Origin of the sequence: Alkalimarinus alittae, assembly GCF_026016465.1 — a bacterium.
Taxonomy (GTDB): domain Bacteria; phylum Pseudomonadota; class Gammaproteobacteria; order Pseudomonadales; family Oleiphilaceae; genus Alkalimarinus; species Alkalimarinus alittae.
In genome coordinates this window covers 2,066,371-2,181,713 of record NZ_CP100390.1, presented here as the reverse complement: position 1 = coordinate 2,181,713, position 115,343 = coordinate 2,066,371, and the positions used below count along the sequence as shown (strand labels likewise).

Genomic DNA, 115,343 nt, shown 5'->3' with positions numbered 1-115,343 from the left:
TATCAGCGATTTCTGTTGCCATTGGTATATCATTCCAGTGACAACAATCATTATTCAATCCATAAGTGATATAAAACATTAACGCATGAAATCTATGCTGGTTAAGTGTTTTATCACCAATAGTCTTTTTTGTTGTATAAATATGATGCAATAAATCTATGTAATTATCACCAGTTAATCCAAGCGATTCGCGACCTACAAACAAAACTTTGCATTTTTGCTTGGAGTAATACGGATAGAAGCCATCTAAGACCATATCATCTGATGTTCGCTTATTAGGGAAGGGTTTACCTATTGCAAATGAACTCCATTCACGAAACACTGAATTAAGCTCATTCTGAATAACCAGTTCATTTTCGGGGTAGTGTAATTTGGACGCGTGCATTTTAATTATCCCTACTATTTGTATTTTAAAGACACTTGAGCTTTCATAGTCACAAGTCAACTTTGTCGCTTTTAAGATCAAGGTATAACTTAACGATCAGATAAAGCCCAAAGCATGTGAACCCCTAAGTCAGAGTCTTCGTGTACATCGACTCTTGCATTCATATTACTATGACCAAATAATCTAGGTGGAACACAATTAAACAATGGTTCTAGCTCCTCCAAGGCATTAATAATAAGCACTAAGTTTTCTAATATGTTAGGTGAGATAATACCTTTTATACACAAAAACAATCCTGAAACCTGCTGATCATTATTTTTTGCTATCGCTTTAACATTATTTTGCTTTTCCACAACTTTTAATTTTAATTCATCGATAGATTGAGAATAAACTGTTTCGCTCCAGTAATATTGTCCTTTCGATAAAAAACAAGCGAAATCTGCGAAGTCTAAACATACAGTAGAAAAACCATTAAGTAGCTCATATACACCTTCAAGAACACTGACAAGCTCCCTGTGGTTTTTTAAGCTGGATACACAGTGTGTTCCGAATTTAGCTTCTAATTTCAAAGTAAAAGTAAGCAAAGAGTCGACGGGGAAATATTGTTTGTCACCCACTATAAAAATAATAGGAGGTGTTATCAATGTCATACCTTCAATCCATTGATTTAAATTCCCACCTTTTATTTCACTTGTGTCAATGATTATAAAATCACAATAACGCTCCCCTGCTAATTTGTAATCAAAATAAAATCTACTTTTATTGCACATCTTGAACCGATTTACAATTTCCCTAGATTTAGAACCGAAAACATGGAACACTTTATTTATCTGGCCTTCATTCATACTGGCTGCCCTTCATGTCTGGTATTAAGCTTTTTACGAATACTATTCAAGCCCTTCTCTTAATTAACCCCCTACTAATTACTTAAAAAGCATGCACTTTAATGTAAAGGGGTTGAGTTCTTAGGTTAGGGGGAAACTTACAGGAATATTTTTATATTACTATATAAGTCAATGGTATATAGGGTTTAAATACCTGATGTAGAAAAGACAATAAGGTGATCTTTCGTTGTAACAACATAAGCAACAAATACAATGGACTCCATCGACAATAAAATGTTCGTTCTTGGCTCCGAGCTGTCGTATCAATAGCTGATGCGAGCACAAAGCGAATGGTTTTAGATGTCGTTAGCTTGATTGGTTTGGAGTAGCCTTTAAGGATTTTAGTTTAACCAGAAAGGAGCGCTTTAGGTCAGCTGCCTTCGTATTCAAACAGCTGAAAAACTCAGTTAAGATTTAGAGCCTGAAGTAGAGTTACCTAATTATACACACACCTTAACCCGGCCACACACCGGTTTTTTTTATGCCTGATAAAATGCTTCCTTTGTTCTCATGTGACACCGGTACTCCTACATCTTTACAACAGTCCATGCCAATACCGACACCACACTCACACTTGTAATCGCACACAACTGCAACTGTGACTGCAATCGTTTCTTCCTCATTACATCCCTTTCACTCTCACTCGACCGCATCACCTGGACGCGTCTATGAAATCGTTCATGCTCTGCAATACCGTACAACCTTGCTGACTCAGAGCCTTCTGTCTGCCCCTTGCCTATAATCCCGGTTACACCACTCATACATCACCTCACTCCTTAACCGTATCTCGTATCGGTACGATCTCTGTTTTTGCCCACGCAGCATTCTTTTCCTTGATCGATTTTGCCACTCTCGCCATTTCTTTCTCGCCAGCGAAATCTTTAACATCCTTTAAATAACTCATCATCAGTGCATCTATCTCCTTTAGCTTAACTTGAGCCTTTCTGATCGACTCAAACTGTCGCTCCGCCTCAGTGAACGCTTTCTTTTCCCAGCCGGTCGGTGACGGCAATGTTCCTATGCGATACCGCATCACTTCCTTGTTTCGAGGTAAGTCCTCCGAGAACACCTTTATCACGCCTTCGCGCTTATAGAACTTATTCTTGAACCAGCATACATGAAGCCAACGATTCAGCCTTCTTACCCTCACACCTATTGATCCCCTGTCCCACTTGTTTGTTTCTGACCTATGCTCTTTATTAGCACCCCAAAACTCATCCGCTATCGAATCCGCCACTATCTCTAACTGCCTAGACTCTTCAGCAAGCACATTCAGTATGTTGTCTATGTTTGTTTTCATCCGTATTCCTCTCTATGTATTACCTATCAGCTTTGACGCTATATCTCAAATATGCAAGCAGTGTAATACCAGTACCAGCCTCCTTCGCTCATAGTTGCTGTGTTTTTCTTATATAAACCTCCCATAACGGTAAAATATACTCCGACTTACAAAGTGAATATTTAAAGTTTTTTTGTGTTGGTTAATCCAGCATCATCACTGCAAATGCTTCCCCATCGTATCCACCTAGTTTCCCGGCGAGGTAGTCCTTAGTGGCTTGAGGGTTAGTGAATGCATTAGGGGCTTAGGTGTTGAAGCTACTAAGACAGAAATATATCGAGCTGGTTTGCAAGCTCTAGCGAGTCTCAGTGATACACAGCTTAAAAAGACAATCGGCGGGCTTCAAAAAGTCAAAACTGGTCGGAAACCGAAAAAATAATTTATACTATTTATATAATTATATTAGTTATAACTATTTAAATTATATAAACTATTTAAATAGTTTATATCAATAATGGATGTCGTTAGCTGCTAACGGAATAGAAAAGAGGGTTTTATCATGCTCATGAAATACACAACATTAATCTCACTATTCGCGATTCTATCCGCTTGCGGAGGAGGCGGAAGCTCTACAGGTGATAATATAGCAACTGTAGAAAGCTTTCCGGAGGAAAGCTTAGTTTATGGAGAAACTAAGCAGATCAACGAAATTACATATGCTGTTTCTGCTTGTGATAGCACAATTCAAGAGACAGCTTTTCAGAGCGAAAATTTTTCTGTTTTTGCTGAACCTGGTGTATCAGAAAAAAGCCTGAAAATGGCTGCCACGTTTGCGGAAGAGGGGCTAGAACTTATTAGTGAAAAATTTAACGTTACAGTTGAAGAAATGCTCTCATATCGACCAATTTACAACTCAAAAGCGTTTGATTTTTTAAATACAACTTGGATGTCTCAATATAGCGCCCCAACAGAACGGTCTATAGATTATTTAGAACCAGGTGCGTTACCTGCCGACTTTGACGACTTAGACTACTACGATCAAGTTAAGTTAGTACATGACTATTGGTATAACATGAATAAAGCTGAGCAGAATGCAGCTTTAGAAAGAGCTGCAATGTTAAGAAATCTAGATTCAGAAACATTCAGAACTGACAGGGGAATAATAGAAACTCCAGATCGTTTAATTATTTGTCTAATCAACAGTAGCGAAAGTATTGGAGAAGCGGAAACATACGGTTTGAGAATGCAGCCACCGGAAGATGCTGCAGAGTGGAATAGAGAAAATGATTTTGAGCTTTATAAACGTATTGTTGATCATGAGTTAGTACACGTTGTTTCGTATTTCGTTCCAACCGAAAAAGAAACCCTACTAATGCCGATTTGGTTCATGGAAGGAATAGCAGAATACATAACAAACGGGCCGATTGCTGGAAACGTTGATAGAAATTTCATCTTAGATCGAAACGAAATACTATTCAGTGAGTATGACGAAGCCGCACGAGTAGTTAAATATCTTGCAGATGATCTTGGTAACGGAAACAAGTCAATTTATGAGTTGATGTTAACTATGCGAGCATACGCAACAGGTGAAGAACAATACTTTCATCCATCTTATCTAGACGACATTAGTTTTAACTCTTTCCCTCAAGCATTTCGTGAAGCGTTTACCGATTTTGATGGCTCGGAACTTACACTAGAAGAGCTACACGACGAGTTTATTCAACGACTCAACTAAAAAAAGAAATGTTCTATAAGCCCTTTTATATAAAAGGGCTTTTTTTGCCTAAAAACCTTATAAAACATTGGTTTATTAGCTTTTTTATATTGGATTGGTACTTTATAGAAATGTTAAAATAGACCCATTGAGTAGTTACTCAAGCACATAAAAATAATAAAAACAGGTACAAATATGAAAACACAAATCGAAAAAAAGATTCCTGAAAAGATTACGCCTTCTCCAGCTGTCCTGGCTGTGACGTTAGGCGCTCTAGCAACCGCCGCAAACGCAGGTCACAGGATTGATGTAGATGGCTCAAAAGTTAACTTAGATTTGAGTGAGAAAATCAAGACAGCACTATCAGATGATATGTTTTTGGCTTATGCGCAAGAAGATACTTCGTACGACTTCTCTATTTTTCGCGGATCATTATTCGTTGATAACGAAGAAATAGAAATCAGTGAGCAGCTTTTAATGTCAGCAGCAGGACTTGGAAATCACGTTGATGCGGATGGTACATATTGTGATGACGATATTAGGGGCTTTGCAGAAGAACCCCCAAAAATGACGAATCTGATAGTAGCTCAAACTATTATTAGGTTATTTGTAGATGAACAATCCTATGCTAATTGGTTGAGTAGCCCAAGGGAACTCCCCTAAAGTATGCTTGAAAGAATCGATCAGCCCAAAGCGTTGCTTCAGTATAGGCGCGTGTCAATTCCCCTTGTTCACCACATTTAAGTTCATATTGGGGGTCTATGAAAGCCCCGATTTGTTTCACACCACCTCTTAACCCCATGCAATTCGGAGCTTTCAGGGGAAAAATCAATTTCTGAGTAAGCATTCAAAAAAACGCTATCTATCTGAAATATTGCGTTTTTTCAGATTACCTAAATTTGAATAATATCAATAGTGAATTCAACTTATATCCTTCCGTTTCGCCTGTAAAAATGAGCGTTATGTCTTATCCTGCTCAATTAACTGCTCATATATTTAATTCACTCCCTCTAAATTGCATAAGGTGTTGATATATGTATTATTACGAGAATTATCTCAATTCTTTCTTTGTACCAGTGCTATTTCTCAATGGACGTTTTGATGTAATTAAATTTGTTTGTTTATTCTCAGATGAAACATGATATAATGACAATTAACATGTTTAATAAATTATCTTTTTTCTCAACATTTAGAAAAGCATCTACGGCATTGGTGTGGTTCCTAATTTTTTCAAACTCTAGTTTAGCCGCAGAATTTAATGAGTCAGAATTTACTGAGCTACTTCAAAAAGCTCAAGAGGAAAGTGTCGTCCCAGTGATGGTGACATTACCAAGCGCTCTCAATCTAACTGAAATGAGGGAAAAAGATTCACTTAAGAAATTTGCACTTGTAAATGAAGCAAAAAAACTTTTAAGTGAATTGGGTGATTCTGCATGGAAAACAGGTGTCTGGAATAACGGTTTAGGACAAATAGGTCTCTATGCTACTGCGGAGGGCCTCAACATGCTTACAAACACCAGTCTTGCAGTCAAGTTTACATCTGATATTACTCGAAAGGGGCGAACACTGGCTTATAGCTTTGATGGTAGTCTTGATAAAATCGAAGAAATCATCAAGAGAAAAGGAAACGCAACCGTCGAAGTATTTTTAAATCTGGATACTATTGACTACGAGCTTGGTACTTCTACGAAGACTACTATCTATCGCCCGTAAGAGGGATTTAGTGCACAAGCAGCAGAGCAGTTATCAAAAATATCTCAGAACACATTTTCAAATAATATTCGAGGGATAGATAATAAACGACAACTTATAAGTAATAAAGGTAGCTTTATAGCAACAGTTGGTTTGCAAGCGTTTTATGGGCTTAAGGAAGATGCTGTAGTAAGAGCTATTAAACCTGTTGGTTTTCAGGACACACGAAGGGCTATCTGGTCTCAAGAAGCATTGGATATCGCCGCCCAAGAAAAAGACAATCCCATCGAAGTCATTATAACTTTACGAGGTGGTGAACGCTTTTCTCCATTTGGTGGTCAGATGACCGAGAAAGCATGGAAAAATCAAGGTAATGCTCATGAAAGAGTATTTGATAAAATACTGAAGAACGTATCCTCAAGACCTCTAAATGCAAATTTTATGCCTGAAATTGGCGTTGTTACAGTAAAGCTTAAGCACAGTGAATTGGTAAAATTATACAAAGACGCTGATCCGCGTATTTTGCATATTTCTGTAAATCAGCCTATCGCAGAGCCTCTTCTGTCTCAAAGCACTTCAGTTATCAACATGCCGGAAGCCTGGAGTCATGGTTATACAGCCGCAGGCCAAAATATTATCATAATAGATACCGGTGTTCGTAGCGATCATAGGCTTCTTGAAAATGGAAGTGGGCAAAGTAAGGTTGTTTTTGAGGCATGTTTCGCCAGTGACTCCGGTAGTTACACATCTTTTTGTCCCAACAAGGATGCTAATGGAGATAGTCAACCTTTAGGGCTAGTTGGTTCAGCACAACCGCTTTCGAACTGCGGTAATTGTGGCCATGGAACACATGTCACAGGAATTGCGGCAGGCAAAGAAAATCTCACATATTTTTCTTCTGGTTTTCAAGGTGTAGCTCCGGATGCCAACATTGTTGCTGTTAATGTTTCATCCCACAGATGGAACGGAATTGAATGGAGAGCAAACAATTTAACAGCAGACGTTGTAGCTGCTTTAGAGGCAGTAGAGGACGCATCCACCGCTGAAAATTTCTACCAGTATTACACAGTCAATATGAGCCTAGGCGGTAACACGTTCGGAGATAGCCAATCCTGCGACCTATCTGAGCCAGCAATGACTAATGCTATACAGAATATCATTAGTAGAGGTGTTCCTGTTATTGCTTCTGCCGGAAATCAGGGATTAGTAAGAAGAGATCGTGTAGGCCGCCCAGGCTGCATTTCAAATGTGATAAGAGCTGGTGGTGTTGTGGGAGATGGAAGCATCATCTACGATGCGTCAAATCTTGGCACACCAAGCAATTTTTCTGGCCCCTTATTTTTGGCTCCAGCAATAGTTGAATCCTCAGATACAGAAACACGAACGGATGTAAGTTATAAAGATGGAACTTCTATGTCCGCCCCCCATGTTGCTGGTCTCTATGCCGTCATTAAGGCAGCTGCTCCAGGTATTAGCACCAACGATGCAACTGCCTGGATTGATAGTGAAGGCAGCGTATCTTTAGTAAATCCATGCGTAGATAATACGAACTGTTCCCCAGAAGAACGCTGGCCTCATACGGTTAAAAGAATTCACATTCCAAGTTTATAACGCTGACAAAAACAACTTATAGAGTCGAGAATCTAAAGATACTCGCATATTCACATACTTTATGGAAAAAAAGAGATGAATGGGATTTTAAACAGAAAAAAAGATCTAGCTACCTCCTCTTTACTTTATATCTTAGTTTTCAATATCTCAATTCCAGCACACGCAGCAACAAGCTATGCGGGACTGAGCTTTGGTCATTTTGATTACAAAGGTGCTGACTATTCTGATTTCAGCACTCGTCATCTGGGTGCTGGCGAGTTTGATGAAGGTGGAGGAAAGTTCTCCGGCGACTCTTCAGCATATTCACTTTATGTGGGTTATCAGTTTACGAAAAATATAGCGGTTGAAGCAGGATATTCGCGCGTTTCTGACCTTTCAGATAGTTATGATCCTGATAGTCGGCTTTTACCAGATGTTTTTGATCCACCGTATAGCGATCGTAGACACAACTTAGAGGAAATAACGCTGGATAAATACTTTGCTTCTGTCTTAGGTTTATATCCAATATCAGATTCCTTTGAAGTTTTTGCTTCAGCAGGATATGTGTATTTAAAGCAGGAGCGGGAGCTATCTGGTGGGATTACTGGTAGCTTGACTGAAACACCTAGATTTCAACTTGCGCAAACACATAAGGAGGATGAGGAAGGCTGGATCGCTGGATTGGGGATGAAGTATTCGTTTAACGATATGCTGAAAGCCCGCTTGCAATGGCAACTAGAAAAGCCAGGACCTCTCGATATAAAATCCACAATGGTGTCAATCGAGGTACATTTTTAGATATAGACTTATTTGATAGGTTACTCACGTGTTGACCAATCAACACGGTTGAGTGTATCAATTAGCTTTGTCCTTTTTACACCAAAACTCCTACATACAGTAGCTTTAGACATCCCATTATCTAAAGCTGCTACAATTGCATCAAGTTTCTCTCCGTTTGGAAGCGGGGTTTGAAGTCCAACGGTAAAAAAAGTTCCTTTAAGGCTTGAGGTGCACTTAAACCTAGGTATCCTGCCAATGGTGAAGCTAAAAGCTCCATATCGTTCCCCGCCTAGTACTAATAACTTGTATAGCATTCATAGCTGTGCAGCGAAGTCATAGCCTTCGCACTTTGCTGCAACGTTATGATCGATCCCCCTTTTATTTTTGTGAACATATTCTTATGTCAAGGTCTCGTTGGGTAACAACAAGTTCTGACCTACATTTGTTTGTCTTCCAAAGCTTTGTATACGGTTGAGCGGCCTATCTTCAACTGCTTAGCAATCTCTGTAGCCCCAACCCCTTGACTGTGGAGGGCGCGGACTTTGGCTTTGTCCACAGTGGACTTGCGGCCAAATTTGATCCCCTTGGCCTTGGCCTCCAAACGACCCTCGTTGGTGCGCTCAAGTATCCGCTGGCGTTCGGCCTGGGCCACGGCTGACAGGATGGTAACCACCATCTTGCCCATGGTCCCCTCGGTGCTGATCCCATCGTCTAGGAACCTGATGGCTACGCCCATATCGTCGAATTCCTTGATGAGCTGGATCATGTCCGCCGTATCGCGACCAAGCCGGTCCAGCTTCTTCACAAGGATGACATCACCCTCCTCGACTTTGAACCGGAGCATCTGGAGGCCTTCGCGGTTTACGTGGCTGCCGGATACTTTATCGGTGAAAATCCGGTTTGGGCGAACCCCTTTAGCCTTGAGTGCCTTCACCTGAACATTTAGGGACTGCTGACTGGTGGAAACGCGGGCATACCCAAAGAGTCTCATAGCAAAAACTGTATCCTAAATCGATTAATAGACTATACGTCTATTAAGTAATGTTTTAACGAATTAATAGACAGTTTATGGTGATCACTTTATGATGTCCACAAAGTTATGAATTATTAGACAGTAAAAACCAAGGAAGGGCATGCCCGTGGACAGGGTCAAACGCATTCAGCTACTCACTGACGCTGAAATTTCGGATCTTTATGACCGACCAACTTTCACAGCTGAAGAACGCGAATGGTATTTCGATATCACCCAGAATGAGAGATGCGCGCTTGAAAACTTTCACAACCACCGGACCAAGGTGTACCTCATCCTTCAGCTGGGTTATTTCAAGGCAAAGCGGCAATTCTTCAATTTTGCTTTTGATGAAGTCGTTGCTGATACCGAATACATACTTTCAACCTATTTTGGGAAGACGGAGCAGATCGAATTTAGTGGAAAAATATCTCGTGACTCCATTCGTAGCCAGAAAAAGGAAATACTTAGTTTATTTGGATTTCGGGACTGGTTAGCTAAGGATGAAGTCGAGCTTGTCGAAAAAACTGCAGATCTACTGCGATATTTCCCCAAAGGTCACAGTGCATTTCGTCAGCTTTTACAGCACTTGGAACGGGAATGCATCGTTATCCCGTCCTATCGAATCTTCCAGGATGTATTCACTGCAGCTTATGCAATAGAGGACAACCGTCTGAAGTGCTTGCTGTCGGGTATTCCGATCTATTGGAAAAAACAGCTTACAGAGTTAATAGAACAGGAAGAAGGTCTCAACCACCTCAACCTGCTTCGGGCTGATCAGAAGGATTTTCAATATACTGCAGTGCGTTTTGAAACAGAAAAAGCAGAAAGTATCGCGGACATGTATACATTCGCGGAGCAATTCCTGCCAACATTGAAATTGTCAAAAAATGCCATCCGATACTTCGCGGATATAGTGGAGCAATATGCAGCTTTCCGTTTACGTCGAATCACTAAACATCAGCAGTGGTTACATGCGCTTTGCTATGTTTACCACCGTTACCAGCAGATTATGGACAATCTTATTGTTACCTTTCTGTACCACACACGAGCGATCATGGATTCAGGGAAGGCATTTGCAGAACAGGAACAGTTAAAGCACAGCAACCGAATCGTTGTGGACTTTCCTAAGCTTGCAAACTTTTTGAAGTGGTTTCCCGATAGAGATAACACGCTTAGTCACGAACAACTCAATGATGCGGCCTATCAGATATTACCGAAAAATCAGTTTTCCGTACTCGCTGATTTTCTTGCCGGTAATGCTTTTGATAAGTTGGGAGCCAAGTGGAAGTATTTTGCCAGTACATCCCGTCTGATTTCCCTTTACTTAAGGCCTATCGTGCTGGCCGTGCCATTCACTTACCATAAAGAAGAGAGTGAGATAGCAAATCTGATCAGTTTGCTCAAAATCCACTATGGGAAAGGGAAGTCTCCTGCTGCACTGCGTATTGCAGATGATCTCGGTCTGACTGTACCCAAACGATTGTTACCCTACCTGAAGCGAAATAAAGATGACGAATATCTCGATCCACACTTATTCGAATTCTTCGTCTACCAAAAAATCTACCATCAGATTAACAGGGGTAACCTGTGCTGTAATGCCAGTGTTTCCTACTGCGACATTGATCACGACTTAATCAATGACAACTTGGTCGACAATGCAGAAGAGATTGCTCAGGAGTTTGGCTACCCTAAAATACCAGTGTATTGCTCAGAACGATTAGACAATGCTATGACTGAACTTGATCTCGCTTGGGATAGGACCACAGGAAATATAAAAGAAGAACGAAATCCGGGGTTCAAGTTTAGCAATGATCCGAAGAGTAAGACGCCTTGGAGGCTATTATACGACAGTAGCGATAAGCGCGAGGACGCTTTCTTCAGCAAGCTCCCTAAAACAGAATTAGCGGATGTAGTCGTCTTCGTCGGCGAGTTGTCCGGCATGTGGAGAGAATTCACACACCTTAAAGATCGATATATCAAACGAGTAAAACCGCAGCCTCTAGCACTCAACGCCTGCATTCTTTCCGACGCGTTTGGATTCGGCATTGGCAAAATTGCAGAAATGTGTGATCTCGAATACAACACGTTAAGGTCTACTCAAGAGGACTTTGTTCGCATCGAAACGATCTGTGCTGCGAATGACCACGTCAGTAATTTCATCAAGGCTATGCCGATATTTGAGATTTGGAATCTTCTTGATGAAAAAGTACTAGCGGATGCGGATGGTCAGAAAATTGGCACTAGCAACCAGACTATCCAGTCTCGTCATTCACGGAAATTTTTCGGCAAAGGATGTGGTATTTCAATTTATTCGTTGGTTGCCAATTTCGTTGCTGTGAATGCCAGGAACTTGGGACTGAACGAGTATGAGGGCCATTGTCTCTATGACATGGTGTATGGCAATAAGACGGATATTGATATAGGGTCAGTGACGGGTGACAACCATTCGCTCAACAAATTAAACTTCGTCGTTCTCGACTCAATCGATGTTGACTACTTACCCAGCATCAAGAATGTGAGAGAAGCTTCACAGAAACTATATGCGATCAACTCAAGCAAACTTTACGCTGAAAGCCCATTTCGACCTGTCGGCTATATAAATGAACAGCTCATTCGCTCTCAAGCAAGGGGTATTCAACGGGTGCTTTTGTCGTTAATTTTGCAGGAGAACACGCAAAGCCATCTTATCCGTAAACTCAACTCCCATACCCGTTATGCTAGATTGAGGTCTGCACTGTATGAATACAATAAAATATTTCGAAGCACCCATGTACTGAACTTGATCGATGACATAAACCTGAGAAAGGCGATAAGAACGGCGCGAAACAGGACGGAAGCCTATCATCAACTGCAAAGTCTAATCCGAAAAATGTATAACGGTATATTTAAAGGCAGGAAGGTTACCACCAACAGGGTAAGTGCCCATGCAGCGCGGTTAGTGGCAAATTGCATCGTTGCTTACAATGCGCTCATTCTAAATGCTGTGTATGAAAAAATGGTTGAAGCAGGAGTATCAAAAAACGTAATTGAGGAATTCGCCAGGATTTCTCCGATAGCCTGGCGACACTTATTCTTTACCGGTCGCTACAGCTTCAAAAAAGCCAGCAAGGCGTCTATTGACGTCGAAGGCATGGCAGCGTTGATTGAGAAACATCTAAAGGAAGTTTTTTGGAAGGATTAGGTCAGATTCGTCATTTTTGGGGGTTCTTCTGCATACCCCCCATTACCGCTGCCATATTGATCAGAAAGTATCTCGGCAGCTGTCTCAAGGATTTGGTATGCCGTTATAGGTTCCTGAAATACATACAACTGATTAGATTTAATACGCATATTTGAACTCCTTTAATTAGGTCTATTTGTTATACGTATCAGTGATATATGTTTGAAAATATTTGGAATCGATTTATTCCAGTTATTTGTTACAGACATCTCTTATCTCATGAATAAATACGAGAAATTCAACATGAGAATCATGAGATTGAAAGAAGTAATGAACAACACTGGGCTAGGCCGTTCAACTATTTATAACTATATCGATAAAGATAAGATTTCCAAAATCAGTGTTATTAGGTGATCGTGCCGTAAGGTGGGTTGATAGTGAGGTCGATGAGTGGATCATGGCTAGAATTGAACAGCGTGATACAGGTGAGTTTTTAGAATATAAAAAGGAGTCGTTTGGCTTCTTTTTATGTCGCTATCAATATATTTGGTGTCGTATGTGTTATGAACTTAATTAATAAGTCAAAAGAGCTGACAAGTCATAAATAATCAATTCGAGAATAACAGGATTAAACCCTCACCTGAGTGGAATAAATGGCTCTCTACCGCCTTTAAGCCTGGCCGTTGCGAGTGTCATCGTTGCCAAGTCAACAACTACGATGAAAGCTCATATAGCCACCGCCTTTCCTTTGTTATTAACGGGCAACTTCGGCGAGAGATCATGGATATAGTTTAGCCGCATGATAGTGGTGGGCAAGGAATGAGTTATAGGTAGGCCTTTGATGCCAAGAAGGGGCCAGACGGCTCCTTTTATGCCGTTGTATAATAGTTGTTCTGGTCACGAATGACTTTCTCATGCTCATACAGTCGGCTAATATAAGCTAAGGCAATCGCTGCGGCTTCTGGCTCTGCCTTTTGGGCATCATCAAAATACCGACGGCTATGTACCCAACATTGAGCATGACTTAATGCACTATTTTGCTTATTAAATCGTTCATAAGCACCGTAACCATCCGTGACCAATACGCCACTGAAGTCACCGAGTTGATCCAGGGTATGCTGCATTCCCCGTGATAATGAAAAGGTGAAGCACACTTCGTCCTGATCACCATAGATCGGCCAGAAGTAAGCTTTATTCATTTTCCCTTGTTTCTTTCGTCCTGCTTTTATCGGTGCTTCATCCATCGCCAGTACGCGACTGAGCAGTACGCTTTGCATCTGAGCCTGATAAATCGGCATCAGGAGTTCAATAATGCGTTTAACCAAGTTGGTCAGTGTGCTGCGGGCAACCTGAACCCCATTTTGTTCTAGTCGTTGGTGCTGTCGATACAACGGCAGGTGATATAAAAACTTATCCAGCAACATACCCACTAAAAAGCTGACATCAGCAAAACTTCGTTCCAGCACATTAGCGGGAGCAGGTGTCGTTGTTAATGTTCGAGTTGATTTCTTTTTCACTACAGGGCGAGTGTACTTGAGTCCGATTTGGGTACCAGGGAGCTGACCCAGGCGATAGGTAGTTTTAATGCTCACCACTTCGTAATCATCAGCATCGGTCCCGCTCAGTTCCGGGGCTGAAAGCGCAATTTCTTTGACGGGGACACTGTCATCAAAACGCAGACCACTATCATCCGGCGAGCCTTCAAGGCCATTTTTCTTAGCCTTTCCCCGTTGATAGGTCACCGTTTCCTTTTCGGAATTCGCTGCATTAAGGGGTTCTGGTAAGTCTTTGAGTAAATCGGCAATTGTATATTGGTACGGATTATCCGTCATATCACGCTTTTCGGATTTCTCACCAAATAACTGCCGTTTGAACCAGTCGACCTGAATGTAACGTTGCCAACACGGGCAGCTTTGGAGTGGAGGCGAAGCCGCAACGGAAAAGCTGTCCCCGTGCTTGGCCTGGTTATGAGCTGCTTGGCACAAAATCATAGGCTCCTTGTTGAACAAGGAGGTATGTAGATGCAATTCCCTCAGAATTCGACAAGCTGTGCTTCACTCCTGGCAGGATCTGGTGCCGCTGCCCCGAGGAAAGGATGACGGGCATTGAGGACTGTGCGAGGTTGAGCGTGATTTTTCCGCTCACGCAAACTACCTGCTCAGTGACAGCAGAATGATGATGCCAAGGTGATTCCTCTCCAGCCGCCAGTGTGATCAAGGCGACTCTAGAGCTTTCTTCAAGTACCAGATCTTCCCTCTCCATCCGTGAACTCTCTCCTTTACTCATAACGCTTTGCTAAACGGCAAAATTTGATGGCAGCTTTTTTGCGTGTTTTTGCAAAAAGGATGACAGCATATTTTGTCCGTTTGAGCTTCTTGTTAGGTGATTGATTGCCCTAGGTTTTTCTTTAGAATGAGGTGTTTTGGTCGCCACTCTTTTTCTCTTTATTGAAAAGAACCTAGAACTTCAATTCACCGATTATTTTTAATTCTACCATCAGTGAACACAACGATTCACTTCATTCTTGTTTGCTAAATCAACGAGGCCAACCATCAAAGTTTTCCGCTTGGAATAAGCCAAAATTTATAGTTAATGGAACATGCTTCGACTTAGCATTTTCCTTATTTCGTGCAACATCATTGTACGATTTATGAACCAGTACAACCTATTGATTTTAATGCCTTTATGTCACCTAACGCTGCCAACAACGGCAGACTTGTAGTTGTGATTTTTGTGCAACAATGGCGAAGCCATGCACAAAAAGCGCGGCTGCAAGGCTGTCCAAACCACGAAGTGGTTGATGTTGCTTGGCCTTGTTGGTGCTTGCTCTACCCTGATATTGATTTAAACGGGGTTGTTTGGGCTCCCCATTCTTTTAGCTTTTGACCAAAACCCAAAGCGTTCATTCACCCATGAATTTTAACGACGCCAACATTAAACACAACGATGGCTATCCCTTCCTTCATACTCATTGAACGAAACCCACTTAAAAGTGACCCAATTCAATTAAGCCAAAATATTCAGGTATTGGAAGCCGCTGACACTTCCCCGATTTTTGGCTACAAGAACCTTAAACTAGCTTGCATTAAGAACCAGTGCAAGCCATTGGTTTTAATGTACTTTATGACACCTAACGCCGCGTTAAACGGCTTAGTAATGCTTGCTAAAATGTGAAGCGAAGCGGAACCGAGCAAGCATTAAGGAGTCCGACTTTTTAAACGCTTTGTTATGTTTTTATTTTCGAGTATTGTCGGGCAGATCATTTTGAAGCTTATCAATTAAAAATTCCTCTAAGGCGCTTGCTTCAAAAAAGCTTTCATCTGGCACACCCCATGCTACAAAGTGGGTAGGTTCTTTTGTCCAATTATACTTTGAACCACCATATGAAAAGTCATCTCGTATTATGAAGTAATCATTCATTCGATGACAAAGAACTCTAGTTTTGCCTGATACTTTACCAATATATAGAAGCTCATCATTGTGAAAAATACCATAAACACCTTTATGTGTGGTCATCACTTGTGGCCAAAATTCGCCACATCCTAGTTGATAAGGTTCTACAAACTTAAACTTTTCTAAATTTTGACCTCTATACTTATTTTCGAAATTATTAACTAATTCTTTTAGTTGATGCAAATTTGCCATACTTCTCTCCATGTTTTAATTGCTGATTCCGTTCTTCCAGCTGAACAACTTTATTTTTCAGACAGGCATTTTTAGCCTGAAGCGTTTGCGCTTCATTCTCTGAAAGTAAACTATTTACTGTATTGCCAGCTGAAGAATTAATGGGGTCAATTATATCAAAATCAGGCACTTAAAGAGTGGTTATATCGCTTTCTTTGACGAATATTTTTCAGTTCAATTCCCTCAAGAATCAATTTTAACTGAGTCCAGTTCAAGGCTTGTTTTTCACCTGCTTGCTTGTTGTAATTGAACCGTCCTTTCTCAAGTCGTTTCATCCAGATGCAGTACCCCGAGCGGTCAAAATAGAGTATTTTAACGTGGGTCTTTCGACGATTAATAAACACAAACAGCTGACCACTAAGAGGATCCTCCTTCATGTGATTTTTGGCCAGTGCACTTAAACCATCAATGGCTTTTCTCATGTCGGTGGGTTGTGCATAAAGCCATATTTTGACATTAGATTCCGGAAAAAACATCAGGAAAGCCTGAGGTTAAGCTTGAAACCGTTTCGCAGTGCAATATTAAGTTCAAAACAAAAAGCACTTGAGGTGTCATAAGCCTCGGTCATCGGTAGTTCAATAAAAGCAGGTTGTTCAAGGGTGTTTTTGCTGAGCTGTTTTTTCCACTTGGAAAAGGTACTGGAAGGCAGTTTATTCTGCTGACAAAATGCTTCTTGGGTGAGGCCGCTATTTTCAAAAGCCGTTAGAATAGTTGCCCAGTCCTTCAGGCTACGGTGGGTATAGTTACGTTTTGATTTTTTCATATTGCTCCCCTGGGTTTCTTGCGATAGGAGAACTTTATCTTGGTTATGGGTGACTTAAAATAACGTCTGAGTTTGAACGCTTACGTTACTCCAACCATTATTGCCTCCAGTTTTAACAGGAAGTTCATTGCTCATTGCAAGATCATTTAAAACAATATACTCGGATAGTTTAGAAATATTATCTAACTCAAAACGATATGGAAAAGCATTTGTCAAATCATCATAGTGTTTTGTTATCTTGAACACACCACACAAACGAAAATCGATAGCTTTATCAGGTTTTTGGATAACAATTACTTCTGAGCCTATAGTAACCTTATCTCTCTTGCTCTTACTCGTTAGTCCGTAGCCAAAATTCCAATCAAAATCATTATCGTTTTTCGGTCCGTGATAAGCATAATAATACTTCATTTAATCTCGATACTTCTGATTACGGCTAACAACAAGTTTATGGAAGCGGTGGTCCATCAAACACTTTTTAAGCACGAAATTTTCACGTATTACAATTATGTTTATTGAACTTGAGAACATATTCGCTCAACGCTTTGTATTTCTTTTTTTAGTTCTATACGCTTACGGATAACAACATTTTTAAAAATATCTTGGCAGGCTTTCTCGCCTTTCTCGGTTAGCACATTATCTTCAGTTGTTGGGCAATGGCCAATTAACTCGTGCTCTTTGATTATAGCAATATAGTCCCCTAGTTTAGATTGATCAATTTCAGTTTTCTTTAAGAGTTTACTACCATCAGACTTACCATTAACATACAAAGAAGACATAATGAATATAGGCTCTATTAGCAGGATATCTCCGTAGAAATATGCCTTTCGCCCTCCCCTCTTTGTACCTTTTGAGCCCCAATGAGTCACGATCTCGACCTCTTCAAAAAATTGTAAGTTAGCTCAATCGTGTACCAGCGCTGGTTTTCTGGGCTTTCAATAACATGATTCGCTAAATGTGAGAATCCTCAAGAGCTTGGAAAGCTGTTTCCAGCACCTCTTTCTGGCTCATGTCGTGGGCTGCCACCCATAACTTAAACTCTCTTTTGAACTCTGACTTCACTTTGAAGTTAATATCAACTGGTAGCCCCTGCTTCTTTCTTTGATGTGTTCGCTGCTTTTTTGCAGGTTTACCAGATACACCCATGCCTAATGTTTTTTCCATGGTTTAAAGCCCCTTCAATTTTTCGCTGACAGCTTGGACAAGTTTGATCACTCGTTCATTCAGTTTCTCGTGCTTTGTTTAGGTAGCACAAAACCCATGACCAAACGCATCTATGTAGCCAGTCTTAACCGGAATTGATGCTGACAATACTTCGTACCCATACTGCGAGAACGTTTCTCGTGATTCGCGTTCCTGTGCTTCGCTCGTTGTCTTGTATAATGCAAAAACGATTCTATCGCTATTTAGCGAATTCGCTGATTTATTTGCCAGCATTACAGAAGGCTCAATATCGTCCATGCTGCTGCCAGTCGGGATAATCACCAAATTAGATCGCTTTGCTGCATCGAGCGTTCCCTGAGTAGGGTGTGGCGCTCTATCGATGATCACCATATCGAATTCAGTTGCCTTTTTTATAGCTAGTGCTGCCATAGCAAACTCTGCTGTTTTAATTGCTGGGACGATGCCAGCCACTTTGCGTCGCTTCTCTGCTCATCTGTTTGATGTGATCTGTGAGCTATCTATATCTGCAAGCAGGGTATCCCAGCCCGACCGCGTAAATTCTACTCCTAGAGTTCGGCTTATAGAGCTTTTGCCTACTCCGCCCTTATGACTTAAAACTGATATAATTGTCACTTCAATTACCGTTTTTCGAATTTGTTGCAAACACTATAGCGAAATAGCGCTTAACTAAGTCGAGGCAGAGTAATGAATGATCAGCACAAGCCAATCACATTGAGTGTATCTCAAGAAACAGTAGAGTTTTTCTTGGAAGTAATGGATGAAGCACCAGTGCATAGCACAAAATTGAAAGCTCTTGCTGAAGACAGTGAGCTTCGCAAGATAATTATTGAGCGAAAAGATCAACCGGAAATTGATATCAATATTGATGAGCTGTAATAGGCTACTCAGTTCTATCGGAGCAGTTTATTCTCATGAGAATAATTAGACAGTGAAAATACAAATACTAAGCGACCTTCATGTAGAGTTTGAGAACTACGATTATCCTATAACTGAAGCTGACGTAGTTGTTCTGGCTGGGGATATACACGCAACAGACAAAGGCGTGACGTGGGCGAAAGAAAACATCAAGGTGCCAGTTATCTATGTGCTAGGCAATCATGAATACTACAAAAAGTCTCACCCAAAGTTTATTGGCGAGATAAAAGATACAGCCAAGAACTCAAATGTTCATGTATTAGAGAATGATTACATCAAAATTGATGGCGTTAATTTTTTGGGTTGCACGCTTTGGACTGATTTTGAATTGTTTGGTGATGCACGAAATTCAGGATATGAGTGTCAGCAGATTATGACCGATTACAAGAAGATACGGCGATCACCAAGCTATTCGAAGCTACGATCCATTGATACCGCTATCATTCATAGCAACTCGGCACGCTGGCTAGACGCGACCTTAGAAAAGCTAAAAGGCGAAACTAATATCGTCGTTAGTCATCACGGCCCAAGCATAAGGTCTGTACTACCACAACATAGAGAAGAAGTAACAGCCGCAGCTTATGTGTCAGATCTCAGCACTCTAATTGAAAAGCATCAACCGAAAGCGTGGATACACGGGCATCTTCACAGTAGTTCAGACTACAAAATAGGAACGTGCAGCGTTTACTGCAATCCGAAGGGGTATCCTGGAGAACTAAACCCAGACTATGATCCTCTTAAATGCATTGAGATAGTGCAACGAAATTAAAGATATACCTGTTTTGTTCAAATAGCGTAATTTATTCTCATAAGAATAAATTGTAAGTTTTGTAATTATTGAGAGTTGTTAATTATGAGCACAAAAATATCTATAACATATCATGGCGAAAGCAAAACTCACTTATACGAGGAGATGACTCTTGATGATGATTTTCAATCCGATGCCTACATTCAAATTGAGCGACCAACTGAATTCTCAGTGTCGCGACATGAGAATGGCTATGAGACAGCCATGCTAGCCATCAAGCCCGAAGCGATGGACGCATTAGCAATCGCATGGTGCAAACACAGGAAACTACAAGGGGCTCTCGGTGGGCCTGTAGGCAAGGAATGGGGCGGCCCAGATTGCGACTACGACTGAAGTTGACATCCGGCAACCACCCCCTGCCGTCGCAGAGGAATTCCTTAAGCAGCTGGCGCTACTTTGGGTACTATTTCTCCACTTTTTCGCACAGGCTCCTGTTAACAAAGTAATAAAGCAGTTTACTAAAAAATTAAGTGTAGCTATTGTGTAGCTGCTGCGTAGGTTATATCGTATACTTAATGTATTCATAAGGAGAATCACCTATGACTAAGGCAATACATAAAGTACCGATAAACATGAGAGCTGATGAAGATCTGAGAAACCTGATTGATCAAGCAGCAGCAATTTCTAGTAAAGATAGAACTAGCTTTATCCTCGAAACCATGAGGCGGGAGTCTGAGAATATTATCCTTGATCAGAGACTGTTTAAATTAGACGAAGAGGCATTTTCTCAACTTGATGAATTGATCAGTGTGCCTATTTCCTCTAACCCGGCTTTAACAAAACTATTATCTTCAAAATCTCCATGGGAAGAATAAGTAAGCCGGAACCCCTAAGGTCAGTACACGACCTTAGCAGATTTAGCTGTGGCATCGATTCACTTGATCAATGGTTGAAAACCAGAGCCCTAAAAAATGAAAGAATCAATGCTTCCAGAACATATGTAGTATGTGATGAGCTTCGTGTGGCTGGATATTATTGTTTGGCGACAGGTTCAATAGAACATAATGAAAGTCCTAGCAAAGTAAAAAGGAATATGCCTTCACCGATTCCAGTCATGATACTAGGGCGGTTGGCTGTAGATATAGATTATCAAGACCAAAAAATTGGCAAAGGTCTATTGAAAGATGCTGTATTGCGAACAATTTTGATCTCAGAGCAAGTTGGGGTTAAAGCCATGCTAGTACACGCAATCAATGATAGTGCTCGATATTTCTATAAAGCACATGGATTCATAGAAAGTCCATTCGATCCAATGAAACTATTATTGCCAACTGCAAAGAAGGTATAACGAAACTTTGGGGGACCGATGAATCAGGCAGACGTAAAATTACTATAAATAGTAATCCAGATCCGTAGGATCACCAGTACCAAGAGGGTCGGTCAATAGATCATCATCTGATCGATGTGCAGCGTTGATAGATAGAGTTCATACTTTCCTCAAATCCACCCATAAGACACCACACACCAAAACCAACCGTCAATTCATTGCCATGCAAACGGCCCTCACGACACTCCTTCCACCAACGTGACAACATACAGGGTGAATACCGAAGACCTAGCAACATCTTTGACTTTATAGTCATAAAACAAGGTTAGCTTGAAAGCTTTGATTTTGAATTCTTTTGAACATTCCCAGGTTTTACGTGGGTGAGTCGTTCTTGGCATAGAACACCCCCTGACTAGTTATCAGAAAGTGTTCACATTTTCGGGAGAAGTGCGGAATCCGTTACAGATACTGATTCAATGTGAACGGGATGCCACTTTTTTTTGATGCGCGAATTGACCTTCATTGTCGATGCAAATGGCTATGCGTGAGCAAAAAATATAAAGCGAGCTCATGCCATTACAAACCAACAGTTGATATAAAAAAAACGCAGAAACCAGCCTCATGCTGACCATTTTCGAATGGTACAGTACAAATCAGTGGAAGCACCTGTCATTGGGTTTGTGAACTTAGGGGGCTAGTGAGAGCGATAGGTAATTAATCCCTCACCCTCAAAAAAACGATCGCAATCATGGACTAAAGCACTACCCTTCCAGCTGTTGACATAACCATTACTTGAAGTAACCAGTGTTATTTATTAGGTAACTAATATAGGAACGATGAAAATGCAAAACGAACAGTACCTACTACCGAGTGAAGTTTCCAAAATCATTCAAGTATCAGAACGCCAGCTTGCCAGGCAAAGGCAGACGCGATGTGGTATTCCGTTTGTCCGTCTTGGCCATAAGCTGATTCGCTACAAAAAATCAGATGTAGACACATTTATGACAAGCAATACCGTAAAAACAAATTTAAGTCTCACTGGTTAATGAACTTAGGTATTCATGCCAGTGACTCAATGCCCTTTGTTTCATTTTCAACTTTGGTCCGAGGCGGTAATGTTTCTGAGATGTATTTTTTAGGTTCACATGATTCAGTAAAACTTCTATATCTTGCTCACTCATTTCCAGTTCTTCCTCTGCATTTGTCGCAAAGGTTTTTCTCAGGTCATGTGGAGTGAACTTTAGGTCATTATCTTTTAGGTAGTCCCCTACTGATGAAACATGAAGCATCTTATCGCCGGTTTTAGAAAAAACATATCCCTCATGTGGGTGCAAGGTTTGAATCTCTTCTATTAGCGCTGTCATTGCAGGCATCATAGGTAACACATGCTCGCGTCTAGACTTAACAAACTCAGCAGGAATGGTTACTGTGTTGGCTTTGTTACATATCCAAGAAAATTGCAGAGCCCTTGCTTCACCAGCCCTATAGTTAGTTAAAAATATCCAGCGCCATGCATACGCAGCCATTGACTGTTTTCGACTCCGCAGAAACGTTAGAATTTCAGGTAGCTCATGAGGTTTTATATAGCGATCTCTGGCTTTGGAAGGCGCGAGTATCGGTATTCTGTAAAATAGAGGCGTTTCAACAATCTCTCGATCAAGAGCAAAATCCAAAATATTTTTTAGTGTTTTCCTAACTTCTCGATATGCGCCAACCTTACCGGACTTAAACACCCCTTCTAGGTATGTAATAATATCCATGCGTGTCAAGTCTGTTATTTCTTTATCTTGGAGTTCGTCTTTAATCCAAAAGTTATAATTCGCTTTGTATTTTTTTTGAGTTGATATTGCAAGCTCAGAAAAACCAACCGACTCAAAATAACTTTTAGCAATACCACCAATGGTAGATAGACGTTGAGTTACTATTTCAGCTCTTTTCTGCCTAGACGCAAACGGATCAATATTTTGATTTGAGAGCTGTTTATCAATTCTTGCAATTTCTCGAATCTCTTCAAGCCTGTATGCTGAAACGAAACCATATATCTGGCGCTTATCTTTACCTGCAATACTATAACGAAGCCCATAGCTTTTTGAATTAGTTGACTCTATAGCAACGAATAGACCTCTGATAACATGATCAGCAAAATACTTTCTACGTCCCTTCCAATCTGAACTCCAAGTAAGTTTCTCGATTCTTGACTCCGTTAGCCTCACGCTGTACTCCTACTTATCAAGTGACGAGTTTTTGGTTACCATATACTTACCAGTTACTATAGGTTTATTGGCATTTATTGGCCACTTTATGCGTACCAATTTAAAATCTTATAGCAGGTTAACCCCTGTATTGGCGGTATCTGGCGCATTTTTACCTTTACTGTCTATCTGTCCCTTTACAATTCCCCAGGTATCCGGGTTTTTTTTGACCAATGTTAGTAACACGTAGCTCAAATAGATATACTCTCCTCAATAATAAAGCACGCGTGTAAATCAACGCGAATGCACCAACTCGAACATTCAGAAGACAGGAAAGGATTAATGAATCTGAAGTCTTATCTAAAGGAAAAGTTCATATCCAAAGAACTTGACGCTCAGTTAGACAAAATTGAAAAACCGGTAGGCTCGCTAGGCTATGATCCTTGGGGATTCAATGCAGAAACGAATAAACTGATGCTATCGCTCTACAGCAATGTTTATAACAAGTATTTCAGAGTTCAAACTGATGGAATAGATAACGTACCCGCAAAAGGGCCTGTGCTGATTGTCGGAAACCATAGTGGGCAACTTCCCATAGATGGCACACTTGTAGGCTACGCCATTGCAACACGAAAAAAAGCACCGCGAATGCCAAGAGCCATGATCGAACGCTTTTTTCCTACGGTTCCTTTTTTAGGTAATTTGCTTAACCAAGCAGGTGCCGTTTTAGGCGACCCTGTAAACTGCGCTAAAATGCTAGAGAATAACGAAGCGGTTATTGTCTTTCCTGAAGGAATCAGAGGCTCAGGAAAGCTTTATAAAGACCGGTACCAGCTTAAACGATTCGGTAATGGCTTTATGCACTTAGCTATGCAGCACAACGCAACGGTCGTTCCTGTTGGTATTGTTGGTTGTGAAGAAACGATTCCTGCCATAGCGAACATTAAACCACTCGCGAAAATGCTTGGTATTCCCTACGCCCCCATCACCCTACCCTTTATTTTACCTGCCAAAGTTCACATGAACTTCGGTAAGCCGATGAAATTTGAAGGCGGTGATACCACCGAAGAAGAAGTAACTCGACGAGTTGAGCAAGTAAAATCAGTTATCAATGACTTAATTGATAAAGGATTAAGCGAGAGAAAAAGGCTTTTCTAATGACAAAAAAACAAAAACCAACGGTTCTTATTACCGGCGCAGCGGGTGCGCTCGCTCAACAAGTCATCAACCGACTACGAGATACCTATCAAATTGTGGCGGTAGACTTCAGAAAGCAAACCTATCTCAGTGACGATATTCCAAGCTATCAAATCAACTTCAATAAACGCGTTTTTGAAGACTTATTTCGTAAATATGAGTTCGACGGCGTAATACACCTTGGCAGAATCACCTCAAGTGAAGAAACCCGAATGCGGCGCTATAATGCCAACGTTCTCGGTTCTCAAAAACTGCTAGAACTCAGCCATAAATACGGCATTAAAAAGGTTATTGTACTCTCAACGTACCATGTTTATGGCGCCAACGCGTACAACCCAGCACTGATAGATGAAACAGCGCCGTTAAAAGCTGCAGAGCTTACCATGGATCTGATAGACTCAGTCGAGCTAGAGAACTTAGCCAACATTTATCTGTGGAAATATCGCGACCTAAACATCACCATACTGCGCCCCTGTAATATCGTAGGGCCAGGTGTTCAAAACACCATCAGCTCGTTACTTTCAAGTAAACGCGCACCAGTGTTAGCCGGTTTCTCTCCCGTGATGCAGTTTATCCATATCGACGACATGGCAGATGCCATAGTGCTCTCATATGAAAAGAACAAATCGGGTATCTACAATGTAGCCCCAGAAGACTGGGTCTCATACCAACAGGCGCTCGAACTATCAGGTTGCAGCAAACTCCCACTGCCATCAATCCCACCGAGTGTCCCACGCTTTTTAGCAAAGACCATGAACCTGAAAATATTCCCTGCGTTTTTGCTCAACTACTTTAAGTATTCAGTCGTAATAGACGGCAGAAGCTTTAACAAAACCTTTGGTTTTAAGGTAAAGCGACCGCTTAAAGAAATATTTAGATATTATAAAGAGATGAAAAGTTAACGATCTCAACGAACAGGGTTCTTACAGAGAACCCTGGCTATATTTTTAATTTGTATACTCGATACCCCTTAATCAAGATCCAGCTTCGGGCAGAATAAAAACACTATGGATATCACTTTTGGAACCCTCAGTCATGCAGTTGGGTTTGGCATTTATTTTTTGGTCTCGGCTTATATTGCGAAACGCTATTTGAGACGAAATACTGACCGATCTCTTTTTATTGCGACGTTGATGACCTGCCTTTGGCTTGGGGTTTTGGCTTATCAGTCGCATTTCAATTCTCCGCCATTTTATATTCGTTACTCCATCGAAATCGTTAGGAATGCAGCTTGGTTTGGTGTGCTGTATGCCTTGCTCGGCATCAAATTTGTACCTAATAGCAATATAGAAAAATCTAGACGTTTTTTGTCGTTAAGTTCTATGGTGACGTTGCTGATTATGCTCGTGGCCGTTTTAATTGAAGGTATTGCAAGCGTTGAAATTGTTTCGGGTAAGGTGCTGTTGGGCGGTCAAATTGCGTTGTCGCTTGTGGGGCTTATATTACTTGAGCAGATTTGGCGGAACGCTAATATTTATGGTCGATCTAGCATTAAGTACTTATCTGTCGCAATAGGTGCGATATTCGGGTATGACTTTTTGATGTACTCAGATGCCTTCTTGTTTCAAGAAATATCAACGCCAATGTGGAACTCAAGGGGTGCTGTTAACGCAATGGTCGCACCTCTTATCGCCCTAACGATGATTAACAGCCGAAAGCAGCCTATCGATGTACAGGTTTCTCGGCAGGTTATTTTTTACACCGGTACTCTCGTACTCGCGGGTGTTTATCTGCTGCTCATTTCGATGGGTGGGTACTACCTCCGAACGTTTGGCGGTACTTGGGGTGACGCGTTACAGATTTTATTCTTCTTTACTGCTATCACGATCTTAGTCTTGCTGCTCGCCTCTCCAAAGTTACGTGCAAGGCTGATGGTATTTATTAGCCAAAACTTTTTTCACTATAAATATGACTATCGAGAAGAGTGGCTTAAAAGTACAAAAACGCTGTCTTTCTCAAATGCAGAAGAAGAACTACCGACCAGCGTTATTCGTATATTATCTAAATTAGTAGAAAGTAACGGGGGCATTCTTTGGTATAAGAATGACGTGGGTGATTTCTCTGTTAAAGCCTACCTAAACTGCTCTCCTATTAAACATGACGTCATTGATGCCAATGCCGATATACTCGAATATTTTAAAGAGCACGACTGGATTATTGATTTAAACGAATATATAAATGACCCCACAACCTATAACCTACTCGAAATTCCCGACGTCATACTCAATCACCCTTCACCTTGGCTGATTATTCCGTTGTTTCAGGGTAACGAGCTTATGGGGCTTACCTTAGTTGCTCAACCGTACACGCGTATGGAATTAAACTGGGAAAACTACGACCTTATTAAAGTGGTTTCTAGACAAGCCTGTAGCTATTTATCACAAAGTCAAAGCCAAGAGCGATTAGCAGAATCTAAGCAGTTTGAAGCCGTTAACCGAACGTCTGCCTTTATGGTGCATGATCTTAAAACCATTATTGCGCAGTTATCACTATTGGTAAAAAACGCAGAAAAACATAAAGCCAACCCAGCATTTGTCGATGACATGATCTCAACAACCGCGCATGCCGTGCAAAAAATGGAGTACTTATTAAAGCAGATCAGAAACCCCACTGAAGAAGAACAATTAGAACTCATAGAGCTAGGGCCAATCGTTGAAGATGTCGTGTTAAGACAATCTAAGTCGCTTCCTATTCCACAAGCTCAGCTCCCTGATGAACAAATAATGGTTAAGTCTTCTAAAGAACAGCTGCATACAGTATTAGGTCATCTAATACAAAACGCACAAGATGCGACCGATAAAGACGGCGAAGTCACCATTTCTGTTAAAGCCACGCCGGGGTTTGTTGTATTGTTTATTCAAGATACAGGCAAAGGGATGAGTGAGCGATTTATTAAAAATCAGCTTTTTAAACCTTTCGAAAGTACCAAAGGACTAAAAGGAATGGGGATTGGAGCATACCAAAGTCGAGAATATATCAAAAAGCTGGGCGGAACCATCGACGTAACCAGTCAAGAAGGAATCGGTTCTTGTTTTAGTGTCAAAATACCTACTTCGTAATATATGCCTAATAAACGTACAAAATGTTACAAAGTTGACTCAGTCATCAACTGAATCTCACACTATCAAGGTTTAAGAGGGGTTAGAGTATTGTAAAGCGCAGCATTAATTTATACCCTATAGACCTGACGTTAATATATTTATAAGAAAGGCGTAACCTTGATATTACGCTACAGGATGGGTCTTTTCTCGAAAGCAGAGAATATAAGCACCTCACCAGATCAAATAAGGAAATAGTTCCCCGGTGAAAAAAAAGCTATTAATAATAGAAGACGATCCAGGTCTTCAAAGTCAAATGCGATGGTGTTTTGAAGACACCGAAGTTCATATCGCTGACGATAGAGAATCAGCACTCTCTCTTCTTAGGCGTGTTGAACCTCAGGTTGTTACCCTAGACCTTGGCCTTCCACCTGATCCTGGCGGTTCATCAGAGGGCTTTGCGCTTCTTGATGAGATTTTACGCTTAGCACCTTCTACAAAAATAATTGTTGTGACCGGTCGCGAAGAAAAAGAGAACGCGGTTAAAGCTGTCGGTAATGGCGCGTGTGACTTCTACCAAAAACCGCTTGATGCCGACATCTTATCATTTGTCGTTAATCGAGCGTTTAGACTCTACGAACTTGAAAAAGAAAATATTGAACTCAACCGCTCTCAATATTCTTCGACGCTTAAAGGGCTTATCGCCAATAGTCCTCAGATGTTGAAAATCTGCCGAACGGTTGAAAAGATTGCACCCACAGATGTAACCACCCTCGTTTTAGGTGAAACAGGCACGGGTAAAGAAGTCATCGCGAAAGCACTTCATGACTTAAGTATCCGGTCTGACAAAGCATTCTCTGCCATTAACTGTGCAGCCATACCTGAAAACCTACTTGAAAGTGAACTATTTGGGTATGAGAAAGGTGCATTTACCGGCGCTAACCAAACTAAGAAAGGTAAAGTTGAATTAACTGATGGCGGCACACTCTTCTTAGATGAAATTGGTGATATGCCAATGCCCCTTCAAGCTAAATTGCTTCGATTTCTTCAAGAACGCGTCATTGAACGTGTTGGCGGCGTACGAGAAATACCCGTTGACGTTCGTGTTGTCTGCGCAACGCATCAAGACCTTCAAACGCTTATCGCCAATGGCAGTTTCCGAGAAGATTTATACTACAGAGTCAGCGAAATAACGTTAAACATTCCTCCGTTAAAAGAACGCGAAGGCGATGCAGTGCTGATTGCTCAGTCATTACTACATAATTTTTCTAATCAACTCGATCGCCCTAACTTGAACTTTAGCGATGACGCACTGGCGGCTATTCGTGAATATCCTTGGCCTGGCAACGTTAGAGAAATGATAAACAAAGTTAAGCGCGCGGCCATTATGGCAGACGGTAAGCGTGTAACAGCAGAAGATCTTGAATTAGATGAACCCTGCAATACAACCGACTCCGTTCTTAACTTAAGACAAGTACGTGAAACAGCAGAAAAGCAGGCTATTGAGCATGCATTGCAAATAGCGCAATACAACATGGCTCAAACAGCACGATTATTAGGCGTTACACGACCAACGCTTTATAACTTGACTGATAAATATAAGCTAACAACACACGATCAAAATACGGATTAAGCGAGATTTAGGATGAAGAACACATCAAGTTCCCCTCTTATAGCATTGGTAATGGCCGTTTCGATTGCCACCTTAACAGGGTGTGGCGACGACTCAGATACAAAAGCGCCATCACCCAAAGAGGTTCAGTTTTTAAGCCATATTGATCAAGCTAAGTTTTATCAGAATCAAGGCCAGCTTAAAGCCGCTATCTCAGAATCAACTAGCGCAATCCAACTTTATCCTAATCGCTTAAAGCCTTATACAGTGATATTCGAAACCCTACTACTCGCAGGTAACCCAGGCGAAGTAGAGTCTAGAATAAAAGAGTTGCTTGCAAAAGAAGGTGTCAACTTACAAGGCAGTGAGCAACAGCTTCATTATTTGTTAGCCAAGTCTCTATATATTCAACAAAAGCTAGACCAAGCCCAGACACAACTTGACTATATTACCGCTAATTTTAAAACCATTAACGATAATGAGCGGTTACTGCAAGGTGACGTTTACCTAGCAACAGGTAAGACAGAAGACGCTAAAAAGCTATATTCCGATGTCTCAGTAGCTGACCCAACAAATGTAGAAGCGCTACTAGGCTTATCAAAAGTAGCATTTATCGAAAAGAACCCTGAAAAAGCGCGCGAGATTGTATCTAAAATCACAAATTCAGAGCAATCAACAACTGAAGCATGGCTTTGGAATGCACGTCTTTATCATATAGAACAGAACTACGAATTAGCAGAAGAGTCATACGTTAGAGCACTTGAAGACTTGTCTCAAGTAGACACGATGACGCCTCAAAAATACTCTACGATTTCTTCTCTCATATTCGTACTCAGACAACAAAGTAAAGTAGCAGAAGCAAGCCGCTATCAAGAGATCCTCGATCAGTCTATTCCAGGTGAAATAAAACTACGCTTTGAAACCGCGTTAGATTTCTTTCAGAAAGGAAACTACGACGCGGCTGAAACTGAGCTAAAGGCAATATTAGATATATCCTCTTCTCATAACCCTAGCGGCACCCTCTTGGGTGTCGTAAAAAATGCTCAGGGTGATGTGGTAGAAGCAGAGCGTATTTTATCGCTATATGTTAATGATGGCTCACGACCTGAAGTGATTAAATTATTAGCATCGCTTCAATTAAAGTTAAACAAACCTTCTGCCGCCGTTGAAACGCTTCAATTAGGGCTGGCTAAAAATGATACTGACGCCTCGTTAATTTCACTATTAGGCATCTCACAAGTGGCGTCTGGTCATAATGATGAAGGCATAAAAAATATTGAAGATGCAATTAAACAGTCACCTGATGACGACTCGCTAAAAGTAAAATATGCCCAAGTATTGGCAAGAACCGGTAAAAAAGAAGAAGCGCTTAAGTACATTCAAGACAGCTTTACCAAAAAGCCGGATAGCAGCAAACTTCTAACAATCTACAGTTACTTCTTAAGCGAAGATAAGCAGACCGACAAGGCGATTAAGATCGCAAAAGACTGGATTCAAAAGAATCAAAAATCTGCTGATGGCTATTTAGTATTGGGCTCGCTCTACCTCAGCGACAAACAGTTCTCCCCCGCGATCGAGCAGTTTACCCAAGCGAATAAACTCGACGCTGCAAACCCACTTACACTGCTTAACTTGGGTAAGGCATATTCAGGTAACAAACAACCTCAAGAAGCTCATAGCGCATTCTACGAAGCCATTATGCTGGCCCCCGATTCGCCAGACACAAACCGCATGTTGTATAGCTACCTTAACGCAACACAGCCTATTGATGAAATGGTACGTAGCTATGAACAGCTAGTTGAAAAACTACCTGAGGCGATAATCCCACATATCGCACTTGCCGAACTGTACCTAAAGCAAAAAGAAATCGATAAGACGTTAGCCGTAGTCAGCTTACCGCGTTTTAGTAAAAACATGATTGCACAGAACTTACTTAAAGCCGCTGCGCAAGAAAAAGCTAAACAGCTAGTGAGCGACGGTAAAGCAAAAGAAGCAAAAGCCTTTATTGATGACCTGATTGCAAAACAAGGTAATGATGATATTGATTTAAACCTGTTACTTGCCAATATCTACTACTTATCTAACGAAGAATCTTTAGGTTTAACGATAATCAACGACTTGAAAAAGAGCCATAAAGACTCTGCACTACCTTATGAGTTCTTGGCAAACCAGTATTTTCAAAAGCAAGATTATGAAGCGGCAATTGATGAATACTCACAAGCCTGGAAGATTAAGCCCTCTGAATTATTGGCCATAAGAATGTCACAGACATTAAAGCGCCTTGAAAGCAATGAAGCACTTAAGCCGCTGCAAGACTGGTTAGAAATCGACAAGAACAGCCCTAGAGTCATGACTATGCTCGCCATGAGCTATCAAGAGGCCGGTGAAAAAGATAAAGCCATTAAAGCCTATGAAAAACTCTTAGCGGTACATACCACTAATGCTGTCGCCATGAACAATTTGGCTTGGCTCTACCATGAACAAAAGAACACAAAAGCCGAAGCGTTGGCTAAAAAAGCATCCGAAATCGCCAGTAGCAACCCAGCTATTTTAGATACCTATGGATGGATACTTTTTGAGAATGGTAAAGCAGAACAGGCGAGCACTATTCTTGAAAAAGCCTATGAGTTAGACCAAAGTTCAGCAGAAATTAAAGAGCATTTGCTAGCGGCCTATAAAGCCCTCGGTAAAACCTTTAATAGTGCAGACTTTCAATAAAGCATCTTGTTAAGTTAGGAGGGGTTACCCTCCTAACTTAATGTTATTTCCCACTTCACCCGCCTTCCCCTTAGTCAGCATCCTCTTTTTCAACACGCTCTTTTAATAGCCGTTACCTATAATTAACGCACTTCTCATAACAAAACAGTTGGGTCATTCTGCCTCTCAAACTTGATAAGTTACTCTTCTTAACTAAGACTTACATAAGTAAACACGTTTGATTTTTAAACAGCTTAATTCGGGACTCATATTATGCGCTATTTATTCCTAGTAACGTTTGTGCTTGGTGTTTTGTCCGGTTGTTCTGTACTAGACACTCATGACGATATCGACCTCTCCACCCTCCCCCCAACAGCCTCAGGCCCCGACAAAGCTAATAAGGGCACGATTGTTCAAGAGTTTTGGGATGGTATCGAGGGCACAACCGTTAGAGACCTGACAAGATCAAACAAGTTTACAAAGGAATCAGACTCATCACTCATCTTAACTGGGTTCAAAGGGGCTACAAATAAAGCCACCCACTACGGCAGTAGAATAAGAGGCTATTTATACCCTGAAGTGACTGGCCCTTATACGTTTTATATCTCAAGTAATGACTCAAGTGAGCTTTGGTTATCAACAGGAGAAAGCCCAAACAATAAGCGTCTTATAGCCTATATGGACGGCTGGGCATCTGTGGGCGACACTCAAAAATACGCCACACAAAAGTCAGCCAGCATTAGTCTAGAAGCAAATAAAATTTATTATATCGAAGCCCTTCAAAAACAAGGTAGCGGCAGTGATCAGCTTGCAGTGTATTGGGAAGGCCCAGGTATCGCCACAGAAGTGATCCCCGGTAACCACTTATCCCCCGTTAATATGCTATCTGAAAACACCGGCGCAGGTTACGCTACGGGCTATCGCTTAGGCTATTATGATGGCACGTTCAAACAGGCCTATAATGATGTATTCCCTCCTAGCGATAGCGATGGAGATGGCCTCCCCGATAGTTACGAACTCGCACTCGGGCTTGACCCACTCGATAAAACCGATGCAACCGCAGACTCAGATGGTGATTTACTTAACAACCTTGATGAGTTTTTACTAAGAACAGACCCATTTAACAAAGACACCGATGGCGACGGCATTGATGACGGCTATGAAGTAGCTTATGGGCTCAATGCTCTTAACGCCTCAGATGCAACCCTAGACTTAGACCAAGATGGCACCTCTAACTTTGACGAATACTTAGCAGGCACCGATGCCAACGACAGCGAATCATTTCCCGCACCGCCTGCGCCCCCAGAACCTTCAGAGCCAGGTAAAACACTCGTACCGGGTTGGTCCACTCAATTCTATGGCACCAGTGTATTAATTGACCCAATACTGTTCAGAAACGACGCCAGTATAAACTTTGGTTGGGGGCGAGATGCGCCTGCCCCCAATGTACCTGCCGATAATTTCTCGGTTCGATTTACAGGGTTCTTTGTGCCAGACCAGCAAGGCACTCATACCTTCTTAGCCAGAGCAAACGACTACGTTAAACTGTGGGTTGGCAACCAATTAGTGATCGACCATTGGTCGACAGGTGGCACTACAGTTCATACAGGCTCTATCAACCTTGAGAAAGGTAAAGAGTACCCCATTAAACTCGAATATGCAGAAGGTGTGGGCAATGCGGTTATCAAACTCCGCTGGAACACTGATGGCAATACCGATGTATTTAACGATTCGAAATTACTTAATGACGCAAACATCAAAACCATTGATACCGCCAACGATACAACAACCGATAGCGATAAAGATCAAATTCCTGACTACTGGGAGCTTACAACAGGCACAGACCCATTTGATCCAACCGATGCAACCGGCGATATTGATAGAGATGGTATCGACAATTTAACGGCTTACCTTAATTCTATCAAAACCGTCGAACCACTAGCCGGTTTTACCGCTCAGTACTTCTCTGGTATTGAAATGGATAAGATTGTATTAGTAAAACAAGAGCCTGCTATCGACTTTGACTGGGGAAGAGGTAGCCCCTACTCAGAAGTACCAAGCGATAATTTCTCAGTCCGGTTCTTATCAAGGCTGACCCCTGCTCATAATAGCGGCACTGAAGACTATACTTTTTATGTAACCGCCAACGATTACGCAAGGCTTTATATTGATGGCCACGTAGTGGTTGATCACTGGACAACCGGCTCAACAGATACCTACACCGGTCAAATTAGTCTAACAGCGGGTGAAACCTACGACCTCATTTTAGAATATGCAGAAGGCGCAGGCAGTGCATTTATCAAGCTAGAATGGGCATCAGCGAGCCAATCAAGGGCCGTTGTGAGCAATCAATATACCGCATTTAGCGATAGAGAGGCCGACCTAGTGAGCGATAGCGACAACGATGGCATGCCAGATTATTGGGAGATTCAATATGGCCTAAATCCTCTCAATAGTAATGATGCAACATTAGATAATGATGGCGACGGCGTAGCCAATAATCAAGAGTTTATCAACAATTCAGACCCAGGCTCGACAGGGCTAGTCGCACCACCAACAGGGTCTGGTGTTGTTGTCACCCCCCCAATAGTCGAAGAACCACCTGTTCAAGAACCTGCACCAGAAACGCCACCTCAGACCGGAGACGAAGGTGTCATCATCACCACGGGTACAGTCACCTTAAACTGGACAGCACCGACTAAACGCGTCGACGGAACCAACCTACCCTTAAGCGAGATTAGATCATATATCGTAGGCTACACCAAAGATTCAGGTTCAGCGGTAGAAGCGGCCCCGATACCCCCGCATCAACTAACACACACCTATGAATCGTTACTCCCTGGTGTCTATGACTTCTACATAAAAGTTACTGACACAGATGGGCTAACAGGGCCTGCATCGACACCTGTCAGGGCTACATTGAAATAAAACCCTATAGCGCTTTTAGTATAGATTTTAAACTTAAAGCGCTATTTTTATGTCAGAAATGTTAAGTTAAGCTGAGTTAAGTTCTTGTAATTCAGACCATTGTTAATATACTGGCTCATAAATAGAGCTTTGACGAATCAAATAAGCAAAAAGGACTTTAATCATGGCGACTCCAGTCACATCGATTTTAATTATTGCGTCAACAAGCACCGCACAATACGCGACATCTCAACAGTTCTCAGGCATAACCATACCCCAAGTGGCTGCAGCCGAAATACGGCTTTCTTCTACGCAGTCGGGCGGGAGCACAGCAGTAACAATACCCGCATCTGGTAGTAAAAACCTAGAAGACATCACACCTGCAGATATAACAATCAATGTTGAACCACCCAAAGAAGGCGATGCATGGCTACCCTCGTCACTTTGCGTACTTGGCAAAGGCGACACGGGTGATTATCAAATCATTTGCAACATCCCCGCATGGCCACCACAAATATGGCTCAGTGCCGATAAAAATGATCATCAATACCCCGATGCATTTAGTAGCATCAATTTAGAACAAGTTATTCAGGCGTGTAATAAATAAAATCGACTCACGCAAACAACGAACAATAGGGATTTGGTTATCAAGCTTTAAACCACCCCGTCTAAAGCTTAACAACCATACAAGGAAGAAAAATGAAAAAGAGCCTCTTAGCATTAACACTGTTAGCCCCTGTGGTATGCCAAGCCCAAATGATAACGTTTGCAGGTGATGCAGGTTTTACCTATTTCGACCACGACCACACGCCTATATCAAAACCAGGCAATCACTTTATGCTCACCGTCGATGATACCAACCCGCTAGAGATATTTGGCTTATCTTTAGAAATTGATGGCATAGGATATAATTTAGACAAATCGATGGGGGTTCGGTATAGCCATGAGCTACCTTCATATGTGGGTGAAGGAATGCCCGTACTTAATGCAAGCGGCTATTTTAACAATACCGACGGAGAAACCGGTTTTGAGTGGTCGTTACACCTAGAGTTTGCAAATAATGAGCCTTATACAAGCTATAAAATCACAGATAACTCATTAGAAAACTTTTTCACATTCGAAACACCTGATGAAGGGTATTTTAACAACCCTTTTTTCCGCGAAGTTATAGTACCAGAACCTTCCTCACTAACCCTTATAGGGCTGGGCTTATTAGGCGTACTTTACCCCTCAAGAAAAAGCACCCTCCGCAGGGGGTGACCTACAAGGATAAATCACCTCAATACATTGAATTATTAAACCTGAGACCTTTGCACGAAAGCACAGCATTTGGTGTGTCGAGTAATGTGATTTATCTAGGTCGGATTTTAACCCGACCTAGATAAATCACGCTTAACTTTAAACATTCGCGCAAAGCGCTCAATCTATATCAACTAAAAAGTTAACAACCGTAAAATACACGACTATGCACTTTAACCACACCCCAACATCTGCTAGATTCTCTCTTCTACATCGGAAGTTCCTAACAGGTAAGGAATATGCATACCCTAGCAGTACAGAAAAAAACATTTCTCACCTTGTTCGTGGGCTTTTTAAGCCTATTCATCTATGCATATTACACCACCCTTGTTGACCTTTGGGCACGCTGGAACAAATTCGACGAGTCATACTCTCATGGTATTTTAGTATTAGGCATTAGCGCCTTTTATTTATTGGCTAAGTTCAAATCAATTCCCTCATTAGCACTTAAACCCGCCTGGTTTGGGGTTGTTCTTATCTTTGGCTCTAGCGTTTTATGGCTTTTAGCGTACTACGCCAGTATAGAAGCCATTCAGCAGTTACTTTTACCTTGGTTAATTTGGCTTTTCTGTTATTCGTTACTGGGGTGGAATACCGCTAAACACGTTATTTTCCCTATCGGTTTTCTCTATTTTGCTATTCCTTTTTGGGATGTATTTACAGTTCCCCTTCAATATATCACCACAGATATAAACGGTTACCTGCTTGCACTGGTAGGAGTTGAAGCACATATAGAAGACGTGTTCGTAACAATATCTGTGGGTAAATTTGAAATTGCCGGTGGTTGCTCGGGTTTACGCTACCTAATCATCAGCATCACGCTAACATCACTTTATAGCTACCTTAATTTCACGCGCATTAAGTCTGCCGCCACGCTTATTTTAATCGGTATCTTATTAGCGCTTCTGGCCAACTGGATAAGAGTCTTTATTATCATACTCGCCGGCCATGTAACGCACATGGAAAGCTCGCTGATTAATGAGCATGATCACTTTGGATGGTTGGTTTTTGCTATTACGCTTATCCCGCTATTTTTTATTGCTAATAAGCTAGAACGAACTCATGAAGAAGGCGACGTTGCAGTACAAGCGCCTGCTGAAGAACCTGCTAATCAACACAGCACTAACACCGCTATTGCACTATTATATAGTGCGGTTGCATTTGTAGCGGCATTTGCAGCCCCGCTATACGCGATCAACTCAATGGGCAACAATACAAGCAACCATAAGACTATTGATGTTAAAGTCGACTCTACTTTAGGTGAGTGGCATCGCAGCTACCTCAACAGCAGCTTAATCTCCCCGCCTGATTTCAAATCACCCGATAGTCAATTTGATGCAATCTATTCAAATGGCGAAAACACAATACAGCTATCCATCAGGAGCTACATACAACAAGCGCCAGGAAAAGAACTGATTAATTTTAATAACCGCTTATATGATCAAGACGCATTTATCACTACATCCTCTGGCCGACTCAGCATTGAAGATAATGACTTTAGTTATACCGTTATCAAAAACAGAAAAGGTCAGCGAGAACTCATCGGCTATCAATACCTTGTTTCTTACATGGCAACCAGCAACCGTATCGGCGCAAAACTATTAGAAGTGGTAAGGCCTTTAGTCGGCAGCCCAGAATCAACGCTTATCTACACACGCATACAATGTGAAAGCGACTGTAATAGCGAAAAGGCTTCTGTTATCAATTTTATTGGTGATAACTACCCTCTAATCACCCATTTTAAAAGCCAACTTAATAATCATTAAATTAATGTGATAGATGTCACATTAATTTACACATAAACACTAAATAAGCCCTAATAAGTTTAATGTTGAGTTATAACCTTATGTTTTATGTTGGCTTTAGTATTGTTTGATCGTTTTTTGCACTATTTCTCGCAATCCACACGAGGAATAAACAATGCAAATAATAAAAAGTGTTCTCTCATTTCTATTACTCTCAACTGCACTTCTACTACACGCATTTTCATTACAGGCTAACGCATCAGAGATTCGCATAAGCCCTGAGCCGAGTCGTAGCGCGTCTGTCTTATTAGACGGTGCATCCTTAGTGGGTAACACCCATATTTTTGTTGAATCAACTCAAGACTCAACCAAACAAGTCCGATTTTATCTTGATACAAGCACTAGCACCTCACCCACCAAAATTGAAAACTTAGGCCCTTATGATTTTGCGGGTACACACCCAGACGACAGCGCAATTGCCTTTGATACCAACACAATACTAGATGGCTACCACACCCTAACAGTCGAACTCGAAAATAACACTGGCAGCATTGAAGTACTAGAGTCTCAGTTTTTAGTGGCCAATAACGAACCAAGTTTACTATTAGGTGATGCGTTATTATCCACCCGAGTTACCGAAGGTACGCCGTCAGCAACCCTTAGCACCACACTGACTACAAACGATGGCAGCAGCCCTACCTTCACCGCTTCAGAATCTACTTCATGGTTAGATATAAACGCATCATCATCCACGACACCGGCTACTATAAATATTCTTCTAAACACCTCGTCTCTGCCCCCCGGAAACTATGCGTCTACCGTTAGCTTTACCGCAGCTGGCTTAGCACCTGCAGAGTTAACGGTTAGCCTATTAGTCACACCAGAAAGCACAGGTAGCTATCAACTATTAACCAGTATGAGCGACGATCGATCATCACCCAGTGCATTGGCCGGTACTGCGCTCAGAGGGGATGCCCATATTTTTATCTCACCTGAAGAAGGCGTTAAACAAGTCCGTTTTTACGTAGATAAATCCATGAGCGGCACGCCCACAAAAATTGAAAATGTTAAACCATTTGACCTAAATGGCACCAAAACCAATAATAACGCTATTCCGCTTGATACCCACACCCTAAGTGATGGCGCACATACCCTGCACGCAAAGGTGATTCTAGATGACTCAAGTGAAGAAGTACTGACCGCTAATTTTGACGTTGTGAACGCTTCAAAAGGGTTTATATTCTCCCCCTCAAGCGTCAGTGAATCTTTAATATCAGGGGAATCCCCCATTGCCATTAACGTGCTATTGGGCTTAAACGCCGCAGCTGATGGCTCTAGCCCACTCTACAACGCAGTCAGTAGTGAAAGCTGGCTATCCGTTAGTCCAGCATCATCAGACGCCCCCGAAACACTAACGGTTACGCTAGATGCCGCAGGTCTGAGTGCTGGTAACTATTCAGCCAATATACAGGTTTCATCACCGGGTTTTGATACCGCATTTCTTCCTATATCACTAACGGTCTCAAACGATAGTCACGCACTACAGGTTGATAGCAACACACTTAACATAGCCAGCCAACCCAACAAAGGACACATCACTCGAACGGTTAACCTTTCAACGAGCGATAGCGCCAGCACTCACTACTCAATCAGCAGTGACTCAGCATGGCTAACAGCCAGTTCAGCGAGTGGTTTTACCCCCGAAGATATCACCATAAATGTCGACACAAACGCACTCGCTATTGGCAGCCATCAAGGGGTGCTCACAATTACCGCTAGCGCCTATGATGCTATAACGGTTGTAGTCAATGCATCTATTGCCAGTAACGACAAGTGCGCGCCAGTTATCTGCTCAGATATTAAAGTATCGCTGCCTTATGAGCTTAATTTTGATACAGATAGCGGGCATATTAACGATAAAAATAATATAGGAACGGGCTTTACTTATGTTCAACCCAGTAGCCTGGGTGGTGGGTTGCTCGCTAATAATATCGAACTAGATACTGACTCAGGCGCACTCCACTTAACGACAACACAAGGCATTCAGTACCTCGGTAATAATAATCTCAACAACGCATTAGGTGTTGGTTTCGCTGGCCCAAATCAGATAGCGGATATATCAACCACATTGATATCGCCACCAAAAGGCGATGGCAAGTTTGAGCAAGCGGGTTTATGGTTAGGGTTCGATGAAGACCACTACATTAAACTTATTCTTCTTTCTACACCTGCAGGCTCTAAAGTTGAGCTAGCCTATGAAAACGAAGGGGTTATTACAAAAACAACATCAAAATATATATCCGATGTCTCTGCTTCAGACATTACCTTTAGGTTCATAGCAACCCCATCAAGCAAAACAGTCAGTGGTTACTATTCAATAAACGGAGGGGAAGAGCATAAAATCGATACCTTTACTATCTCCCCCGAAATGTTTAGTTTTGATGCCGCAGGAATAGACCCTGAAATAGGCACTCGCACCTTTGCTGGCATATTTGTAACCAGCCGACATAATGCATCCCCTATTACTTACGCATTTGATCATTTTACAATTGTCGAAAGTTTTACCCCACCAGATGGCTCAAGCCTAGATTTTACACGGAAGTCTTACGGTTTAAGCTTTCCTACCAGCATGGTGTGGGCACCTGATGGCAGACTCTATGTAACCGAACTATTCGGTACGATCCATGCACTAACCTATGACAACAACCTTAATGTAATCGATGATGAAATACTCAATGGATTAACCGATAAACACGGAGGAAGACTCACCCTCGGGATTACCCTCCATCACGATAATATAAGTGACCCTAATGATTTTTCACTCTGGGTTTCACACTCTAGTCCATCGGTAGATAACGGCCTAGCTAACTCAGGCACTGTCACAAAACTGAGTGGCCCAGGCTTTACGGTTGCTGAAGATATTATCACCGGGCTACCAAGAGCCAAAGCTAATCATGCCCCCAACAGCTTACACTTTGGCCCAGATGACCGTTTATATATTGCAATAGGCGGCAATACTGGCGCAGGCGCGCCAGTTACCGTCCCAACAGAGTTTGGTGATAGAGAAGAGCAACCCCTCTCTGCGGCACTAGTCGTAGCCGATGTGTTCTCACCTAGCTTTGACGGTAGCTGTGCTAATAATAGCGATATATACGGCCCAGCACCTTGCGATGTGATGACGTACTCTACCGGACTACGCAACACCTATGATTTTGTGTTCCATTCTAGTGGTCATGTTTACGCCCCCGATAACGGCTTAGGTGTAACAGGGGCATTCCCCGCTCAGCCCTATCCAGACTGCTCAGGCTTTGCAAGTGCTGACCCTTGGAATGCAGGCGGCCAAAACCCACTTGAACAACCAGACCTTCTTCAGAGGCTTCAAGAGGGCAAGTTCTACGGGCATCCCAATCCTTCTATTGATGAATGTATCTTTAAAGACGGTAGCTACCAAGGTGTGACTCCGTCACTAAATTATGAGCCCCCAATGGCCATAATGGGCTCACATACATCATCAAATGGGATTATTGAATACAAATCGAATACAGCGTGCGGGCAACTTAAGGGTAATTTATTAATTACCAATTACTCATTAGGCGACAACATAGTACGAGTGGTACTCAATGAAACGGGTGACGGTGTCGTTTATCAAGACAGCCTTGTCGGTAGCTTTAATGATCCGCTTACATTATCTGAAAATACAACAGGCGACCTGTTCGTTGCCGAGTTTGGCAATGGAAAAATAACATCCCTAAGGCCTATCTCAAACGGCTGCTGGGAATCACTATCAAACTCACCTATCGCGTTACTCGATACAGGTAGCACGTCAAGCAATGGCGATTTATACACCGTCGGCGGTAAAACGGCATCAGGACCTGTTAATAGCCTTTATAAGTACTCAACAAACAGTGACACATGGACGCAACTCGCCGAAAAACCAGGCGCCCCTGTTGAAAACCCCGCAGCCGTTGCACTAGGTAATTCGCTATATGTATTTGGTGGGTCGACACGTCCCTTTTCGGGTGCTGTATCAAATGCCTATAAATATGACATAACGAACGATACCTGGAGTACGATTGCTAACATGCCCACTGCAAGAGGCGGAATAAGGGCAGAGGTTATCAATGGGCTTATCTATATCGTTGGCGGCATGGATGACACAGGCCAGTCTATAAATGTGCTAGAGATATACCACCCGCTATCTGATAGTTGGTCGTCAGGCCCCGCTATGGCAGAAGCAAGAGATAACCCAGGTACAGCTGTCATAAACGACAAACTTTATGTGATCGGCGGTCGAGAGCGTACATCAAGTGGCGTCACAATAAACGGAACCAAATCATCTGGCGAAGTCTATGACCCACTCAGTAATAGCTGGAACTTTATCGCAAACATGCCTACAGGTCGCCGAACAATGGTGACTAGTACGCTAAATGAAAAAATTCAAGTGATTGGCGGAGAGTATAACGACAGCGACCCCGACGCTATATTCAACCAAAATGAAGAATATGACCCTATCTACAACACCTGGACTCCGTTACCCGTTACGCCATACCCACGCCACGGCGCAGCCTTCTCAACCATCGATAATGTACTTTTTATCAATGGAGGTGGTGACAAAGGAGGGTCTTCGTTCACCAACACCACAGCAAAATTCACACGTTAACCGTTAACAGGACTAAATATTTAAAATAAACCAAAAACGGTAGTCTATTTGTAACAAAGTAACGTTTAAATAGGCTATCGATTTAAAATGAGAACCGCGCTGCAACTGAAAACGAAAGCTGTACTTAAGCCTTTCAGCTGCTTGAAAAGCACATCAATATAGCCTAGATTACTAATAAAATAATGATTAGTAAGAGTTGGATTATTAATATATGGATATATCAGTAATACTCGCTACTTTTAATCGTGACGCGATTTTACAGAAAACATTAGACAGCTTCACCGGTATTAATATAGCGCATTTAAAATGGGAAATTATCGTTGTTGATAATGGGGTTAGACAACAAACAGAGCAGCTAGTAAACGCATATCAATCAACATTACCCATTACCTACCTCAGCGAAAAAGCGCCAGGGAAAAACTCGGCCTTAAATAAAGCACTCCCTCTCGCTCAAGGGGGGATTTTAGTATTTACCGACGACGATATTATTGCCCAACCTAACTGGTTAACCGAGCTTTATAACGGCATTAATCGAAACCCTGACTTTGATATGTTCGGCGGCACTATCAAACCTAGCTATCCCAACATAAGCGTTGATAGCAGAATTAATTTATCCCATCACTCTATTCGCGATGCGTTAGTTATAACAAACCCTGAGTTTAAAGAAGGCGCAATTAGACCCGGTCAAATCTGGGGCCCGAATATGGCAATTAGAAGAAAGATCATCGACGCAGGCTTTACGTTCAACCCCAACATAGGTCCGAATGGCTCAGACTATGTGATGGGCAGTGAAACTGAATTTTTATTGCGTGCCCATAAGGCAGGTTACAAATCAGCTTTTTTACCTGCTGCTGTTGTATTTCATCAAATACGTGAAAACCAACTCTGCCTAGACTGGCTCGCAGGTCGCGCATTTAGACACGGAAAAGGTGACGCGGCAAAATCGTCTATCCCCGACTGTAAATCTTGGTTTGGTGCCCCTAGGTATCTATACAAAAAAGCCTTAATACATAAGCTGCTGATGCTTTCAGACCGCATAAGGCATAAACACCATGCCTTTTTTAGCCACTTTATTCGTTATAACTTTATTAAAGGTCAGATTTCTCAATATAAAAAAAGAAAAGTAGGCCAGCATTAAAGTCCTATAAACAGGTATTACACTGTTTAACATAGATATAGTTCACATCCCCCCCTTGCCTCAGTTAAAATACCTGTTAATTTAAGTCTTTAATTAATCGGCTTTTTTTAGTGTCATTATAGCCAGTACATGACGTTAATAAGCTGTAACCCTTTACCCAGTTTCACTTTATTGGTTACACAACCGCTGAGAGTTGCATGAAGCAAAAAGTTATTACGTTACTTAAAAAGTTCGACGATATTGTTCATGAGAACTTTGGCCCTATTCGTGTCATGTTTGTAATAACCAATAAGTTCGGTTTAATGTGCCAGCTACCGCTCATTAAACAAATGGTTAAAGACTCTCGATTCAAAGTCTATATCACTTCAGTTAATAGACCTTCTATAAATAACCCTGTGCATGATGAACTGGTCGATACCTATTTTATATCACCTCAAAAAGCGTCGTTGACCAAAATTCACTACGTCATTTATACCGATATGCCCCATTTATATTTTAAGCGAAATTGTTTGAAAGTATCAATGTCTCATGGTGCAGCTTTTGGTATTACTGATTACACAGAAAAGCAATCTTGCCACCCTGAAGTCGATATTGTATTTGGTATAGGCAGAAGCTTTAGAGACAAAATAGAAGAATATAAGCCGGGCACTATATCGAATGAAAAGAAGTTATTCTTCCCTACTGGCTTCATGAAAACAGACAACTTAATCAATAAAAAACAAAACCGAGATAAAATATTAGCAAGTTTAGGGTTAGACCCCAATAAGCAAACGATATTAATAGCGTCTCATTGGACTGAATCATCGATTCTACGAACACTCGAGTCAGCGATTGCCGAACAAATATCAACGGATTACCCAGACCATAACGTTATTCAAACCGCCCATGAAAAAATATGGACTAACCCCAGGTTGAGCAATAAAGAGTCGAGTGAACATTTTGACTCTCAAGCACTCATCAACCAATTGCAGCGCGTTGAACAAACATGTGCGAACTTTAAATTAGTGAGACGCAGCCAGATTCAACCACTGTTATCCATCGCCGATGCGTTTGTGACCGATCTAAGCTCTGTCATTGTTGAATATAGCTTACTCGACCGCCCTATTCTTTTTTATAACGCAACCGATGAAGTCTTCACCGACCCAACAACATTAAAGCTCTACAAAGATGCCTCAACAAGCTTTACCCAAATTGATGAAATAAAACCGCTTTTAGATCAACAACTGCAAAACCCAGCGCTCAAGAGCGTAGGTAGAAGAGCGCTAGCAGATTACTTTTTAGATAACCAAGGCGAAGCTACAAAAGCATCAATTGAGACACTGTTGCGTATGGGTAGAATGTCATCAAGAAACTCAAGAAAATGGCGGCGAGCGTTAAACCTCAGTAAGGCTACCTAATAAAACGGTTTAGTATTTCCGCCCGATTATTGCTTTGATTAAGCCTTTAAATGCAGCGACATGAGGCCGGCATAAAAAGCTATTGAAAAAACAGTTGAATGCATCCAAGCGAGCATTTGGCTGTTTAAGCATAGCCATTCCAAGCTCATAATAATTCTTTGATTTAAACACCTTGAGATTCTTAGAGGCTTGTTGAGACTTAGGTAACCGCTCTAACTTTTTGGCAACCATTAATCGTTCTTTAGATTGAAGACTCGAACGTTTCTTAGAAATGCTCTGCTCATGGTTTCTATACAAAAAACTAGGTTCGGAGATATAACCAATATTGGTTTCATAGGCCACTCTCAACCACATTTCTCGGTCATCAATATGTCTTAATGTTTCATCAAAACCGCCTATTTTTGCCAGTATTTCTTTTCTTATTCCTACGCCGGGTGTTCCTACATAATTAGCTGAAATCAATGCCGCAAATGCATCACTAGATTCAACAAAATAGGCATTATCTGTAATTTTACGGCCTAATATTGACTGCAAAGAAACATAATCATCGATCATTCTATTTCTTACAATGTTCTTAGCGTCACTATCCACAATTGAGAAATTGGTTGTCACCATGCCAACGGAAGGCTCTTGCTCAAACACCTTCATAGCCTCTGTAAATTTACCCGGCAATGCAATATCATCAGAATCAAACAGAAAGACAACATCACCTGTCGCTAAGCCTATACCGACATTTCGAGGTTTAGCAGGCCCACCGTTATTTTCAATCACTGTATAACTGATAAATGAATAACGATTAGTAAACGCCGCCATAATAGCTGGCGTATTATCTGTAGAGCCATCATCCACAACAATAATTTCTTGATCGGCATACGCTTGCTCTATCAACGAGTTTAACGTCTCTGTTATATAGGCAGCCGAATTATAAGTGGGTATTACAATTGATATTTTCATGTTGATACTATGAATTCCTTTCTACTCGCTGATGGTGAGCCAACGCGAGCCTAACACCAAATAACAAACGGTATAACTTACTAGGCAAAACATGGCTCAAGGCCTCTTGCTCTTTCTTCGTAAACATAAACGAGATAGACAGGTAAGTCATTAACACAAATAAGCCAATCAACCCAATAAAGTAAGCGAACGATATATCGCTAAGTAGTTGTGACTTTATATACAAAACCGTACAAAACGGAACGGCCAACACCGCGGCACTCTTTAGGAGGTTGCGATAAATAGTAAGAATAGAAAAGTCTATATCACGCTGTAGGCATAAGTGAATTAACACCGTACGGGTAAATAAAAGCGGGAAAACAACGCCTAACGCCGCCCCCTCTAGGCCATAGTAATAAACCAATAAAAAAGTTGCGGTCAGCGACACTACGGCTTCACCTGCCGTTATAATTGACAAAGTGCGGGGTTTGTTAATAGCCATTAACGCATTCGCTACAGGGGAGTTAGCAAAAGCTAACATTTTACCGAATAATACAATACAACAGATGGTATATGCTGTTGAGGCATCAAATGTACCCCCCATCCAGAACTGAAATACTTCTTGAGCAAAAAGGACAAAGCCAAAAATCGTAATAAGCGCCAATATCGAATTTAAACGACTAAACAGGTAAATTTTTTGTACCAGCGCTTTAATATCCCCTTTGGCATAATCCGCGGTGATTAATGGTGTGGTCATATTGACCGCACTAACCAGTATCTGTACCGCATAATCGACTAACCGTAATGCAACATAGTAAACCGTCAACTGAGCAGCGCTCAATAAATACCCTATAACCCATAAATCGCCCCGTTCTTTTAACATTCGAGACATGTCTATGAAAAACACCCAAGCGCTATAGCCTGATAACGATTTAATGATAGCTTTATCGATATAACTAAACTTTACATTAACATTGGGCTCAAGATATTTAGCTATAAAATAAAACGTAAAGTTAGATAAAATCGATGCCAATAAACCAATTAATGCGATGGCAATTAATTGGTAGCCTGTCATAACAGCCCAGACAATAGCAGCCGTAGACAATATTTTAAAAACGATACGTGAAAGCGCTAATAAGTCATAACGCATGTGATAAGCCGCGATGCCAGAAAACGCTTTGAATGGAAATTCCAGAGCAATATTAACGCCTGTAATAATGACCAATATTTGAACTAGATTGGCGTTATCAGCATCAACGTCCCAATGAGTTGCAAAAAAACTAGCCGCTAGCGATACAACCATTATTACCAGCGCAAGAATAAAGTAGATAAAAAAAGCCGAAGAGACAATTTTGCTGGTTTCTTTTCTGTCATCTACAGCGAGAGACTTTGATATATAGCGTGTTACCGCAGTAGCAAACCCAAGATCAAATATATAAAGGGCCCCAGTAATACTAGACACAATAATCCAGATACCATAAAGATGCTCCCCTAGGCTCGCAACCATAAACGGCAGCATAAAAAAGCCAATTATGATGCCAAGAAAGGTTTCTACTATCCTAAGAGCTGAGCTTTTTAAAAAACGAGATGATAACGTTGATGACATAATCTATTACACAAAAGTTTTGATGAACAACTTAACTGCTGAAATCGATGGCGTTATGCAAAAAGCTTTTATAATCAGCTTTCTTGCATCTAATGAACGATTAGTATCGATGTAAAACCTTGCCAGACTTAAATAGTTTCGAACCAAGGAACAATTAATGGCCAATAAATTTTCTTTATTTTGTTCTAGTTTAAGTTGCTTTTCATGAACAACAATTCTGCTAAGGGCATTTTTACCACCTCTCGAACTTATACCACCTGGATTAATTCGGTATTGGTGTAATATGTGATCAATAAATAAGAAGTCATATTTAAGCGCAATTCGATACCACATATCAGCATCATCACAATTACTCAATGCTTCATCAAAGTAACCAACATCTTCAAATACTTTTCTTGGTATAACTACACTCGAAGTACCAACGAAATTAGATAAACATAAAGCTTTATAAGCATCAGGACTCGATAGCTTATATTCTCCATTTGATACAGGAGTGAAATCTACTCTGAAAGTTTGATAATCTGATAAATAATCTTCATTTAACAACTCACCATTTAATCCAATTGATTGAAAGCCAGTACAAACCAAACCAACGTTTGGACTAGCCATAAATGCACTTACGCTTTTTTCAACCTTACCAGATAACATGATGTCATCTGAATCAAAGAGCATCACCAGATCACCTTTAGATTTTCTTATACCAGTATTTCTAGGTACAGCAGGACCTCCATTATTTTTACTCTCGCAGTAATACTTAATGGTGTCATTCAAAAACGGCTCGATGACAGCTTTAGAACGATCTGTAGAGCAGTCATCAACCAGTATAACCTCGATATTTTTATAACTCTGGTCTAAAATCGAGTTTAGTGTTTTAACTAGATACTTCTCAGCGTTGTAAACAGGTATAACAATCGAAACTCTTGGCTGATAACCTTTAGATGGCACAGAATATTCCCTTCTTTTTAATCATTTATAAGGCTGGTAGTGAAATATTATAATAGCTTGGTCGTCTCAGGCTTAATGCAGGCTCTTAATAACGCAAACTAACCAACATACAACACCCCGTAAAACTTACTTAACAGCCAACTCTGAACTCTCACCCCTAATAGTTGAGATGAGACTAGTCGCCAACTCTTCTTCATAAATTGCGGGGGCTTTAACTAAACGCCAACTATTATCTTCAAGTAAATAATGTTGTTTGCTTGAAGTGACCGTATATGGCCCAAAATGGATACATTGATACTCAATAATGAGATAACCTCTAGGGGACTCTATGATATCCATCGACACCCAAGGTGTTTTTAATTTTTGTTTTACGTTGTATGCAAAATCAACCAACTCCAAAGAAGGGAGCTCATCGCCAGAAAAATTTCCACTACCTGAAGCTCTAAAGTCATTATCTCTGGTATATCTCTTTAAAGAAAAGACTTTATTACCGATCACTAACACCTTCCAGTCATGGGTTTGCTGTGGAATAAACTCTTGTAAGACGATACTGCCTGTGTTTGTAGGGTATTTATCTTTATATTTTTTGAGAGACTTTTTATATTTAAATATGTTTTTACGAGGTTTAACGGTTGGCGTTAAGTGCGTACGACTATAATCGAGCAAATCTTCAAGAGAATTGATTTTGGAAACAGTTTTACTACCAAACCCCTGTGGTAACTTAGCAATAACAGGAAAATCAAGCCCGCTCCGAACTAAATATGCTATATCTTCAATACTTCCCAATAGCCAAGACTTTGGAGTAGGTATTGTTAATCTAGCTTTATATAATTCTTGATAGAATTTATTTTCATGACTTTTTAAATGATCTAGAGAGGGGATAAGTATCGCGCCACGGCTTTGAGCATCCATCATGATGTCAAAAATATAATTATAATAACTAGAGTGCTGCGAGCTACAATAAAATATAAAAACTTTATTATCTTCTATTTTTAATAAAGGGACGACTAATTCTTCGTACTGAACATATAGCGCCTCTACAACATTAATGTTATCAGTGTTTAAAGCACTATAAAAATGAGGTGTTAAAATTGATTCAACTTCATCTAGTAACTGAGGGAACCCACCGACAGAGTTTTTAAGTATGACCAAGCTAGTTTTCATTTCAAATACTTCCTTTGTACTGTTTCCCCTCAACCTCAATTTTTTAAAGACTAGGTAAACTAAGGGTGGCGGCCTAGACGAAATGAGTGAATTATAGAGGCTTGAACTCTAAATGCATAGCACCTGAAAGCTTGCAATCAAAATAAGGTAACGGAATGATTTATTTTAACAGTCTAGCAATACGGTCTGCATAGCCTTTGACTAAGTACATCAATTTCAACTTCAGTGATCTTACAATTTGTAATGAGTGTAACCTGACTTCAGTTGTAGCTAAACTTTTTTTATAATAAGTATTCTTTCCACCTCCAGCCAAAAAGTCATAATTACTAACAGAAGTATTGTCGAAAGCATTTTCAATCGAGTAGCCTAAGTGCAAACTACCTAATGATATTTTTTTATGAAAGCTCTCATTATATGCAGACTGAATATTGTAAACTTTATTAAAATATTGAATGTCATACACAACAGACTCACAAACATTATTAACCATCAACGCAGAAAGGTTAATTGTAGCGCCCCTTTCAGCTAATTCGTGTATAAGACTCTTATGAAATAAAAGAGAATTAGTTGAAAATACATCCCCCCACCGTAATTTATGAAATCTCTCCATAATGTCAAAAAAGACATCTATTTTATCAGGGAAGTAGTTTTTAATTTCAACAGTCCCTATCGTAGCTAGCAATGTCCGCCTGTTAAAAATTTTCAACCTTGTATTTTTACCTCTCGAGGCAAAGTAGTTTTTTGCACTACCTGTACAGTCAATAGAGTACGCCACATCTTCATGTATAGTTCGCACAAGCCATTTACGCCTAAGCGCCTCTTTTATTAAAAGGCTTGATAAAACGCCATCAACATATGTGTCTCTTACAATAAAATCATCCCACTCTACATTATTAAGTTCAGATACTGCTTCGGCTTTTTCTGCGTTACTCCCCTTACCTGCTACGATGTCAATGTATTCTACCCGAGGCGTTACAATATTTTGATAATTAGTACCAACGAATTGGAGGCGACGTATATTGACAACCTTTTTAATTTTAAATGCATCAATATACAACGGCAGCCATGCGGCTAGCTGACCAGCCCGTAGAATATAAATTTCCTGTAACTTGAAGTTGTTAGGCTTACCCCAAATGGTCCACCAAAGATCTTGTAGTATTGGGCTGTTGAATAGAGGGTCAGCAGTTGAAGACTTTAATAGCTCCAGCTTGTCTTCCTTAAGTTTAGTGCTACTTGGTATCGCTTTTACTTCTTCCATGACCTACCTTATTATGACAAACAACCAATAACATTTACTTAATCAACTCAAATTTAAAATAACTAGTGAAATTTTAACTAATAGCCATTCGTTTAGTTAAAACTCCTTATTAATTTGGCGGGATTCCCTCCAACCAACGACATTGAAGGTACGTCACTACTCACTACACTGTTTGCTGCTACAACAGATCCATCATGTATGGTTACCCCTGGCAAAATAAAAGTATTCGCCCCAATCCAAACATTATTTCCAATAGTCACTGGTCGACTACTTCCCTTTGAGTGTATTCGGGCATCAACATTTGGAAAGCATAAATCATGACCATTATTATCAATAATGTGACAATTTGCTGCAATTAAACAATTCTCCCCAATTCGTATAGATTCTGTCGCATGTATACAACTTCCGTGTATGCGAGTTCGGCGCCCTATAGATACTTCTGCCCCCTTTTCTATCAACTAATATTTTAACAGGTGAATGCATGTTGATATGATAAGCACTATTGTCTGAGTTCAATACCACATCTTCCCCAACCTCCAACCTTCTATGATAGATATGATAGGAAAACCGTTAATTACAACGCACTTGCTAAGAATAACACCTTCATTTTGTTTAATGTTTTGGATTATTAACTGACGTTTACATTTAGTTATAAATTTTTCGCACAGTATAAAAATATGTAACAGTATATTCACGCAATTTATCTCTTTTGTTTAATACGAAGCTTAAACGGGTTTGTTGGTAAGGGTGAGGTATTACCTGAAATAATTATACAGATAATATAGGATTATTTTAGATTAATTCATTGTTGGTAAATATATGCTATAAGTTTTTTAAGCTTTAATAGAGTGAAGCTCTGGTATAATACAAAAATGTACCTAATTTAAATTTTTAATCTGAAAGTTAACTATAAAGACCCTTACGCTACGATGACAAACATTAATGTAAAGCATGAGAAAGCCAGCCAAAGAAGCGTCAATCAAGTAAAGCCCATTCTTGTTTATCTTACCTGTATATATGTTATAACTTGGTACTTACAGCTGGGTTTAAGGGTAGACATCCTTGGCAAGATTCGTTTTGAGTTTATTTTAGGTGTATTCCTGATAATAAGTGCAGTCATTCATGCGTCTAATTCTAGGGATAAGCCTAGCCCTTTAACCCCTTACATTTACATGTATATATTCACACTTCTTTTTAGTATTGTATTTTCTTATGATCGGTCCCATTCAATAGATATTTTTGTTGACCGTGTAGTAAAGTTTTCAATGCTTGCCTTATTCATAAGTAGTTTTATTAGAAACACATGGGCTCTCAAACTTTTTTTGGCTGCTTTTTTACTCGCATGCTTCAAAATGGGGCAAGAAGGGTTTCTAGGTTGGTACACAGGTTCGCTAGTTTGGCAAAACCAAGGAATTATGAGACTCCATGGATCAACTCCACTATATCTACACCCAAACTCATTTGCAGGCATGGCGTTGGGTACTCTGCCCTTTATTTACTTTCTTTTTCCACTAGCCAGTAAAACGATTAAGGTTTTCTTTGCGTGTCTTACAATTTTCTCACTGGTAATCATAATTTTTTCAGGCTCTAGAACTGCATACGTAGGCTTGGCAGTCGTTATTTTTTACGCTATTTTTAAGACAGGGCTTTCAAAAAAATATTTAATTATTATGCTCTTTGGACTTTCTATCTCTGCTTCATTTATACCCGATAGTTATATTGAGCGTTTTGAATCGATATTCACAGGGAAGGAAAAAGAAGGCAACTCTTCTGGAGCGAGACTCAAAATTATTGAAGACGCTATCGAGATTTATTTAAGCCACCCACTAGGCGTTGGCGTTGCTGCATTCCCTAAAGTTAGGACAGATACATTCGGCCGAACACAAGATACTCACAACTTATACCTTGAGGTTTTAACAAATATTGGAATTCAAGGTTTTATCATCTTTTTCTTACTCGTTTATAATACTATAAAGCTAAATAAAATAAACATAGCGAAAACGAAGCATTTATTAGGGAAGTCTAAATTAATAAATGGTAATTCAGAAAATACTATAGAATTAAAAATACTTGCTGCAACAAGTCAAGCATTGGTTTTATTTCTCTTGATTCGATTAACCCTTGGTCTATTCGGCATGGACCTGTATGAAATATATTGGTGGCTTGCCATCGGACTAACGATTTCAATATATCGGATATTAGACAATCTTGAGAGTTCTTTAGCTGAAGAAGTCACAAATTAGCTAATATTTTTAGTGTACAAGGTGATGATGAGCTATATTGTTAGCATAGTCATTTGTTAAATGAACACGTTTCTGGGAGTAAGAACCAATGACCTTTTCGGCTTATGTCAGGCTAGCACTAACTTTAGTAACTGGGTTAATCTCAATACCCTCAATTGCTCAACCGTCTATTACGAATATTGAAGGATCAATACTTGAAGGGGCTAATATATCAATATCTGGTAGTAATTTCGGCGCAGGATCCCCCCAAGTGTTATGGGACACTGTCATCAATCAAATTGAACCGACTGAAAACGTTGATGGGAAAGTTGTACCCGTTGGGAATGGGAAAACATGGAAAGAAAATGGCTCTCAGTGGTCAGAACCTTTTGTATTTTCTTTAGATAAAACGCCACAAGCTAGGCGCAGCCTAGCTTATGAATCTAAGCGACGGGGTACTCTTAGATGGCCTAGTGAAATAACAGATTTAGGCCTAGACAACATTTATATTACATGGTGGTTTTGGTCTAATGAGAGCCCCTCTGCAAACGGTGGCTCAAATAAGTTTATTAGGGTTTGGGATGAATCTGATGGTAAGCATACCAGAATATCATGGACTCAAATGCATATGACAGCAACAGCTAAAGATATCGATTATAATACTGGCGCAGCACCGAGTTGGGGTGACTGGGGCGGCAATGCTGGAAAATGGAATCGAATGGAGTTATGGGTAAGTGGTGATCATAATGTTATACGAGCATGGACAAATAACAAACTAATTCACAATATAACAGACTTCAAGAAATCAACAACGTCACAGGGCCTAAATATATACTTGCTAGGTTTTGACCCAAGTGTTTCGGAGAAATACCCAAATTTTGAGTTTAAAGTTAGTGATATATATGCGTCTCCAACAATAGCTAGAGTTGAAATTTCTAATAAGGCAACTTGGAACGACATAAACGCCATCCGAGAAATACAGCCTATTCAAAACTGGGAAGATAATAAGATTGGAGTTACATTAAACTTTGGTTCATTTAAGAACTTGTCAGACAAATACCTATATATAGTTGATGGTAATGGAAATGCTAACAAGTCAGGATTTTCGCTTTGCCCTTCCTGTCCTCAGTCTCCTGCATTACAGATTGAATAAACTGTAACACAAGAATCAGAAGCTAAAGAATTCAACTGTACAACTGCTCATTACCTATAATCTATAAAAAAGGTCAAAAATAAAGAGCATTAAATAAATCAAAAAAACGCCAAGGAACATTTCAAGATGAGTTGCTTGGTTTTATTTTATTGGGCCGCATTATCGGCTCTTAAATTACTGATAGAGTCGATTGATAATTCAGTGTTTAGTTTATCATTATAAAATTAAAGACATACAATAAACTACTTATCCCCATAATTGTCAGATCGATAACAGTTAACAACTGTCTCTTATCCTTTAACAGCTCTTTTTCTAAGCGTTTATTTTCGAGAAGGCCATAACGCACACAGCACAGTATTTTACTTTACTTCATTATAAACTACTGACTACTGCTTCTAAGTTTGCTTTTCTCCCTTCCCACTCACTTACCATTCTAATCTTATTGTCTATAATATCCCAAGAATGCTTATCTTTGTTATTTACAGAATCTTTAATAGATTGCACTAAACTAGACTCATCAAGCTTAGTATAAGTGATGCCATATTTAAAATAGGACCTTATTGTTAAGGTGTCAGAAAGTATTAATGGCTTATCAACTGAAATTGCCTCATACGCTCCACAATTAAGTACATATTCTAAATCAGTTAAGACCATAACAATATCTACTGACTTTATAAGAGACTGGTATTGCTCTTCATCAACAAAGCCTAATAAGTGAACATTTTTAGGGACTACTATCTTTCCATCGGCCAAATCAACCCACTTATTAAAATTACCTGTAACATATAAATGAATATCTTCAGGAAGAGTATTAAATAGCTTAATTACTTTCTCATATGGTTCATCATCACTGTAGGTACACACAAAAGCTATATTAACCCTACCCTCAAGCGGTGTAATTTTACCTTTGTCTAATTCAGGTAGCTTATCTTGAAGAACGAAGCCTTTACCACCCCATTCTTCTACAATCTCTTTCAAAGGTTCATTAGTCACGATTGTTAAATCTGCATACTTGATTGTCAATTTACTCAAAAAATGGAAAATTCGCCATTTTGGGTTCCAGCTTTTGATAGTTTTAAATTTAAAATTAGTATGACGATCAACAATCAATTTAAAGTTATTAATTTTTTTAAGGCAGCAGAGTAAAAATGTTAGAACTATTGATGGATTTTGACAGATTACAACCGTTGGTTTTTTTTCTTTAATAAGGCGTACTGTTTTAACTATTAAAACAGGATATCTTCTCAACCTATTACCAGCATGGATTAGTGGTGTGTAAGTATAGTTAAGTGCTTTTGCGAGCTCTCGTGACCGCCGGTGATCTTCCCAACATACCCAAAGATGATTATCGTTCTTCATTATAGTGTTCACTCAATTTAAATATAACAAGTGTGTAGGTCTAACCGGCCTTACGTTGTTACGACTGCATCTCAGTAGAAAAATAGCTATGCTTTCCATCGCTATTCAAATCAATAGATTGGAACTTAACTACTGGTGTTAGGCCTGTCGGCAGCCCTTCTTTAAGATATGTAACTACTAGTGCTTTGTTTTGATCTGTACTATCTGATGGATCTTGTGGTTCGATATTAAAATCTATAATTCCACCATTTTTCAAAACTACCTTGAATAGATGGATAGGGAAAATATTATTATTAATGGTTGACATTAATTTAGAGAATTCACTTGCGTGAAACTCTCTTCCATCGTCAAGTTTAACAATCCGATTTTGTGTTCGGCCTAATAGTTCAGTTATATTATCGCCAGCGATATAGTATTTTTTATCCAATTCAAAGGCAATTTCATCCCCAACATCATAGCGAATAAGCTTTAATTTGGTATTATCTAAAGCTGTAATAACCGATTTATTTCCTAAATTCTCAATAAGGATATTAGGATTAATTATTTTGTATGGTTTAGAGCCGAACTTATAAGCAACTATATCAAACTCAGTACAACCGTATTCAACAGCAACTGGGGCATTATAAAATTGACTAATTTGCTCTATTTGAAAATCAGTGACGGCTTCTGCTGTGCAAATTATGGCTTTAACTGGAGGGGGTAAGATCTTATGTTTTTTAAAAACTGCAATTGAATTTAAAATAAGTGAGCTATACCCATAAATATAATCTGCGTTCATTCGTTTAAATTTTGATATCTGCTCCATTTCATTATCTAAAAACGTGAACACACTACGATTTAAAATAGCATTTTGTATTTTTGATTTTATATTTATATTTTTAGAATTCCAAAACCGAGCTTCTTTAAAACCAATATCAATTCCCATCTTTCTATAAGCATATTTCCTCACTGCCATTTGGTTAGAAATACACTCTTTAGTATAAAAGAAAGTATTTGGGGTTCCGCTAGACCCTGATGTTTGCCTTTTTATTAACCCTTTGTAATTTATTTCTTTTGATTTTTTTGAATAATCAAACTTCGTTAAGACTGACATTTGGAATAATTTTCTTTCAACATCTGCTAGAGACGAACCACAATCACTATTAGTCAGCTCTATTATTTTATTTTTTATATGCCCTTCTAGCTTAGGCTTATCCTCTATTATTTCAGATAACAGATTCCAGCTAGTCTTAACATCTAGCCTTAGAGCAAAGAAAAGGGTTGGATATATAAATTTTGTGTATATAAATCTATTTAATTTAGAGTAGTTAATCATGTGTTAATTAACCAAAGCTTTATAAGCTTTTTCGTAGTTAGCATTCATTTTTTCCGATGAATAGTGCTCCTTAAAATAGAGTTTTCTCTTTAATTCAAGCTCTTCAGATTCTCTAGTTAAAGCTGTTTGTATAGCATTCGCAACCAATTTAGCATCACACTCTTCAACTAACTCCCCTAAATCCCCGTCATCTAATACGGTTCTATTTCCACCCACATTAGTAGCTACTATTTTTACTCCAGACCTTAAACATTCAACTAGCGTAATTGGGGTTCCTTCTGTTCTAGAACTATTAACATAAACATCAAATTCTGATATATATTTCCCCGCATTATCTAAATAGCCAGTAAATATTATGTTTTTAAACACCTCTAGATTCATTGCTTGTTCCTCAAGCTCTTGTCTCAATCGTCCATCACCTATAATGACCAGAATTGCTTTAGGTTGATCTATAATAATTAACTTAAAAGCTTCTAATAATACGTCATAGCCTTTCTCATATGATAGCCGACCCACAGAGCCAATGACTGGCCCTTCTACTTTCAAGGACCTTATCTTCTTTACTATTTCATCTTTTGAATCAACCCTAGGTGTAGTTTGTGAAATTCCATTACTAATTACAGTCAAGTAGTTGAGTTTCCGGCCTAGAATTTCTTTGCGGTTAAGCATTGCCTCACTAACCAAAACCACACAATCCATCCGAGGAAGCAGTAACGCATCGAGTGTTTCATAGATTCTCATTTTTGTTAAGCCACTAGTCGAAGTCCAACCATGCAAAGTCGTAACAAGTGGAATAGCCCTAATAAACTTTGGAAGAATGCCTAGAAGAATATTCCCTTTATAGCCATGACTATGGAATAGATCAAACCCATGCTGCTTGGCATAGTTCACAATATTCATTCCACCTAAAAGATTTAGCCCTGCTTTCATCCTAAGAGGGTAAACTTTAATGCCTCTCTCTTTACATACTTTTTCAATCGGCTTCTCGGGTTCACTGGGCGTCCCAATACTGCATATAGTTACAGAGTGGCCAGCCTTTATTTGCTCTAACGCAAGTTCAACCAGCATGGCCTCTGCACCGTAAAAACCACCACTATCTATTACATGTAGTATTTTCATAGTATTAATTGCTTAATCTCTGCATACGAAACCCATAAACGATTTTTTCAAACTCTGATATATCGGGGTTAGCGGGGTACCGCCCAACAGCCCAACGATCAGCCAATGGGTTCAATGTAGGAAACGCCGCTAACGCATACTGATACCCTGCTCTATTGATTTCCCCTTGTACTTCTTCGTTAATATCTTCACTTAACCCATTAGGGAAACAAAACCCTGTTACGGGCTTATTGAGCATTTGTTCGATGGTGAGCTTTGAGTTTTCAAGTTCATCACGCAAATCAGCCAATTCTAATTTTGTCATGACGGGATGTGTGACTGAGTGGCTGCCAATATCGATGCCGCTAGCTGACATTGCTTTTACTTCATCCCAGTTGAGGGGTTTATACATGTCAGGGGCGCTAACCGGTAGCGTTACGCCAAGTTTAATGGCTAGTTCGTTAATAAACGGATTTTTTTGTTTATTTGGAATCGTTAAGCAGTAGTCAGCTATGCCGTGCCAAGCAAGTAGTTTATCGCGGCTAAGCGTAAAGGTTTGGTTTAGTTCAGGTACCAATAGGTTGTCTATTTGAGATTCTGCGAGCATATATTTTATTTTATCGGGCCAAAGCCAGGTTTCATCACTCACAAACCCGGTGGTCACAAATACAGTGGCTGGTAACGCAAGCGACTGTAATATGGGGAAGGCATTAAGATAAAAGTCTTCATAGCCGTCATCAAAGGTAATCACCACGGCATGCTGGGGTAAGGGCTGGTTATTATGAGCTAGCTGTAATAGCGATTCGAGCGAGACGACATTAAAGTCTCTTGCTAGTACTTCCATCTGCTGTCGAAAAACATCAACATGAATGCCATCACCTTCTGCCGTAGCACGTATGCGGTGATACATTAATATGCGCGGATGATTACGTGCCAGGTACTTGAGTACCTTAACACCGCCTAGTGTTTTCCCGATCGTATAGGCTACGTTTTTTACTGACTTCATCTTCCCTGCCTAACGCGTTCTACGTATGATTATTTTTACCAACGACTTCCATGCCGGTATATATTTAATATCGTGACGAAGCGCGGTCACAATATTACTAAGGGGTTCTTTTATGGTTTGTTCTGCTTTGGCTATGGCCATACCTTTACTGTTGTAGGTATCTGACCATGCACGGTTAATGAGCTTTTGTGACAATACCCCAGGGTAATTACGAATAAATTTATTCATTATTAGTTCGGCATGGTGATAACGACCACGGTAATTAGACGACATTTGTCCAGGCCATATTCGGTATATATAGGTCTTAGCGGGGGTGTACATTATTTTATAGCGGGTTGAAAACCGTAGCCATAAATCCCAGTCGATTCCCATTGGGAGGTTTTCATCAAACAGCCCCATGTCGTCAAAACATTGTTTTTTTACAACGGCCGTTCCAAAGGGGATGAAGTTTTTTAAAATAAGCTTGTCAGTTACCATACCGCTATACCGCTCGTAAGGTTGCTCTTTATCAAGCGGGTTGCCTTTGTCGTCGATATAGCTAACTTCTGAATAAACAACACCAACGTCTGGGTCTTGTTTAAAAAGCGGTAGTTGTAACTCAAGTTTATCGGGTGCCCAAAGGTCATCGCCATCACAAAAGGCGATATACTCACCTTTACAGGCTTTTATGCCGTTGTTTTTTGCTTTTGGTTGGCCTTGGTTTTCTTGTTTAATATAACGAAGGCGCGAATCGGCTAATAATGGTTTTATCTGTTCTTCTGTGTCATCGGTAGAGCCATCATCAATAATGATCACTTCGATGTTTTCATAGGTCTGCGCCAATACAGTACGTACAGATTCGGGTAGATAGTGCCCCATGTTATAGCTGGCTAATACAATACTGACGAGCGGGTTACTGTTCATGTTTATCTAATTCTGCCTTGTTAAAACGTCTATACTTTACAAATCGAAAAACGATATTTGCCATTATTTTCTTGCGCGATTTCGGTCACATCATTAATGATGCACTCAATATGAGGCCCAAATACCGAATTTAATTCTTTTAACAGTAGCGGGTCGGTGTTTTCGTCGTAATCGACACCTTTCACTCTGTTTATTTCAATTCTATTTAACTCAGGCTGTACTAATTGTATTTGCTCTAGCCCTTTAATATCTGTTAGGGTCCGTTCTACGAGCGATATACCAGCGACTAGTGAACCATTAGGCCCTTTTAGAAAGTCTGCTACGCGCCCTTGTAAGCCTTCCATTAACGGTAGCCCTCGACCACAGTTACACTTACGATCACTTGGAATACCAATATCTTCAACTTGATAGCGAAGAAGCGGCATACCTTTGTTGTTAAAATCGGTCAGTATTATTTTGCCTGGTTTACCTGGCGGCACTGGCTGATTGTCGTCATCTAAAAATTCAATATAGAGATGATCGGTATTAAGGTGCATGCCATTATGTTGTTCACACTCACAGCCTATTAGACCGACTTCTTCACAGCCATAGCGGTTGGTAACTTTGCACTCAAATACTGATTCGATAAGTACTCGTTCATGATCTAATAACATCATGGAGGTTGCGACAATGGCTTGTGGGCGTAGGTCTTTTATATTATTTGCTGACACATATTTTGCGAACATGTAAATAGAATGTGCATGGCCGAATAATGATTTAGGTTTTTCTTCGTGCCACTGGGCAACAAAAGCGCCCATTGAGTCATTATTTAGCGCCATGGTGTCGAGATAAATGGTTCTATCTAACAGATGATGCCTCACTTTTTGCTTGAAGGTGGTTGGCGTAGGTGGGTTACCCCAAAGGGCGGCACGCTTATGACCTAGGTTCCAACCCGCCCATCGGTCACTTCTAATGGCTGCGGCATTGCGCTGTTCCTGACACGCTTCATCAAAATACAAGTTAAGTGATACCCCTGTTGAGCCACCTGTTTTGGCTAACACTAACGATTCTTTTGTGTATTCTTCACTAATAAACTGATCAGTATTGTTTCTAATGTCGAGCTTTGTGGTCACTGGTATGCGTAAATAATCTTCAGGGGTTTTAATATCATCTGGCGTTAAACCTATGGTGTTAAACAACTTACGATAATATGGGCTATGTTGATGCGCGTATTCAATGGTGTCTTTTAGCTTCTTCCACTGAATAGCCTTTAGCGTTTCGGCGGGCAGCCACTGTGATTTTTCTAGCGCTTTAACGTGGTTAAGCTTGTTGCTGTTGTCTTTTATATCCCACAGTGGGTGAAATACTGTTCTTGATAACGTTTCTATCATTGATTTTGACCCACCGAATAACCGTATTTTGAATAAATTGACAGCGTGTTAGAGACCATTTGCTGTATCGAGAATTCCTTTTCTACCTTTGCTCGCCCGTTACGGCCATATGCTTCACTGAGTTTAGGGTCTGTGAGTAGTTGTGTAAGATGCGCGGCTAACTGATCTACGTCTGCTACATCATATAACAAACCATTGGTACCCTGTTCTATCAGTTCTGGGTTGCCCCCTACTCGGCTGCACACTACAGGCTTGCCATATACCATATATTCGATAATCGCGTTAGAAAGCCCTTCTGATTCTGATGTCAGTGCGGCGACATCAAATTGGGTAATATACTTGGCCACATCTTTTTGGGCGCCGGCAAAATTGATACTGTCTGCCACCCCTAGTTGTGTGGCTTGTTGTAGCAATGCCGTGTTATCACCATCACCCACAATTACTAGCTGAGCGTGTTTGACTGTTTTTTTAACGATAGCAAAAGCATTTACGAGGTCTTGCATTCGTTTTACAGGTCGAATATTGGCGACTATACCGATTATTTTCTTATCATCAGTGTTCGTCGCAGCGGCGTCAGCTGTATGCGTGTTTTCTGTTGAGCCTTCTGTGAGCTTGTGAGGGGGTAAACCGTTATAAACCACATGTACTTGATCGGGTTTATAACCTTCTGACTCAACGGTTATTTGTTTTACCGCTTCACTATTACAAATACAGCCATCTACAAAGCTCGCATTGAACCTAAGTATCTTTTTAAGCGTATCGGTATACCAAAAGCCCATATCGCGGCGTGAAATAATGACTTTTATGCCAAAGCATTTAAGCACAATGGGGGCGATTACCGATGCATCGTTAAAGAATATATGCACTAATTTAAAGTTATTTTTACGCAGATAAAACCCTAACTGAACGAGTTTAAAAAAGGCGACAGGGCTAAACATTTTTGTAATGCCTAGCACTTCAACCGGGCATGGAAACTGCCCACTTTGAATATATTCGCTATCACGAAACACACCCACTTCGATGCGTTTCTTTTGCGCTACTAAGGCCTTGATGAGCGCGTATAGTTGGCCTTCTGTACCGGCATAGGGGTCTTTAAAGTGATCTATAAGGTAATAAACTTTACTCATTGCTTACCCTGCCCTTGGCTTCCAGATCACTTGCTTTTCACCTTTGATATAACGCCAAGTAGCATGCAAACATGCAACGTTTAGGAGTGTGAAATAATATGGCAAGGTATAGTAAACAGGCGCATCATCGTCTGCAGTGTGTTGTTTGCCTTTGTATGCAAGGCCATAAAACGCTAACTGTCCGATGATGGCGAGTACATAGATAGCGCCTTCATCGAGTATGTATAAGTTAGCAATAAACACCCAAATAAGCGGGATAAAGGCTAAATAACGTAGTAGTTTGTGCGAGATTAGCTGAAATGCAAAAACACCGTGTTTAAAGGGGTTTAATAGTTGTCGCATATCATGCAAGGCCCATAGCGCTCTTAACGAGACTCGAACTCTCATGCTGTATTCACGATCAGGGTCGTCTAAGGCTTCTTCTTTTAAAAGTGCATTCGGTTCGTAAATGACTCGGTACCCTTTTTCGGCTACTTTTAGCGGCTGCACAAAGTCTGGCAGTTGGTCGGCGTTTAGGGTTTCATAAAGCACGCGGCGCATGGCATCAATACCACCATCAACACCGACAATAGACCCAACTTGAGTTTCTTGTTCACGTAGCCAGTTTTCGTATTTCATATAGCTACTGCAGCCATCACCCACTATTGAGCCATCTTCTGTGGCGTACACCATTTTACCGGTGACATAGCCTACTTCGATGTCGGCAAAGTTTTTAACGAGCTGTGTCAGCGCATCAGGGGCGTACAGTGAGTTGGCGTCTGAGAATACGATGATGTCGCCCGTCGCGTCGGGTACGATAAGGTTAAGCCCTGAGGTTTTGCCTTTTCTGGGTACTTGTCTCACCAGCTTGATACTGATGGCTGAATCTTGCGCAATGCTTTCTACGATTTCATCAGTACGGTCTTCTGATTCATCAGACACGACGATGATTTCTAGTTTTTCTGCGGGGTAATCTAACGCCATTTTATTTCTAATGGTGCTTTCGATTTCTTTTTCTTCGTTAAAGGCGGCGATTAAAATCGACACAGTCGGTTGGTGCGTGTCATCAGCAGCAATTTTTTTAGGCTGAGCGGCTAAAAACTTGATAACAACGGGGTAACCGATGTAAACGTACACCACTAAAGCCAAGCTAAACCAAAATAACGTTTCCACTTAGTTTACTCCTTCGGCGAATGCTGCATTTTTATCTCGTGCTTGTAGTAACTGCTTGGTTACTAGCACGTCTTCTACCGTGGTAAAGCTGAAGTCATTCAATAATTGTTCTAGTCGTGCGTAGCATTTGTCTAGATTGTTGTAATGCCTGAACATAGAAAACCAACTGGCTTGTACTTTAGGTTGCTCGGGGTCGACTTCCCAAGGGTGTAAGTAAAATACAAACGGCTCGTTTTCACGGTTGATAGAACCTAAACCGAGCTTGGTAAACCAGTATGGGAATAGCCTGAAATAACCACCGCCTGCGATGGGTAGTTTGTAGTTGGCGATATTGAATGTCGATATGGGAAACTCAACAATGGTGTTTTTTTGATCAGTTTCGAGCTTGTACGGCCAACGTGGGCTTCCTGGTATGCCGTATAGATCGTGTTTAACGGGAAATATACTGGAATCGTATTTAAAGCCTAGCTCGCATAATATGTCTAGCGCCCATTTGGATTGATTGGTGATGGAGTAGCTTGCGGCGCGGTAGCCAATAACGTCTTGTTGGATGATATCTTCAAGAATGACTTTTGATTTATGAGTTTCTTCTTTGAAGACCTCTTGGCTTTGGTTATAGATGAGTTGGTGGCTATAGCCGTGGGATGCGACTTCATGGCCGGCGGCTGCAATTTTTTTGACGATTTGAGGATAACGCTCTGCAACCCAGCCGAGGGTAAAGAACGTGGCGTTGACGTTTTTTGAGGCGAAGAGTTCTAGTAGTTTGTCGGTATTTTTTTCTACACGGCACTCTAGAGAGTCCCACTTTGAGGTCGGGATGCTTTTGGCTAGAGCGGCAACGTGGAAGTAGTCTTCTACGTCGATGGTTAGCGCATTTTTGATCTTCGTGTGCGATCCTTGCAAAGTGGTTACCTGCCTTTTTTTGCGTTGGTTATGCTTTGAACGTTAGTTTTGAGTTCGTGTCGGATTACCAAAAGTAGGCTCATTAGAGAAACCCGATCTACATTTTAAAATATTAAAATGATGGGAAGTAGCGTACTCCTAGCATTACTCTGTTTTCTTGGTATTCGTTTGTGGGTGAGTTACTTTCTTGTTCTGTTCTTGCTATTTCGACTGTGAAAAATAGGTCTCGGATGTATTCGTAGCTTGTGCCGATGCTTAGGTCGTATTTTTCGTCTTCTCGTGCTGAGGGGTCGTAGTCTATTTGTTCGTATTCGGCGTTAAAACCGAGCGTTAATCTGCTATACAGTGGGTAGCTGTAACCTAGTTCTACTCCGTTGCGTTCTTCTGAGCTTTTGTCGATTAAGTAGTCGCTGATGTTGTGAAATATTTTACCGTCAAATGATGCGTTATTTGAGAATGTCTTTTGGTAGTTTACGGACCATTCAGTTAGGAGTACGACTGATGTGGTTGATATGTTTATAACGGTGTCTTCGTATCGTTGGTCAAAGCCGCTTAGTGTGTCATTTAGCTCTCGGTTAAAGGTTAAGCTAAGGTTTGACGTGCGGGTTAAGTCTGTTCTGAGTGTTGCGTTCCAGGTGTTAGAGTCTGTTTCTTGTGTTGTGGTTCTGGTGCTGCCTTTTAGGTGGGTAATACCGTATGAGCCATTAAAATAGTACGTCAAATAGCTGTAACTGTAAGAGAGAGACAGTTCGTTTCTGTAGAGTTCTCGATCACTACCGAATAGGGTTTTAGTCCAGTCATAATTGATTGATGCTTGCTGCTGGGCTGTAAATTGATGAGCGAGTGATGAAATAAAACGATAGCGGTCATTGTCATCGCCTTCGGTTTTAAAATCTAGACGTTGATACTCAGCGGTAAGGTTTAGGGTGTCGACTTTGCTTAATTGCTTAGTATACGAGGGCCCTGTCGTGAATATATTACGGGTTGTACGGTTATCGGGAGTGTCGGCTTCTGATGAATCGATGGTGACTTCACTTAGCTCATCAGATATACCCCATGTTAGGGTGCCTGGTCGAATATTGTAGCTGGCATCCCAGAGTAGATTACTATCAAGGTTGTTTGAGTAGGTGTCGTTGGCGTACGTATAATATTCAAGTTCACCTACGATCGATGAGTCTAGACGCCCAAACTGGTCTGACTTATTGATCCTAATCGATGCGCTATTCTTATAATCTTCAACTTCGCCCGACGCTGACTTTCGGGCGTTATCAGTATATTCCGTTGTTAATCCAAGTTCGAGGGTGCCGGGGTCTGCTGACACGCCGGCCACTAATGACACGCTCAAAAGTACACTGGGTGTTACCCAACTTAACTTGGCAAATAAAGGAGCTAACCGATTATTTTTATCCATTGATAACTACGCCTAATAACTTATCCTTGCTTAATGAAGATGCGACATCGGCAACTTCAGATTCCCCTACTACTCCGTGTGGGACGACTAACATCGAGTAATCACATAGGTCCGATAAGATTCTTGAATCGGGTGATGTTTCGAAGTCTGGTGCATCTATGATGATATAACGATCGGGATATCGCTTTCTTAACGCGTGCAAAAACTGTTTCATTCTAAATGATGAAAAGTACTCACTGGCATACTCGGCTCGAGTGCCTGCGGGTATAAAGCGCAATCGAGGGATGCCCGTTGGGTAAATAATACTGGCAATATCCATATTCGGGTCATTCAAAAAGTCTGTTAGACCGATATCGGGTACCAAGTCTAATCGTGAATGAAGCGTGGGTTGTCTAAGGTTACAGTCTATTAGTAGTGCTGTTTTACCTGAATCGAACGCAAAGGCGGCGGCTAAGTTGAGCGATACAAATGATGAACCTCCTCCCTCACGAGTCGATGCGACCAATAGTGCAAAGTTATTATTACCGCTTTTTTCTAAAATTTTAGTTCTTAGGCCTCGAAACTTGTTTACCGTGACCTTATCTGGCGAGTCGGGAAAGATGATCTTCTTTTCAATTAAATCATCTTTACTGAGGTTTCTTGGCTCATCCATTTTAGCGATTTGTTTACTGATGATGTATTTTTCAACACCACCCGTGCCAAGTTCCATCGTACTCGGTACAAGGACTTTAGAACGCTCTAAATAATCGCTTTGACCTTCTACTTCGTACCCTTCATAAGGGTTATCAGTTGATCTTTTAGGGTCATCTACTAAGCGCTTAGCGTGTTCAGCTGTCTCTTTCGGCAACTCTTCTGAGTTGTCTAGACTATCTGTATCCTTACGCATTGATAGCTCCTGTATATTTTAACCAACCTACGACTAAATAGAGCGTGACGAAGCATCCGCCTATGATAAAGATCACCACCGTTTTGAACCGTTCTTTTCGATGTTCTCTGGGGGTTATTACTTTGCCAATCGTGGCTAAAACGGGTATTTCGAGATTCTCTTGTATAGTTGATGCATCTCTTATTCTTGGGTCGAGCTGCACATATACGCCTGCTAAACCGATAGGGGCAAGCGCGCCTAATAGAATGGAGGCTAATGCAAAGTGTATAAACTGAGGCCCTTTAGGTTTTAATGGGTAAACCGCTGGCTCATGCACAACATAACTCACCCCCTGACCTTCAGAGCTTAAATGCATAGAAACCCTTGCGGTCTCTCTGCGCCTTAATAGGTCGTTATAGATATTTCTATTAACATCTGTATCTCTTGTAAGTTCGGCTAATTCAGCTTTATTTTGCTGAACCTTTTCCATTCTTAACATGGTTTTGTTTAATAGATTATTAAGGGAATCTATGCGTGTTTTTACGGCTGTGATGGCTGTATCCGTTTTCGCTCGCTGACTTGATAATTCGACATACAGCGGGTTTTCATAGCTGACAATTTCTTCGTCACTACGCGGCTTATCTTTATTTTCCTTTGCTTCTTCTACAATGCCTTCAATTTGCTTTTTAAGCGCAACAATATCAGGGTAAGAGTCATGGTACGACAGCTGTAACACTTCTAGCCTGTCTTGAAGCGCTTTAATACGGTCGTTATTTTTATCAGAAACGACTTTATTAGAAATAGAGGCATTAACACCTCGTAGCTGTTTTCGAATAGATTCTCGTTGGGAGATCAACTCTTCTTGCTGTAATTCAGCCAACTCAATTTGAGATTTCAACTGAGAGATTTTGTTTTGCACACCTGACTCTGTTCCGTCTGCGTTCTCTGTCAAAAATTGACGTAGTCGATCTTCAGACTGACTTAACTGAGACTGATAGGCTTTAACTTGCTTGTCGACAAAAGCATATGCATTTCTACTTTCTTCTCGCCTGTTCTCTTCTTGTATTTCCAAGAATAACTGGCCAATCTTTTGTGTCACTAAAAAGGCGACATCAGGCTTTCTATCGGTATAGGTGATTTCAAAAAATTGACGGCCTTTTTTCCTGATGTTAATCGACCCTCTTAGACGCAAAATTTCTTTTTCACGCTGCGCTTCGTCTAGGTCTTTTTGTTGTGAGCTTTCAATATAGTCCACTAACCGACCTAAACTCTTCCTGCCTAATATAATATCAGTAGCTTCGGCGACTTTATCTTTCGATTTCGCCTGTACAGCAGAGCCTTTCATCAACGGCGTGATAATATTTTGATCATCAATATAGATGGTGACGGATGCGCTGTACTGGTGTGGCCAAAAAATACCGACCACTAATCCTAGTGCGCTCACTAACATAAACACTAACAAACAAGACCATTTTCGGTCTCGTAGTTCGCGAATAATTTCCCTTAAAACACTACCTAAAGGAGCCTGCATTAATCAATTCCAACCAATTAAATTAAAATGTTTTTTCTGGGATGGTGATAATGTCACCTGGGTTTACTGTGTAGTTGGTTGAGATATCGCCTTTAAGCAGTATGTCATCTAACTTAACAGGGATAGCGACTACTGTATCACCCACTTTACGATATAACCCTGCGTCATTGCCTGCTGCGAAGTTATTTAAGCCGCCTGCGTTTAATACCAAGTCCATAATGGTCATACCCTCTCGGTAAGGAACCGATACAGCACTATTAACAGCACCCGTTACCCGTACACGACCAATGTATTCGTAACTACCCATATTGGTAACAACAACACTCACCTTTGGGTTTTTAACAAATTCAGCAATCGCATCAGCTACATCTTGCGCTAATTGCTCAGGTGTTTTACCACTAGCAGCAATGTCACCCACCAAAGGCACAGAAATCATACCGTCTGGTCTAACAGGAACACTAATAGAAAGATCTGAGTTACGCCAAACGCTGATATTGACAACATCAGTGGGGCCTAACTTGTATTCTGTAATTAACTCAGCTTTAGAGTTTAGCGCTTCTTCGATCTGTGCATCAGACGAAAACTGGTTACCTGCACAACCTGTTAGTGCGATAACGCTTGATAAGAGCGCGATGTTTAATGTGTTCCTTTTCATTAATAAACCCCTTTCTATTTATAGTTGGCGCTTATAAACACCACTCAGTAATTGGTTTGTCAGTATATTGATACTGCTTTCAATTGATAGATTTAAAGATAAGCGCTGGTGTGAAAATCGCGCGCGCTATCGTGATCCTTTTTTAAATAATACGACTTCTACTGTTTGAATCAGTATGAGTATATCGAGCAATAAGCTTTGATTCTTTATGTAGTAAAGATCATATTGTAACTTTTCTCTACTGTCTTCTTCGCTATCAGCGTAAGCAAAACAGAGCTGCGCCCAACCCGTAATACCTGGTTTTACGCGGTGACGCTCGCTGTAATACGGTATATTTTCATTAAGCTGGTTAACAAATACGGGTCTTTCTGGTCTCGGGCCTACAAATGACATATCGCCTACGAGCACATTGAAAATCTGTGGCAGTTCATCAATTCTAACTTTTCGTATAAATTCACCGACTCGGGTTACGCGGGTGTCATTTTTTTGAGCCCATATTGCCTCACCCTTTTTCTCCGCATCTGTTCGCATGCTTCTGAATTTATGCACAAAGAATGATCGTCCGTTTAGCCCGACACGCTCTTGGCTATAAATAATAGGCGCTCTTAGCCCGTCTTCGAGCTTAATACATAGCATGGTAATTAGCATAAGCGGCCAAGACACCAGTAAAAGCAGCAAACTGGCAAACACATCGAACGAGCGACGAATAAACGCATTAAAGCTTCCCACGTTAAACCCGTCTGAGAAAATCATCCAACTGGGCTGGATCATTTCAAGTGGCACTTTTTTACTTTCTCGTTCATAAAAACTTGAACCATCAATAACATTGATACCCATCATTTTACAATTTAGAAGATCATCTAGAGGGAGCGTTTTGCGACGATCATCAACCGCTACAACGATTTCTTCTATGTTGTTCGCTTCTGCATATTGCTGAATATTATCGGGGGACGTTAAGATCAGGTTCTTATCAACTTTAATCTCTTCATCTGACATTGCGATATAGCCGACAATATCAAACCCTTTTCTGTCGAGTGGTGCGGTAAGGTCTGTCGCTAAGTTTCGTGCACGATGACCAGCCCCCAACACTAAAACTCGACGCTTAAAGAGCCCTTCGTGCGCAAAGAGGAAAAACAAAGCGCGAAAAATACCGATGCTAAAAATAGCGATAACTGACGCTAATGATAATTGCCCTTTAGTAAAGTACCAAAGGGTGTCACCTGAGATATAAACAAAAAACGACAACATGGCGATAGCTAAAATAATACTTAAAATACTTCTAAGCATCATACCACTGAGTCCCTCTTCTATCTGAGACTCATATACGCCGGTGGCGACCATGATGAGCTGTATAAGCAGCGTATAAAAGATAGCTGAATATATCACCTGATCCCAATACTGAAAAAACAAACCCGCATGGGTGAAAAATAAGAAAAAAGTAGAGATATAGAATGAGGCCATCAAGACACTGAAATCAATCAGACCGAGCATTAAAAAAGGAAGATGAACGTAATGTTTAAAAACTCGTATATGAGCCACTTAAACTCCTAGTTAGCGGTAATCCATTGTCAACATTGCCTTAAGGTTTTGAGCTTTAACTTAAGACATACCATTCTGGAAGACAATTCTATAGCGCTACATTAATAATGCAATTTGTAATTGCCTTTGTTTTCAATTTTTTACAAATTCAACACACTATTTACAGGCTAGGCTATTTTTTTGGTACACCCTTACAGATTAATACACACATAACGCCGGTTTTACTGTTTATTTTGGTTTTTAACTTACGAAGCCCATAGATTGTCATATATAATCGCTTCATTTTTTTGTAGATAGCTTTCATTACCAGACAAGCTAATACGTTTTAACGCAGGAGCTAACACTTCATGAAGGATCTCAACAGCATAAAGATATGCTTAATCGGACTTGGTTATGTAGGCCTTCCGCTTGCCGTAGAATTTGGTAAGAAATACAAAACTGTTGGTTTCGATATTAACCAACCGCGTATTAAAGAACTACAAAGCGGCGTTGACTCAACCCTTGAAGTAGAACCGGAGCTATTAGCGAGCGCAGAGCAACTCGTATTCACAAGCTCAGTTGATGACATTAAAGACTGCAATGTGTTTATTGTTACTGTACCCACGCCTATCGATGAATTTAAAACACCTGATTTAACCCCCCTAATTAGCTCCAGCAAAACAATTGGTGCCGCTTTAAAGAAGGGCGATACTGTTATATATGAATCTACTGTCTACCCTGGCGCGACTGAAGAAGAATGCATCCCTGTTCTTGAGGCTGTTTCAGGGCTCAAATACAATGTCGACTTTTTTGCTGGTTATAGCCCTGAACGAATCAACCCTGGCGATAAAGAGCACCGCGTCACCAACATACTTAAGGTCACTTCCGGCTCCACACCTGAAGCCGCCGAGTTTGTAGATAACCTTTATAAGTCAGTCATTACAGCCGGCACTCATTTAGCAAGCAGCATTAGAGTGGCTGAAGCTGCAAAAGTTATCGAAAACACACAGCGCGACGTTAACATTGCTTTAGTTAACGAATTATCACTTATATTCAATAAACTTGGCATTGATACACTAGAAGTATTAGAAGCAGCCGGCACCAAATGGAACTTTCTTCCATTTCGACCAGGTTTAGTTGGCGGCCACTGTATTGGTGTTGACCCGTATTACCTCACACACAAAGCACAGGCTATTGGCTACCACCCAGAAGTTATTCTTTCAGGTAGACGAATTAACGATCAAATGGGTGCCCACATTGCAGGGTCGGTTGTAAAACTCATGATGAAACGAAAGATTCATGTCGCAGACTCAAAAGTACTGATTCTTGGCCTTACCTTTAAAGAAAACTGCCCAGACATTCGTAATACACGCGTAATCGATATCGTTGAAGAACTTCAAACCTATCACGCTAACGTTGATATTTATGACCCTTGGGCAAACAAAGAACAAGTTAAAGACGAGTATGGCTATGACCTGCTAACCAAACCTGAAAACAGTGCATACGATGCGGTTATTCTTGCCGTCTCACACGATGAATTTAAAGCAATGGGCACAGAGTCTATTAAGGCACTCGGCAAAAAAGACTCTGTTCTTTATGATGTGAAATCGCTGCTTGATAAAGACTTAATAGACGCAAGACTTTAATAGCAACACCCCGCCCCACCTCAAACAAAGAGCGAACCTGTCGCCCTTTGTTTGTTTTTCCTCCTCAATATTTCGCTCTCCCTACTTTCACCCAAGCATGTCGAATTAATTTACACCCACCCATTAAGCACAACATATTAATAACAGCAAACCATTGATAATAGTATACTTTAAATAATTGGCATCATTACTGCTTATACCTTGTTGTATATTTACACCATAATTAAAAAGGATTTAAGGCCATGAAAAGACTACTTCTTGCAGCAGCTATTACAGCCGCTTCAGCAGCAACAAACGCAGCCGTTGTCGCTAACGTATTTACAGGCACTGATGCCGAAGTACTTGCTTACAGCGCGCAGTACCAGAGCTATTTTAACTCAGGCGCAACTATTGAAGACTTCGAAACAGGCTTCACTACTGTGACAGGTGGACTTGATAACAGTGGTGTTAGTGTTAACACATCTGTAGGTAAGTTCAGATCTGCAAACACTACCGACGGAACGCTTGGCCAATACGGTAAGACACTTGCTCTTGCTGACGAAAACACTACCATTTTTACAGGCCGTAAAAACGGAACTGTTGGTGGCAAGAACTACTTAGATAGCAACGATTCAACAAGAGTTGTTTGGGATCTAGAGCTTGACCCAATTGGATCTTTCAGTGACGTTGGCTTTTTATTAAGTGACGTTGGTGATGTATCAGCATTTCTTGATATTAAATTCAAGGATGGCACTAGCACTACACTTGATCTTTTAGGTGATGCTGCAGATGGTAACTTACAATATGTTACTGCTCACTTCGACCCAAGCGTAACCTACGCACAAGTTGTATTTAAAAACAAACTTGCTGACGGTTCATGGTCTACAAATGACGGTTGGGGAATCGACGATATTATCGTTGGTAAGGTTCCAGAGCCTAGCAGTGTTGCTCTATTAGGCCTTGGTCTACTAGGTGCTGGTATGGCACGTCGTAAGAAGCAAGCTTAATTAGTACCGTTAATTAAGCAGATAAAAAACCCCGACTTTTAGTTGGGGTTTTTTTATGGCAGTTAAACACTAGATGACGACAGGCTCTATTTCTAACGCTACACCAAACATCGACTCAACAGACACGCTTATTTTTTTTGCCAACCCCAAAATATCTTCAGATACTCCGTGATTATGGTTAACAAGCACCAATGCCTGCTTAGCATGAACCCCTACTTTCTCATTGCGGTAGCCTTTCCATCCAGCTTCTTGTATTAACCACCCCGCCGCTAGTTTGTAACTACTCTCATCTACTTTATAACTAATAACCTTCGGGTGTTTAATTTTAAGCTGCTGCAGTTTATCGTGACTGACAATAGGGTTTTTAAAGAAGCTACCCGCATTCGGTATATCAAGCACATCAGGTAACTTACTTTTTCTGGCAGCTATAACGGCATTACTGACGGTTAAGGCACTAATCTCGGTATCAACGAGCCTTTCAGCAATGTCACCGTAGGTAGTTTTTAGCGGGGCGTGTTTATCGAGCCTAAATGTAGCGGATGTAATGACATATTTTCCAGGGTTTTTCTTTAAGAGGCTATTTCGGTATTCAAAGTCTAACTGCTCGTTTTGTAGCGTGTACTGTTCTAAACCGTCTGACTCAACATCAATAACGGTAACTTCAGTGAGCATATCTTTAACTTCAACACCGTATGCACCAATATTTTGAACAGGCGCAGCACCGACAGTACCAGGTATGAGGGAGAGGTTTTCTAGCCCAGGGTAGCCTTGTTGTAATGTGTATAACACAAACTCATGCCAGTCTTCGCCTGCCCCGACAATGAAGTCGGCAATCGAGCTATTAATAGGCTTTAGCTCTCGCCCCGCTATCGCCATGCGAATAACAACCCCTGAAACAACAGAAGGCAGTATGACATTGCTACCGCCGCCTAATATTTGAACACCTAGGTTGTTAGCGCGCGCGAAACTGAGCGCCTCGATCAACTGACTGACATCATAAACCTCGTAGAAGTATTCTGCAATTGATTGAATATTAAGGGTATTTAGAGATGTTAAATCTACGTTTTTTTCATATTTCATAGTGTCGGTCATTAATTGTAGATACTCTATGCAAGCGCAAACTTGATGCTAATCTTTAAATAGGTGTTGAATAAGCTCCGCGTCGGGCGACCAAAAGTAGGTGCTTCAGAGAAACCTGGCCTACATTTAATGCTTAAAATTAGGACAAATGCCTTTTCTTTATATCGTCCAGCAATCCTGCACTTGCATCTTCAACTAAATCCAATACGGTATTAAACCCTTTAGCACCGCCATAATAGGGGTCTGGCACTTCGCTTTCTATGTGGTGTTGGGCGTATTCTAAAAACAGTTTGACCTTATTTCGATTTTCAGGTGTGGATAATTCGGTTAGGTTTTCAAGATTGCTTTTATCCATTGCGAGTACGTAGTCGTACTCATCTAGATCACTTGCCTCTACTTGTCTGGCTCTTATATAAGACAAATCAACCCCTCTATTTTTAGCGGCTGCTTGGGATCGGTTATCGGGTGTTTTTCCTATGTGCCAGGCGGCTGTGCCTGCTGAGTCTACGGCGACTTTATCAGCTAACCCTTCGCTTTTAAGCAATGCGTCAAATACACCATGAGCTGTGGGTGATCTGCAAATATTACCTAGGCACACGAACAATACTTTTACCATGAAACCACTAACCTTTTTACGTTTTTAGCTGAATTATTTCTCTAATTCTATCTAAGTCTTCTTGCGTATCCACACCTGCTGGTGGCTGTTCATCAGCGATGGATACGTGTATTTTTTCACCATTCCAGAGTGCGCGTAGCTGCTCTAGACACTCAGCCAATTCTAAGGGGCACGGGTCCCATTTTACATAGGCTTTAAGGAACTTAACACGGTAAGCGTAGATACCGATATGTCGGTAGTAGTTTACGCCTTCTGGCATTCCTTTTTCACGAATATCAGCAAGATTACCGAAGTGGTCTCGCGTCCATGGAATAGGCGCTCGACTGAAGTAACAAGCTAACCCTTTTTCGTCAAATACCACTTTAACCACATTAGGGTTTACCACACTTTCAATATCGTTGATATCTTCACAAAGGGTGGCAATACTGGCTTCTTGCTCTGCTGCTAGGTTATGCGCAACTTGGTTGATGATGCGAGGGGGAATTAACGGCTCGTCGCCTTGCACATTAACCACAATATCATCAAGGTAGTATCCTAACTGAGATACAACCTCTTCAAGCCTATCAGTACCCGATGGATGATCGGGGGATGTCATCACAACTTTCGCGCCAAAGGCTTCGCATACGGTTTTGATTCGCTCATCATCCGTGGCAATAATGACTTCATGCGCTTCTGATAAGCATGCTTGTTCATATACATGCTGTATCATCGGTTTGCCGGCTATATCGAGCAACGGCTTACCCGGTAAACGGCTAGATGCGTAACGCGCAGGAATGACAACTGAAAATGACATAATAGGCTCTAATATTAAGGTGACAGTTAACTATTTACCCAACTTTTCGTCGGTGGTTAAGGTTCTCGCTTCTGAGTCCAACATGACGGGTATTCCGTCTTTTATTGGGAAAGCAACGCCATCTGCACGACAAAGCAGCTCTTCTTTTTCTCTATCATAGGTCACGTCACCCTTACATATAGGGCATGCGAGAATAGCTAATAGTTTCTTGTCCATTTCTTCTCCGGGTGTAAATCAAGTTATTGCGATAATAAAGCCAACCGCTCACATAGCTGGTCGATAAATTGTTTATTAATATCTGCACTGACCGGCAAATACCAGAAATTATCTGGCTCTGACTCAGTAAATAGTGCTCGACACTTAACGGCGTCTTTATGGGTCATCACGATTGGTTTTTTGTCTTCAAAACTAAAGTCATTTTGAGTGAAGTCATGATGATCTGAAAACCCTTGAGCGGTGACATTGGCCCCTAAGCTTCTAAGTGCTGCAAAAAATCGTTCGGGGTTGCCAATACCCGCCATCGCATGAATATCTAGCCCCTGTAGTGTTTCTATTGCTAACTGACTGCCATTAAATACGTTTATTAATGCTGTCGGCCTCAATGTCATTTCGTAAGCCGGAGTGCCATTTAGTGTGGCAACACCTGCACCCTTATCGCTTAACGCTTCTAGGTTTAATCGTTCGTTTTTACCATTAACAATCACAAAATCGACATCACGTATGCGTGAATAAGACTCCCTTAATGGCCCTGCAGGAAGTAAAAACCCATTACCTAACCCACGCTTACCATCAATCACACAAAGCTCTATGTCTCTTGAGAGCGCATAATGCTGTAAACCATCATCACAGAGGATAACATCGCAACTATGGTCATCACAGAGTCGTTTAGCTGCTCTTGATCGAATAGGATCTACAGCAACAGGGCATTGGGTCATTTGATAGAGCATAACCGGTTCGTCACCCACTTCTGACGCGCTTGAGTTTTGATCTACGATTAACGGATAGTGGTCGCTTTGCCCGCCATACCCCCTACTCACAACACCCGGACAAAAGCCTCGTTGCTTGAGTTCGCTGACTAAATACCCGGTGAGCGGCGATTTGCCTGTCCCCCCTACCGATATGTTACCAACGATAATCACGGGAGCATCAACTTTTACGCTCTTGAACCACCCTAACCTGAAACATACTCGTCTAAAGTGGCTAATTAACCAGAATATTACCGTTAATGGCAGCAGTAGCCATATCCACTTTTTATTTTGATACCACGCTTGAGTGACCGCTTCAGACAATAGAGACATTTAGGCGTGCGCTCTATTCACTAAATTGTAGATTATGGAGCTGAGCATATAAACCATTGCGCGCTAATAACTCTGCATGCGATCCAGACTCAACCAAATGACCGTTCTCAATAACACCAATAGTATTAGCGCCTTCAATCGTCGATAGTCGGTGTGCGATAACCAGTGTTGTTCGCCCTTTCATAACCGTCTCTAAGGCTGACTGTATCAGTCGCTCCGAATGAGTATCTAATGCCGAAGTGGCTTCATCAAGAATAAGTATCGGGGCGTCTTTAAGCAATGCTCGGGCAATGGCTAAACGCTGCCTTTGGCCACCCGATAGTAATATGCCGTTGTCACCAATTATCGTATGTATGCCGTCTGGCATTTCTTCAATAAATTCGAGGGCATGAGCCTTGCGAGCAGCTTCAATTATTAGCGCTTCACTGGTTCCCGCCAAGACACCGTAAGCGATGTTATTGGCAATAGTGTCGTTAAAGAGCGTTACGTTTTGCGTAACCAACGCTATCTGGTCACGTAGTGACGTTAATGTGTAATCGTTAATATCAACGCCATCTACTGTGATTGTCCCACTCGTGGGCTCATAAAATCTCGGCAGTAAATTAGCGAGCGTAGACTTTCCGCTTCCAGAAGGGCCAACCAGAGCAATGGTTTCTCCTTCTTTGACATTTAACGTAATATTTTTAAGAACAGATGGCGAACCTTCACTGTAGCTAAAGCTAACATCATTAAAGGCAATATTACCTTTCACACGTTTAGCGACGATATGACCATCATCAACTTCATTTTTTTCATCAATTAGGGCAAACAAGTCTTTTGCAGCGGTTACCCCTCTTTGAATCGTGGCATTTACGTTAGTGAGTTGGCGTATAGGCTTTGCCATTGTGGTTGCGGCAGCAATAAAGGCGACAAAACCACCAGCAGTCATGTTGCCTCTCACTTCTGGTGCTAATGCCAACCATACTAAAATGGCAATTGAGAATGACACCAGTAACTGAACCACTGGCGTACTTAACGATTTAGTTAGCTCCATCTTCAAGCTTTGAACAAGATTATACTGGCTAGCACGCTGAAAACGCTCACGCTCATAGCCTTCGCCACCAAAAATTCGAACGACTCTATAGCCGGTTACCACTTCTGTTGACACGTGAGTTACATCACCCATTGAGTTCATGATGCGCTGACTCAATTTTCTAAATCGCTTACTTACAGCACCAATAACCAGGCCAATAACAGGGCCGATAGCAATAAATATAAGTGTTAGCTTCCAGTTTTCATAAAGCATGACACCGAGCAAACCAACTACCGTTAGGCCTTCTCGAACAGTGATCGTAATAGCGTTTGTTGCTGCACCCGTAACTTGCTCAACGTTAAACGTTATTTTAGATACTAAGTGCCCCGATGAACTCTCATCAAAAAAGCGGTTAGGCAGCGTGAGTATATTATTGAATATTTCTGTTCTGAGCGCGTGTACAACCTGCCGCCCTACTTTAGCGATGTAGTAGCCACCTAGAAACGTACCCACACCTCTTAGTGCGAAAATTCCGACGATAAGCGCAGGTACAAATAATCGATCTTGATCAGTCGGGCTTTCAACGGCTGTTACCACGTAGTCGAGAGACTTTGGCATTAATGCACTGGCACCGGCGTATATAGCATTACCGATAAGACTTAAAAAGAAGATACCTTTAAAAGGTTTGAGATATACAAGGAGGCGTTTATAAATCTGCCAATTGGTGGCAGTACCAGAAGATGCGTTATTTAGCTCTGCTGTTTCTTGAGTTGACATATTTAACTGCTCTACGACACGCTGAAGTCTATATATTGAACTAAACTGTATATTAGTAAGACGCTACTCGTAACGACTCATGATCGTAATGTCTAAATACTAAAATGCCAGGGCGTAAACCGCTGGCATTTTTAAAAGCGCTGAGTGATTTAAACCAAAATCACGATCTGATTACTCAACTAGTCCGAAGCACCTGACCGCTGAGTCGTAATACTTAAGTGAACAAAGCCAAGTTTGCCGGCTACATCCATCGCTCTTACCACATACTCGTGAGGTGTTTTGGCATCTGCAGTAATAATAAATGGCAGTTTCTTATCACCGCCTGATACCTTCTGAACCGCTTTTTTGATGGTATCTTCATTATTATTAATGAGTGGACGTTCGTTAATCGAAAATTCGCCTTTATGGCTAATAACCAATTCAATTTCTTTAGCTTCACTTGTACTCTTTTCACCCGCTGCTTCTGGCAAATCAATCTCTAGATGACTTTCTTTGGTGAACGTTGTTGATACCATAAAGAAGATCAACAGCAAGAACACCACATCAATAAGGGGTGTTAGATTAACTGATATTTCTTCAGCGACCTGACGTTTAAATTTCACGACGATCAGACCCCATTTGAATTAATTTCACGGTCACCATGAACGACTTCAACGAGCTTAACGGCTTCTTGCTCCATGCTGATAACAATTTCTTCTACGCGACGTATGAAGTATCTGTGTGCGATAAGTGCGGGTATTGCTACCGCAAGGCCTGCCGCTGTGGTGATAAGTGCTTCAGATATACCACCTGCAAGCGCTGCAGCATTACCTGTGCCTTCTAACTGCAATTGCGCGAATACTTTGATCATACCGATAACCGTACCCAACAACCCCAGTAACGGGGTAACCGCTGCAACGGTACCGAGTGCAGTCAGGAATCGCTCAAGCTCATGTACCACATGACTTGCTTCTTCTTGAATGCTTTCTTTCATGATCTCGCGACCATGCTTAGCATTACTCAAACCTGCTGCCAGTATACGACCAAGAGGGTTAGACTCTTTTAAGGCTTTCATTTTTTTGGAGTTTAATTCTTTGTTTTTAATCCAACCCCATAATTCATTAACGACTTGCTTTGGTGCTACTTTGTTGACTCTTAACGTCCAAAAACGCTCAAGAATAATTGCCAGCGCTAACACAGAGCAAAGCATAATGGGGATCATGATGACGCCGCCAGGCCTTAACAACTCAAACACACACTATCTCCCTAAATATAAATTTGGCAATACTCTACCATAAAGTTAATTGTTAACAGTAGCTTATTTAGCCGCTTTACACTAAAAATAATCCCGTTAAAGCCCTAATATATTGACTTAAGCGTTGTCGTGGCACATTTATAAAAACACCGCAGACTCAAATAACAACCATTAAAGTCTCGCGATTTAAAACATCCAAAATGCATTTATCCGCTCTCTGTATGGCACAGTGACCCAGTCATTATTTTCTGCTTGCTTCAAAATAATCGCGCCTGATTCAGCCGTATTAAATACCTTCGCCCCATTGCTCACGGCTCTTTCTACTGCGTCGGGGTGTGGGTGATTAAAACGGCTTTTATACCCTGCCGAGAAAATGACCTGATCAGGCATAACATGATCAATCAAATACTGACTCGTCGCATTTTTACTGCCGTGATGCCCTGCCACTAATACATCTGCTTTGAGATCATCACCATATTGGCTTACCAGCAACCGCTCCGCTTGCTTTTCAATATCCCCCATTAGTAAAACTGAACGCCCACCTAGGGTCAACTTAACGACACAGGAGTGATTATTAGCTGAAAGCGGTCTTGCTGAAATCGCTGGCAGATAGTAAAACTGGGCTTTGTACCAATGCGCCGTTTTAGTTAAACCGTTTTCACATCGTTCTACGGGGTGCTGCGTTGATAATCTTTCAGGTTGGCCTGTGATTAGTCGTCCTAGCGAAAACGCCTGCTCTAGGTCTGCTAGCCCACCTGAGTGATCATCATCGCCATGACTTACAATCAGCATCTCAATATGGGATATACCTTTTGCGTTTAAATACGGTACCAGTGAACGCTGCGCAGCACTTCCTACTCGATAGGCAGGCCCTGTATCGTAAACAAACGCTTGATTACCCTTCACTGCCGCAACCGCTAACCCCTGCCCAACATCAAAAATCACCAACTCTGGTTTTGAGCTATTGTCGTTATTAGGCTTAAACCATAGCAGCATCCCTACGGTTATCACTAGCCACAACTTTACGCTCCTCCAACCGGGTAAAAGTATAATAACGAGACTTAACAGTGATATCGCAGCCGTGATGACCCGTGTTTCATCATTTATGCTCACAACTTCAAATTCACGAAATACCGCAAGAAACCTAAACAACCACTCAAGAGAAGTATTCGCTATAATCATTATTTGATCAAAGACCCATGATGAAAACGGCATCACAACCAATCCCACCAAAACAAGAGGCACCGTTACCACACCTACTAGCGGTATTGCTACAAAGTTAGCAATCAACGAGGTATAACTTACGCCCATGCCACTGGCTAATAATATCGGACACAAACCGATAAAAATCACCCACTGCATACTGGTCGAGGCCTTAAACCACTTAGCCATTCGACCCGACTTATCTTTAACATGGCTTGCTGTGATAAAAAACAGCACCCAAACAGCCATAAAAGATAACCAAAAACCATAATCAAGTACTGCATTTGGATCTAGCAGCAGCACAACTGTTGCCGCTATCAGTAAGCGAGTATTGGGTTTAATATGCTTTCGCGCCAAGCCACACACATAATAGACCGCTAGCATGATTAAAGCGCGCTGTGTTGACACTAGAAACCCTGCCATTGCTGAATAAGTCAGCGCACAGCCTAATGCAAAAAATATGCTTGAAAATTGCTTTTGCGTATTAAACGACTCTACCTTGGTTCGTGCAAATACACGGTTAATCATACGCCAAAAAAGTGCAGCAATGCCCATGGCGATACCAAACACTAAACCAATATGAAGCCCTGAAATGGCAATTAGGTGCTGAGTACCTGTATGCTTAAATAACGTCCAGGCGTCAGGGGCAATATCCCCCCGAAAACCAACAGAGAGTGCCTTTATTAACGGTATATGCGGTAGTGTTCCCGATAGCGCGCTTAACCTTTCATTAATCCTGATACGAAACCCTGTCACTAAACAGGCAACACCTGCACCTTCGCAAGTGCTTAGCTCATTGATTGCTTCCACTGGTATCTGTTCAGCATGTATCTTGGTATTACTTATTGACTGTTTAACATACCCAACAGCATTAACGCCTTTTCTGAACAACCATTTTTCATAGACAAATCCATATGGATTAACCATGCCATGAGGTCTTTTAAGCCTTACAACAAAGGTTTGTTTACCTATTATGTGTTTGGTGTCTCGCTGTTTAACCGCATGAGCGTTTGAAGGTGTTTTTTTGCTGTTGGCAAACGTTGATCTATCAACATACCAAGATAATGTTAGATGTAAGCCCTCAGCTAATACCGGACTGTTAGGGGTATAACGAATAGTTGAATCACAAAGTTCAAATGATACAACTGTGTCTTTAAGCTTTGGTATAGAACACACATATCCACTGGTGATCAGGTTTTTACTTTCATATTGATAATCCAGCGTACTATTTTTATTAAGTTCTGAATAAGTGCTAGACCAAGCAACAGAAACCAAAAAGAAAGACAACCACCTAACGCGGCTTTGAAAGGTAAAGACAACAATCGAAATAACGAAAAGTATAGCACTATACGCTACGGGTAGTAGTGTTCCCCATACGTGGAAAACGACAACACCCGCCACATAAGCGATCATCCATGAGCGCATATCTGGAACCTCTGAAGTAAAAATTACGTTAAATAAAAAAATTTAACTTAAATCAATAGCCATTCAGCACTCAGAACTCTAGAATTAGCACATCTGAATAAACAACTGTGCGCCGTCTTTATGCCAAAGAGATTTCTTGAACGTTTTTTTCCTGATCCCCAAAAAGTCAAAGATATAAAAGCTCTTCATTTTTTGGGGGATGTTCTTCATGAACCAAACCTATGGCACATTAATCGACACGCTGTTTCACGTGCGTTTTTAGTCGGCATTTTTTGGTGCTTTATCCCGATCCCTTTTCAAATGGTGGTCGCTGCCATATTTGCAATTTGGCTAAAATCCAACTTACCGATGTCCGTCGCATTAGTTTGGATAAGCAACCCATTAACCATGCCGCCCATTTTTTACTTCAATTACTGGGTGGGTGCGAATATTCTAAACCGCCCCCTTATCGGTGACGAGTTTGTATTAAGCTGGGCATGGCTAGGCGATAGAATTATAGAAGTAGGCATACCGCTTTATTTTGGCTCACTCGTCTGCGGCTTAATTTTTTCTATCACCTGTTATTCACTTGTTCAGTTTTTTTGGACAAGAGCGGTAAGAAAGAATTGGCAGGATCGCCAAATGAAACGAAAGAATAATGATTAGTCTTTAAAGCAAGAAAACAGTAGTTGCGTAGGGACACCGTATTGGCGCGAGCGCTTTAAGCGCCACCCCTTACAACCCCGTTATATCCTTTAACGTTTTCTCTTCTAGATGCAGCACTCGGTCCATCTTCTTGGCAAGCGTCAGGTCATGCGTGACCACAACAAAGCTGGTTTTGAGTTGATCTTTAAGCTCCATTATAAGTTGCTGCACCTTATCTGCAGTGCCTTCATCAAGGTTGCCCGTTGGTTCATCCATTAACACACACTTAGGGTCGTTAACCAAGGCTCTCGCGATTGACACGCGCTGCCTCTCACCACCTGACAGTTCTGACGGTTTATGAGCAACACGTTCAGCCAGCCCTACTCGATTAAGAAGCGCTGTTGCCTTTTGGATGGCTTGGTCTTTTGGCATTTTCCCAATCAATAACGGCATACAGACGTTTTCAAGCGCCGAGAACTCAGGCAATAGGTGATGAAACTGATACACGAAACCTAAGTATTCATTTCTGACGCGGCCTTTTTTGCGTTCTGATAATGCGTGAACATCATGTCCATTTACCCATACGTTGCCGCCATTAGGCTTGTCAAGACCACCAAGCAGGTTCAACAGTGTGGTTTTACCTGACCCTGAACTACCTAATATCGCCACAGACTCACCTTCTTCTAAGATGAAATCGACAGCATCAAAAATAGAGAGTCGACCTTTACCTTCTTTGTACGATTTAGAAAGCTTTTCGGCCCGAATTATTTTATTACTCATAGCGTAAGGCCTCCGCTGGGTCGACCTTAGATGCCCGCCAAGCGGGATAGATCGTTGCTAATACACTCATTGTGAATCCGGCACCACAAACAATAAACACATCATTCCAAAGTAATTGTGATGGCAAGTAACTAATGAAATAAACATCAGCATTTAAGAATTGATGCCCTGCCACGGCCTCGACCCACTTTATGATAGCGCTAACATTAAGGGAGAGTAAGATACCTGCAGCCGTACCCAGTAAGTTACCGATTAACCCGATAAACGTACCTTGCATGATGAAGATCGTCATGATGGCGCTTGGGCTTGCGCCCATTGTTCGCAGTATGGCTATATCAGATTTTTTATCCGTGACAACCATTACTAAGGTCGAGACGATGTTAAATGCTGCAACAGCTACGATCATCATCAGCAATAGGCCGATCATGGTCTTTTCCATTTTTATGGCTTGGAATAGATTACCGTGAGTGCGCGTCCAGTCACTGCTGAAATACCCTGAAGGTAAATCTTTGGCTATTTCATGAGCAATCATCGGTGCTTTAAACAGGTCGATCATCTTTAAGCGGATACCGTGTACTTCATTAGTCAGTCTAAGTACTTTTGCGGCATCATTCATATGAACCAGTGTCAACGAGCTATCAAGATCAGCACCTACCTTAAAAATACCCTTTACCGTAAAGCGTTTTAAGCGAGGAAAAACACCCGCGGGCGTGATAGAAGCCTCAGGTAGGACGATAGTAATTTTGTCACCAAGGTCGACACGTAAATGACTGGCTAACAGGCTACCGATAACGATACCGAACTCACCTGATTTAAGATCATGAATGGACCCTGCCACCATATGGTCAGAAATGATGGAAACTTCATCTTCTTGATCAGGTAATATGCCATTCATTAAGACGCCCCGAACACCGCTTCCATGCGTCACCATGCCTTGCGCCTGTATAAAGGGCGCGGCAGCAATGATGTCTGGCCGTTGAGTTGCTAGCGCATCAATAGATTGCCAGTCTTCCAGATTACCATAATGCTTAATGACCGCATGCGGCACCATGCCGAGAATGCGCTCTTTGAGCTCACGATCAAATCCATTCATCACTGACATAACAGTAATAAGTACCGCCACACCCAACGTCAAACCGATCATAGAAGTCAGTGATATGAAGGATATAAAGTGGTTACTTCGCTTTGCGGCTGTATAGCGTAAGCCGATAAATATAGGGTATGGTCTAAACATGGCGGAATTAGAACATACATATAATGAAAACAATAGACCTTTACTTTCAAAAATAAGTGTTAAACTTTATTAATGAGAAAACAGTACAGCGTTAAGATTTAACGCCAACAACATTTTGGTATTTACATTATGTCTAACCAAGCAGCTATTGAGCGTCGACAGTTTTACCGAGTGAGTGATCGTGCATTAGTAGACATTAGAGTGCTGAACCATATTGATGACGACGCAGAATCGCAATTTGACCTAACGCCTACTTTCTCTGTGCTTCGAGAATTTCACCAACTCGATGTAGAATCTAATCACCTTCTTCGTCAAATTACCGACAAAGATAAAAGTCTCGGCTCATATCTAAAAAGCCTCAACGCTAAACTGGATGCACTCGCACGCGGTGTAGCGCTTAATAACCGGTCGATTGATGAATCAAAACTCAGCGATATAAACTTAAGCGAAGGCGGCATATCCATAAGTGTTGACCAAGCTATCGCCACCAATAGTGCTGTCGCGATACAGTTCTTATTAATACCCTCTTTTACGAGCTTAATTTTAAAAGGACGGGTTATCAACGTTGAAAACAAACAAGACGAACTCACCGTTCATATTCAGTTTTACGCGCTAGATAGTTTTAACCAACAATTAATCGCTCGCCATATCATTCGCAAACAAAGTCGTGACCGAAAAGTGACCCTTATAAAGTAATCTCGCCCCCCCCTAACGCTACAGCGACTTGAAATAATTACACAATCGGTTATTTTCGATCTATTCTATGGGGAATACAACTCGCTGCATCAGGCTACAACGACGGGGTTTCGGTTTAATATTTCTAAACTCCTATTAATACTCGTTTCTATCATATTTTACAGGTGTTTCATGCGTAAAAATTCTATCCTACTGGTAGCGGGCGCATTGTCTGCATGCTTATTTTCAACGGTGAGTGTTTCTGACACTCTTAAGATTGGGGTATCTGAACAAGCTCAAGAGAATAAGTACATTAACCGTCCAAAGGTTGGCATGTCGATGGACACGGTTACGTCTTTTTTTGGCAACCCCACAACCATCAGCGGTCCTACGGGTAAACCTGCTATTTATCAGTGGAAATATGCTGACTTTACTGTCTATTTTGAGGGAGAATACGTGATACATAGTGTCCTCCACCCTTCAACGTTAGAAAAGAAGCAAAATGAACAACCCTAACATCGTATTTCCGCCCGAGTGGGCCCCTCAACAGTCTGTTTTATTAACCTGGCCGCACAAAGCAACCGACTGGGTTTTAATGCTTGAAGAAGTTGAGCAACTTTACCTGCAACTAGCAAAAGAGATCTTAAAAAGAGAGTCTCTTATTATCGCATGCGCTGATGCATCTAAAATCGAACAGATTGAATCTGCACTCAGTGGTTTTAATGATCACAGCTTGCAGGTTTTTCATATTGAGTCTGACGATACCTGGGCTAGAGACCACGGCCCAATTAGTGTGTATGAAAACGGTTCGGCCAAATTACTCGATTTTAATTTTAATGCTTGGGGTGGAAAATTCGGTTTTAACAAAGACAACTTAATCAATAGCCGCCTGGTGAAGGCTAAAGCATTTGAAGATTTACAATATGAAGCTATTGATATGGTTATAGAAGGTGGGGCTTTAGAGTCTAACGGCCAAGGTGTTTTGCTCACGACAAGTGAGTGCCTGCTTAACCCCACACGAAACCCACAGTTATCTAAAGCCGATATTGAGCAAAAGCTTAACAACCACTTAGGCATTGAGCACGTGTTATGGCTTGATAACGGCTACCTTGCGGGTGACGATACCGATAGTCATATTGATACACTGGCACGGTTTTGCGCGGACGATATGATTTGCTACGTGAAGTGCGATGACCAACACGACGAGCACTATGATGCGTTAAAGAAAATGGAAGACCAACTTCACAGCTTTAGACAACCTAATGGCCATCCCTATCGTCTAGCGGCACTACCTATGACTGATGCTATTTTTGACGAAGGCGATCGACTACCGGCCACTTACGCTAACTTCTTGATTGTTAACGGTGCTGTGCTTGCGCCTATTTACGGCGTAAAGCAAGATCAAGAGGCTTTAGATACATTACAACGTTGCTTCCCAGACCGAGAGATAGTGCCCATAAACTGCCTCCCACTCATTAAGCAACACGGTAGCCTGCACTGCATTACAATGCAGATTCCACAATCATGCCAACCCAAAAAAATCACTTTTGCTGCTGAATAATGAGGAGTGTTACTGACACATGACCCATAGACCAAATCAAGTAGCACATAAAGATGCCGTGCTAAAAGTGGCCGCTATTCAACAAGTTTGCTCAGCTGATAAAAATATCAGCTTAGCAACCAGCGAAGCAAAAATAAGAGCCGCCAGTCAACAAGGTGCTAAATTGGTGGTATTGCAAGAGCTTCACGCTACGCTTTATTTTTGTCAAACAGAAGATGTGAGTGTCTTTGATCTGGCAGAAACAATACCTGGCCCTACGACTGATCGCATTGCGTCACTCGCTAAAGAGCTCGACATTGTGGTTGTCTGTTCTATATTTGAAAAACGCGCGACCGGTATTTACCACAATACAGCGGTCGTTATAGAGTCAGACGGCAGTATCGCAGGCACTTACCGAAAAATGCATATTCCTGATGACCCGGGCTTTTATGAAAAGTTCTACTTTACACCAGGGGATGCCGAAAAAAATGATGGCAGTAGTGGCTTTGAGCCCATTAATACCAGTGTCGGTCGACTGGGTGTATTGGTATGTTGGGATCAATGGTACCCTGAAGCAGCCAGATTGATGGCATTGGCAGGTGCAGACTTACTTATTTACCCTACTGCTATTGGCTGGGATATTAATGATGATGCGGCCGAACAAGCTCGGCAATTAGATGCCTGGATTACAGTTCAGCGAGGCCACTCTATTGCCAATAACGTGCCAGTGATTGCGCCTAACAGGGTGGGTTTAGAAGCGGATCCTAGCGGACAATCAGACGGTATTAAATTTTGGGGAAACAGTTTTATAACAGGCCCTCAAGGTGAGATTTTGGCGAAAGCAAGCGCTGATAATGAAGACGTGCTGGTTGCCGATATAGATAGGCATCGCTCTGAAGACATTAGACGCATTTGGCCTTATTTCCGTGACCGTAGAATCGATGCATACTCAGCAATAACAAAAAGGTATATAGATTAAGTGCTGCTTTGATTTACCGGCACACTCCAAACATAATGGAGGATAACTATTTTAACTATCCTACATAACCACATGAATAACCTAACAAAAGGTGATTATGTCTTCCCCTCTTAATCAAGCTATTAAAACATTAAATACCGTATTACTGGGGAAGGAGCACCAGGTAAAGTTATCCCTAGCGTGCCTGTTAGCACGAGGCCATCTCCTGATAGAAGACATTCCCGGCCTAGGTAAAACCACCCTCTCACACGCACTCGCTAACTGCCTTGGTCTAAGTTATAACCGTATTCAATTCACTAGCGACCTTTTACCTTCTGATTTACTAGGCATTAACATTTTTGATAAAAACAAGGCTGAGTTTGTGTTTCATCCCGGCCCTGTGTTTTCTCAAATTGTGTTGGCCGATGAAATAAATAGAGCCACACCAAAAGCCCAGAGTGCGCTACTTGAAGCAATGGAAGAGCGTCAGGTCACCGTCGAAGGCGTCACCCGCCCTTTACCTTTACCTTTCTTCGTTATAGCCACTCAGAACCCGCTTGAACAATCAGGCACATACCCATTACCAGAATCACAACTGGATCGCTTTTTAATGCGCATCAGTTTGGGCTACCCTTCTCCAGTATCAGAAAAAGAGCTATTACTCGGAGTTGACCGTAGAGATATTATTAAAGAGCTATCGACTATTTTGACGTACGACACGCTCGTTGACCTTCAAAAAAAGGTCGATAACGTTACGGCAACAGAGCCTTTAATCGACTATATCCAGCGCATTATATTATTTACTCGCGAGAACGCACCCTACGGTCATGGGCTATCGCCTCGTGGAGGGCTTGCTCTGCTTAAAGCATCAAAAGCCTGGGCGCTAGTCGATGGACGAAATAGTGTACTGCCTGACGACGTTCAAGCCGTTTTACCGAGTGTGGTAGAACACCGTCTCGGCTCAAGTGGGAGCGCCATAAACCAAACCGCCTCAAATAAAATTATTCAAGCCGTTGATATTTTCTAACATCAGACCCATCTATTAACTTTGACTGAAAACGATTATCATCACCGCATCAGCTAGATCAATAATATTTGGAGTAGATAGAGTCCCATGAGTGCAGCTAAACATTGTAAAACACTAATCCTAGGGTCTGGCCCTGCTGGCTATACCGCTGCGGTTTACGCAGCAAGAGCTAATCTTAACCCTGTCATTATTACTGGAATTCAAGCGGGCGGTCAGCTTACGCAGACAACAGACGTAGATAACTGGCCTGGTGATGCTCAAGGCGTTCAAGGGCCTGAACTAATGCAACGTATGCAAGAGCACGCCGAGCGTTTTGATACTGAAGTTATTTTTGACCATATCAATGAAGCTGACCTATCGTCTCGTCCGTTTACCCTAAAAGGCGATTCAGGCACATATACTTGTGACGCACTTATTATTGCAACCGGTGCATCTGCAATGTACTTAGGCCTAGAGTCTGAAGAGAAATTTCAGGGACAAGGCGTTAGTGCTTGTGCAACCTGTGATGGTTTCTTCTACAAAAACAAAAAAGTCGCGGTAATTGGTGGTGGCAACACCGCGGTAGAAGAAGCGCTTTATTTGTCGAACATCTGTAGTGAAGTAACGCTAATACACAGAAGAGATAAACTTCGGTCTGAAAAAATACTTCAAGACAAGCTGTTTGAAAAAGCCAAAAACGGTAACGTTAAAATTGAGTGGAATACCACGCTTGAAGAAGTGCTAGGTGATAACACCGGTGTTACCGGTATTCGTATCAAGCGCAACGAAAGCGGCGAAACTGAAGATCTCGACTTGGCGGGTGTATTCATCGCTATTGGCCACAAGCCTAATACAGACCTTTTTGAAGGTCAGCTAGAGATGAACAATGGCTACCTAACCATTCAGACTGGCTTAACGGGCAACGTAACAGCGACAAGTGTTCCGGGTGTTTTTGCGGCTGGTGATGTAACAGATCAGGTTTATCGTCAGGCAATTACTTCTGCAGGGTTTGGTTGTATGGCTGCCCTAGATGCTGAGAAGTTTTTGGATTCTGAGTAATTTGAGAGCTAACTACCCATCCCGTACGTTCTTGTCATTCCCGCCTTAGCGGGAATGACAGTCACCCACCACTCTATTGACCAATTATGTCCCAAATCCCTTGGCTCGATGATTCCCTTGAATTCCCAGAACTTTCTTCTGCTTTAACTGACCCTGATGGTCTACTCGCTGCTGGTGGCGATCTTTCGCCGGAACGAATCGTGGCGGCCTATAAAAAGGGTATTTTCCCCTGGTTTAGTGATGATCAGCCAATTCTTTGGTGGTCTCCTGACCCTCGTTGCGTAGTTTTTCCCAATAAACTGCATATTTCTAAAAGTCTTAGAAAAAAACTTAACAAGCAGTTATTCACTGTCACCTTTGACCAAGACTTCCCTGCGGTTATTCAGCGCTGTGCTGATAGCCGAGACGATGAGACTAGCACTTGGATAACAGATGATATGCTTGAGGCCTATATAGCGCTGCATGACTTAGGTGTTGCACATTCTGTTGAGAGCTGGCTAGACGGTGAGTTAGTCGGTGGACTTTACGGTCTTGCTATAGGGCGTTGTTTTTTTGGTGAGTCGATGTTTTCTTCTGCCACTGATGCATCTAAAGTTGCATTTGTTCATCTATGCAACCAACTTAAAAGTTGGGGTTATCAGATCATCGATTGTCAGGTTGAAAACCCGCATTTATTAACGCTCGGCGCAGAAACTATTCAACGTTCTGAATTTCAAACTATACTTACACAAAACATCGACACACTACCTCCCTCTCACACTTGGCAACTAAACTGGAAGTGGGAAAAAGGTAACAGTTCAGCATAAAATAGAACTATTGAGAGTACTTAATTTACGCTAACAAAGAGAGCCTTCTGCGGTGTCTAGCCTTCAAACACTTATTTTCTATGCCACGCCAGAACATAACTGTAGCTATCTGGAAGCTAAAAAAGCGACGACAATGTTTGTCGACCCTAAGGCGAGCGTTGACAAAGAACTTTATTCAAAACTTTCGGTGCTAGGGTTTCGTAGAAGTGGAAACCATTATTACCGCCCCCATTGCAACCATTGCTCTGCCTGTGTTCCCGTTAGAGTACCAGTTAATCAATTTAAGCCAAGCCGTAGTCAAAAACGGATACTTAAAAAGAACATTGGATTAGAAATTTCGATCACCCCACCTGAGTTCTGCCAGAAACATTACGATTTATATGAAAAATACATCATTGAGCGCCATTCTGATGGTGATATGTATCCCCCTAGCGAAGAACAGTATCGTTCTTTTTTAGTTGAAGGTAACCCCAGTACATTTTTTGTTGAGTTTAAATATAAGGGTGAATTGATTGGCGTGTCGGTTATTGATGAACTTAATGACGGGCTCTCTGCTGTTTACACCTATTTTGATCCTGATATTTCAGACCGTAGTTTGGGTGTGTATTCCGTTTTATGGCAAATTGAAGAATGCAAACGTCGATCACTCGACCATATTTACCTCGGCTACTGGATTAAAAGCTGTCGAAAGATGGAATATAAAACACTTTATAAGCCTGTAGAGTTCTTAATTAGCAACAAATGGACCCTTCAAGAGCCAAACAAGTGATTTAATCAACAAATATTTTGCCTATTCGATCTATTTCAGGCAAAATATCGCTCTTTTCAGGCCGTGGTCAGTGTGACCATTGCTTCTGACCGAATTGTTGAACGAGGTTTTTGCTTAATGGCGAAGGAAGACGTGATCGAAATGGAAGGGACAATTGTCGATACCCTTCCAAATACCATGTTTCGTGTAGAACTGGAGAACGGCCACATCGTAACGGCTCACATTTCCGGCAAGATGAGAAAGAACTACATTCGAATCCTGACTGGCGATAAAGTTAAAGTAGAATTGACCCCTTACGATCTTAGTAAAGGGCGCATTGTCTACAGAGCGCGTTAATATCTATTAAGGCTCTGTTTCATGTTGAGCCTAATAAATAGACCGCCAAAACCGTATATAGACAACTATTAAACGGTTAGATTTAAAAAAGGGTGCTTGCGCACCCTTTTTCTTTTGCTTCAATTAATGATTTATTTACCCGCTATACGGCCACTGCATCAAAATCGAATGCTATCTCACCATCTTTGACTGTAACAAACACATCTCCGCCTGATTCCGCCAAATCCCCAAATAGAATTTGCTCAGCGAGAGGCTTCTTAATAGCATCCTGTATCAAGCGCGCCATAGGTCTAGCACCCATATTGACATCATAGCCCCGCTCACCTAGCCACAGCTTCGCTTCGTTATCAACATGCAGTACAACCTGCTTGTCATCAAGCTGCGCTTGTAGCTCTGTTAAGAACTTATCAACCACATAAGTAATGGAAGACTTCGCCAACGGTGCAAACTGAATGATACCGTCGAGTCTATTTCTAAACTCAGGGGTAAACATTTTGTTAATAGCCTCTAAGCCATCGGTACTATTGTCTTGCTCACTAAAGCCCATTGAGCGACGACTTATTAATTCAGCGCCCGCATTAGTGGTCATGACCAAAATAACATGTCGAAAATCTGCTTTTCGTCCATTGTTATCTGTAAGTGTACCGTGATCCATTACCTGTAATAACAGGTTAAAGACTTCAGGGTGTGCTTTTTCTATTTCATCAAGCAATAACACACAATGCGGGTTTCGGTTGACGGCTTCCGTTAAGAGGCCGCCCTGATCAAAACCAACATAACCAGGAGGTGCACCGATAAGTCGAGATACAGTATGACGCTCCATATACTCAGACATATCAAACCGCACAAGCTCAATACCTAACCCCTTAGACAACTGACGTGTCACCTCGGTCTTACCAACACCGGTAGGCCCTGAGAACAAGAATGCACCATCGGGCTTCTCTACAGACTTCAACCCTGCTCTCGCAAGCTTGATTGCCGTTGATAAAGACTCGATTGCAGGATCTTGCCCAAACACCACCATCTTAAGATCTCTTTCGAGATTTTTGAGTTGATCCTTATCGGACGTCGATACACTTTTCGGCGGTATTCTTGCGATAGCCGCAACAATGTCTTCGATGGTTTGAACGCCAATCACTTTCTTACGCTTGTTTTCTGGCTTTAAACGCTGACTTGCACCAGCTTCATCAATAACATCAATCGCTTTATCGGGCATATGACGATCAGTAATGTACCGATCAGCCAACTCTGACGCAGCTCTAAGTGCTTTATCCGTGTATTTAAGCTCATGATGGGCTTCAAATTGAGTCTTCAAGCCTTTCAAAATCTTGTAGGTATCCTCTACATCCGGCTCGTTTACATCGATCTTTTGGAAGCGTCGCGCTAATGCGCTATCTTTTTCAAAGATACCTCTAAACTCCGAAAACGTAGTAGAACCAATACAGCGAATCTCACCGGAGCTAAGCAGTGGCTTTAGTAAGTTGGCCGCATCCATCACACCGCCAGAAGCAGAACCTGCGCCGATAATAGTATGAATTTCATCAATGAACAAAATCGCGTGATCTTTTTTCTGTAGTTCAGCCAATAACTGCTTAAACCGTTTTTCGAAATCACCACGGTATTTAGTACCCGCCAACAGCGCACCCAAATCTAACGAATAAACCACCGCATCGGCAATTATATCAGGCACATCACCGTCTTCAATTTTCTTCGCTAACCCTTCAGCAATCGCTGTTTTACCTACGCCCGCCTCACCCACTAATAAAGGGTTATTCTTACGGCGACGCGAAAGGATTTGAACTACCCGCTCAACTTCTTGCTCACGGCCAATTAAAGGATCGATACGCCCTTTGTTAGCCATCTCATTCAAGTTAGTAGCGAAACTTTCAAGAGGATTAGTGCTGGCGCCCTCTTCTGTTACCTCATCTTGGCTTTCAGGTTCACCTGGGTGCTCATGATCGTGATCATGATGACCCGGTACTTTTGAAATACCGTGAGAGATGTAATTCACCACATCAATTCTGGCTACATTTTGCTTTTTAAGCACATAAACAGCCTGACTCTCTTGTTCGCTAAATATTGCAACTAGAACATTCGCACCCGTGACTTCTTTTTTACCAGAAGACTGAACGTGAAATACTGCACGCTGCAATACTCGTTGAAAGCCAAGTGTAGGCTGAGTTTCTCTATCATCGTCACTCGTCGGAATCAGTGGGGTTGTAGAATCAACAAACTCCACCAATTCGGTTCTCAATAATGACAAATCGGCAGCACAAGCGCCTAGCACTTTGATTGCGTCTTCATTATCTAAAAGTGCAAGTAAAAGATGTTCAACCGTCATAAATTCATGACGCTTCTCTCTTGCGCTTCTAAAAGCTGTATTGAGAGTTAGTTCGAGGTCTTTGCTTAGCATCGTTCACCCCAAGTAGTGCTAATTATTCTAAAGATATGCATTCCACCATAATGTTGGTAAAGGTCATGGAAACTGAGCAAGCTCATTAATCCACTTTCTCTATTTCGCATAATAGTGGATGTTCACACTCTGATGAGTACTGGTTAACCAGTGCAGCCTTTGTTTCGGCTATATCGCGTGTAAACACTCCACATACCGCTTTCCCTTGTGTGTGTACGGCCAGCATTACCTGTGTGGCCTTCTCTTCACTCATCCCAAAAAACGTTGTTAATACTTCTACAACAAAGTCCATGGGCGTGAAATCATCATTCAGCAAAACCACCTTATACATTGATGGTCTTTTTAAAGCCGGCTTGCTTGGTGCTACTGCAAGTCCGCCTTCTCGATCATGCTGATGATCACCGTCTTGATTTAATATTAGTAGACTATTTTCAAAAGTACTCATAGCTCAACGTTAATTTTTTAATTTTTTACAGAAACTGCGTTTGAAAGACGCTCTCAGTAGCACCGAAAAACCAATAACACTAAAAGCATAAGTAAATTTTGCATAGCGAAAATCACTTCCTTCATACTTTTTTGGGGCTAATTATGAAATATAAACCCTCTGACTACACCTTGATAGTGTTATTACAATTAAATAGTGTAATGAAATGATTAAAACTTGCCACTCTGCCCTTGACTAACAAGCCGTTATGGTAAAAAGTAGGGGGACTATTCCCGAAGTAGCTTTTTCGGTATTAAATAAAAATAAAATTTAGGCATTATTTCAAGTGCCGGCAATAAAGATCAGACATGGGAGTCGATTATGCCTGTAGGTACAGTCAAGTGGTTCAATAATTCAAAAGGCTATGGTTTTATCGTTGAGGAAGGCGGGTCTGAAGACCTTTTTGCTCACTTTTCATCTATTCAGATGGAAGGGTATAAAACACTTAAAGCTGGTCAAAAAGTCATTTTCGAGAAACAAGCTGCAGGTAAAGGTATTCATGCAGTAGGGATTTCGGCTTTAGAACTAGAGCAGCCAACTCAGATAACAGCCTCTGAAACCACAAGCGAAGAACAAGCAGAAAACAGCGAGACACCCTCAAGCAATATCGCGGCTTCTGCATAGCACCCTCTTCAAGCCGACATCCGCTATTAAGTCGTTAGTGGATTCGCTTCACCCGCTTGCAGAGGGAGGTATTTGAGTGCTTGAAAGAGCCTAGAGGCTAGCCCTACTTACCACGACCCCTTTATATCTCTGCAACGATAAATCTCTCCTTATGGCCTTACTGATTTTATTAAATAAACCCTTTAATGTGTTATCTCAATTCACCGATGACAACAACCGAACCACGTTGGCTAATTATATTGATACTAAAGGTGTTTATGCCGCGGGTCGATTAGATTATGACTCCGAAGGACTGCTACTCCTTACCGATAATGGTGTACTTCAACATAAAATCACTGACCCAAAACACAAACTACCCAAAACATATTGGGTACAGGTAGAAGGTCGCCCAACCGAAGACGATATCAGCACCTTAAAAACAGGCGTCTTGCTCAAAGATGGCAAAACCGCACCCGCAAAGGCTAAGATTATCCCAGCACCCAATCTTTGGGATCGCGTACCGCCTATCAGGGAGCGTAAAAATGATATCACCACTTGGATATCATTAACGATTACCGAAGGTCGAAACCGTCAAGTTAGACGAATGACGGCAGCCATTGGTTTTCCGACACTTCGACTGGTACGGTACAGTATTGGCAGTTGGTCAATCGACCACTTAAATTCAGGGGAGCACACCACAACAATCATCAATATGCCCGCGAACGCCCCCCAGAAGAAACAGTCAGCTAAGCCCCCTCATAAATCTAAAACACATCGTAAAAAAACAACCTCTCGGAGATAGCCGCTATGATATGGACACCTCATGCCACGGTTGCCGTTGTCGTCGAAAAGGATGGCCGGTACCTACTTGTAAAAGAACATAGCAATGGCGACATTGTCTATAATCAGCCTGCCGGCCACGTAGAAGAAGATGAATCGATATTTTCAGCCGCGATTAGAGAGACGCTTGAAGAAAGCGGTTGGGAAGTTGAACTCAAATCTATAATAGGGCTCTACACCTATAAAGCGCCCAGTAACGGCGTTACTTATTACCGTATTTGCTTTGAAGCAATCGCCATTAAGAAGGTGTCGGATACGCTTGATTCCGACATTATTTCTGAACACTGGTACCGTTATGACGAGATTTGTCAGCTAAACAGCCAATTAAGAAGCACTTTAGTAAAAACCTGTATCGATGACTTTAGAAACAATAAACGCTACCCTCTTTCATTTATTGATGAGTCTGCATTTAAACCTTAACCCACGCCATTGCATTTAGACGCATCCTATCTCTTTAGCGCTTGTAAGGTCTTAATAAATACCCAATAAACGATAGGCTTAAAAATAAAAGCACTAACACTAAGCGTTGTTAACAGTTAAAATGGCTATCAGGCTTGTAAAAGCCAATTAACACCCCATTTTTAATAACCACCTTCATTCGCACTTTTAGATAGTAGATTTATATACGGTATGACTAATCCAGAAAACACTCGAGTTATCGTTGGCATGTCTGGCGGTGTAGATTCATCAGTATCCGCCCTTCTTTTGCTTCAGCAAGGCTATCAAGTCGAAGGTCTGTTCATGAAGAACTGGGATGAAGACGACGGTACTGATCACTGTACAGCCATGCAAGACCTCGAAGATGCGCAAGCCGTATGTGACAAACTGGGGATAAAATTACATACCGCCAGTTTTGCCGCAGAATACTGGGACAGAGTGTTTGAATACTTTCTTGCAGAATACAAAGCCGGTAGAACCCCTAACCCAGACATTTTATGCAACAAAGAAATCAAGTTTAAAGCCTTTCTGGATTACGCCGTTACACTAGGAGCAGATTACATTGCGACTGGCCACTATGTGCGAAAAAAAGAAATCGATGGACAGTCATTTTTGTATAAAGGTCTTGATAACAATAAAGACCAGAGTTACTTCCTTCACTTAGTTTCTGAAGACAAAATTGAAAAAACACTGTTTCCTGTGGGAGAGTTAGAAAAGCCAGAAGTGCGAAAGCTCGCTCTTGAGCATGACCTCATCACTCACGACAAAAAAGATAGCACCGGCATATGCTTTATTGGCGAGCGTAAATTTAAAGATTTTCTTCAACAATACCTTCCAGCACAGCCCGGCAACATCGTTACTGAGCAAGGAGAAGTCATAGGTCAACATCAAGGGCTTATGTACCACACTATTGGCCAGCGACAAGGCTTAGGGATCGGCGGATTGCAATCACACGGTGAAGCACCTTGGTATGTCGCACAGAAAAATCTCGATAAAAATGAATTATTAGTGGTGCAAGGCAAAAACCACCCACTATTGTTTGCTGACGCATTAACGGCACAAAATATTGAATGGATAAATAAAGATCACCCTGAGTATCCTCTAAAGTGCATGGCCAAAACCCGTTACCGTCAGCCAGATCAGGCTTGCGAAGTAAATCAAACAAGCGAAGGTGAGATCACGGTTACATTTGAGCAACCACAACGCGCAATTACCCCAGGACAGTCACTCGTACTCTATCTTGATGATAAATGTTTAGGTGGAAGCATAATAGAATCCACCTTATAAAAGATTTGTATCCTATTGATTTATTAGCATTATACCTAAGAGGTTTATTTTGATTCATACAATTGACGAACAAGCCATAGCCCTTGCCGGCGTTTTTCAAGCTGCAGCGCTAGTTCATCAAATAGCTCAAACATCTCGGTATGATAAGCCTATATTAGAAGCATCAATCAACAGTTTGTTTGTCACCAACCCTGAAACAACCGAATCTGTTTATGGCGGTGTCGAAGGGATTCGATTGGGGCTAGAAACCTTACAGCAAGTTTTACTTAAAGACCCCGGCCAAAAGAATATCGAAATCATTCGCTACTCGCTTAGCTTAATTCATTTAGAGAGCAAGCTTCGAAAAAAGCCAGAAATGCTCAACATCATCAGCACACGAATCCATCAAGCGAGCGGCCAAGCCGATCACTTTTCATTACTTCATGAAAATGTAATCCACAACCTCGCGTCTTTGTACATGGACACCATCAGCACCTTTAATCTTCGCGTTCAAGTTACGGGCAAACCCGAGTATTTAAAAATATCCCACAATGCCGCATTAATAAGAGCAACCCTTCTTACTGGGATACGCGCAGCGATTCTATGGCGACAAACGGGTGGGCGGAGGTGGAATTTGCTTCTTAAAAGAAAATCGATTGAAGCCTCAGTCAAGCAATTGCTGAGCGAAAGCTCAACGGATTAATAGATTCAACTCGGTTTTGTAACCGTGATGAAAGGAGGCATGACTGGAATCAAGGATGGTAGATACCTTGTTCGCAACCGAGATTCACCCCGACAAAGCCGAATACTTTCTGTTAGCTTTAAAGGCCATTTTGTTGCCTTAAACAGCTAATTTATGGTCTTAAGTACGCTACTTATAGTATCATTACCCCCCCAATTCATAACCACTTTATTAAGCGAGTTTTTTGATGGAGCTTTCTTCCCTTACCGCAGTATCCCCTATCGATGGTCGTTACGGCAGCAAAGTAAAAGGCCTACGTACTATTTTCAGCGAATTCGGTCTGATTAGATTCAGAGTGGAAGTAGAGATACGCTGGCTCCAGCAACTTGCAAAGCATCCTGAAATCACTGAAGTCGCTGCATTTGATGATGCCACTAATGCGTTTCTCAATAGCATTGTGTCAGATTTTTCACTCGCTGATGCCGAGCGTGTAAAAACAATCGAAAGCACGACCAATCACGATGTTAAAGCGGTTGAATACCTCATCAAAGAGAAGTTCGAAGCCGTTAAAGATAAGCACCCTCAATTATCAGAAATTTCTGAGTTTGTACACTTTGCTTGTACGTCTGAAGATATCAACAACCTGTCTCATGGCCTTATTCTTAAGAACGGCATGAGCGAGTGTGTTGTACCTTACATGCAGCAAGTTATTGATACACTAAAGACACTTGCAATAGAGTTTTCAGAGCAACCAATGCTCTCTCGTACTCACGGTCAAACCGCTTCACCTACCACCACTGGTAAAGAGCTTGCAAACGTAGTGGCACGTCTTCAGCGTCAACTTAAGCAGGTACAATCTGTTGAGATGCTCGGTAAGATCAATGGTGCTGTGGGTAACTACAACGCACACATCTCTGCATACCCAGAAATCGACTGGGAATTGCATGCCAAAACGTTTGTCGAGTCTTTAGGCCTAACGTTTAACCCTTACACCACCCAAATTGAGCCACATGACTACATTGCTGAGCTTTACGATGCAATCGCTCGCTTTAACACTATCTTGATCGACCTTGATCGCGACATTTGGTCTTATATTTCTGTTGGTTACTTCAAGCAAAAGACGGTAGAAGGTGAAGTAGGCTCTTCGACTATGCCTCACAAAGTAAACCCAATCGACTTTGAAAACTCTGAAGGCAACCTAGGTATTGCCAATGCGATACTAAACCACTTATCAAGTAAGCTTCCTATTTCTCGCTGGCAGCGAGACTTAACAGATTCAACTGTATTACGTAATTTGGGTGTAGGCTTAGCGCATAGTGTTATTGCTTACCAATCAACGCTAAAAGGTTTAAATAAATTAGAAATAAACCCTGTTCGTTTATTGGAAGATCTCGACAACTGCTGGGAAGTAATGGCTGAGCCAATCCAGACGGTGATGCGTCGTTACAACATCGAAAAACCGTACGAGAAGTTAAAAGCCCTTACTCGCGGTAAAGAGATGAACCAAGCCACCATTGAGGAGTTTATTAACACGCTTGATATGCCTCAGAGCGCTAAAGATGAGCTTATCAAAATGACCCCTGCTAGCTACATCGGTAACGCTATCAAGCAAGCTAAAGCCATTTAAGATTGTAACGCTACGCCCTAAGAGACAGGTAGCGAGCACGACGTAATATGTCGTGTCTTGTACTTGTCTCTTAACGTTCTAACTATCACTTGTCACCCTTCTCATTCTAAAGAGCCGTTTCATGATCAATATTCTTGGCACTATTACCGCTGAACAGTTTCTTAGTGAGTACTGGCAGAAAAAACCACTTCTTATTCGCCAGGCTATTCCTAATTTTGAGTGTCCTATTTCGCCAGATGAACTAGCAGGCTTAGCTTGCGAACCTGAAGTTGAATCAAGAATTATCATTGAGAATCACGAAGGTCAGCCTTGGCATCCATTGAACGGCCCTTTTAATGAAGAACAGTTTAGCCAATTGCCTGAAACGAACTGGTCACTCCTAATACAAGGGTTAGACGCTATAGTTCCTGAAATATCTGACCTACTAAACCATTTCAGATTTATTCCTAACTGGCGCATTGATGACATTATGGCCAGTTATGCCCCTAAAGGTGGCAGTGTTGGCCCTCACTATGATTATTATGATGTGTTTCTACTGCAGGCGCAGGGTAAAAGAAGATGGCTCACCGGGCAGCATTGTGACGAGCACTCGAAAACGCTTAACAACACCCCTCTCAGAATTTTAGAAGATTTTGAAACCGAGAACGACTGGGTACTCGAGCCTGGCGACATGCTTTACTTACCCCCTCAAGTTGCTCATCACGGCATTTCTATGGGGGACTGCATTACGCTATCTATTGGCCTGCGCTCACCTACCCATGATCAGATTTTAACCTCTTTCACAGACTACATTTGCAATATAGCCGTAAAAGAACTGCACCTGGATGATCCAAACCTAACAATACAAGACAACCCAGGTGAGATGAATACCTACGTAATGGACCAATTGAAAGAAGTGGTTCAGCGCTATCTCACTAATGACATGCTTTCGGGCTGGTTTGGTCAATATAGCACCGAACCAAAATCAGACCACATCGTTCAACTGCCTGAAGACCCAATAGAAGAAACTGAGCTAATGAACTATCTGGCTAATGCCAACTCGATTCGCTGGAACGAAGGTTCTCGGTTTAGCTATTATCTAGCAGAAGACAAGCCTGACCAAATCAAGTTTTTTTATGATGGGTTTGAGCAACTATTAGGTTTAGATAGCATTCCACTGGTAAAACTTATCTGTAGCGGTAATCAAATCCCACTAAAACCCCTTTTTGCCCTCTTATCAGCAGGAAGCACTACAAATCTTCTACTAGACTTAATAAATGGTGGGCACCTTTACGCAGAAGAGGCATAAATTAACCTATTTTATCAGGGTTATTAGATATGAATGATAACGCGACAAACAATTCATTTACTGAAGACATTCCGTCGTCAATTGAAAATCAGCACACTTATTCGTTGGGTGAAGATAAAAGCACGCACTTATTTTCATCCCCCGATTCACTTAGGGCGCTAACCACCTCAATGATTAGCCAAGCGACTAATAAGGTTAGAATCTTAAGTCATCATTTAAACCGAGAAATCTACGACTACGAACCTATAAGAGATGCAATCTCTAAGTTAGCTAGAGCGCATTCTCGATCCACCATTGAACTACTGATAGTAGATGAACACCCTCTCGTCGTGAGCACACAAAGACTATTAGAGCTGGTACGCAGACTTCCTAGCAGTATTCAGCTAAGGGTCATCAATAAATCATACCCTTACGATGAGTCAGCAATGGTCTTAGTCGATCGCTGTGGTGTAATCTTCCAAAAAGAAAATTCTATTTATGAAGGGTTTGCTAACTTTAATAGCGCAGGCAGAAACAAACAGCTAACTGAAGTGTTTGACCATTTGTGGCGCCACTCTTCAGAGTCTCAAGAGCTAAGGCAACTTAGGCTTTAACCAGAACCAGAGCCGGAAAATTAAACTACAATCCGATTAAATCGTATACAAAAAAGCCGCACCCTTGGGTGCGGCTTTTTTTGTATTGGTTAAGACATTAGCGATTAACCTGCTAATTTAGCCTTAAGCTCAATACGACGACGATGAAGAACGGGCTCAGTATAACCATTTGGTTGCTTAGTCCCTTCTATAACCAACTCAACGGCAGCCTGAAACGCAACACTATCTTCAAAGTTTCCAGCCATGTTGATATAACTTGGATCATTTGCGTTTTGACGATCAACAACGCTTGCCATGCGCTTTAATGTTTCCATTACTTGCTCTTCTGAACAAACGCCATGACGTAACCAGTTAGCCATATGCTGTGATGAGATACGCAACGTAGCACGATCTTCCATCAAGCCCACATCATTGATATCTGGCACCTTAGAACAACCAACGCCTGCATCAATCCAGCGAACAACATAACCCAAAATACCCTGAGCATTGTTATCAAGCTCTTTTTGTATCTGGTCAGCGGTCAATGTGCTTGGATCTTCCATTACTGGAATATTAAGGATGGCATCAACCGATGCATGCTTACGCGCCTTAATCTCATCCTGCGTTTTAAATACATCAACTTGATGGTAGTGAACAGCGTGAAGCGCCGCTGCAGTTGGAGAAGGAACCCATGCAGTGTTTGCACCTGCTTTAGGATGCCCTATTTTTTGCTCCATCATCATGCCCATTTCATCTGGCATTGCCCACATACCTTTACCGATCTGTGCACGCCCTTGCAGACCTGTTTCTAGACCTGTGTCAACGTTCCAGTCTTCATAAGCAAGAATCCACTCTTGTTGCTTCATGACTGACTTAGGAATAATAACGCCTGCTTCCATTGATGTGTGTATTTCATCACCTGTACGATCTAAGAAACCCGTGTTGATGAATACAACACGGTCTTTAGCGGCACGAATACACTCTTTAAGGTTTACAGTAGTGCGACGCTCTTCATCCATGATGCCCATTTTCATGGTGAATCGTGGTAATGCTAGTGCGTCTTCAACGCGACCAAACAACTCGTTTGCAAATGCAACTTCTTCTGGGCCGTGCATCTTAGGCTTAACGATGTTTACAGAACCAGTAGTCGAGTTCTTAACAGGTGAGTTACCTTTAATGTCGTGGATAGCGATCAACGTGGTGAACATACCATCCATAATACCTTCAGGTACTTCATTCCCTTCGCTATCAAGAATTGCAGGGTTAGTCATCAAATGACCCACGTTACGAACGAACAACATTGAGCGTCCTTTAACTGCAAACGTGTTTCCGTCTAGGCCAGTGTACTCACGGTCTGGGTTCATGCGACGCGTAAAGGTCTTGCCACCTTTAGACACTTCTTCTTCTAGATCGCCCTTCATTAAGCCAAGCCAGTTGCTATAGATAACAACTTTATCTTCAGCATCAACGGCTGCTACAGAATCTTCGCAATCCATAATCGTTGTTAATGCAGCTTCCATAAGTACATCTTTAACACCAGCCGCATCTGTTTTACCGATTGGGCTTGTTGCGTCTATCTGTAACTCAAATCGTAAACCGTTATTCTTAAGCAAGATACCTGTAGGTGCTGATGCATCACCGGTATAACCTTGTAACTTCTCTTCTTCTTTTAAGCCAACAGTAGAACCGTCAGTTAAAGTAACCACTAATTTGCCACCTTCGATGGCGTATTTAGTGCTGTCTTTGTGAGAACCAGACGCTAGCGGTGCGGCTTGATCTAGGAAATCACGCGCATACGCGATAACTTTGTTACCACGAACAGGGTTATAGCCCTGACCTTTTTCTGCGCCATCTTCTTCTGAAATAGCGTTGGTGCCGTATAGGCCATCGTACAAAGAGCCCCAACGAGCGTTTGCAGCGTTAAGTGCAAAACGTGCATTCATCACAGGTACTACAAGCTGAGGGCCAGCCATTTCTGCGATTTCAGGCTCTACATTTAGCGTGGTCGCCTCAAATGCTTCACCTTCAGGTAATAAGTAGCCAATTTCTTGCAAAAACGCTTTATATTCAGCTGCGTTATGCGCCTGCCCTTTACGCTCTTGGTGGTAAGCATCGATTTTTGCTTGAATATCGTCACGCTTAGCTAACAATGCTTTATTTTTTGGCGCTAGATCTTTAACGATGGCATCAAAACCTGCCCAGAATTTATCTACTTCAACTCCAGTTCCTGGTATAGCCTTTTCATTAACAAAGTCATAAAGAACTTTTGCGACCTGTAAGCCACCAACTTGAACACGTTCTGTCATTTATCAAAGCCTCGATTATTTGCTTGTGCAGTTTATTTGAAACCATTAAATACTTTTTGATTCTAACAACTTAACACTACTAATACGTCGGTATAGAGACTATGCGGATAAGCAAAATCTCGCGCCATTCAATACCGATACAATATGTTAGGGGGCAGAATTTTACACGAAATCAAGGATAAATCCTATAGAGAGAAGGCTGTCTGACATTTTGTCAGTCACAGACATTGGTTTACTTTGGTTATAAAGGTGGGGAGCTGCGTAGGATGCAGACGGCAGTAATGAGCAAAAGCGACTTACATAAGCCTAGAAACGAAAAAACCCGTACTGATAACAGTACGGGTTTTTAGAATAAGTGGCGTCCCCAAGGGGAGTCGAACCCCTGTTACCGCCGTGAAAGGGCGGTGTCCTAGGCCTCTAGACGATGGGGACGCAGTAACCAAACGTCTTGCTGAGTTAGGAAGACGCGCATTCTACAGTCTGTTTTTTTATAGGTCAAGTCTATGTTTACACTAAGATGTTTTAGTTCATATTTATTATGTAAACATCTGTCTTTTCAATAGATTAGTCTATACTCAATTTTATACATTTTCATTGAAGAGAAACAATACAAAATATGTCCGCTACGACCATCACCATTATTATCGTACTTATAATCATTGGGTCTGTCGCCGTCCTAGTGATTAGTCAGGCCAAAGAAAAAGCGCGCATCGAGAAAGTTCGCAAAATCAACTCAATGCAAGACCGGTATCGCCGACTTCAACGCTTTCTTAGTGAGATCCCTCCTCAGTACCTTAACAAAGAGCTACGGACGATGATTATTCAGCGGGGCATTGAAACACTGAATGAGCTGTCAAAGTTTAAGTCTGACCCTGCCTTAAAAACAAAACTTCAACAAGACCAAGAAGCACTTAAGGTTGTACAGGCATCAAACGAACCCCCTCAACCCGTTCAAATAAAAGATGAAGCAACAGCGAAAGAAATTAGCAAACTACTTGAACTGCTCTATCGTTTTATAGAAAGACAGCGCGCAATGAAAAAGATTGATCAGGCCTCCGGCAAAAAATATTTAGTTTATATCAGTTATCTTATATCAAAATCTAAAGCGGACTTAGTTGTCACTAAAGCAGAAGCAGAACTCAAAAACGGTAAACCCAGAATTGCAATCAACAACTACCATAATGCAATTTCTGTGATGATGCGTATCAAAGATAATCCTCTCGCTGTTAAAGCTATTAACGGTTATAAAGCTAAAATCAAAGAGCTTGATGAGCTTGCCAGCAAACAAGCAGCTAAACCCTTAGAAGGTCAAGCCACTGAAGACACTGCAAATAAAGAATGGGACAGCTTTCTTGATGAAGATGACACATGGCAAAAGAAAAACACCTATGATGACTAGCGGCTTAGTCTTCAAAACACACATTAACACAGAATAGCACGTCAAAAATTTAACCCATGACCCGATAACGGCTATAAGTCGTATGTTTTGTTCATTTTTTCAGGTATAAAGGCCCCTCTACGGACGACAACCTGCTTAATAGGATCAACGGCTAAGTGAAAATCAACTTATCAAATAGACTGTCATTTAAACTGGCAAGAAATACGGTTCTGGTTGCATTAGCGTTGGGCATGGTTTTAAATTTATTCCAAGTACTGCTCGATTATATAAACGAAAAATCAGCGCTCGACCGAGACATTCAAGCGCTTATTACCATTAGCCATACGCCCGCCTCTCAGATAGCCTACAATATTGACTCTAGGCTAGCAGAGGAACTACTCGGTGGCTTGCTTAAACACCCGTCTATTATTGAAGCCGAAATCATTGATAGCGATAATCGTGTCTTAGCTCGTAAACACCGTAAATTAACTAGCACTTCATACCGCTGGCTTAGCGATTTATTATTCGAACCCACTCGGTATTACAGTACCCATTTAGCGGTCCAGCAGCTGTCTGACATCAACTTAGGCAACCTTAATGTTATTGTTGATACCTACCCTTCAGGCATTGCCTTTTTAAAACGCGCATCGTTTACATTAATATCTGGATTTATCAAAAGCTTAGCGCTTTCCGCTTTATTGCTACTAGTTTTCTATGTGATGCTCACCAAACCCCTGCTAAAAGTTATAAATGCGGTTAGCGAAGTCGACCCAGAAACACCAGAAAAAGTTCGCTTACCCGTACCTAAGGGACACCAACATGATGAAATTGGTATTTTGGTTGAAAGTACTAACGATCATTTACAAACAGTAGAGCGCAGCCTTCAACTGGTAAGAAAAACGGAGTCGAGACTTAAACACTATTCCGAACAGCTAGAGCAAATCGTTGAAACACGTACTCGAGAGCTATCCGATAAGAATGATCAACTTATTAAGATCAATCAAGAATTAGTGGTCGCTAAAGAAGAAGCGATACGACGGGCAACTGCTCGGGCAGACTTTCTTGCCAATATGAGCCATGAGATACGCACCCCGTTTAATGGTGTATTGGGTATGATCAGCCTAACCATGGAAGAACCACTCAGCGACCGTCAAAAACGCCAGCTGGATGTAGCATATAACTCAGGGGTTTCATTACTTGATCTACTCAATGATATTCTAGATATCTCGAAGGTTGAGTCTGGCAAGCTCACACTTGAATCTATTAGCTTCAACCTTAGACATACGATAGAAGAGGTTTCTAGCTTACTTGCTCAAAATGCTCATGCTAAACACATCGATTTAGTACTTGATGTTGACCCCCGATTCCCCGAAGCGGTATATGGTGATCCAACAAGACTCCGCCAAGTAGTGAGCAATTTAACAGGCAATGCCATCAAGTTTACTGAGCATGGCACCGTCACGATTAAGCTATTCATTGATAGTGGCTATACCGTTGTGCAGGTCATTGATACAGGTATCGGTATCCCTTCTGACTCAACAGAGAAAATCTTTGCACCGTTCTCACAAGCTTACTCCGATACTACTCGAAAATATGGTGGAACAGGTTTAGGTTTGGCGCTTTGTCGTCAGCTCGTCACCCACATGCAAGGCAGCCTTACCGTAGAGTCAATTGAAGGTAAAGGTAGCTGCTTCACAACGAAGATACCGCTTGAAGTTGACTTAAATTCAAAGCAATCCACCATTAATACTCAACTGGATAACTATGAATTTCTTGTCATTCATCGAGATGATAACAGTCAGTTCATTAATCTTATTAAGCAATTACAACATTGGAATCTGCACCTTAAAATTCGGGCATATTCCGACAAATCAAAGCTCAATGATTTATCTATTTCAATTAACGCACCCGAAAAGACCATCGTATTAATTGATGAACCTCTCATTTGCAATCTAATAAACGATAAAGTGCCTAGAGACCATATCATCCTAATTTCGGGAATTAATTTTGCGACCAATAAAGATAGTCAGCATCGTTTATTCTATGGTTGCCACTTACACTCACCGTATAGTCGCTCTAATCTTGAAAAAACACTCCTTAAAACAATAGGGCTTGGCACAAAAACCACTCAGGTTAGTAATAATGACAACCCTAAGGCAGGTGAAGGTCATTCAGTATTATTAGTAGAAGATAACCAGGTTAACCAGATGGTTGCTAAAGCCATTTTAACCAAGCTTGGTTATCAGGTGATGATTGCTTTAAACGGTAAAGAAGCCGTCGATTTAGTGAAAGCTCATTCGTTTGATGCGATATTAATGGATTGCCACATGCCGGTTATGGATGGCTACGAGGCAACCCAGTATATTCGCACAGAATTAAGAAAAGAACGCCTGCCAATTATTGCTGTAACGGCTAACGTGATGCATGGCGACAGAGAGAAGTGTTATAGCGCAGGCATGAATGATTACATTACAAAGCCTTATGATCGCCATGATTTGTTATCGGTGCTTAAAAAGTGGATCGACCGACCTGAAGACTCTGATGAACCAGTAGAATAAACCGCTTTGATAGAAAGCCTATGAAGAATGGCCTCTAATTAGAGGCCATTCGTTAGACCTAAACTGAAACCTAAAGTGCTGCCTGTAATATCTTACGACTTACTTCAGGTGTAACTTCTCGTCGCTCACCTAGAGCCACCATGCCATGCTGCTCTAGCTTGACCATTATGTCATCAATGTCAGACTCAGCTAGATCAACATCTGACAAACGTGTAGGTACACCCATTTGCTTAAAGAATCCTTCCGTTAACGCTATAGCCTTATCAATCCGGCTATTGTCATCACCTTCAGTGACACCCCATACACGCTCGGCATACTGCAGTAATTTGCCTGCCTTAGCGTCTCGACATACCTTCATTACCCCCGGTAATACAATCGATAAAGTTCTAGCATGGTCGATACCATAACCGCCAGTTAATTCGTGACCAATCATGTGTGTTGCCCAATCTTGAGGAACACCCGCGCCGATTAATCCATTTAATGCAAGTGTTGCTGACCACATAATATTCGCGCGTACGTCGAGGTTATGCTTGTTCTCTTCGGTTAGCGCTTTTGGCCCTTCTTCGATTAAGGTTAAGAGCAAGCCCTCAGAAATGCGGTCTTGTACTTTGCCATCAACAGAATACGTTAGATACTGCTCCATCGTATGTACAAAGGCATCAACCACACCATTACTTATCTGACGATCAGACAATGTGAGCGTTACAGCAGGATCAAGTACAGCAAATAAAGGTCTAACTAATGGGCTACTAAACGGTAGCTTATTGCCATCTCGCGTTACCACGGCCCCAGTGTTCGTTTCAGACCCTGTAGCAGGTAACGTTAAAACAGCACCAATAGGGAGCGCCGCCGTTACTTTCTGTTGCTTTGCTACGATATCCCAAGGGTCGCCATTGCTATATTTGGCTGCCGCTGCGATAAACTTAGTACCATCAACTACAGAACCACCACCGACAGCTAGGAGATAATCAACCTGATGCGCTTTAATAATATCCAATGCTTTTATTAAGGTATCATAGCTCGGGTTGGGCTCAATGCCTGAAAACTCAAACCATGTGTGATCTTTAAGCGCTTCTGATACTTGGTCATACACGCCATTCTTTTTGATCGAGCCGCCACCATAAGTAACCAACACTTTCGCATCGGCTGGTATTTCTTTAGTAATTGCTTTTATTTGGCCTTCACCAAAATGAATTCTGGTTGGGTTATGAAAAGTAAAGTTCAACATATTAAGATCCTAAATGTGTATACGGATTAAATTCCAATTAACGATGTCACTTCGTTTTACAGTTAATCTAGTCTATGCATTAAATTACGTTCTAACAATGCATAACGAATTGAATTTATTGTTTCAAATATTTATACAATCATACTGCACCATTAAGAATTGTCTTAATGATAAGGCCTTAATCCCCACACCATCAAACACGCTTACAAAGTACTTACCAAAAGCCGTTAGCTTTTTAAACCATCTATCTTTATCATTCCCCACTTATTTATAGAGCCATCAAAATAACACCTCAATTTTCTTAAAACTCAATGAGATTATTAATGTTTCACGTTACCCGAAGCTCATCAACTCGATTATTTTATGCTGCCTACGCCCTATTAACGATAAACCTAATTTCGGTATCAAGTAATGCGGCCGCTCGCCCACTTGCGGATAAAGCAGGCTGGGGTGCTGATCTAGGAATAACCGTGGGATTCACCCAACAGCAATCTCAATTTAATGTTGATGACGATAATGCGGTAACCACAAACCTATCCAATTCAGGAAAAGAAACCCGTGGCGGTCAACTACTCCCGCTCGCTCGATTAGATTTTACTCTTGATAGTCTTAAGACTCAGTATTATGTTGGTAATAGCCGTGAGAATGTCGGTAAAGGGGCCTTTCAAATAGAAGTGGGGGGGTCTCATCAGTTCGAAGATAATTCCATCCTCACACTTGCATACTTTCCTAAGCTTCCATTTATCGGTGAAACCTGGAAAGACCCTTACCTTACCAATCAAACAAGAGAAAAAACGGATGAAACAGCCCAAGGTGGCCGTATAAAGCTCAAAAATATCGCAGGAAGCTACTTAGATGTGCAGTATGCCTTTGCCGATAGTGATATAGACACTGAATTGAGTGGCAGTTCTCTGGCTCAGCTCACGGATAGCGACCGTTCAAAGCTTCACCGTGATGCATTTTACCAAAGAGTTACTATCGACCAGATGTTATCTATCAGCGATAACGTCATTATACAGCCAGGCATCATGTACACCCATGCAAATGCTAAAGGTGAGGCAAACGGCCACGATGAATACGCTCTTCGACTACAAGTCATTTACTGGAAAACTCGCCACCTGGTTACGGGTACAGCACTGTACGGACGACTTAAAGCATCAATAGACAACCCTGTTTTTAATAAGCGAGAGAAAACGGATAGAGCGTCTTTATTTGCGCTCTATAAATACAAGAAGCCATTTAACCTCGATAACTGGAGCCTAATGGCGATTGGATTTTGGGGAGAAACTGACTCCAATATTACGTTTTATAACAGAAGCGGAGCAGGTTTAGGTATTGGCGCGACGTATGAGTGGCGATGATAAATCAATAAAGTCTTCCTATCAGTTCTAAGTGAGTTAAATAAATTCTCATATCTAACTCTAGCTGATGGTAGCTCGGTTCCATATGTCGGCAAAGGCTGTAAAACGCTTTATTATGATCTTTCTCTTTTAAATGCGCTAATTCATGTACGGCGATCATTCTTAAAAATTCAATAGGCGTGCCTTTAAACACTGAGGCAATTCTAATTTCATTCTTAGCTTTTAGCTTGCCCCCCTGCACCCTCGATACAAACGTATGTAACCCCAACGCATGATTGATGACATTAATTTTGTCATCATAAACAACCTTACTTAATGGCTGTGACTTTCTTATATAGTCATTCTTAATATCGACAACATAGCTATAGAGCGCTTTATCTGTTCGAACTTCATGTGCTTTTGGATAACGTTTTAATAAAAAGTCCCCTAACCGCTCCTCTTCAATCAGCCGCGCTACTTGCGAGGTAATGGTTTCAGGGTATCCCGATAGATATTTAAGGTTTTTAGTCACGAGCGATATGCCTAAACGATAATAATGCGTTTAATTTTTCTGGCTCGCGATTAATCTGTTTTAACGCGCGCTTATAGCCTGATTTTAAGTGTTTTTTAAGGTATCGAGTCGCGTCAGAGGTGGGTATCTGTTTAAGCTTGCAATAAAGCGCCATAGAAAATAGCACCTCGCTTTCTGACAGTGTTGCCTGGCGATTAGACTGCCCATTATAACAACTGCCACAACCACCCCGAAACGTGTAAGCTGAATTGGCAAACATCACGCCAAAACCCATAAATATGGCCAGTAATTCTGTACCTTCTGCGAAATAATCAGGCCCACCCGGTGGAAAATACTGAGATTGAATAACCAGATATTGAGCCATAATATGCGCAAAACTAGATGATAAGTCTTCCGGCTTCAGTGTTTGCTGAGGGTTGTAGGTCAAATACAAAAGCTCTTCGCTCGCAATAGTAGACATACTATTCGTTACTGAATTCCTTGCAAGCATTTCAGCATTCCCCCCAATCACCAACTGGGGAGATGGCTTATATTGATAAGATTCAGGCGCTTGTAGTTTAAATGGCCAATGCGTTAAACCCGCATAATGGCGTGTATGTGTATAAACCGTTTCAGCTTTTTCATGCACACTACTCACGCTGCCTGCAAAGTACTCATTAGTGGGCTGAATAAGCCGACTACGCGCAAAAAACTCTTGGCTATCAAAATGTGTCAACGCCCACTCGTATGCTTCAAATATCCAGTCCGCACTCGACTGCTCTATTAATGGTTTGGACTTAAAAATACTGAACATATTAAATTAACGTTTATTTATAAAGTGATTAATGATGACGTTTCATTCTTTACCCATATTCCGACGCGAGTCGGTGAACATACCCATCTACAAAGACGGGGCTGAAGACTCATGTAAATTGCGTATAAAAGCCGGAATTTCGCTTGGATGCATCACGGTATGGTGCGGATTAATACCTAATTCGGCATCGAGTGGCTGTTGGTGCTGAATCCACACTGAAGTTATGCCGCTGTTGTGTGCACCCACTATATCCGCCGCTAAGCTATCTCCTACGTGAACTACTTCATGTGCTTGGCAATTTGCTAAGGTGAGTGCTTTTTCAAAAATGGAGGCAGCGGGCTTTTGTTCAGGTTCTTGCCCACCAATGATTATATGGTCAACATAATCTGCCATATTAACCGCTTCAACTTTAGGTATTTGCGAAAATTCAGGACCATTAGTAATAACCACCAAGGTAAACAGTTTTCGCGCTTGTATTAAAAAGTCAGCTATTCCTGGGTAAAAAGAAAACGCTGCAATACGATCCGCATCAAATTTTTCTTGTAACATCATCGCTACGTCGTCACTAACATCATCTATATGCTGGTCAGCCAATAGGTCGCGTATTAGCTGCAAACGAAACGCCCCCTCTCCCTTGGTCTCAATAATAGGCATATAACGCGCACGTTGCTCGTCAGACCATTCTCGATAGATTCCCGTTACATACTCTTTGGCAAACCGTTGTCCATCAATATTGGCAAACGTTTGCTTAGCCGCCTCTCCCATTAAATGCTGAGCTTGCTCATTTGCACCTTGCGTATCGCAGAGGGTTTCGTCCATATCGAAAAACAAGGCTTTAAGCATGTAACACTCCAGATGTATTTAGTAGACAGTCATTATACCTAAAAGTGTACGAATATTATTCCCCTTGGGGGAAACACACTGTCATCCTTTATTCACACTCCCCACTTATCCTCACTCAGCCTATTTAAAAACTTAATACAAACCTTTATCAATAATGACTCTTCAGGACACAATATCAATGCTTTCTAATAAAACACTATTATCCGCCAGCCTTTCATGCATCATTAGCTTATCTGGATGCAGCTCAGACTCATCAAATAAACAAGCACCCAACACAGAAAAAGAAATAGAAACGTCTGCAGAAGCATTTATCGAAAATTTTTCAGTTGATGGTGCCGATTTACCCTACACCGTTTTGCGGTCAGATTTAATAGATGTCAATACCGGTGTACCTTTTGAAGTGCGCAACGGTGGGTTTGGTTCTGCTATGACCAAAGACCCCAAACGCAATAACCGTTTTTACGCTCTAACAGACCGCGGCCCGAACGCTACATTTACGGGCGATTACGGTAAGGGTAAAAAATTTCCCTCTCCAGAGTATACACCACGCATTGGTTTATTCGAGGTTGGCATAACCGGCGAAGTCTCGCTCATCAAAACCACTTTGTTAAAGCGCCCAGATGGCACACTCATCACGGGCCTTCCTAATAGTTCTGCATTAGGGGGCACAGGCGAAACACCTTACACATCTGACGGGTCACCTGTTTTGGTGGATAGCAGTTTACCTTATAATGCATCGACCAACCCGATAAAGCTTGATGATTACGGACTTGACCCAGAAGGTTTGGTGGTGTTGAGCGATGGTAGCTTTTGGGTCAGTGATGAATATGGCCCACACTTAGTGCACTTTAATGCTGAAGGCAAAGAAATTGAGCGTATTAATGCTTTCACTGCAGATAACAGGGTGACACATTATTTGCCTAACGAGTTTTCATATCGTCGTGCAAACCGAGGCATGGAAGGGTTAACCATTACCCCTGATGAGAAAACCTTAGTGGGTATCATGCAATCGACCTTGTACCTCCCCAGTAAATCTGTCAAAAGTTTGGATATCACTCGCATTGTCACGGTCAACATAGATACTGGCGAATCTCATCAGTATTTATACAAACAAGAAAAGCCTGAAAATTCTAATTCAGAAATTTCGGCCCTCAGTGCAACAGAGTTTTTAGTTATAGAACGCGATGGTAGCTTTCTTTACGGTGGGCCGAAAGGCAGTGGCGCTGCAAATCTAGACGCGATGAAGCATGTATATCGTTTAGACTTAAGCACAGGTACTGATTTAGAATCAATTGAAAACACTGGCAACCTTATACAAGACGAAAACCTAGGTTTAACGATCAATGGCAATACACTAGAAGAACAGGTATTAGCTGATGGTGATTGGTCAACACTTGCCGCTAATAATATCGTTCCTGTAGAAAAGTCGCTTGTGGTTGATATGGTCGCTGAAGTCGACTACCCACATGACAAGATGGAAGGCTTATGGGTGATCAATGACAATTATTTGGGGGTTCTTAATGACGATGATTTTGCTACGTGGTCAACTAGCTCAGGCGAGCTTGAACAGAAAATGCTAAACAGCAACGCCATTGACGGTAATCATTTATATATTATTCCTGTAGATATATCTGTGTCCAAATAACTATTTCTTACGCCAGAGTTAAGCTTAACTATCTCTTAGAATGAGCCGAATACAATCATCATTCAACTCTACATATGAGCCGAATAATAGCTATATTCAGCTCATAATTCAATTTGATAGTGAAAATAGCTCTACATGAAGCAGTTCATCAAAAAT

At 41.4% G+C, this 115,343-nt stretch carries 106 protein-coding genes, 1 tRNA gene and 1 pseudogene (1 of these 108 running past the window's edge); 51 read left to right on the top strand and 57 right to left on the bottom strand.

Annotation, left to right across the window (positions count from 1 at the left end; translation table 11 throughout):
* From NKI27_RS09900 to mobI, 4 genes are all read right to left on the bottom strand, one after another.
* On the bottom strand, positions 1 to 385 hold the start of the coding sequence (locus NKI27_RS09900) for a hypothetical protein (protein WP_265045900.1). Its footprint begins 395 nt before the window's first position; the window shows 385 of its 780 coding nt (coding positions 1-385); it begins with the start codon at positions 383 to 385; its stop codon lies beyond the left edge, outside the window.
* An 89-nt stretch (positions 386 to 474) separates the two neighbouring features.
* Positions 475 to 1,230, bottom strand: a complete 756-nt coding sequence (locus NKI27_RS09895; RefSeq protein ID WP_265045899.1) for a hypothetical protein — start codon at positions 1,228 to 1,230, stop codon at positions 475 to 477.
* Between the two features lie 566 nt (positions 1,231 to 1,796).
* Complete coding sequence (locus NKI27_RS09890) at positions 1,797 to 2,030, bottom strand: hypothetical protein (RefSeq protein WP_265045898.1); 234 nt, start codon at positions 2,028 to 2,030, stop codon at positions 1,797 to 1,799.
* A gap of 8 nt (positions 2,031 to 2,038) precedes the next feature.
* Positions 2,039 to 2,569: a conjugative transfer protein MobI(A/C) gene (gene mobI / locus NKI27_RS09885; RefSeq protein WP_265045897.1), complete on the bottom strand. Its 531-nt coding sequence runs from the start codon at positions 2,567 to 2,569 to the stop codon at positions 2,039 to 2,041.
* Between the two features lie 544 nt (positions 2,570 to 3,113).
* Between mobI and NKI27_RS09880 the strand changes: the two genes are divergently transcribed.
* From NKI27_RS09880 to NKI27_RS09860, 5 genes are all read left to right on the top strand, one after another.
* Positions 3,114 to 4,283, top strand: a complete 1,170-nt coding sequence (locus NKI27_RS09880; RefSeq protein WP_265045896.1) for a hypothetical protein — start codon at positions 3,114 to 3,116, stop codon at positions 4,281 to 4,283.
* 174 nt (positions 4,284 to 4,457) lie between these two features.
* Positions 4,458 to 4,925 (top strand): hypothetical protein, encoded by a 468-nt coding sequence (locus NKI27_RS09875; RefSeq protein WP_265045895.1) that lies wholly within the window; start codon positions 4,458 to 4,460, stop codon positions 4,923 to 4,925.
* Between the two features lie 495 nt (positions 4,926 to 5,420).
* Positions 5,421 to 5,975, top strand: coding sequence for a hypothetical protein (locus tag NKI27_RS09870; protein ID WP_265045894.1), 555 nt, complete (start codon positions 5,421 to 5,423; stop codon positions 5,973 to 5,975).
* Between the two features lie 132 nt (positions 5,976 to 6,107).
* Positions 6,108 to 7,565 carry a S8 family peptidase gene (locus NKI27_RS09865; protein ID WP_265045893.1) on the top strand — a complete coding sequence of 486 codons (1,458 nt, stop codon included), beginning with the start codon at positions 6,108 to 6,110 and terminating at the stop codon, positions 7,563 to 7,565.
* A 75-nt stretch (positions 7,566 to 7,640) separates the two neighbouring features.
* On the top strand, positions 7,641 to 8,342 hold the full coding sequence (locus tag NKI27_RS09860; RefSeq protein ID WP_265045892.1) for a porin family protein: 702 nt from the start codon (positions 7,641 to 7,643) through the stop codon (positions 8,340 to 8,342).
* Between the two features lie 418 nt (positions 8,343 to 8,760).
* On the opposite strand, the gene NKI27_RS09855 is transcribed toward NKI27_RS09860, so the two are convergent.
* Positions 8,761 to 9,315 (bottom strand): recombinase family protein, encoded by a 555-nt coding sequence (locus tag NKI27_RS09855; protein ID WP_265045891.1) that lies wholly within the window; start codon positions 9,313 to 9,315, stop codon positions 8,761 to 8,763.
* 148 nt (positions 9,316 to 9,463) lie between these two features.
* Here NKI27_RS09855 and NKI27_RS09850 point away from each other — a divergent pair, with 148 nt between their 5' ends.
* A complete protein-coding gene (locus tag NKI27_RS09850; protein ID WP_265045890.1) occupies positions 9,464 to 12,517 on the top strand; it encodes a Tn3 family transposase in 3,054 nt (1,017 codons plus the stop codon).
* Here NKI27_RS09850 and NKI27_RS09845 read toward each other — a convergent pair.
* A complete protein-coding gene (locus tag NKI27_RS09845; RefSeq protein ID WP_265045889.1) occupies positions 12,514 to 12,666 on the bottom strand; it encodes a hypothetical protein in 153 nt (50 codons plus the stop codon). The two genes, NKI27_RS09850 and NKI27_RS09845, sit on opposite strands and share 4 nt — an antisense overlap.
* A 109-nt stretch (positions 12,667 to 12,775) precedes the next feature.
* Here NKI27_RS09845 and NKI27_RS19425 point away from each other — a divergent pair, with 109 nt between their 5' ends.
* Complete coding sequence (locus tag NKI27_RS19425; RefSeq protein WP_406803144.1) at positions 12,776 to 12,910, top strand: AlpA family phage regulatory protein; 135 nt, start codon at positions 12,776 to 12,778, stop codon at positions 12,908 to 12,910.
* A complete protein-coding gene (locus tag NKI27_RS19420; protein ID WP_406802300.1) occupies positions 12,897 to 13,073 on the top strand; it encodes a helix-turn-helix transcriptional regulator in 177 nt (58 codons plus the stop codon). Before NKI27_RS19425 ends, NKI27_RS19420 begins: the two co-directional genes overlap by 14 nt.
* 292 nt (positions 13,074 to 13,365) lie before the next feature.
* Here NKI27_RS19420 and tnpC read toward each other — a convergent pair whose 3' ends face one another.
* The 11 genes from tnpC to NKI27_RS09785 form a co-directional block, all read right to left on the bottom strand.
* The gene (gene tnpC / locus NKI27_RS09835) at positions 13,366 to 14,328 is read right to left on the bottom strand and encodes an IS66 family transposase (protein ID WP_265045888.1); all 963 of its coding nucleotides are present in this window, start codon (positions 14,326 to 14,328) and stop codon (positions 13,366 to 13,368) included.
* Between the two features lie 133 nt (positions 14,329 to 14,461).
* Entirely contained in the window at positions 14,462 to 14,758 is a 297-nt protein-coding gene (locus NKI27_RS09830) for a cupin domain-containing protein (protein WP_265045887.1), read from the bottom strand.
* A 972-nt stretch (positions 14,759 to 15,730) separates the two neighbouring features.
* A complete protein-coding gene (locus tag NKI27_RS09825) occupies positions 15,731 to 16,141 on the bottom strand; it encodes a hypothetical protein (RefSeq protein WP_265045886.1) in 411 nt (136 codons plus the stop codon).
* The gene (locus tag NKI27_RS09820) at positions 16,107 to 16,310 is read right to left on the bottom strand and encodes a hypothetical protein (RefSeq protein WP_265045885.1); all 204 of its coding nucleotides are present in this window, start codon (positions 16,308 to 16,310) and stop codon (positions 16,107 to 16,109) included. Before NKI27_RS09820 ends, NKI27_RS09825 begins: the two co-directional genes overlap by 35 nt.
* The gene (tnpB, locus tag NKI27_RS09815) at positions 16,303 to 16,656 is read right to left on the bottom strand and encodes an IS66 family insertion sequence element accessory protein TnpB (protein WP_265045884.1); all 354 of its coding nucleotides are present in this window, start codon (positions 16,654 to 16,656) and stop codon (positions 16,303 to 16,305) included. The genes NKI27_RS09820 and tnpB overlap by 8 nt, the downstream gene beginning before the upstream one ends.
* A complete protein-coding gene (gene tnpA / locus NKI27_RS09810) occupies positions 16,656 to 16,943 on the bottom strand; it encodes an IS66 family insertion sequence element accessory protein TnpA (RefSeq protein WP_265045883.1) in 288 nt (95 codons plus the stop codon). The genes tnpB and tnpA overlap by 1 nt, the downstream gene beginning before the upstream one ends.
* A gap of 54 nt (positions 16,944 to 16,997) precedes the next feature.
* Positions 16,998 to 17,354 (bottom strand): hypothetical protein, encoded by a 357-nt coding sequence (locus tag NKI27_RS09805; protein WP_265045882.1) that lies wholly within the window; start codon positions 17,352 to 17,354, stop codon positions 16,998 to 17,000.
* A gap of 101 nt (positions 17,355 to 17,455) precedes the next feature.
* Positions 17,456 to 17,722 (bottom strand): hypothetical protein, encoded by a 267-nt coding sequence (locus NKI27_RS09800; protein WP_265045881.1) that lies wholly within the window; start codon positions 17,720 to 17,722, stop codon positions 17,456 to 17,458.
* A gap of 172 nt (positions 17,723 to 17,894) precedes the next feature.
* A complete protein-coding gene (locus NKI27_RS09795; RefSeq protein ID WP_265045880.1) occupies positions 17,895 to 18,107 on the bottom strand; it encodes a hypothetical protein in 213 nt (70 codons plus the stop codon).
* A gap of 78 nt (positions 18,108 to 18,185) precedes the next feature.
* Positions 18,186 to 18,578, bottom strand: a complete 393-nt coding sequence (locus tag NKI27_RS09790; RefSeq protein WP_265045879.1) for a hypothetical protein — start codon at positions 18,576 to 18,578, stop codon at positions 18,186 to 18,188.
* An 18-nt stretch (positions 18,579 to 18,596) separates the two neighbouring features.
* Positions 18,597 to 18,740: a nucleotide-binding protein gene (locus tag NKI27_RS09785; RefSeq protein WP_265045878.1), complete on the bottom strand. Its 144-nt coding sequence runs from the start codon at positions 18,738 to 18,740 to the stop codon at positions 18,597 to 18,599.
* Positions 18,741 to 18,812: 72 nt separating this feature from the next.
* Between NKI27_RS09785 and NKI27_RS09780 the strand changes: the two genes are divergently transcribed.
* The 5 genes from NKI27_RS09780 (at position 18,813) to NKI27_RS09760 (ending at position 21,139) form a co-directional block, all read left to right on the top strand.
* Entirely contained in the window at positions 18,813 to 19,004 is a 192-nt protein-coding gene (locus tag NKI27_RS09780; protein ID WP_265045877.1) for a hypothetical protein, read from the top strand.
* 52 nt (positions 19,005 to 19,056) lie between these two features.
* Positions 19,057 to 19,812, top strand: coding sequence for a metallophosphoesterase (locus tag NKI27_RS09775; protein ID WP_265045876.1), 756 nt, complete (start codon positions 19,057 to 19,059; stop codon positions 19,810 to 19,812).
* An 84-nt stretch (positions 19,813 to 19,896) separates the two neighbouring features.
* Complete coding sequence (locus NKI27_RS09770) at positions 19,897 to 20,184, top strand: hypothetical protein (RefSeq protein ID WP_265045875.1); 288 nt, start codon at positions 19,897 to 19,899, stop codon at positions 20,182 to 20,184.
* A 206-nt stretch (positions 20,185 to 20,390) separates the two neighbouring features.
* Positions 20,391 to 20,666, top strand: a complete 276-nt coding sequence (locus NKI27_RS09765) for a type II toxin-antitoxin system TacA family antitoxin (RefSeq protein WP_265045874.1) — start codon at positions 20,391 to 20,393, stop codon at positions 20,664 to 20,666.
* Entirely contained in the window at positions 20,654 to 21,139 is a 486-nt protein-coding gene (locus NKI27_RS09760; protein WP_265045873.1) for a GNAT family N-acetyltransferase, read from the top strand. Before NKI27_RS09765 ends, NKI27_RS09760 begins: the two co-directional genes overlap by 13 nt.
* Before the next feature lie 1,007 nt (positions 21,140 to 22,146).
* Here the strand turns inward: NKI27_RS09760 and NKI27_RS09755 are convergent.
* Positions 22,147 to 23,331: a tyrosine-type recombinase/integrase gene (locus NKI27_RS09755; RefSeq protein ID WP_265045872.1), complete on the bottom strand. Its 1,185-nt coding sequence runs from the start codon at positions 23,329 to 23,331 to the stop codon at positions 22,147 to 22,149.
* A 321-nt stretch (positions 23,332 to 23,652) separates the two neighbouring features.
* On the opposite strand from NKI27_RS09755, the gene NKI27_RS09750 reads away from it, so the two are divergent.
* From NKI27_RS09750 to NKI27_RS09695, 12 genes are all read left to right on the top strand, one after another.
* Entirely contained in the window at positions 23,653 to 24,468 is an 816-nt protein-coding gene (locus NKI27_RS09750; protein ID WP_265045871.1) for a lysophospholipid acyltransferase family protein, read from the top strand.
* On the top strand, positions 24,468 to 25,409 hold the full coding sequence (locus tag NKI27_RS09745; RefSeq protein ID WP_265045870.1) for an SDR family oxidoreductase: 942 nt from the start codon (positions 24,468 to 24,470) through the stop codon (positions 25,407 to 25,409). The genes NKI27_RS09750 and NKI27_RS09745 overlap by 1 nt, the downstream gene beginning before the upstream one ends.
* A 105-nt stretch (positions 25,410 to 25,514) precedes the next feature.
* Entirely contained in the window at positions 25,515 to 27,566 is a 2,052-nt protein-coding gene (prsK, locus tag NKI27_RS09740; RefSeq protein WP_265045869.1) for an XrtA/PEP-CTERM system histidine kinase PrsK, read from the top strand.
* A 244-nt stretch (positions 27,567 to 27,810) separates the two neighbouring features.
* On the top strand, positions 27,811 to 29,178 hold the full coding sequence (prsR, locus tag NKI27_RS09735) for a PEP-CTERM-box response regulator transcription factor (protein WP_265045868.1): 1,368 nt from the start codon (positions 27,811 to 27,813) through the stop codon (positions 29,176 to 29,178).
* A 12-nt stretch (positions 29,179 to 29,190) separates the two neighbouring features.
* Positions 29,191 to 31,875, top strand: a complete 2,685-nt coding sequence (locus NKI27_RS09730; RefSeq protein WP_265045867.1) for a tetratricopeptide repeat protein — start codon at positions 29,191 to 29,193, stop codon at positions 31,873 to 31,875.
* 252 nt (positions 31,876 to 32,127) lie between these two features.
* A complete protein-coding gene (locus tag NKI27_RS09725) occupies positions 32,128 to 34,782 on the top strand; it encodes a PA14 domain-containing protein (protein ID WP_265045866.1) in 2,655 nt (884 codons plus the stop codon).
* Positions 34,783 to 34,945: 163 nt separating this feature from the next.
* Positions 34,946 to 35,368 carry a hypothetical protein gene (locus NKI27_RS09720; RefSeq protein WP_265045865.1) on the top strand — a complete coding sequence of 141 codons (423 nt, stop codon included), beginning with the start codon at positions 34,946 to 34,948 and terminating at the stop codon, positions 35,366 to 35,368.
* 92 nt (positions 35,369 to 35,460) lie between these two features.
* A complete protein-coding gene (locus tag NKI27_RS09715) occupies positions 35,461 to 36,021 on the top strand; it encodes a PEP-CTERM sorting domain-containing protein (RefSeq protein WP_265045864.1) in 561 nt (186 codons plus the stop codon).
* Between the two features lie 278 nt (positions 36,022 to 36,299).
* On the top strand, positions 36,300 to 37,826 hold the full coding sequence (xrtA, locus tag NKI27_RS09710; protein ID WP_265045863.1) for an exosortase A: 1,527 nt from the start codon (positions 36,300 to 36,302) through the stop codon (positions 37,824 to 37,826).
* Between the two features lie 154 nt (positions 37,827 to 37,980).
* Positions 37,981 to 42,465: a Kelch repeat-containing protein gene (locus NKI27_RS09705; protein ID WP_265045862.1), complete on the top strand. Its 4,485-nt coding sequence runs from the start codon at positions 37,981 to 37,983 to the stop codon at positions 42,463 to 42,465.
* Positions 42,466 to 42,676: 211 nt separating this feature from the next.
* A complete protein-coding gene (locus NKI27_RS09700; RefSeq protein WP_265045861.1) occupies positions 42,677 to 43,603 on the top strand; it encodes a glycosyltransferase in 927 nt (308 codons plus the stop codon).
* 197 nt (positions 43,604 to 43,800) lie between these two features.
* Positions 43,801 to 45,000 carry a CDP-glycerol glycerophosphotransferase family protein gene (locus NKI27_RS09695; RefSeq protein ID WP_265045860.1) on the top strand — a complete coding sequence of 400 codons (1,200 nt, stop codon included), beginning with the start codon at positions 43,801 to 43,803 and terminating at the stop codon, positions 44,998 to 45,000.
* A 9-nt stretch (positions 45,001 to 45,009) separates the two neighbouring features.
* On the opposite strand, the gene NKI27_RS09690 is transcribed toward NKI27_RS09695, so the two are convergent.
* The 6 genes from NKI27_RS09690 to NKI27_RS19415 form a co-directional block, all read right to left on the bottom strand.
* Complete coding sequence (locus NKI27_RS09690; RefSeq protein WP_265045859.1) at positions 45,010 to 45,954, bottom strand: glycosyltransferase family 2 protein; 945 nt, start codon at positions 45,952 to 45,954, stop codon at positions 45,010 to 45,012.
* Between the two features lie 7 nt (positions 45,955 to 45,961).
* Complete coding sequence (locus NKI27_RS09685; protein WP_265045858.1) at positions 45,962 to 47,539, bottom strand: oligosaccharide flippase family protein; 1,578 nt, start codon at positions 47,537 to 47,539, stop codon at positions 45,962 to 45,964.
* Positions 47,540 to 47,545: 6 nt separating this feature from the next.
* On the bottom strand, positions 47,546 to 48,484 hold the full coding sequence (locus NKI27_RS09680; RefSeq protein WP_265045857.1) for a glycosyltransferase family 2 protein: 939 nt from the start codon (positions 48,482 to 48,484) through the stop codon (positions 47,546 to 47,548).
* Positions 48,485 to 48,610: 126 nt separating this feature from the next.
* Positions 48,611 to 49,648 carry an ATP-grasp domain-containing protein gene (locus NKI27_RS09675; protein WP_265045856.1) on the bottom strand — a complete coding sequence of 346 codons (1,038 nt, stop codon included), beginning with the start codon at positions 49,646 to 49,648 and terminating at the stop codon, positions 48,611 to 48,613.
* A gap of 160 nt (positions 49,649 to 49,808) precedes the next feature.
* A complete protein-coding gene (locus NKI27_RS09670) occupies positions 49,809 to 50,906 on the bottom strand; it encodes a GNAT family N-acetyltransferase (RefSeq protein WP_265045855.1) in 1,098 nt (365 codons plus the stop codon).
* Positions 50,907 to 50,998: 92 nt separating this feature from the next.
* Positions 50,999 to 51,364 (bottom strand): acyltransferase, encoded by a 366-nt coding sequence (locus NKI27_RS19415; RefSeq protein ID WP_406802291.1) that lies wholly within the window; start codon positions 51,362 to 51,364, stop codon positions 50,999 to 51,001.
* Between the two features lie 471 nt (positions 51,365 to 51,835).
* On the opposite strand from NKI27_RS19415, the gene NKI27_RS09660 reads away from it, so the two are divergent.
* Both NKI27_RS09660 and NKI27_RS09655 read left to right on the top strand, forming a co-directional pair.
* The gene (locus NKI27_RS09660; protein ID WP_265045853.1) at positions 51,836 to 53,149 is read left to right on the top strand and encodes an O-antigen ligase family protein; all 1,314 of its coding nucleotides are present in this window, start codon (positions 51,836 to 51,838) and stop codon (positions 53,147 to 53,149) included.
* An 88-nt stretch (positions 53,150 to 53,237) separates the two neighbouring features.
* A complete protein-coding gene (locus tag NKI27_RS09655; protein ID WP_265049447.1) occupies positions 53,238 to 54,281 on the top strand; it encodes a hypothetical protein in 1,044 nt (347 codons plus the stop codon).
* A 372-nt stretch (positions 54,282 to 54,653) separates the two neighbouring features.
* Here the strand turns inward: NKI27_RS09655 and NKI27_RS09650 are convergent, their stop codons facing one another.
* From NKI27_RS09650 to NKI27_RS09585, 14 genes are all read right to left on the bottom strand, one after another.
* Positions 54,654 to 55,640: a glycosyltransferase gene (locus tag NKI27_RS09650; protein ID WP_265049446.1), complete on the bottom strand. Its 987-nt coding sequence runs from the start codon at positions 55,638 to 55,640 to the stop codon at positions 54,654 to 54,656.
* A gap of 58 nt (positions 55,641 to 55,698) precedes the next feature.
* Positions 55,699 to 56,955, bottom strand: coding sequence for a hypothetical protein (locus NKI27_RS09645; protein WP_265049445.1), 1,257 nt, complete (start codon positions 56,953 to 56,955; stop codon positions 55,699 to 55,701).
* Positions 56,956 to 56,958: 3 nt separating this feature from the next.
* Positions 56,959 to 58,074, bottom strand: coding sequence for a glycosyltransferase (locus NKI27_RS09640; protein ID WP_265049444.1), 1,116 nt, complete (start codon positions 58,072 to 58,074; stop codon positions 56,959 to 56,961).
* Positions 58,075 to 58,078: 4 nt separating this feature from the next.
* On the bottom strand, positions 58,079 to 59,059 hold the full coding sequence (locus NKI27_RS09635) for a polysaccharide deacetylase family protein (protein WP_265049443.1): 981 nt from the start codon (positions 59,057 to 59,059) through the stop codon (positions 58,079 to 58,081).
* 9 nt (positions 59,060 to 59,068) lie between these two features.
* Positions 59,069 to 59,962 (bottom strand): glycosyltransferase family 2 protein, encoded by an 894-nt coding sequence (locus NKI27_RS09630; RefSeq protein WP_265049442.1) that lies wholly within the window; start codon positions 59,960 to 59,962, stop codon positions 59,069 to 59,071.
* Positions 59,963 to 59,991: 29 nt separating this feature from the next.
* Positions 59,992 to 61,332 (bottom strand): phenylacetate--CoA ligase family protein, encoded by a 1,341-nt coding sequence (locus tag NKI27_RS09625; RefSeq protein ID WP_265049441.1) that lies wholly within the window; start codon positions 61,330 to 61,332, stop codon positions 59,992 to 59,994.
* A complete protein-coding gene (locus NKI27_RS09620; protein WP_265049440.1) occupies positions 61,329 to 62,459 on the bottom strand; it encodes a glycosyltransferase in 1,131 nt (376 codons plus the stop codon). The genes NKI27_RS09625 and NKI27_RS09620 overlap by 4 nt, the downstream gene beginning before the upstream one ends.
* A gap of 3 nt (positions 62,460 to 62,462) precedes the next feature.
* Complete coding sequence (locus NKI27_RS09615; protein ID WP_265049439.1) at positions 62,463 to 63,611, bottom strand: glycosyltransferase family 2 protein; 1,149 nt, start codon at positions 63,609 to 63,611, stop codon at positions 62,463 to 62,465.
* Complete coding sequence (locus NKI27_RS09610) at positions 63,612 to 64,514, bottom strand: XrtA system polysaccharide deacetylase (RefSeq protein WP_265049438.1); 903 nt, start codon at positions 64,512 to 64,514, stop codon at positions 63,612 to 63,614.
* A gap of 112 nt (positions 64,515 to 64,626) precedes the next feature.
* Positions 64,627 to 65,925, bottom strand: a complete 1,299-nt coding sequence (locus tag NKI27_RS09605; RefSeq protein WP_265049437.1) for an outer membrane beta-barrel protein — start codon at positions 65,923 to 65,925, stop codon at positions 64,627 to 64,629.
* Positions 65,918 to 66,811, bottom strand: a complete 894-nt coding sequence (locus tag NKI27_RS09600; protein WP_265049436.1) for a P-loop NTPase family protein — start codon at positions 66,809 to 66,811, stop codon at positions 65,918 to 65,920. The genes NKI27_RS09605 and NKI27_RS09600 overlap by 8 nt, the downstream gene beginning before the upstream one ends.
* Positions 66,804 to 68,321 carry an XrtA system polysaccharide chain length determinant gene (locus NKI27_RS09595; RefSeq protein WP_265049435.1) on the bottom strand — a complete coding sequence of 506 codons (1,518 nt, stop codon included), beginning with the start codon at positions 68,319 to 68,321 and terminating at the stop codon, positions 66,804 to 66,806. The genes NKI27_RS09600 and NKI27_RS09595 overlap by 8 nt, the downstream gene beginning before the upstream one ends.
* Positions 68,322 to 68,343: 22 nt before the next feature.
* The gene (locus tag NKI27_RS09590) at positions 68,344 to 68,976 is read right to left on the bottom strand and encodes an XrtA/PEP-CTERM system exopolysaccharide export protein (RefSeq protein WP_265049434.1); all 633 of its coding nucleotides are present in this window, start codon (positions 68,974 to 68,976) and stop codon (positions 68,344 to 68,346) included.
* 126 nt (positions 68,977 to 69,102) lie between these two features.
* Positions 69,103 to 70,515 (bottom strand): TIGR03013 family XrtA/PEP-CTERM system glycosyltransferase, encoded by a 1,413-nt coding sequence (locus NKI27_RS09585; RefSeq protein WP_265049433.1) that lies wholly within the window; start codon positions 70,513 to 70,515, stop codon positions 69,103 to 69,105.
* 347 nt (positions 70,516 to 70,862) lie between these two features.
* Between NKI27_RS09585 and tviB the strand changes: the two genes are divergently transcribed.
* Entirely contained in the window at positions 70,863 to 72,140 is a 1,278-nt protein-coding gene (gene tviB, locus NKI27_RS09580; protein WP_265049432.1) for a Vi polysaccharide biosynthesis UDP-N-acetylglucosamine C-6 dehydrogenase TviB, read from the top strand.
* Between the two features lie 242 nt (positions 72,141 to 72,382).
* Positions 72,383 to 73,126, top strand: coding sequence for a PEP-CTERM sorting domain-containing protein (locus tag NKI27_RS09575; RefSeq protein ID WP_265049431.1), 744 nt, complete (start codon positions 72,383 to 72,385; stop codon positions 73,124 to 73,126).
* A 69-nt stretch (positions 73,127 to 73,195) separates the two neighbouring features.
* Here NKI27_RS09575 and murB read toward each other — a convergent pair whose 3' ends face one another.
* From murB to NKI27_RS09530, 9 genes are all read right to left on the bottom strand, one after another.
* The gene (murB, locus tag NKI27_RS09570) at positions 73,196 to 74,206 is read right to left on the bottom strand and encodes a UDP-N-acetylmuramate dehydrogenase (RefSeq protein WP_265049430.1); all 1,011 of its coding nucleotides are present in this window, start codon (positions 74,204 to 74,206) and stop codon (positions 73,196 to 73,198) included.
* Positions 74,207 to 74,345: 139 nt separating this feature from the next.
* Positions 74,346 to 74,822, bottom strand: a complete 477-nt coding sequence (locus NKI27_RS09565) for a low molecular weight protein-tyrosine-phosphatase (protein ID WP_265049429.1) — start codon at positions 74,820 to 74,822, stop codon at positions 74,346 to 74,348.
* 16 nt (positions 74,823 to 74,838) lie between these two features.
* Positions 74,839 to 75,615, bottom strand: coding sequence for a 3-deoxy-manno-octulosonate cytidylyltransferase (gene kdsB, locus NKI27_RS09560; RefSeq protein WP_265049428.1), 777 nt, complete (start codon positions 75,613 to 75,615; stop codon positions 74,839 to 74,841).
* A 30-nt stretch (positions 75,616 to 75,645) separates the two neighbouring features.
* Positions 75,646 to 75,831: a Trm112 family protein gene (locus NKI27_RS09555; RefSeq protein WP_265049427.1), complete on the bottom strand. Its 186-nt coding sequence runs from the start codon at positions 75,829 to 75,831 to the stop codon at positions 75,646 to 75,648.
* Positions 75,832 to 75,854: 23 nt separating this feature from the next.
* A complete protein-coding gene (gene lpxK / locus NKI27_RS09550) occupies positions 75,855 to 76,913 on the bottom strand; it encodes a tetraacyldisaccharide 4'-kinase (protein ID WP_265049426.1) in 1,059 nt (352 codons plus the stop codon).
* Positions 76,914 to 76,926: 13 nt separating this feature from the next.
* Positions 76,927 to 78,702 (bottom strand): lipid A export permease/ATP-binding protein MsbA, encoded by a 1,776-nt coding sequence (gene msbA / locus NKI27_RS09545; protein ID WP_265049425.1) that lies wholly within the window; start codon positions 78,700 to 78,702, stop codon positions 76,927 to 76,929.
* Positions 78,703 to 78,881: 179 nt separating this feature from the next.
* Positions 78,882 to 79,304, bottom strand: a complete 423-nt coding sequence (locus NKI27_RS09540; protein WP_265049424.1) for an ExbD/TolR family protein — start codon at positions 79,302 to 79,304, stop codon at positions 78,882 to 78,884.
* 5 nt (positions 79,305 to 79,309) lie between these two features.
* Positions 79,310 to 79,936, bottom strand: a complete 627-nt coding sequence (locus tag NKI27_RS09535) for a MotA/TolQ/ExbB proton channel family protein (RefSeq protein ID WP_265049423.1) — start codon at positions 79,934 to 79,936, stop codon at positions 79,310 to 79,312.
* Between the two features lie 186 nt (positions 79,937 to 80,122).
* On the bottom strand, positions 80,123 to 82,564 hold the full coding sequence (locus tag NKI27_RS09530; RefSeq protein ID WP_265049422.1) for a DNA internalization-related competence protein ComEC/Rec2: 2,442 nt from the start codon (positions 82,562 to 82,564) through the stop codon (positions 80,123 to 80,125).
* A gap of 120 nt (positions 82,565 to 82,684) precedes the next feature.
* Here NKI27_RS09530 and NKI27_RS09525 point away from each other — a divergent pair, with 120 nt between their 5' ends.
* Positions 82,685 to 83,209 (top strand): DUF2062 domain-containing protein, encoded by a 525-nt coding sequence (locus tag NKI27_RS09525; protein ID WP_265049421.1) that lies wholly within the window; start codon positions 82,685 to 82,687, stop codon positions 83,207 to 83,209.
* A gap of 69 nt (positions 83,210 to 83,278) precedes the next feature.
* Here the strand turns inward: NKI27_RS09525 and lolD are convergent, their stop codons facing one another.
* Both lolD and NKI27_RS09515 read right to left on the bottom strand, forming a co-directional pair.
* Positions 83,279 to 83,968, bottom strand: a complete 690-nt coding sequence (lolD, locus tag NKI27_RS09520; RefSeq protein WP_265049420.1) for a lipoprotein-releasing ABC transporter ATP-binding protein LolD — start codon at positions 83,966 to 83,968, stop codon at positions 83,279 to 83,281.
* On the bottom strand, positions 83,961 to 85,202 hold the full coding sequence (locus NKI27_RS09515) for a lipoprotein-releasing ABC transporter permease subunit (RefSeq protein WP_265049419.1): 1,242 nt from the start codon (positions 85,200 to 85,202) through the stop codon (positions 83,961 to 83,963). Before NKI27_RS09515 ends, lolD begins: the two co-directional genes overlap by 8 nt.
* 129 nt (positions 85,203 to 85,331) lie before the next feature.
* Here NKI27_RS09515 and NKI27_RS09510 point away from each other — a divergent pair, with 129 nt between their 5' ends.
* The 9 genes from NKI27_RS09510 to infA all read left to right on the top strand — a co-directional run bounded on the left by NKI27_RS09510 (position 85,332) and on the right by infA (position 92,351).
* Positions 85,332 to 85,898, top strand: coding sequence for a PilZ domain-containing protein (locus tag NKI27_RS09510; protein ID WP_265049418.1), 567 nt, complete (start codon positions 85,332 to 85,334; stop codon positions 85,896 to 85,898).
* A 171-nt stretch (positions 85,899 to 86,069) separates the two neighbouring features.
* Positions 86,070 to 86,393, top strand: a complete 324-nt coding sequence (locus NKI27_RS09505) for a hypothetical protein (RefSeq protein ID WP_265049417.1) — start codon at positions 86,070 to 86,072, stop codon at positions 86,391 to 86,393.
* Positions 86,380 to 87,438 (top strand): agmatine deiminase family protein, encoded by a 1,059-nt coding sequence (locus tag NKI27_RS09500; RefSeq protein WP_265049416.1) that lies wholly within the window; start codon positions 86,380 to 86,382, stop codon positions 87,436 to 87,438. The genes NKI27_RS09505 and NKI27_RS09500 overlap by 14 nt, the downstream gene beginning before the upstream one ends.
* A gap of 19 nt (positions 87,439 to 87,457) precedes the next feature.
* Positions 87,458 to 88,396 (top strand): carbon-nitrogen hydrolase, encoded by a 939-nt coding sequence (locus tag NKI27_RS09495; RefSeq protein WP_265049415.1) that lies wholly within the window; start codon positions 87,458 to 87,460, stop codon positions 88,394 to 88,396.
* Between the two features lie 97 nt (positions 88,397 to 88,493).
* Complete coding sequence (locus tag NKI27_RS09490; protein WP_265049414.1) at positions 88,494 to 89,402, top strand: AAA family ATPase; 909 nt, start codon at positions 88,494 to 88,496, stop codon at positions 89,400 to 89,402.
* Positions 89,403 to 89,489: 87 nt separating this feature from the next.
* On the top strand, positions 89,490 to 90,440 hold the full coding sequence (gene trxB, locus NKI27_RS09485) for a thioredoxin-disulfide reductase (RefSeq protein ID WP_265049413.1): 951 nt from the start codon (positions 89,490 to 89,492) through the stop codon (positions 90,438 to 90,440).
* Between the two features lie 86 nt (positions 90,441 to 90,526).
* Positions 90,527 to 91,246 (top strand): leucyl/phenylalanyl-tRNA--protein transferase, encoded by a 720-nt coding sequence (aat, locus tag NKI27_RS09480; protein WP_265049412.1) that lies wholly within the window; start codon positions 90,527 to 90,529, stop codon positions 91,244 to 91,246.
* A gap of 52 nt (positions 91,247 to 91,298) precedes the next feature.
* Positions 91,299 to 92,015 (top strand): arginyltransferase, encoded by a 717-nt coding sequence (locus NKI27_RS09475; protein ID WP_265049411.1) that lies wholly within the window; start codon positions 91,299 to 91,301, stop codon positions 92,013 to 92,015.
* Between the two features lie 117 nt (positions 92,016 to 92,132).
* Positions 92,133 to 92,351 (top strand): translation initiation factor IF-1, encoded by a 219-nt coding sequence (infA, locus tag NKI27_RS09470; RefSeq protein ID WP_250658284.1) that lies wholly within the window; start codon positions 92,133 to 92,135, stop codon positions 92,349 to 92,351.
* Positions 92,352 to 92,493: 142 nt separating this feature from the next.
* Here infA and clpA read toward each other — a convergent pair whose 3' ends face one another.
* Both clpA and clpS read right to left on the bottom strand, forming a co-directional pair.
* Positions 92,494 to 94,764 carry an ATP-dependent Clp protease ATP-binding subunit ClpA gene (gene clpA, locus NKI27_RS09465; RefSeq protein ID WP_265049410.1) on the bottom strand — a complete coding sequence of 757 codons (2,271 nt, stop codon included), beginning with the start codon at positions 94,762 to 94,764 and terminating at the stop codon, positions 92,494 to 92,496.
* 85 nt (positions 94,765 to 94,849) lie between these two features.
* Positions 94,850 to 95,209 (bottom strand): ATP-dependent Clp protease adapter ClpS, encoded by a 360-nt coding sequence (gene clpS, locus NKI27_RS09460; protein ID WP_265049409.1) that lies wholly within the window; start codon positions 95,207 to 95,209, stop codon positions 94,850 to 94,852.
* A 360-nt stretch (positions 95,210 to 95,569) separates the two neighbouring features.
* On the opposite strand from clpS, the pseudogene NKI27_RS19330 reads away from it, so the two are divergent.
* The 8 genes and pseudogenes from NKI27_RS19330 to NKI27_RS09420 all read left to right on the top strand — a co-directional run.
* Positions 95,570 to 95,773, top strand: a pseudogene (locus tag NKI27_RS19330) (cold shock domain-containing protein); the annotation flags it as partial.
* Positions 95,774 to 96,023: 250 nt separating this feature from the next.
* A complete protein-coding gene (locus tag NKI27_RS09450; protein ID WP_265049407.1) occupies positions 96,024 to 96,653 on the top strand; it encodes a pseudouridine synthase in 630 nt (209 codons plus the stop codon).
* Positions 96,654 to 96,658: 5 nt separating this feature from the next.
* Positions 96,659 to 97,111 (top strand): NUDIX hydrolase, encoded by a 453-nt coding sequence (locus tag NKI27_RS09445; protein ID WP_265049406.1) that lies wholly within the window; start codon positions 96,659 to 96,661, stop codon positions 97,109 to 97,111.
* 210 nt (positions 97,112 to 97,321) lie between these two features.
* Entirely contained in the window at positions 97,322 to 98,416 is a 1,095-nt protein-coding gene (mnmA, locus tag NKI27_RS09440) for a tRNA 2-thiouridine(34) synthase MnmA (protein WP_265049405.1), read from the top strand.
* Between the two features lie 49 nt (positions 98,417 to 98,465).
* Complete coding sequence (gene hflD, locus NKI27_RS09435; RefSeq protein WP_265049404.1) at positions 98,466 to 99,098, top strand: high frequency lysogenization protein HflD; 633 nt, start codon at positions 98,466 to 98,468, stop codon at positions 99,096 to 99,098.
* A 226-nt stretch (positions 99,099 to 99,324) separates the two neighbouring features.
* The gene (purB, locus tag NKI27_RS09430) at positions 99,325 to 100,704 is read left to right on the top strand and encodes an adenylosuccinate lyase (RefSeq protein WP_265049403.1); all 1,380 of its coding nucleotides are present in this window, start codon (positions 99,325 to 99,327) and stop codon (positions 100,702 to 100,704) included.
* Between the two features lie 121 nt (positions 100,705 to 100,825).
* Entirely contained in the window at positions 100,826 to 101,992 is a 1,167-nt protein-coding gene (locus NKI27_RS09425; protein WP_265049402.1) for a cupin domain-containing protein, read from the top strand.
* Between the two features lie 29 nt (positions 101,993 to 102,021).
* The gene (locus NKI27_RS09420; protein ID WP_265049401.1) at positions 102,022 to 102,585 is read left to right on the top strand and encodes a DUF7931 domain-containing protein; all 564 of its coding nucleotides are present in this window, start codon (positions 102,022 to 102,024) and stop codon (positions 102,583 to 102,585) included.
* Between the two features lie 104 nt (positions 102,586 to 102,689).
* On the opposite strand, the gene NKI27_RS09415 is transcribed toward NKI27_RS09420, so the two are convergent.
* Positions 102,690 to 104,870: a malate synthase G gene (locus NKI27_RS09415; protein WP_265049400.1), complete on the bottom strand. Its 2,181-nt coding sequence runs from the start codon at positions 104,868 to 104,870 to the stop codon at positions 102,690 to 102,692.
* A 356-nt stretch (positions 104,871 to 105,226) separates the two neighbouring features.
* Positions 105,227 to 105,302: transfer RNA gene (locus NKI27_RS09410), tRNA-Glu, on the bottom strand.
* 184 nt (positions 105,303 to 105,486) lie between these two features.
* On the opposite strand from NKI27_RS09410, the gene NKI27_RS09405 reads away from it, so the two are divergent.
* Positions 105,487 to 106,269, top strand: a complete 783-nt coding sequence (locus tag NKI27_RS09405; RefSeq protein WP_265049399.1) for a hypothetical protein — start codon at positions 105,487 to 105,489, stop codon at positions 106,267 to 106,269.
* A gap of 155 nt (positions 106,270 to 106,424) precedes the next feature.
* Positions 106,425 to 108,806, top strand: a complete 2,382-nt coding sequence (locus tag NKI27_RS09400) for a hybrid sensor histidine kinase/response regulator (RefSeq protein ID WP_265049398.1) — start codon at positions 106,425 to 106,427, stop codon at positions 108,804 to 108,806.
* 70 nt (positions 108,807 to 108,876) lie between these two features.
* Here the strand turns inward: NKI27_RS09400 and NKI27_RS09395 are convergent, their stop codons facing one another.
* A complete protein-coding gene (locus NKI27_RS09395; RefSeq protein WP_265049397.1) occupies positions 108,877 to 110,034 on the bottom strand; it encodes an iron-containing alcohol dehydrogenase in 1,158 nt (385 codons plus the stop codon).
* A gap of 323 nt (positions 110,035 to 110,357) precedes the next feature.
* On the opposite strand from NKI27_RS09395, the gene NKI27_RS09390 reads away from it, so the two are divergent.
* Positions 110,358 to 111,395, top strand: coding sequence for a DUF2860 domain-containing protein (locus NKI27_RS09390; protein ID WP_265049396.1), 1,038 nt, complete (start codon positions 110,358 to 110,360; stop codon positions 111,393 to 111,395).
* 4 nt (positions 111,396 to 111,399) lie between these two features.
* Here NKI27_RS09390 and NKI27_RS09385 read toward each other — a convergent pair whose 3' ends face one another.
* The 3 genes from NKI27_RS09385 to NKI27_RS09375 form a co-directional block, all read right to left on the bottom strand.
* Positions 111,400 to 111,906 (bottom strand): M48 metallopeptidase family protein, encoded by a 507-nt coding sequence (locus NKI27_RS09385; protein WP_265049395.1) that lies wholly within the window; start codon positions 111,904 to 111,906, stop codon positions 111,400 to 111,402.
* A complete protein-coding gene (locus NKI27_RS09380) occupies positions 111,899 to 112,699 on the bottom strand; it encodes a hypothetical protein (RefSeq protein ID WP_265049394.1) in 801 nt (266 codons plus the stop codon). The genes NKI27_RS09385 and NKI27_RS09380 overlap by 8 nt, the downstream gene beginning before the upstream one ends.
* Positions 112,700 to 112,786: 87 nt before the next feature.
* Positions 112,787 to 113,542 (bottom strand): HAD family hydrolase, encoded by a 756-nt coding sequence (locus tag NKI27_RS09375; protein ID WP_265049393.1) that lies wholly within the window; start codon positions 113,540 to 113,542, stop codon positions 112,787 to 112,789.
* Between the two features lie 178 nt (positions 113,543 to 113,720).
* Here NKI27_RS09375 and NKI27_RS09370 point away from each other — a divergent pair, with 178 nt between their 5' ends.
* Entirely contained in the window at positions 113,721 to 115,187 is a 1,467-nt protein-coding gene (locus tag NKI27_RS09370) for an esterase-like activity of phytase family protein (protein ID WP_265049392.1), read from the top strand.
* Positions 115,188 to 115,343 lie beyond the last annotated feature (156 nt).

Coding starts and splice junctions, on each gene's coding strand:
- NKI27_RS09895 (WP_265045899.1), bottom strand. CDS start 1,230: ATGAATGAAGGCCAGATAAATAAAGTGTTCCATGTTTTCGGTTCTAAA.
- NKI27_RS09890 (WP_265045898.1), bottom strand. CDS start 2,030: ATGAGTGGTGTAACCGGGATTATAGGCAAGGGGCAGACAGAAGGCTCT.
- mobI (WP_265045897.1), bottom strand. CDS start 2,569: ATGAAAACAAACATAGACAACATACTGAATGTGCTTGCTGAAGAGTCT.
- NKI27_RS09880 (WP_265045896.1), top strand. CDS start 3,114: ATGAAATACACAACATTAATCTCACTATTCGCGATTCTATCCGCTTGC.
- NKI27_RS09875 (WP_265045895.1), top strand. CDS start 4,458: ATGAAAACACAAATCGAAAAAAAGATTCCTGAAAAGATTACGCCTTCT.
- NKI27_RS09870 (WP_265045894.1), top strand. CDS start 5,421: ATGTTTAATAAATTATCTTTTTTCTCAACATTTAGAAAAGCATCTACG.
- NKI27_RS09860 (WP_265045892.1), top strand. CDS start 7,641: ATGAATGGGATTTTAAACAGAAAAAAAGATCTAGCTACCTCCTCTTTA.
- NKI27_RS09855 (WP_265045891.1), bottom strand. CDS start 9,315: ATGAGACTCTTTGGGTATGCCCGCGTTTCCACCAGTCAGCAGTCCCTA.
- NKI27_RS09845 (WP_265045889.1), bottom strand. CDS start 12,666: ATGCGTATTAAATCTAATCAGTTGTATGTATTTCAGGAACCTATAACG.
- NKI27_RS19425 (WP_406803144.1), top strand. CDS start 12,776: ATGAATAAATACGAGAAATTCAACATGAGAATCATGAGATTGAAAGAA.
- tnpC (WP_265045888.1), bottom strand. CDS start 14,328: ATGACGGATAATCCGTACCAATATACAATTGCCGATTTACTCAAAGAC.
- NKI27_RS09830 (WP_265045887.1), bottom strand. CDS start 14,758: ATGGAGAGGGAAGATCTGGTACTTGAAGAAAGCTCTAGAGTCGCCTTG.
- NKI27_RS09825 (WP_265045886.1), bottom strand. CDS start 16,141: ATGGCAAATTTGCATCAACTAAAAGAATTAGTTAATAATTTCGAAAAT.
- tnpB (WP_265045884.1), bottom strand. CDS start 16,656: ATGTTTTTTCCGGAATCTAATGTCAAAATATGGCTTTATGCACAACCC.
- tnpA (WP_265045883.1), bottom strand. CDS start 16,943: ATGAAAAAATCAAAACGTAACTATACCCACCGTAGCCTGAAGGACTGG.
- NKI27_RS09805 (WP_265045882.1), bottom strand. CDS start 17,354: ATGAAGTATTATTATGCTTATCACGGACCGAAAAACGATAATGATTTT.
- NKI27_RS09800 (WP_265045881.1), bottom strand. CDS start 17,722: ATGTCTTCTTTGTATGTTAATGGTAAGTCTGATGGTAGTAAACTCTTA.
- NKI27_RS09795 (WP_265045880.1), bottom strand. CDS start 18,107: ATGGAAAAAACATTAGGCATGGGTGTATCTGGTAAACCTGCAAAAAAG.
- NKI27_RS09780 (WP_265045877.1), top strand. CDS start 18,813: ATGAATGATCAGCACAAGCCAATCACATTGAGTGTATCTCAAGAAACA.
- NKI27_RS09770 (WP_265045875.1), top strand. CDS start 19,897: ATGAGCACAAAAATATCTATAACATATCATGGCGAAAGCAAAACTCAC.
- NKI27_RS09765 (WP_265045874.1), top strand. CDS start 20,391: ATGACTAAGGCAATACATAAAGTACCGATAAACATGAGAGCTGATGAA.
- NKI27_RS09760 (WP_265045873.1), top strand. CDS start 20,654: ATGGGAAGAATAAGTAAGCCGGAACCCCTAAGGTCAGTACACGACCTT.
- NKI27_RS09750 (WP_265045871.1), top strand. CDS start 23,653: ATGAATCTGAAGTCTTATCTAAAGGAAAAGTTCATATCCAAAGAACTT.
- NKI27_RS09745 (WP_265045870.1), top strand. CDS start 24,468: ATGACAAAAAAACAAAAACCAACGGTTCTTATTACCGGCGCAGCGGGT.
- prsK (WP_265045869.1), top strand. CDS start 25,515: ATGGATATCACTTTTGGAACCCTCAGTCATGCAGTTGGGTTTGGCATT.
- NKI27_RS09730 (WP_265045867.1), top strand. CDS start 29,191: ATGAAGAACACATCAAGTTCCCCTCTTATAGCATTGGTAATGGCCGTT.
- NKI27_RS09725 (WP_265045866.1), top strand. CDS start 32,128: ATGCGCTATTTATTCCTAGTAACGTTTGTGCTTGGTGTTTTGTCCGGT.
- NKI27_RS09720 (WP_265045865.1), top strand. CDS start 34,946: ATGGCGACTCCAGTCACATCGATTTTAATTATTGCGTCAACAAGCACC.
- NKI27_RS09715 (WP_265045864.1), top strand. CDS start 35,461: ATGAAAAAGAGCCTCTTAGCATTAACACTGTTAGCCCCTGTGGTATGC.
- xrtA (WP_265045863.1), top strand. CDS start 36,300: ATGCATACCCTAGCAGTACAGAAAAAAACATTTCTCACCTTGTTCGTG.
- NKI27_RS09705 (WP_265045862.1), top strand. CDS start 37,981: ATGCAAATAATAAAAAGTGTTCTCTCATTTCTATTACTCTCAACTGCA.
- NKI27_RS09700 (WP_265045861.1), top strand. CDS start 42,677: ATGGATATATCAGTAATACTCGCTACTTTTAATCGTGACGCGATTTTA.
- NKI27_RS09695 (WP_265045860.1), top strand. CDS start 43,801: ATGAAGCAAAAAGTTATTACGTTACTTAAAAAGTTCGACGATATTGTT.
- NKI27_RS09690 (WP_265045859.1), bottom strand. CDS start 45,954: ATGAAAATATCAATTGTAATACCCACTTATAATTCGGCTGCCTATATA.
- NKI27_RS09685 (WP_265045858.1), bottom strand. CDS start 47,539: ATGTCATCAACGTTATCATCTCGTTTTTTAAAAAGCTCAGCTCTTAGG.
- NKI27_RS09675 (WP_265045856.1), bottom strand. CDS start 49,648: ATGAAAACTAGCTTGGTCATACTTAAAAACTCTGTCGGTGGGTTCCCT.
- NKI27_RS09670 (WP_265045855.1), bottom strand. CDS start 50,906: ATGGAAGAAGTAAAAGCGATACCAAGTAGCACTAAACTTAAGGAAGAC.
- NKI27_RS09660 (WP_265045853.1), top strand. CDS start 51,836: ATGACAAACATTAATGTAAAGCATGAGAAAGCCAGCCAAAGAAGCGTC.
- NKI27_RS09655 (WP_265049447.1), top strand. CDS start 53,238: ATGACCTTTTCGGCTTATGTCAGGCTAGCACTAACTTTAGTAACTGGG.
- NKI27_RS09650 (WP_265049446.1), bottom strand. CDS start 55,640: ATGAAGAACGATAATCATCTTTGGGTATGTTGGGAAGATCACCGGCGG.
- NKI27_RS09645 (WP_265049445.1), bottom strand. CDS start 56,955: ATGATTAACTACTCTAAATTAAATAGATTTATATACACAAAATTTATA.
- NKI27_RS09640 (WP_265049444.1), bottom strand. CDS start 58,074: ATGAAAATACTACATGTAATAGATAGTGGTGGTTTTTACGGTGCAGAG.
- NKI27_RS09635 (WP_265049443.1), bottom strand. CDS start 59,059: ATGAAGTCAGTAAAAAACGTAGCCTATACGATCGGGAAAACACTAGGC.
- NKI27_RS09630 (WP_265049442.1), bottom strand. CDS start 59,962: ATGAACAGTAACCCGCTCGTCAGTATTGTATTAGCCAGCTATAACATG.
- NKI27_RS09625 (WP_265049441.1), bottom strand. CDS start 61,332: ATGATAGAAACGTTATCAAGAACAGTATTTCACCCACTGTGGGATATA.
- NKI27_RS09620 (WP_265049440.1), bottom strand. CDS start 62,459: ATGAGTAAAGTTTATTACCTTATAGATCACTTTAAAGACCCCTATGCC.
- NKI27_RS09605 (WP_265049437.1), bottom strand. CDS start 65,925: ATGGATAAAAATAATCGGTTAGCTCCTTTATTTGCCAAGTTAAGTTGG.
- NKI27_RS09600 (WP_265049436.1), bottom strand. CDS start 66,811: ATGCGTAAGGATACAGATAGTCTAGACAACTCAGAAGAGTTGCCGAAA.
- NKI27_RS09595 (WP_265049435.1), bottom strand. CDS start 68,321: ATGCAGGCTCCTTTAGGTAGTGTTTTAAGGGAAATTATTCGCGAACTA.
- NKI27_RS09590 (WP_265049434.1), bottom strand. CDS start 68,976: ATGAAAAGGAACACATTAAACATCGCGCTCTTATCAAGCGTTATCGCA.
- tviB (WP_265049432.1), top strand. CDS start 70,863: ATGAAGGATCTCAACAGCATAAAGATATGCTTAATCGGACTTGGTTAT.
- NKI27_RS09575 (WP_265049431.1), top strand. CDS start 72,383: ATGAAAAGACTACTTCTTGCAGCAGCTATTACAGCCGCTTCAGCAGCA.
- murB (WP_265049430.1), bottom strand. CDS start 74,206: ATGAAATATGAAAAAAACGTAGATTTAACATCTCTAAATACCCTTAAT.
- NKI27_RS09565 (WP_265049429.1), bottom strand. CDS start 74,822: ATGGTAAAAGTATTGTTCGTGTGCCTAGGTAATATTTGCAGATCACCC.
- kdsB (WP_265049428.1), bottom strand. CDS start 75,615: ATGTCATTTTCAGTTGTCATTCCTGCGCGTTACGCATCTAGCCGTTTA.
- NKI27_RS09555 (WP_265049427.1), bottom strand. CDS start 75,831: ATGGACAAGAAACTATTAGCTATTCTCGCATGCCCTATATGTAAGGGT.
- lpxK (WP_265049426.1), bottom strand. CDS start 76,913: ATGTCTCTATTGTCTGAAGCGGTCACTCAAGCGTGGTATCAAAATAAA.
- msbA (WP_265049425.1), bottom strand. CDS start 78,702: ATGTCAACTCAAGAAACAGCAGAGCTAAATAACGCATCTTCTGGTACT.
- NKI27_RS09530 (WP_265049422.1), bottom strand. CDS start 82,564: ATGCGCTCATGGATGATCGCTTATGTGGCGGGTGTTGTCGTTTTCCAC.
- NKI27_RS09525 (WP_265049421.1), top strand. CDS start 82,685: ATGCCAAAGAGATTTCTTGAACGTTTTTTTCCTGATCCCCAAAAAGTC.
- lolD (WP_265049420.1), bottom strand. CDS start 83,968: ATGAGTAATAAAATAATTCGGGCCGAAAAGCTTTCTAAATCGTACAAA.
- NKI27_RS09515 (WP_265049419.1), bottom strand. CDS start 85,202: ATGTTTAGACCATACCCTATATTTATCGGCTTACGCTATACAGCCGCA.
- NKI27_RS09510 (WP_265049418.1), top strand. CDS start 85,332: ATGTCTAACCAAGCAGCTATTGAGCGTCGACAGTTTTACCGAGTGAGT.
- NKI27_RS09505 (WP_265049417.1), top strand. CDS start 86,070: ATGCGTAAAAATTCTATCCTACTGGTAGCGGGCGCATTGTCTGCATGC.
- NKI27_RS09500 (WP_265049416.1), top strand. CDS start 86,380: ATGAACAACCCTAACATCGTATTTCCGCCCGAGTGGGCCCCTCAACAG.
- NKI27_RS09495 (WP_265049415.1), top strand. CDS start 87,458: ATGACCCATAGACCAAATCAAGTAGCACATAAAGATGCCGTGCTAAAA.
- NKI27_RS09490 (WP_265049414.1), top strand. CDS start 88,494: ATGTCTTCCCCTCTTAATCAAGCTATTAAAACATTAAATACCGTATTA.
- trxB (WP_265049413.1), top strand. CDS start 89,490: ATGAGTGCAGCTAAACATTGTAAAACACTAATCCTAGGGTCTGGCCCT.
- aat (WP_265049412.1), top strand. CDS start 90,527: ATGTCCCAAATCCCTTGGCTCGATGATTCCCTTGAATTCCCAGAACTT.
- infA (WP_250658284.1), top strand. CDS start 92,133: ATGGCGAAGGAAGACGTGATCGAAATGGAAGGGACAATTGTCGATACC.
- clpA (WP_265049410.1), bottom strand. CDS start 94,764: ATGCTAAGCAAAGACCTCGAACTAACTCTCAATACAGCTTTTAGAAGC.
- clpS (WP_265049409.1), bottom strand. CDS start 95,209: ATGAGTACTTTTGAAAATAGTCTACTAATATTAAATCAAGACGGTGAT.
- NKI27_RS09450 (WP_265049407.1), top strand. CDS start 96,024: ATGGCCTTACTGATTTTATTAAATAAACCCTTTAATGTGTTATCTCAA.
- NKI27_RS09445 (WP_265049406.1), top strand. CDS start 96,659: ATGATATGGACACCTCATGCCACGGTTGCCGTTGTCGTCGAAAAGGAT.
- mnmA (WP_265049405.1), top strand. CDS start 97,322: ATGACTAATCCAGAAAACACTCGAGTTATCGTTGGCATGTCTGGCGGT.
- purB (WP_265049403.1), top strand. CDS start 99,325: ATGGAGCTTTCTTCCCTTACCGCAGTATCCCCTATCGATGGTCGTTAC.
- NKI27_RS09425 (WP_265049402.1), top strand. CDS start 100,826: ATGATCAATATTCTTGGCACTATTACCGCTGAACAGTTTCTTAGTGAG.
- NKI27_RS09420 (WP_265049401.1), top strand. CDS start 102,022: ATGAATGATAACGCGACAAACAATTCATTTACTGAAGACATTCCGTCG.
- NKI27_RS09415 (WP_265049400.1), bottom strand. CDS start 104,870: ATGACAGAACGTGTTCAAGTTGGTGGCTTACAGGTCGCAAAAGTTCTT.
- NKI27_RS09405 (WP_265049399.1), top strand. CDS start 105,487: ATGTCCGCTACGACCATCACCATTATTATCGTACTTATAATCATTGGG.
- NKI27_RS09395 (WP_265049397.1), bottom strand. CDS start 110,034: ATGTTGAACTTTACTTTTCATAACCCAACCAGAATTCATTTTGGTGAA.
- NKI27_RS09390 (WP_265049396.1), top strand. CDS start 110,358: ATGTTTCACGTTACCCGAAGCTCATCAACTCGATTATTTTATGCTGCC.
- NKI27_RS09380 (WP_265049394.1), bottom strand. CDS start 112,699: ATGTTCAGTATTTTTAAGTCCAAACCATTAATAGAGCAGTCGAGTGCG.
- NKI27_RS09375 (WP_265049393.1), bottom strand. CDS start 113,542: ATGCTTAAAGCCTTGTTTTTCGATATGGACGAAACCCTCTGCGATACG.
- NKI27_RS09370 (WP_265049392.1), top strand. CDS start 113,721: ATGCTTTCTAATAAAACACTATTATCCGCCAGCCTTTCATGCATCATT.